Annotated in this window: 108 protein-coding genes and 3 pseudogenes (2 of these 111 running past the window's edge); 59 read left to right on the top strand and 52 right to left on the bottom strand. The window is 73.7% G+C overall.

What is annotated here, in order from left to right; all coding sequences use genetic code 11:
* Positions 1-699, top strand: the 3' portion of a protein-coding gene (locus AC1WTP_RS02720; protein WP_481647647.1) for a bifunctional methylenetetrahydrofolate dehydrogenase/methenyltetrahydrofolate cyclohydrolase. 162 nt of this gene lie to the left of the window's left edge; 699 of the gene's 861 nt are visible here — the last part of the coding sequence; the start codon falls outside the window, past its left edge; its stop codon occupies positions 697-699.
* Between the two features lie 132 nt (positions 700-831).
* Positions 832-1,782, top strand: coding sequence for a malate dehydrogenase (gene mdh / locus AC1WTP_RS02715; RefSeq protein ID WP_481647646.1), 951 nt, complete (start codon positions 832-834; stop codon positions 1,780-1,782).
* A gap of 162 nt (positions 1,783-1,944) precedes the next feature.
* On the opposite strand, the gene AC1WTP_RS02710 is transcribed toward mdh, so the two are convergent.
* Positions 1,945-2,781, bottom strand: coding sequence for an MBL fold metallo-hydrolase (locus tag AC1WTP_RS02710; RefSeq protein WP_481647645.1), 837 nt, complete (start codon positions 2,779-2,781; stop codon positions 1,945-1,947).
* Between the two features lie 162 nt (positions 2,782-2,943).
* On the opposite strand from AC1WTP_RS02710, the gene AC1WTP_RS02705 reads away from it, so the two are divergent.
* Positions 2,944-4,161 carry an NADP-dependent isocitrate dehydrogenase gene (locus tag AC1WTP_RS02705; protein WP_447134446.1) on the top strand — a complete coding sequence of 406 codons (1,218 nt, stop codon included), beginning with the start codon at positions 2,944-2,946 and terminating at the stop codon, positions 4,159-4,161.
* A 375-nt stretch (positions 4,162-4,536) separates the two neighbouring features.
* Here AC1WTP_RS02705 and galT read toward each other — a convergent pair whose 3' ends face one another.
* The 5 genes from galT to AC1WTP_RS02680 all read right to left on the bottom strand — a co-directional run bounded on the left by galT (position 4,537) and on the right by AC1WTP_RS02680 (position 10,445).
* Positions 4,537-5,613, bottom strand: coding sequence for a galactose-1-phosphate uridylyltransferase (gene galT, locus AC1WTP_RS02700; RefSeq protein ID WP_481647644.1), 1,077 nt, complete (start codon positions 5,611-5,613; stop codon positions 4,537-4,539).
* Positions 5,610-6,431: a DeoR/GlpR family DNA-binding transcription regulator gene (locus tag AC1WTP_RS02695; RefSeq protein ID WP_481647643.1), complete on the bottom strand. Its 822-nt coding sequence runs from the start codon at positions 6,429-6,431 to the stop codon at positions 5,610-5,612. Before AC1WTP_RS02695 ends, galT begins: the two co-directional genes overlap by 4 nt.
* Positions 6,432-6,548: 117 nt before the next feature.
* Positions 6,549-8,078, bottom strand: coding sequence for an adenylyl-sulfate kinase (gene cysC, locus AC1WTP_RS02690; RefSeq protein ID WP_481647642.1), 1,530 nt, complete (start codon positions 8,076-8,078; stop codon positions 6,549-6,551).
* Positions 8,079-8,221: 143 nt separating this feature from the next.
* The gene (locus AC1WTP_RS02685; protein WP_481647641.1) at positions 8,222-8,788 is read right to left on the bottom strand and encodes a DM13 domain-containing protein; all 567 of its coding nucleotides are present in this window, start codon (positions 8,786-8,788) and stop codon (positions 8,222-8,224) included.
* A 136-nt stretch (positions 8,789-8,924) separates the two neighbouring features.
* Complete coding sequence (locus AC1WTP_RS02680; protein ID WP_481647640.1) at positions 8,925-10,445, bottom strand: glycosyltransferase family 2 protein; 1,521 nt, start codon at positions 10,443-10,445, stop codon at positions 8,925-8,927.
* 233 nt (positions 10,446-10,678) lie between these two features.
* On the opposite strand from AC1WTP_RS02680, the gene AC1WTP_RS02675 reads away from it, so the two are divergent.
* From AC1WTP_RS02675 to AC1WTP_RS02655, 5 genes are all read left to right on the top strand, one after another.
* The gene (locus AC1WTP_RS02675) at positions 10,679-11,593 is read left to right on the top strand and encodes an ABC transporter ATP-binding protein (RefSeq protein WP_481647639.1); all 915 of its coding nucleotides are present in this window, start codon (positions 10,679-10,681) and stop codon (positions 11,591-11,593) included.
* Positions 11,586-12,470, top strand: a complete 885-nt coding sequence (locus AC1WTP_RS02670; RefSeq protein ID WP_481647638.1) for an ABC transporter permease — start codon at positions 11,586-11,588, stop codon at positions 12,468-12,470. The genes AC1WTP_RS02675 and AC1WTP_RS02670 overlap by 8 nt, the downstream gene beginning before the upstream one ends.
* On the top strand, positions 12,467-13,423 hold the full coding sequence (locus AC1WTP_RS02665) for an ABC transporter ATP-binding protein (RefSeq protein ID WP_481647637.1): 957 nt from the start codon (positions 12,467-12,469) through the stop codon (positions 13,421-13,423). Before AC1WTP_RS02670 ends, AC1WTP_RS02665 begins: the two co-directional genes overlap by 4 nt.
* 4 nt (positions 13,424-13,427) lie before the next feature.
* Entirely contained in the window at positions 13,428-14,138 is a 711-nt protein-coding gene (locus AC1WTP_RS02660) for an ABC transporter permease (RefSeq protein WP_481647636.1), read from the top strand.
* A gap of 149 nt (positions 14,139-14,287) precedes the next feature.
* Positions 14,288-14,929 carry a hypothetical protein gene (locus tag AC1WTP_RS02655; RefSeq protein ID WP_481647635.1) on the top strand — a complete coding sequence of 214 codons (642 nt, stop codon included), beginning with the start codon at positions 14,288-14,290 and terminating at the stop codon, positions 14,927-14,929.
* A 10-nt stretch (positions 14,930-14,939) separates the two neighbouring features.
* On the opposite strand, the gene valS is transcribed toward AC1WTP_RS02655, so the two are convergent.
* Positions 14,940-17,504, bottom strand: a complete 2,565-nt coding sequence (gene valS / locus AC1WTP_RS02650; RefSeq protein ID WP_481647634.1) for a valine--tRNA ligase — start codon at positions 17,502-17,504, stop codon at positions 14,940-14,942.
* Positions 17,505-17,639: 135 nt separating this feature from the next.
* Here valS and AC1WTP_RS02645 point away from each other — a divergent pair, with 135 nt between their 5' ends.
* Complete coding sequence (locus tag AC1WTP_RS02645; RefSeq protein ID WP_481647633.1) at positions 17,640-19,031, top strand: hypothetical protein; 1,392 nt, start codon at positions 17,640-17,642, stop codon at positions 19,029-19,031.
* Here the strand turns inward: AC1WTP_RS02645 and AC1WTP_RS02640 are convergent.
* From AC1WTP_RS02640 to AC1WTP_RS02615, 6 genes are all read right to left on the bottom strand, one after another.
* Positions 19,020-20,849: an ABC transporter ATP-binding protein gene (locus tag AC1WTP_RS02640; protein ID WP_481647671.1), complete on the bottom strand. Its 1,830-nt coding sequence runs from the start codon at positions 20,847-20,849 to the stop codon at positions 19,020-19,022. The two genes, AC1WTP_RS02645 and AC1WTP_RS02640, sit on opposite strands and share 12 nt — an antisense overlap.
* A gap of 53 nt (positions 20,850-20,902) precedes the next feature.
* Entirely contained in the window at positions 20,903-22,735 is a 1,833-nt protein-coding gene (locus AC1WTP_RS02635) for an ABC transporter ATP-binding protein (RefSeq protein WP_481647632.1), read from the bottom strand.
* Between the two features lie 37 nt (positions 22,736-22,772).
* Entirely contained in the window at positions 22,773-23,288 is a 516-nt protein-coding gene (locus AC1WTP_RS02630; RefSeq protein WP_481647631.1) for a methylated-DNA--[protein]-cysteine S-methyltransferase, read from the bottom strand.
* Positions 23,285-24,778: a DNA-3-methyladenine glycosylase 2 family protein gene (locus tag AC1WTP_RS02625; RefSeq protein ID WP_481647630.1), complete on the bottom strand. Its 1,494-nt coding sequence runs from the start codon at positions 24,776-24,778 to the stop codon at positions 23,285-23,287. Before AC1WTP_RS02625 ends, AC1WTP_RS02630 begins: the two co-directional genes overlap by 4 nt.
* A gap of 94 nt (positions 24,779-24,872) precedes the next feature.
* Positions 24,873-26,213 carry an FAD-binding oxidoreductase gene (locus AC1WTP_RS02620; RefSeq protein WP_481647629.1) on the bottom strand — a complete coding sequence of 447 codons (1,341 nt, stop codon included), beginning with the start codon at positions 26,211-26,213 and terminating at the stop codon, positions 24,873-24,875.
* The gene (locus tag AC1WTP_RS02615) at positions 26,210-27,109 is read right to left on the bottom strand and encodes an LLM class flavin-dependent oxidoreductase (protein ID WP_481647628.1); all 900 of its coding nucleotides are present in this window, start codon (positions 27,107-27,109) and stop codon (positions 26,210-26,212) included. Before AC1WTP_RS02615 ends, AC1WTP_RS02620 begins: the two co-directional genes overlap by 4 nt.
* A 65-nt stretch (positions 27,110-27,174) precedes the next feature.
* Between AC1WTP_RS02615 and AC1WTP_RS02610 the strand changes: the two genes are divergently transcribed.
* Positions 27,175-27,579 (top strand): winged helix-turn-helix transcriptional regulator, encoded by a 405-nt coding sequence (locus tag AC1WTP_RS02610; protein WP_481647627.1) that lies wholly within the window; start codon positions 27,175-27,177, stop codon positions 27,577-27,579.
* 88 nt (positions 27,580-27,667) lie between these two features.
* Positions 27,668-28,099: pseudogene (locus tag AC1WTP_RS02605) on the top strand (hypothetical protein); the annotation flags it as partial.
* 194 nt (positions 28,100-28,293) lie between these two features.
* On the opposite strand, the pseudogene AC1WTP_RS02600 reads toward AC1WTP_RS02605, so the two are convergent.
* Positions 28,294-29,112 (bottom strand): annotated as a pseudogene (locus AC1WTP_RS02600) (EamA family transporter); the annotation flags it as partial.
* A 97-nt stretch (positions 29,113-29,209) separates the two neighbouring features.
* Here AC1WTP_RS02600 and AC1WTP_RS02595 point away from each other — a divergent pair.
* The 3 genes from AC1WTP_RS02595 to ychF all read left to right on the top strand — a co-directional run bounded on the left by AC1WTP_RS02595 (position 29,210) and on the right by ychF (position 31,742).
* Positions 29,210-29,713, top strand: a complete 504-nt coding sequence (locus AC1WTP_RS02595) for a MarR family winged helix-turn-helix transcriptional regulator (RefSeq protein ID WP_481647626.1) — start codon at positions 29,210-29,212, stop codon at positions 29,711-29,713.
* Between the two features lie 79 nt (positions 29,714-29,792).
* Positions 29,793-30,527, top strand: coding sequence for a Type 1 glutamine amidotransferase-like domain-containing protein (locus AC1WTP_RS02590; protein WP_481647625.1), 735 nt, complete (start codon positions 29,793-29,795; stop codon positions 30,525-30,527).
* Between the two features lie 129 nt (positions 30,528-30,656).
* Positions 30,657-31,742 (top strand): redox-regulated ATPase YchF, encoded by a 1,086-nt coding sequence (ychF, locus tag AC1WTP_RS02585; protein ID WP_481647624.1) that lies wholly within the window; start codon positions 30,657-30,659, stop codon positions 31,740-31,742.
* A 32-nt stretch (positions 31,743-31,774) separates the two neighbouring features.
* Here the strand turns inward: ychF and AC1WTP_RS02580 are convergent, their stop codons facing one another.
* Both AC1WTP_RS02580 and AC1WTP_RS02575 read right to left on the bottom strand, forming a co-directional pair.
* A complete protein-coding gene (locus AC1WTP_RS02580) occupies positions 31,775-32,908 on the bottom strand; it encodes a tyrosine-type recombinase/integrase (protein ID WP_481647623.1) in 1,134 nt (377 codons plus the stop codon).
* Positions 32,901-33,356, bottom strand: a complete 456-nt coding sequence (locus AC1WTP_RS02575) for a helix-turn-helix domain-containing protein (RefSeq protein WP_481647622.1) — start codon at positions 33,354-33,356, stop codon at positions 32,901-32,903. Before AC1WTP_RS02575 ends, AC1WTP_RS02580 begins: the two co-directional genes overlap by 8 nt.
* A 107-nt stretch (positions 33,357-33,463) precedes the next feature.
* Between AC1WTP_RS02575 and AC1WTP_RS02570 the strand changes: the two genes are divergently transcribed.
* The 6 genes from AC1WTP_RS02570 to AC1WTP_RS02545 all read left to right on the top strand — a co-directional run bounded on the left by AC1WTP_RS02570 (position 33,464) and on the right by AC1WTP_RS02545 (position 37,405).
* Positions 33,464-33,652 carry a helix-turn-helix transcriptional regulator gene (locus AC1WTP_RS02570; RefSeq protein ID WP_481647621.1) on the top strand — a complete coding sequence of 63 codons (189 nt, stop codon included), beginning with the start codon at positions 33,464-33,466 and terminating at the stop codon, positions 33,650-33,652.
* Position 33,653: 1 nt separating this feature from the next.
* A complete protein-coding gene (locus AC1WTP_RS02565; RefSeq protein ID WP_481647620.1) occupies positions 33,654-33,941 on the top strand; it encodes a hypothetical protein in 288 nt (95 codons plus the stop codon).
* Positions 33,938-35,752 carry a YfjI family protein gene (locus AC1WTP_RS02560; RefSeq protein ID WP_481647619.1) on the top strand — a complete coding sequence of 605 codons (1,815 nt, stop codon included), beginning with the start codon at positions 33,938-33,940 and terminating at the stop codon, positions 35,750-35,752. Before AC1WTP_RS02565 ends, AC1WTP_RS02560 begins: the two co-directional genes overlap by 4 nt.
* A gap of 2 nt (positions 35,753-35,754) precedes the next feature.
* Positions 35,755-36,054: a hypothetical protein gene (locus tag AC1WTP_RS02555; protein WP_481647618.1), complete on the top strand. Its 300-nt coding sequence runs from the start codon at positions 35,755-35,757 to the stop codon at positions 36,052-36,054.
* Positions 36,055-36,404: 350 nt separating this feature from the next.
* Complete coding sequence (locus AC1WTP_RS02550; RefSeq protein WP_481647617.1) at positions 36,405-36,608, top strand: hypothetical protein; 204 nt, start codon at positions 36,405-36,407, stop codon at positions 36,606-36,608.
* 20 nt (positions 36,609-36,628) lie between these two features.
* Entirely contained in the window at positions 36,629-37,405 is a 777-nt protein-coding gene (locus AC1WTP_RS02545) for a hypothetical protein (protein ID WP_481647616.1), read from the top strand.
* A gap of 157 nt (positions 37,406-37,562) precedes the next feature.
* Here AC1WTP_RS02545 and AC1WTP_RS02540 read toward each other — a convergent pair whose 3' ends face one another.
* The 7 genes from AC1WTP_RS02540 to AC1WTP_RS02510 all read right to left on the bottom strand — a co-directional run bounded on the left by AC1WTP_RS02540 (position 37,563) and on the right by AC1WTP_RS02510 (position 41,828).
* The gene (locus AC1WTP_RS02540; RefSeq protein WP_481647615.1) at positions 37,563-37,802 is read right to left on the bottom strand and encodes a hypothetical protein; all 240 of its coding nucleotides are present in this window, start codon (positions 37,800-37,802) and stop codon (positions 37,563-37,565) included.
* Positions 37,803-37,945: 143 nt separating this feature from the next.
* Positions 37,946-39,961, bottom strand: a complete 2,016-nt coding sequence (locus AC1WTP_RS02535; RefSeq protein ID WP_481647614.1) for an FtsK/SpoIIIE domain-containing protein — start codon at positions 39,959-39,961, stop codon at positions 37,946-37,948.
* Between the two features lie 2 nt (positions 39,962-39,963).
* Complete coding sequence (locus AC1WTP_RS02530) at positions 39,964-40,155, bottom strand: hypothetical protein (RefSeq protein ID WP_481647613.1); 192 nt, start codon at positions 40,153-40,155, stop codon at positions 39,964-39,966.
* Complete coding sequence (locus tag AC1WTP_RS02525; protein WP_481647612.1) at positions 40,152-40,808, bottom strand: DUF2637 domain-containing protein; 657 nt, start codon at positions 40,806-40,808, stop codon at positions 40,152-40,154. The genes AC1WTP_RS02530 and AC1WTP_RS02525 overlap by 4 nt, the downstream gene beginning before the upstream one ends.
* On the bottom strand, positions 40,805-40,972 hold the full coding sequence (locus AC1WTP_RS02520) for a hypothetical protein (protein WP_481647611.1): 168 nt from the start codon (positions 40,970-40,972) through the stop codon (positions 40,805-40,807). The genes AC1WTP_RS02525 and AC1WTP_RS02520 overlap by 4 nt, the downstream gene beginning before the upstream one ends.
* Positions 40,969-41,250: a hypothetical protein gene (locus AC1WTP_RS02515; RefSeq protein WP_481647610.1), complete on the bottom strand. Its 282-nt coding sequence runs from the start codon at positions 41,248-41,250 to the stop codon at positions 40,969-40,971. The genes AC1WTP_RS02520 and AC1WTP_RS02515 overlap by 4 nt, the downstream gene beginning before the upstream one ends.
* Positions 41,247-41,828 carry a hypothetical protein gene (locus tag AC1WTP_RS02510; RefSeq protein ID WP_481647609.1) on the bottom strand — a complete coding sequence of 194 codons (582 nt, stop codon included), beginning with the start codon at positions 41,826-41,828 and terminating at the stop codon, positions 41,247-41,249. The genes AC1WTP_RS02515 and AC1WTP_RS02510 overlap by 4 nt, the downstream gene beginning before the upstream one ends.
* 437 nt (positions 41,829-42,265) lie before the next feature.
* Between AC1WTP_RS02510 and AC1WTP_RS02505 the strand changes: the two genes are divergently transcribed.
* The 3 genes from AC1WTP_RS02505 (at position 42,266) to AC1WTP_RS02495 (ending at position 44,441) form a co-directional block, all read left to right on the top strand.
* The gene (locus AC1WTP_RS02505) at positions 42,266-42,466 is read left to right on the top strand and encodes a hypothetical protein (protein WP_481647608.1); all 201 of its coding nucleotides are present in this window, start codon (positions 42,266-42,268) and stop codon (positions 42,464-42,466) included.
* 61 nt (positions 42,467-42,527) lie between these two features.
* Complete coding sequence (locus AC1WTP_RS02500; RefSeq protein ID WP_481647607.1) at positions 42,528-42,923, top strand: hypothetical protein; 396 nt, start codon at positions 42,528-42,530, stop codon at positions 42,921-42,923.
* A gap of 294 nt (positions 42,924-43,217) precedes the next feature.
* Complete coding sequence (locus AC1WTP_RS02495; RefSeq protein WP_481647606.1) at positions 43,218-44,441, top strand: erythromycin esterase family protein; 1,224 nt, start codon at positions 43,218-43,220, stop codon at positions 44,439-44,441.
* 40 nt (positions 44,442-44,481) lie between these two features.
* Here AC1WTP_RS02495 and AC1WTP_RS02490 read toward each other — a convergent pair whose 3' ends face one another.
* The 4 genes from AC1WTP_RS02490 to AC1WTP_RS02475 all read right to left on the bottom strand — a co-directional run bounded on the left by AC1WTP_RS02490 (position 44,482) and on the right by AC1WTP_RS02475 (position 46,884).
* Entirely contained in the window at positions 44,482-45,207 is a 726-nt protein-coding gene (locus tag AC1WTP_RS02490; protein ID WP_481647605.1) for an alpha/beta hydrolase, read from the bottom strand.
* Positions 45,208-45,403: 196 nt separating this feature from the next.
* Positions 45,404-46,153 carry a VOC family protein gene (locus AC1WTP_RS02485; protein ID WP_481647604.1) on the bottom strand — a complete coding sequence of 250 codons (750 nt, stop codon included), beginning with the start codon at positions 46,151-46,153 and terminating at the stop codon, positions 45,404-45,406.
* On the bottom strand, positions 46,150-46,410 hold the full coding sequence (locus tag AC1WTP_RS02480; protein WP_481647603.1) for a hypothetical protein: 261 nt from the start codon (positions 46,408-46,410) through the stop codon (positions 46,150-46,152). The genes AC1WTP_RS02485 and AC1WTP_RS02480 overlap by 4 nt, the downstream gene beginning before the upstream one ends.
* 93 nt (positions 46,411-46,503) lie before the next feature.
* Complete coding sequence (locus AC1WTP_RS02475; protein ID WP_481647602.1) at positions 46,504-46,884, bottom strand: carboxymuconolactone decarboxylase family protein; 381 nt, start codon at positions 46,882-46,884, stop codon at positions 46,504-46,506.
* A gap of 139 nt (positions 46,885-47,023) precedes the next feature.
* Here AC1WTP_RS02475 and AC1WTP_RS02470 point away from each other — a divergent pair, with 139 nt between their 5' ends.
* Positions 47,024-47,365: a suppressor of fused domain protein gene (locus AC1WTP_RS02470; RefSeq protein ID WP_481647601.1), complete on the top strand. Its 342-nt coding sequence runs from the start codon at positions 47,024-47,026 to the stop codon at positions 47,363-47,365.
* 68 nt (positions 47,366-47,433) lie between these two features.
* Here AC1WTP_RS02470 and AC1WTP_RS02465 read toward each other — a convergent pair whose 3' ends face one another.
* The 3 genes from AC1WTP_RS02465 to AC1WTP_RS02455 all read right to left on the bottom strand — a co-directional run bounded on the left by AC1WTP_RS02465 (position 47,434) and on the right by AC1WTP_RS02455 (position 49,525).
* Positions 47,434-47,796, bottom strand: a complete 363-nt coding sequence (locus AC1WTP_RS02465; protein WP_167179686.1) for a PH domain-containing protein — start codon at positions 47,794-47,796, stop codon at positions 47,434-47,436.
* Between the two features lie 4 nt (positions 47,797-47,800).
* On the bottom strand, positions 47,801-48,571 hold the full coding sequence (locus tag AC1WTP_RS02460) for a class I SAM-dependent methyltransferase (RefSeq protein ID WP_481647600.1): 771 nt from the start codon (positions 48,569-48,571) through the stop codon (positions 47,801-47,803).
* Between the two features lie 69 nt (positions 48,572-48,640).
* Entirely contained in the window at positions 48,641-49,525 is an 885-nt protein-coding gene (locus AC1WTP_RS02455) for a LysR family transcriptional regulator (RefSeq protein WP_481647670.1), read from the bottom strand.
* 86 nt (positions 49,526-49,611) lie between these two features.
* Here AC1WTP_RS02455 and AC1WTP_RS02450 point away from each other — a divergent pair, with 86 nt between their 5' ends.
* Both AC1WTP_RS02450 and AC1WTP_RS02445 read left to right on the top strand, forming a co-directional pair.
* Positions 49,612-49,974, top strand: coding sequence for a DUF1801 domain-containing protein (locus tag AC1WTP_RS02450; RefSeq protein ID WP_481647599.1), 363 nt, complete (start codon positions 49,612-49,614; stop codon positions 49,972-49,974).
* 5 nt (positions 49,975-49,979) lie between these two features.
* On the top strand, positions 49,980-50,366 hold the full coding sequence (locus AC1WTP_RS02445; protein WP_481647598.1) for a VOC family protein: 387 nt from the start codon (positions 49,980-49,982) through the stop codon (positions 50,364-50,366).
* A gap of 190 nt (positions 50,367-50,556) precedes the next feature.
* Here AC1WTP_RS02445 and AC1WTP_RS02440 read toward each other — a convergent pair whose 3' ends face one another.
* Positions 50,557-51,225 (bottom strand): hypothetical protein, encoded by a 669-nt coding sequence (locus AC1WTP_RS02440; protein WP_481647597.1) that lies wholly within the window; start codon positions 51,223-51,225, stop codon positions 50,557-50,559.
* 171 nt (positions 51,226-51,396) lie between these two features.
* Complete coding sequence (locus AC1WTP_RS02435; protein WP_481647596.1) at positions 51,397-51,702, bottom strand: 4a-hydroxytetrahydrobiopterin dehydratase; 306 nt, start codon at positions 51,700-51,702, stop codon at positions 51,397-51,399.
* A gap of 183 nt (positions 51,703-51,885) precedes the next feature.
* On the opposite strand from AC1WTP_RS02435, the gene AC1WTP_RS02430 reads away from it, so the two are divergent.
* A complete protein-coding gene (locus AC1WTP_RS02430) occupies positions 51,886-52,326 on the top strand; it encodes a (deoxy)nucleoside triphosphate pyrophosphohydrolase (protein WP_481647595.1) in 441 nt (146 codons plus the stop codon).
* Positions 52,327-52,408: 82 nt separating this feature from the next.
* On the opposite strand, the gene AC1WTP_RS02425 is transcribed toward AC1WTP_RS02430, so the two are convergent.
* From AC1WTP_RS02425 to AC1WTP_RS02400, 6 genes are all read right to left on the bottom strand, one after another.
* On the bottom strand, positions 52,409-53,503 hold the full coding sequence (locus AC1WTP_RS02425; RefSeq protein ID WP_481647594.1) for a succinate dehydrogenase/fumarate reductase iron-sulfur subunit: 1,095 nt from the start codon (positions 53,501-53,503) through the stop codon (positions 52,409-52,411).
* Positions 53,503-55,434 carry a fumarate reductase/succinate dehydrogenase flavoprotein subunit gene (locus AC1WTP_RS02420; protein ID WP_481647593.1) on the bottom strand — a complete coding sequence of 644 codons (1,932 nt, stop codon included), beginning with the start codon at positions 55,432-55,434 and terminating at the stop codon, positions 53,503-53,505. Before AC1WTP_RS02420 ends, AC1WTP_RS02425 begins: the two co-directional genes overlap by 1 nt.
* Positions 55,435-55,447: 13 nt before the next feature.
* Entirely contained in the window at positions 55,448-56,254 is an 807-nt protein-coding gene (locus AC1WTP_RS02415) for a hypothetical protein (protein WP_481647592.1), read from the bottom strand.
* A gap of 279 nt (positions 56,255-56,533) precedes the next feature.
* Positions 56,534-57,931, bottom strand: coding sequence for a TldD/PmbA family protein (locus tag AC1WTP_RS02410; RefSeq protein WP_481647591.1), 1,398 nt, complete (start codon positions 57,929-57,931; stop codon positions 56,534-56,536).
* Complete coding sequence (locus AC1WTP_RS02405; RefSeq protein ID WP_481647590.1) at positions 57,928-59,364, bottom strand: TldD/PmbA family protein; 1,437 nt, start codon at positions 59,362-59,364, stop codon at positions 57,928-57,930. Before AC1WTP_RS02405 ends, AC1WTP_RS02410 begins: the two co-directional genes overlap by 4 nt.
* Before the next feature lie 33 nt (positions 59,365-59,397).
* Positions 59,398-59,946 carry a Uma2 family endonuclease gene (locus AC1WTP_RS02400; protein ID WP_481647589.1) on the bottom strand — a complete coding sequence of 183 codons (549 nt, stop codon included), beginning with the start codon at positions 59,944-59,946 and terminating at the stop codon, positions 59,398-59,400.
* Between the two features lie 236 nt (positions 59,947-60,182).
* Between AC1WTP_RS02400 and AC1WTP_RS02395 the strand changes: the two genes are divergently transcribed.
* The 5 genes from AC1WTP_RS02395 (at position 60,183) to AC1WTP_RS02375 (ending at position 66,307) form a co-directional block, all read left to right on the top strand.
* Entirely contained in the window at positions 60,183-61,289 is a 1,107-nt protein-coding gene (locus AC1WTP_RS02395) for an ABC transporter ATP-binding protein (RefSeq protein ID WP_481647588.1), read from the top strand.
* Entirely contained in the window at positions 61,286-62,407 is a 1,122-nt protein-coding gene (locus AC1WTP_RS02390; protein ID WP_481647587.1) for an ABC transporter ATP-binding protein, read from the top strand. Before AC1WTP_RS02395 ends, AC1WTP_RS02390 begins: the two co-directional genes overlap by 4 nt.
* Entirely contained in the window at positions 62,404-63,411 is a 1,008-nt protein-coding gene (locus AC1WTP_RS02385) for an ABC transporter permease (protein WP_481647586.1), read from the top strand. Before AC1WTP_RS02390 ends, AC1WTP_RS02385 begins: the two co-directional genes overlap by 4 nt.
* Before the next feature lie 10 nt (positions 63,412-63,421).
* The gene (locus AC1WTP_RS02380) at positions 63,422-64,408 is read left to right on the top strand and encodes an ABC transporter permease (RefSeq protein WP_481647585.1); all 987 of its coding nucleotides are present in this window, start codon (positions 63,422-63,424) and stop codon (positions 64,406-64,408) included.
* 156 nt (positions 64,409-64,564) lie between these two features.
* Entirely contained in the window at positions 64,565-66,307 is a 1,743-nt protein-coding gene (locus AC1WTP_RS02375; RefSeq protein WP_481647584.1) for an ABC transporter substrate-binding protein, read from the top strand.
* Positions 66,308-66,407: 100 nt separating this feature from the next.
* Here the strand turns inward: AC1WTP_RS02375 and AC1WTP_RS02370 are convergent, their stop codons facing one another.
* Positions 66,408-68,549: a S9 family peptidase gene (locus AC1WTP_RS02370; RefSeq protein WP_481647583.1), complete on the bottom strand. Its 2,142-nt coding sequence runs from the start codon at positions 68,547-68,549 to the stop codon at positions 66,408-66,410.
* A gap of 86 nt (positions 68,550-68,635) precedes the next feature.
* Between AC1WTP_RS02370 and mshB the strand changes: the two genes are divergently transcribed.
* From mshB to AC1WTP_RS02355, 3 genes are all read left to right on the top strand, one after another.
* Positions 68,636-69,562: an N-acetyl-1-D-myo-inositol-2-amino-2-deoxy-alpha-D-glucopyranoside deacetylase gene (gene mshB / locus AC1WTP_RS02365; protein ID WP_481647582.1), complete on the top strand. Its 927-nt coding sequence runs from the start codon at positions 68,636-68,638 to the stop codon at positions 69,560-69,562.
* Between the two features lie 17 nt (positions 69,563-69,579).
* On the top strand, positions 69,580-70,017 hold the full coding sequence (locus AC1WTP_RS02360; RefSeq protein ID WP_481647581.1) for a hypothetical protein: 438 nt from the start codon (positions 69,580-69,582) through the stop codon (positions 70,015-70,017).
* An 80-nt stretch (positions 70,018-70,097) separates the two neighbouring features.
* Positions 70,098-70,565: a hypothetical protein gene (locus tag AC1WTP_RS02355; protein ID WP_481647580.1), complete on the top strand. Its 468-nt coding sequence runs from the start codon at positions 70,098-70,100 to the stop codon at positions 70,563-70,565.
* Between the two features lie 119 nt (positions 70,566-70,684).
* Here AC1WTP_RS02355 and AC1WTP_RS02350 read toward each other — a convergent pair whose 3' ends face one another.
* Positions 70,685-71,644 carry a GNAT family N-acetyltransferase gene (locus tag AC1WTP_RS02350; protein ID WP_481647579.1) on the bottom strand — a complete coding sequence of 320 codons (960 nt, stop codon included), beginning with the start codon at positions 71,642-71,644 and terminating at the stop codon, positions 70,685-70,687.
* Between the two features lie 79 nt (positions 71,645-71,723).
* Between AC1WTP_RS02350 and fdxA the strand changes: the two genes are divergently transcribed.
* The 6 genes from fdxA to AC1WTP_RS02320 all read left to right on the top strand — a co-directional run bounded on the left by fdxA (position 71,724) and on the right by AC1WTP_RS02320 (position 75,954).
* On the top strand, positions 71,724-72,050 hold the full coding sequence (fdxA, locus tag AC1WTP_RS02345) for a ferredoxin (RefSeq protein ID WP_088992046.1): 327 nt from the start codon (positions 71,724-71,726) through the stop codon (positions 72,048-72,050).
* Entirely contained in the window at positions 72,047-73,153 is a 1,107-nt protein-coding gene (dapC, locus tag AC1WTP_RS02340) for a succinyldiaminopimelate transaminase (RefSeq protein WP_481647669.1), read from the top strand. The genes fdxA and dapC overlap by 4 nt, the downstream gene beginning before the upstream one ends.
* A gap of 41 nt (positions 73,154-73,194) precedes the next feature.
* Positions 73,195-73,491 carry a hypothetical protein gene (locus AC1WTP_RS02335; protein WP_481647578.1) on the top strand — a complete coding sequence of 99 codons (297 nt, stop codon included), beginning with the start codon at positions 73,195-73,197 and terminating at the stop codon, positions 73,489-73,491.
* Complete coding sequence (locus AC1WTP_RS02330; RefSeq protein WP_481647577.1) at positions 73,491-74,528, top strand: prephenate dehydrogenase; 1,038 nt, start codon at positions 73,491-73,493, stop codon at positions 74,526-74,528. The genes AC1WTP_RS02335 and AC1WTP_RS02330 overlap by 1 nt, the downstream gene beginning before the upstream one ends.
* A gap of 140 nt (positions 74,529-74,668) precedes the next feature.
* Positions 74,669-75,307 (top strand): SIMPL domain-containing protein, encoded by a 639-nt coding sequence (locus AC1WTP_RS02325; protein ID WP_481647576.1) that lies wholly within the window; start codon positions 74,669-74,671, stop codon positions 75,305-75,307.
* Positions 75,307-75,954 carry a nucleoside/nucleotide kinase family protein gene (locus AC1WTP_RS02320; protein WP_481647575.1) on the top strand — a complete coding sequence of 216 codons (648 nt, stop codon included), beginning with the start codon at positions 75,307-75,309 and terminating at the stop codon, positions 75,952-75,954. Before AC1WTP_RS02325 ends, AC1WTP_RS02320 begins: the two co-directional genes overlap by 1 nt.
* Here AC1WTP_RS02320 and AC1WTP_RS02315 read toward each other — a convergent pair.
* Together AC1WTP_RS02315 and AC1WTP_RS02310 are read right to left on the bottom strand one after the other, a co-directional pair.
* Complete coding sequence (locus AC1WTP_RS02315) at positions 75,931-78,579, bottom strand: hypothetical protein (RefSeq protein ID WP_481647574.1); 2,649 nt, start codon at positions 78,577-78,579, stop codon at positions 75,931-75,933. The two genes, AC1WTP_RS02320 and AC1WTP_RS02315, sit on opposite strands and share 24 nt — an antisense overlap.
* A gap of 101 nt (positions 78,580-78,680) precedes the next feature.
* Positions 78,681-79,238: a sugar O-acetyltransferase gene (locus AC1WTP_RS02310; protein WP_481647573.1), complete on the bottom strand. Its 558-nt coding sequence runs from the start codon at positions 79,236-79,238 to the stop codon at positions 78,681-78,683.
* Between the two features lie 230 nt (positions 79,239-79,468).
* Here AC1WTP_RS02310 and AC1WTP_RS02305 point away from each other — a divergent pair, with 230 nt between their 5' ends.
* The gene (locus tag AC1WTP_RS02305; RefSeq protein ID WP_481647668.1) at positions 79,469-82,753 is read left to right on the top strand and encodes a S8 family serine peptidase; all 3,285 of its coding nucleotides are present in this window, start codon (positions 79,469-79,471) and stop codon (positions 82,751-82,753) included.
* Positions 82,754-82,804: 51 nt separating this feature from the next.
* Here AC1WTP_RS02305 and dapD read toward each other — a convergent pair whose 3' ends face one another.
* Positions 82,805-83,764 (bottom strand): 2,3,4,5-tetrahydropyridine-2,6-dicarboxylate N-succinyltransferase, encoded by a 960-nt coding sequence (gene dapD, locus AC1WTP_RS02300; protein ID WP_481647572.1) that lies wholly within the window; start codon positions 83,762-83,764, stop codon positions 82,805-82,807.
* Between the two features lie 24 nt (positions 83,765-83,788).
* Here dapD and dapE point away from each other — a divergent pair, with 24 nt between their 5' ends.
* Positions 83,789-84,862 (top strand): succinyl-diaminopimelate desuccinylase, encoded by a 1,074-nt coding sequence (gene dapE, locus AC1WTP_RS02295; RefSeq protein WP_481647571.1) that lies wholly within the window; start codon positions 83,789-83,791, stop codon positions 84,860-84,862.
* Between the two features lie 116 nt (positions 84,863-84,978).
* Here the strand turns inward: dapE and AC1WTP_RS02290 are convergent, their stop codons facing one another.
* Complete coding sequence (locus AC1WTP_RS02290) at positions 84,979-85,146, bottom strand: hypothetical protein (RefSeq protein ID WP_481647570.1); 168 nt, start codon at positions 85,144-85,146, stop codon at positions 84,979-84,981.
* A 155-nt stretch (positions 85,147-85,301) separates the two neighbouring features.
* On the opposite strand from AC1WTP_RS02290, the pseudogene AC1WTP_RS02285 reads away from it, so the two are divergent.
* From AC1WTP_RS02285 to nudC, 10 genes and pseudogenes are all read left to right on the top strand, one after another.
* A pseudogene (locus tag AC1WTP_RS02285) lies at positions 85,302-86,150 on the top strand (LOG family protein); the annotation flags it as partial.
* A 141-nt stretch (positions 86,151-86,291) separates the two neighbouring features.
* Positions 86,292-86,837: an LOG family protein gene (locus AC1WTP_RS02280; RefSeq protein ID WP_481647569.1), complete on the top strand. Its 546-nt coding sequence runs from the start codon at positions 86,292-86,294 to the stop codon at positions 86,835-86,837.
* 410 nt (positions 86,838-87,247) lie between these two features.
* Positions 87,248-90,628, top strand: coding sequence for an ATP-dependent helicase (locus tag AC1WTP_RS02275; protein WP_481647568.1), 3,381 nt, complete (start codon positions 87,248-87,250; stop codon positions 90,626-90,628).
* Complete coding sequence (locus tag AC1WTP_RS02270) at positions 90,625-94,032, top strand: ATP-dependent helicase (protein ID WP_481647567.1); 3,408 nt, start codon at positions 90,625-90,627, stop codon at positions 94,030-94,032. The genes AC1WTP_RS02275 and AC1WTP_RS02270 overlap by 4 nt, the downstream gene beginning before the upstream one ends.
* A gap of 204 nt (positions 94,033-94,236) precedes the next feature.
* A complete protein-coding gene (locus AC1WTP_RS02265; protein WP_007072850.1) occupies positions 94,237-94,440 on the top strand; it encodes a cold-shock protein in 204 nt (67 codons plus the stop codon).
* Between the two features lie 198 nt (positions 94,441-94,638).
* Positions 94,639-95,958, top strand: coding sequence for a DEAD/DEAH box helicase (locus tag AC1WTP_RS02260; RefSeq protein WP_481647566.1), 1,320 nt, complete (start codon positions 94,639-94,641; stop codon positions 95,956-95,958).
* Between the two features lie 348 nt (positions 95,959-96,306).
* Complete coding sequence (locus tag AC1WTP_RS02255) at positions 96,307-96,522, top strand: hypothetical protein (protein ID WP_481647565.1); 216 nt, start codon at positions 96,307-96,309, stop codon at positions 96,520-96,522.
* Between the two features lie 193 nt (positions 96,523-96,715).
* Positions 96,716-98,026, top strand: a complete 1,311-nt coding sequence (locus AC1WTP_RS02250) for a M16 family metallopeptidase (RefSeq protein WP_481647564.1) — start codon at positions 96,716-96,718, stop codon at positions 98,024-98,026.
* A 56-nt stretch (positions 98,027-98,082) separates the two neighbouring features.
* Positions 98,083-99,426: a M16 family metallopeptidase gene (locus AC1WTP_RS02245; RefSeq protein ID WP_481647563.1), complete on the top strand. Its 1,344-nt coding sequence runs from the start codon at positions 98,083-98,085 to the stop codon at positions 99,424-99,426.
* 76 nt (positions 99,427-99,502) lie between these two features.
* On the top strand, positions 99,503-100,459 hold the full coding sequence (nudC, locus tag AC1WTP_RS02240; protein WP_481647562.1) for an NAD(+) diphosphatase: 957 nt from the start codon (positions 99,503-99,505) through the stop codon (positions 100,457-100,459).
* A gap of 134 nt (positions 100,460-100,593) precedes the next feature.
* Here nudC and AC1WTP_RS02235 read toward each other — a convergent pair whose 3' ends face one another.
* The 3 genes from AC1WTP_RS02235 to AC1WTP_RS02225 all read right to left on the bottom strand — a co-directional run bounded on the left by AC1WTP_RS02235 (position 100,594) and on the right by AC1WTP_RS02225 (position 102,366).
* Positions 100,594-100,863, bottom strand: coding sequence for a hypothetical protein (locus AC1WTP_RS02235; RefSeq protein WP_481647561.1), 270 nt, complete (start codon positions 100,861-100,863; stop codon positions 100,594-100,596).
* A 215-nt stretch (positions 100,864-101,078) separates the two neighbouring features.
* Positions 101,079-101,315 carry a DUF397 domain-containing protein gene (locus AC1WTP_RS02230; protein ID WP_481647560.1) on the bottom strand — a complete coding sequence of 79 codons (237 nt, stop codon included), beginning with the start codon at positions 101,313-101,315 and terminating at the stop codon, positions 101,079-101,081.
* A gap of 73 nt (positions 101,316-101,388) precedes the next feature.
* A complete protein-coding gene (locus AC1WTP_RS02225; RefSeq protein ID WP_481647559.1) occupies positions 101,389-102,366 on the bottom strand; it encodes a helix-turn-helix domain-containing protein in 978 nt (325 codons plus the stop codon).
* A 228-nt stretch (positions 102,367-102,594) separates the two neighbouring features.
* On the opposite strand from AC1WTP_RS02225, the gene AC1WTP_RS02220 reads away from it, so the two are divergent.
* A complete protein-coding gene (locus AC1WTP_RS02220) occupies positions 102,595-103,893 on the top strand; it encodes an MFS transporter (RefSeq protein ID WP_481647558.1) in 1,299 nt (432 codons plus the stop codon).
* Between the two features lie 97 nt (positions 103,894-103,990).
* Here the strand turns inward: AC1WTP_RS02220 and AC1WTP_RS02215 are convergent, their stop codons facing one another.
* Entirely contained in the window at positions 103,991-104,233 is a 243-nt protein-coding gene (locus tag AC1WTP_RS02215) for a mycoredoxin (RefSeq protein ID WP_481647557.1), read from the bottom strand.
* A 90-nt stretch (positions 104,234-104,323) separates the two neighbouring features.
* Here AC1WTP_RS02215 and AC1WTP_RS02210 point away from each other — a divergent pair, with 90 nt between their 5' ends.
* The 3 genes from AC1WTP_RS02210 to AC1WTP_RS02200 all read left to right on the top strand — a co-directional run bounded on the left by AC1WTP_RS02210 (position 104,324) and on the right by AC1WTP_RS02200 (position 107,361).
* Positions 104,324-106,477, top strand: coding sequence for an ATP-dependent DNA helicase UvrD2 (locus tag AC1WTP_RS02210; protein ID WP_481647556.1), 2,154 nt, complete (start codon positions 104,324-104,326; stop codon positions 106,475-106,477).
* Positions 106,478-106,606: 129 nt separating this feature from the next.
* Positions 106,607-106,864: a hypothetical protein gene (locus AC1WTP_RS02205; protein ID WP_481647555.1), complete on the top strand. Its 258-nt coding sequence runs from the start codon at positions 106,607-106,609 to the stop codon at positions 106,862-106,864.
* Positions 106,865-106,995: 131 nt separating this feature from the next.
* The gene (locus tag AC1WTP_RS02200; RefSeq protein ID WP_167179640.1) at positions 106,996-107,361 is read left to right on the top strand and encodes a WhiB family transcriptional regulator; all 366 of its coding nucleotides are present in this window, start codon (positions 106,996-106,998) and stop codon (positions 107,359-107,361) included.
* Positions 107,362-107,666: 305 nt separating this feature from the next.
* Here AC1WTP_RS02200 and AC1WTP_RS02195 read toward each other — a convergent pair whose 3' ends face one another.
* The 3 genes from AC1WTP_RS02195 to AC1WTP_RS02185 all read right to left on the bottom strand — a co-directional run bounded on the left by AC1WTP_RS02195 (position 107,667) and on the right by AC1WTP_RS02185 (position 110,483).
* The gene (locus AC1WTP_RS02195; protein ID WP_481647554.1) at positions 107,667-109,013 is read right to left on the bottom strand and encodes an ABC1 kinase family protein; all 1,347 of its coding nucleotides are present in this window, start codon (positions 109,011-109,013) and stop codon (positions 107,667-107,669) included.
* A gap of 56 nt (positions 109,014-109,069) precedes the next feature.
* Complete coding sequence (locus AC1WTP_RS02190) at positions 109,070-110,119, bottom strand: hypothetical protein (RefSeq protein WP_481647553.1); 1,050 nt, start codon at positions 110,117-110,119, stop codon at positions 109,070-109,072.
* 196 nt (positions 110,120-110,315) lie between these two features.
* Positions 110,316-110,483 carry a DUF5679 domain-containing protein gene (locus AC1WTP_RS02185; RefSeq protein ID WP_165945332.1) on the bottom strand — a complete coding sequence of 56 codons (168 nt, stop codon included), beginning with the start codon at positions 110,481-110,483 and terminating at the stop codon, positions 110,316-110,318.
* Positions 110,484-110,994: 511 nt separating this feature from the next.
* Here AC1WTP_RS02185 and AC1WTP_RS02180 point away from each other — a divergent pair.
* Both AC1WTP_RS02180 and AC1WTP_RS02175 read left to right on the top strand, forming a co-directional pair.
* On the top strand, positions 110,995-111,525 hold the full coding sequence (locus tag AC1WTP_RS02180; RefSeq protein WP_481647552.1) for a M48 metallopeptidase family protein: 531 nt from the start codon (positions 110,995-110,997) through the stop codon (positions 111,523-111,525).
* Positions 111,526-111,585: 60 nt separating this feature from the next.
* Complete coding sequence (locus tag AC1WTP_RS02175; RefSeq protein ID WP_481647551.1) at positions 111,586-112,191, top strand: hypothetical protein; 606 nt, start codon at positions 111,586-111,588, stop codon at positions 112,189-112,191.
* 58 nt (positions 112,192-112,249) lie between these two features.
* Here AC1WTP_RS02175 and AC1WTP_RS02170 read toward each other — a convergent pair whose 3' ends face one another.
* Positions 112,250-112,341, bottom strand: the 3' end of a protein-coding gene (locus tag AC1WTP_RS02170; RefSeq protein WP_481647667.1) for a zinc-dependent metalloprotease. The gene runs 1,135 nt beyond the window's last position; the window shows 92 of its 1,227 coding nt (coding positions 1,136-1,227); its start codon lies off the right edge, out of view; it ends in the stop codon at positions 112,250-112,252.

Below are 112,341 nucleotides of genomic sequence, written 5' to 3'. Positions count from 1 at the left end.
CGCGACTGCGCCGAGGTGGGTATCGCCTCCATCCGCCGGGAGTTGCCCGCCGACGCGACCCAGCAGCAGGTCGACGAGGTGCTCGCCGAGCTGAACGCCGACCCGGCCTGCCACGGCTACCTGGTCCAGCTCCCGCTGCCGGCCCAGCTGGACACCCAGCGGGTGCTGGAACTCGTCGACCCGGACAAGGACGCCGACGGCCTGCACCCGGTGAACCTGGGCCGGTTGGTGCTCGGCTACGACGCCCCGCTGCCGTGCACCCCGCGCGGCATCGTCGAGCTGCTCCGCCGGCACGACGTGGCACTGCGCGGCGCGAAGGTCGCCGTGGTCGGCCGGGGCAACACCGTCGGCCGTCCGCTCGGCCTGCTGCTCACCCGGCGCAGCGAGAACGCCACGGTGACCCTGTGCCACACCGGCACCCTCGACCTGGCCGCGCACACCCGGGCCGCCGACGTCGTCATCGTGGCGGCCGGAGTGCCCGGGCTGCTCACCGCGGACATGGTCACGCCGGGCGCGGTGGTGGTCGACGTCGGCATCACCCGGGTGATCGGCCCGGACGGCAGGGGCCGCTACACCGGTGACGTGGCCCCGGAGGTCGCCGAGGTGGCGGGGGCGTTGGTGCCGATGCCGGGCGGTGTCGGCCCGATGACCCGGGCCATGCTGCTCACCAACGTCGTGGAGCGCGCCGAACGGGGCTGACCGGCTGCGGCTTCCCGCACCGCGAAACGCCTTCCGACCGGCGACGTCATAACCGTCCGCCCCTGGCCGGATCGGTGCCAGGATGACTGATACGGTCCGGAAAACCGACTGGTATCAGGGAGTGGGACGACCATGGGTAAGAAGGTCACTGTCGTCGGCGCCGGTTTCTACGGCTCGACCACCGCACAGCGCCTGGCCGAGTACGACGTCTTCGACACCGTCGTGATCACCGACATCGTGGAGGGCAAGCCCGCGGGCCTCGCCCTGGACCTCAACCAGTCGCGGGCCATCGAGGGCTTCGAGACCAAGGTGGTCGGCGTGACCACCGGCCCGAACGGCGAGGGCTACGAGGCGATCGAGGGCTCGGATGTCGTGGTCATCACCGCCGGCCTGCCGCGCAAGCCGGGCATGAGCCGGATGGACCTGCTGGAGACGAACGCCAAGATCGTCCGCCAGGTCTCCGAGAACGTCGCCAAGTACGCCCCGAACGCCGTGGTCATCGTGGTCTCCAACCCGCTCGACGAGATGACCGCGCTGGCCCAGCTCGCCACCCAGTTTCCGAAGAACCGGGTGCTCGGCCAGGCCGGCATGCTGGACACCGCCCGGTTCAGCAACTTCGTGGCCGAGGCGCTGAACGTACCGGTGAAGTCGGTGAAGACGCTGACCCTCGGCTCGCACGGCGACACCATGGTGCCGGTGCCGTCGAAGAGCACCGTCAACGGCAAACCGCTGCGCGAGGCGATGCCGGCCGAGCAGATCGAGGAGCTGGTGGTCAAGACCCGCAACGGTGGCGCCGAGGTGGTCGCCCTGCTCAAGACCGGTTCGGCATACTACGCGCCGTCGGCCGCCGCCGCCCGGATGGCCAAGGCGGTCGCCGAGGACTCCGGCGAGGTCATGCCGGTCTGCGCCTGGGTCGACGGCCAGTACGGCATCTCCGGCGTCTACCTCGGCGTCGAGGCCGCGATCGGCGCCGAGGGCGTCAAGCGGGTCGTCGAGACCGACCTGGACGCCGACGAGCTGGCCAGCCTCAAGGAGGCCGCCGAGGCCGTCCGCGCCAAGCAGGCCGACGTCGCCAACATGTGACCTCACCGTTCCACGCGAAGGGCACGCCGCTCCCCGGCGTGCCCTTCGCCGTCTCCCGCTCCTCTCCCTCCCCCCGACCCGACCCCGCCCACCCCGGACCGCGTTGATCATGGAGTTTGGGTCATCCCCGAGCCGGCGGCGGTTTCTGACGCAAACCCATGATCAGCGCGAGGGGGAGGTGGGCGTTGGGAGGGGGAGGGGGAGGAAGGGGGTGCCGAGGTGGGGGGTGGCGAGGGTGGCGGGGGTGCCGGTGGTGAGGGTGTCGAGCAGGGTGGTGCGGGAGGTGCGGGCCGTTGCCGGGTCCAGCTCGTGGGCGTACGCCAGGGTGGGGTCGACCAGCTGCACGGCGTGCACCAGCAGGTCGCCGGTGAGCAGCACGCGCTCGGTCCCGTCGTCCAGCAGCACGCACTGGTGTCCGGGGGTGTGCCCGGGGGTGCTCAGCACGCGTACCGCCGGGGTGAGGGTGGTGTCGCCGTCGACCACCCGCAGCCGGCCGGCGGCGCGTAACGGCGCGACCAGCCCGGCCGGCAGTCCCGGGTTGATCGACGCCATCGCGTCCAGCTCGGCCCGCTGCACCAGGTAGTCGGCGTTCGGGAAGTAGGGCGTGCCCGGTGAGCCGGTGACCGCCCAGCCGATGTGGTCGCTGTGCAGGTGGGTGAGCACCACGGTGCGGACGTCGGCCGGGTCGATGCCGGCGGCGGCCAGCTCGGCGGGGAGCCGGCCCGGCACCGGCGCCCAGCTCGCCGCGGCGGAGTCGGCCGGGCCGATGCCGGCGTCCACCAGGGTGACCGGCCCGTCCCCAACCCGGACGGCGAAGCTGCGGAAGCGGAGCCACCAGCGCCCGTCGGCGGTGACCGCGGCCGGGTCCCGCCGGTCGGCCGCGCGCCAGTGCTCCGCCGTGGCGTCCGGGAACGCCTCCTCGCGGGGCTGGAAGAACGGCCCCTCGCCGTCGGTGAGCGCGGTGACCGTGATAGACCCGAGGGTGCGGTTCGGCGGCATCCGGCGATGGTGCCACCAGCCGCCGTGGCGGGCATCCCCGTTTCTTCCGGCGCCCGCCTCCGGGCTGGTCAGCGCCCCGACCGAGGCCGGATGGGGAACGCCAGCCGGTTCCAGTACGCTCGTACTGCTTGAGCACGTGTCCCCCGAGAGGAGCGCCGGCCGATGGCGAAGATCAAGGTAAACAACCCGGTCGTGGAGCTCGACGGCGACGAGATGACCCGGATTATCTGGAAGCAGATCCGGGAGCAGCTGATCCTGCCCTACCTCGACGTCGACCTGCACTACTACGACCTGTCGATCCAGCACCGCGACGAGACCGACGACCAGGTCACCGTCGACGCCGCCAACGCCATCAAGCAGCACGGCGTGGGCGTGAAGTGCGCGACCATCACCCCGGACGAGGCCCGGGTGGAGGAGTTCGGCCTCAAGAAGATGTGGCGGTCGCCGAACGGCACCATCCGCAACATCCTCGGCGGCGTCGTGTTCCGCGAGCCGATCATCATGTCCAACGTGCCGCGGCTGGTCCCCGGCTGGACCAAGCCGATCATCATCGGCCGGCACGCCCACGGCGACCAGTACAAGGCCACCGACTTCGTCGTCCCCGGCCCGGGCACGGTGACCATCACCTACACCCCGGCCGACGGCTCGGCGCCGATGGAGATGGAGGTCGCCAACTTCCCCGGCGGCGGCGTCGCCATGGGCATGTACAACTTCGACGAGTCGATCCGGGACTTCGCCCGCGCCTCCATGCGCTACGGCCTGGACCGCGGCTACCCGGTCTACCTGTCCACCAAGAACACCATCCTCAAGGCGTACGACGGCCGGTTCAAGGACATCTTCGCCGAGGTGTTCGAGAACGAGTTCAAGGCCGAGTTCGAGGCCGCCGGGATCAGCTACGAGCACCGGCTGATCGACGACATGGTGGCCGCCGCGCTCAAGTGGGAGGGCGGCTTCGTCTGGGCCTGCAAGAACTACGACGGTGACGTGCAGTCCGACACCGTCGCGCAGGGCTTCGGCTCGCTGGGCCTGATGACCTCGGTGCTGATGACCCCGGACGGCCGGACGGTCGAGGCCGAGGCCGCGCACGGCACGGTCACCCGGCACTACCGGCAGTGGCAGAAGGGCGAGAAGACCTCGACCAACCCGATCGCCTCGATCTACGCCTGGACCCGCGGCCTCGCCCACCGGGGCAAGCTGGACAACACCCCGGCGGTCACCGAGTTCGCCAACACCCTGGAGCAGGTCATCATCGACACCGTCGAGGGCGGCCAGATGACCAAGGACCTCGCGCTGCTCATCTCGCGCGACGCCCCGTGGCTGACCACCGACGAGTTCATGGGCGCGCTGGACGAGAACCTGGCGCGCCGGCTCGCCGCCTGATCGCCGACCCGCACCGCACGGAAGCCCGCCGGCACCCGCCGGCGGGCTTCCGTCGTCCCGGGCTGCGCCACCCGGGCCGGTTCGCTGAACGCGCCGGGTGCGGCCCGCGCACCACCCGCACGTAGCGTCACCATCCCCGGCGCGCCTCGTTGACCTGGGTGGACGAGATGCCAGTCGCGTCCAGGAAGGTTGACCGCGGTCGCCTCGCGGCAGAGTGCCGATCAGCCAGCCTTCCCGGCTGTCGTGCACAGCCAGCCGTCCCTTCCCTGCGGGGGGCCCTGTCCCGGGCCCCCCGCGCCCTGTCCGTGGCCCTTCCGGCGACGTTGGCCGGTGGCGCCGGGCGGGCCGCGGACCGGCCGACCCGGGGGGCTTGGCTCAGGCCGCGCGGAGCAGTTCGGCGGCCCGCTCGGGGGCGATGTCGTTGATGAACACGCCCATCCCCGACTCCGAGCCGGCCAGGTACTTCAGCTTGTCCTTCGCCCGCCGGATGCTGAACAGCTGCAGGTGCAGGTGCCCCAGCTCGCGGTCGATCCGGACCGGGGCCTGGTGCCAGGCGGCGATGTAGGGCATCGGCAGGTCGAACAGCGCGTCGAAGCGGCGCAGCAGGTCCAGGTAGAGCGGGCCGAACGCGTCCCGCTCCGCGTCGTCCAGCGCCGGGAGGTCGGGCACCGGCCGGTGCGGGGCGACGTGCACCTCGAACGGCCAGCGGGCGGCCGCCGGGACGTACGCCGTCCAGTGCTCGTTGGCCGCGACCACCCGGTCGCCGGCGGCCCGCTCGGCGGCGAGCACGTCGGCGTAGAGGTTGCCGCCGCCGGTGCGTTCGGCGTGCCGGCGGGCGGCGGCCAGCAGCGACCGGGTGCGCGGCGTCACGAAGGGGTACGCGTAGATCTGGCCGTGCGGGTGGTGCAGGGTGACGCCGATCTCCACGCCCCGGTTCTCGAAGCAGAACACCTGCTCCACCCCGGGCAGTTCGCCGAGTGCGAGGGTGCGGTCGGCCAGCGCGTCCAGCACGGTGCGCACCCGGCTCGGCGGCAGGCTGGCGAAGGAGGCGTCGTGGTCGGCGGTGAAGCAGACCACCTCGCACCGCCCCAGGCCCGGCCGGACCGGGGTGAACGGGGTGATCTCCCCGGGCTCGTCGGCCACCCGGCCGCTCAGCGACGGGAACCGGTTCTCGAAGACCACCACGTCGTAGTCCGGCGCCGGGATCTCGGTGAGCCGGTCGCCGACGGACGGGTCCAGCGGGCACTCGTTCGCCGGCGGCAGGAAGGTGCGGGTCTGCCGGTGCACGGCCACCGCCACCCACTCGTCGGTGAGCGGGTCGTGACGCAGCTGCGACGCGGCCGGGAGCGGCGGCAGCTCCCGGCGGTCCGGCTGGTCGCGGACCGCGTCGTCCCGCTCGTCGAAGTAGATCAGCTCGCGGCCGTCGGCCAGCCGGATCGCCGTGCGCTTCACTTGGCCACCTCTCCACTCGTCGGCGTGGTGGTCCGTCCCCCGCCCGTTCCGGTCACGATCACCAGCTCACCCACCTGCTCCTCGAGTACCCGACCGGCCGCGGCCGGCAACCGGTCGTCGGTGACCAGCACGTGGGCGGCGGAGAGCTCGACGATGGAGGAGATGCCGACCGTGCCCCACTTGGTGTGGTCGGCCAGCACCACCAGCCGGTCCGCCGCCGCCACCAGGGCCCGGTCGGTCTCGGCCTCCATCAGGTTCGGCGTGGTGAAGCCGGTCCGCTCGCTGATCCCGTGCACGCCGAGGAAGAGCAGGTCCAGGTGCAGCGACCGGATCGCGCCCACGGCCAGCGGCCCGACCAGCGCGTCCGACGGCGTACGTACCCCGCCGGTGAGCACCACCGTCTGGTCGGGCCGGCCGCCGGCGTGCAGGATCTCGGCCACCGGCAGCGAGTTGGTCACCACGGTCAGGCCGGGCACGTCGACCAGCCGGCGGGCCAGCTCGGCGGTGGTGGTGCCGGCGGACAGCGCGATCGCCGCGCCGGGCCGGACCAGTTCGGCCGCCCGGTTCGCGATGGCCGCCTTCTCCGGCAGCTGCCGTACCGACTTGGCCCGGAAGCCGGGCTCGTCGGTGGAGCCGGGGCCGGCCATGGTCGCTCCGCCGTGCACCTTGGCCAGCAGGCCGCGCTCGTGCAGCGCCTCCAGGTCGCGCCGGATGGTCATGTCCGAGACGCCGAACTCGGCGGCCAGCTCGGTGACCCGGACCCCGCCGGTGCTGCGCACCCGGTCGAGGATGGCCGCCTGCCGCTGCTGCGCGAGCACTCCGCCGCACCTCCCGCGCCAGCCGCGCACTCTCACGCGGTCGAACGTGTTCCAACAAGAATGAACACTAGCGCGTACGGCTCGACCACCGGAAGGAACCCCGGGCGGTGCGGTGGATCAGGTGGACTGGAGCCGGGGCTCGACCCAGCCCGTCTCGGTCAGGTGGTGCAGCACGCTCTGCACCGCCTCCTCGACGGTCAGCTCCGTGGTGTCGACGACCAGGTCGGCGTCGGTCGGCTCCTCGTACGGGTCGTCGATGCCGGTCATCCCGGTGAGCAGGCCGGCCCGGGCGCGGGCGTACAGGCCCTTGCGGTCGCGCTGCTCGCAGACCTCCAGCGGGGTGGCCACGTGCACCAGCAGGAAACCGGCCCCGGCCGCGAGCGCCATCTCCCGGGCGGTCGCCCGCGCCTGCGCGTACGGGGCGATCGGGCAGCAGATGCCCACCCCGCGGTGCCGGGCGATCTCGGCGGCCACCCAGCCGATCCGGCGGACGTTGAGGTCCCGATCGGTCTTGCTGAAGCCCAGGCCGGCCGAGAGTTCCCGGCGCACCACGTCGCCGTCGAGCAGGCTCACCGTCCGGTCGCCCTGCTCGCGCAGCGCGTCGGCCAGACCGCGGGCGATGGTCGACTTGCCGGAACCGGAGAGGCCGGTCAGGAAGACCACCAGGCCCCGGTGCCGCCGGGGCGGCCGGGCCCGGGCCAGCTCCTTGGCGACCGCCGGCGGGGTGTGCCACTCCGGCAGCGGGAAGCCCCGGTCCAGCAGGTCGTCGATCTCGGCCTGGGTGAGCGCGAGCCGCCGGTTGCGCGGCGGGATGTCCTCCCGCCAGCGCCACTGCCCGTCCCGGTTGTCGTAGGCCAGCTCGCGCGGCACCAGCACCCGCAGGCCGGCGCCGGAGAGCATCTCGCCGGTGGAGAGCAGGTGGGTCACCCCGTACGCGGCGGAGACCCGGGCCCGCAGCAGCGCGTCGCTGATCTCGTCGCGGCGGCGGGACAGCGGCACCGCCACCAGGGTGGCCGGCGGCATCCGGTCGCGCGCCGCGAAGATGCTGCGTACCAGCGCCTCGGGTGGCAGCCCGCCGGTGCCGTCCTCGCCCACCGGGATCATCACCAGCAGGTGCGCGGCGAGCGTGCGGGCGGCGTGCGCGATCTGGGCCAGCTGCGGCCGGTGCAGCGGCCGGTCGGCCACCACCCCGAGCACCCGGCCGGGGGGCAGCAGCGCGCGGACCTCCTCGGGGGTGCGGCGCAGCCGCAGGAACGGACCGCGGCCGCCGTCGCCGAGCCGGCGCACCGTGCCGCCGACGCCGGCCACCCCCTCGCGGACCTGCCACGTGTCGGCCACGTCCAGCGCGGCCACCGGTGCGCCCTCGCCGTCGGTGAGCACCAGCACCCGGCGCGCCGGGTCACGCGGATCGAGCCCCTGGGCCAACGCCGCGGGCACCTGGAGGGTCACCGCGACCTGCCACGGGGTGCCGTCGGCGAGCCGGCCACGACGGCTGACCGAGACCAGGTCGGCGCGGGTCATGAAGCCGCCGAGCGGGGCGTACGCCCCGATCAGCAGCAGTTCGAGATCGGCCAGCTCGCCGGGGCGCGGCGTGTACGCCGGCGCGTCCCGCAGCACCTCGTCGGACAGCACCCATCCGTTGCTCATCAGACCCCCAACCCCGCTGACCGGCACACAGTTTCTCAGTCGACCGTGGATCGGTCGAGAGCGCCACTCCACTCCCGTCGCGTCCATGGCGCGGCGGGTCGGTGAGCTGCGGTTGCCCGGAGCCCGGTGGGGTACTTGGAGGATCAGGCGGCGGGGTGCAGCGGCGCCGCCCCGAACGACACGGCGAACCGCTTGCACCAGATGGAGACGCTGGTCAGCCCGGTGAGGTCCACTCCGGCCGGGATCGGGTAGCCCTGGTCGCCCCGGTTGCCCTTGAGCCGGCCCAGCTCGACCCAGCGGCCGTCGTCGAAGACCCGCCAGCCCGCGGTGCCGCCGCGCACCGGTTGGTCGGTCAGCCAGACCCGCAGGTCCGGCCCGTTCGACGTGTCCAGCCCGACGAGTTCCAGCCGGTGCCGGCCGTCCGCGTCGCGGACGATCCGGGCGGTGCCGGAGGTGTCGTGCTCGTGGGTGACGAACTCGCCGCTGCGGACCACCGTCGGCCCGGCCGGCGCGGGCGCCGGGGTGGTCGAGGGGCTGCCGGTCGCCGGCGCGCTCGGCGGGACGGTGGAAACCACCGACAGCTCCTCGTCGACCTCGGCGTCGGTGACCAGCTTCCACGGTTGGAACCACCAGAGGCCGAGGGCGGCTCCGGCGCCGAGCGCGACGACGGCGACCCAGGCCAACGGCGTACGGAACAGGCGGGTGAGCATGGCACCCAGTCTCGCGGCCGGGCGGCGGGCGGTCACCGTGGCGGCCGGTTACGGAAGGCTTACCGATTCCGCCGCTCGCCGCCGCCCGGCGTCCACAGCGGATCCACCGGTCGTCACAGGGCGGGCGGCAGCGGCGTCAGCCGTGGCGGCGGCGCGTGACGGCCCAGCGGACCCGGCTCCACAACCCGACCCTGGTGCGCACCACCGGCCGGGCCCCGTCGGCGGAGAAGTGCAGGACGAGCGCCAGGTGGGTGTCCGCGGTCCAACCGGCGCTGGTGATCCGGGCCTTCAGGAACCAGGTGCCCTTCGTCCGGCCGGCGTTGAGCCGGTCCAGGTCGATCGTGGCGGTGGCGTGGTGGACGAGGTGCCGCGTGCCGTCGCCGGCGGCGCCGGCCACCTTCTCGGTGCGGGAGGTGGCCGGCAGGAAGACCTCCTCGTTGGTCTCCCGGCGCCGGGCGATCAGGTCCAGCCGGCTCTTGCCGAGCGTCCCGGTCGCGTCACGCAGCCCCGGGTCGACGCCCGGCACCGGCAGCACCAGCACCTCCCGGCCGCCGTCGGCGGTGAAGGCCAGCGGCCGGCCGCCGGACTCCAGGTGGGCGGAGACGGCGACGGTCAGGGTCGAGCCGCGCAGCTCACGGCGGTCCACGCCACCGGCGGCCGAGATGCCCGTCTCCCACTCGGCCAGCCGGCGCAGGTCGTCGACCCGTCCCTGCTCGGCGAGGTGGGCCGCCACCCGGTAGAGGGGCGGCAGCCCGGCGGCGACGCCGGGCGCGAAGCGCTCCCGGATGATCTGCCGCACCTCCCGGACGACCTGGTCGATCCACTCCGGCGGGGCGTCGAGGAGCCGCCGCCGGCGCAGCCGGTTGAGCATCTCGTTGCGCAGCCACCGTCGGTGCAGGCGGTCCCGCAGTTCGCCGGGTGGGATGTGCGCGTCGACGATGTCGAGCGCCTCACGCAGACCCGTGTAGTAGCTGGCCGGGTCGAAGAACCGGTTGGCCGTCACGTTTCCGGCGTCCTGGCGTCGCCGGTGGTGGTAGCAGGTGTAGTCCGCCAGGACGCAGGTCCGCCGGGAGAGCAGGTAGGCCCGGATCACCATCCGGTGATCCTCCAGCCGCAGGTGCGGTCCCTCCGGGAAGCGGATCCCGTGCTCGTCGAGGAAGGACCGCCGGAACAGCTTGTGGCAGGTCAGGCTGTCGATCAGCGGGGAGTTCGCGAGCGTGGCGTCGAAGCGGTTCCGGCGGAACAACTCGCGCGGCACGCGGCGGCCGTGTCCCGCCATCTTTCCGACCACCAGGTCGGCGTCGTGCGTCGTCGCGCAGTCGTGGAGACGTTCGAGGGCCTCGTCGCCGAACCAGTCGTCGTCGTCGGCGAAGAAGACGTACTCGCCGCGGGCCCGCTCGATGCCCAGGTTGCGCGGTCGCGACGGCCAACCCGAGTTCGGGATGTGCAGCACGTGCACGTGCGGGTGCGCCGCGGCCAGGTCGTCCAGCCGGGCCGACGTGCCGTCGGTGGAGCCGTCGTCGACGAAGATCACCTCGAACTGGTCAGCCGGCAGCGACTGGCGCAGCAGCGAACCGACCAGCTTCTCGAGGTGCGGCCCGCTGTTGTACGCCGGAACCACCACGCTGATCCGGGGAGTCCTGGTGTCGAGGGCCATGCTTCCTCCCCTGGGTTCCGCGACCCGCCGAGGATCGGCCGTCGATGAACCGCACCATTCTGACCGCATCACCGCCGGCTGTGGGGGCGGCACGTCGGGAGCCCTCGACGCCCCGGCTGCCGGCCCGGACGGACCGGCGGGGCGGACCCTAGGGGGCGCCGGCGGCAGAATCAGGGGAGCGCCAGGGGGCCCATCTGACCCGCGGCGGGCGCGGACTGCCTACGCTGGGCGGCGTGACACTGATCGCGACCGAGTCGCTGACCAAGACGTACGGGGGTGGGGTCACCGCGCTGGCCGATCTGACCGTCGCGGTCGAACCCGGGATCATCGGCCTGGTCGGCGCGAACGGCGCCGGCAAGTCGACCCTGATCAAGATCCTGCTCGGCCTGCTCCCGCCGACCAGCGGGCAGGTCCGGGTGCTCGGCCTGGACCCGACCACCCAACCCGACCAGGTGCGGGCCCGGGTCGGCTACATGCCCGAGCACGACGCCCTGCCACCCGACCTCACCGCCGCCGAGCTGGTCACCCACCTCGGCCGGATGAGCGGCCTGCCGAAGACGGTGGCCCGCGAACGGGCCAGCGAGGCACTGCGGCACGTCGGGCTCTACGAGGAGCGCTACCGCCCGGTCGGCGGTTACTCCACCGGCATGAAGCAGCGGGTGAAGCTGGCCCAGGCGCTGGTGCACGACCCCGATCTGCTGCTGCTCGACGAGCCGACCAACGGCCTCGACCCGGCCGGGCGGGACGCCATGCTGGCCCTGGTGCACCGGATCGGCACCGAGTTCGGCATCTCCGTACTCGTCTGCTCGCACCTGCTCGGCGAGGTGGAGCGGATCTGCGACACGCTGGTCGCCATCGACGGCGGCCGGCTGCTGCGCGCCGACAACATCTCCGCGATGACCACCGCCACCGACGTTCTCGCGGTCGAGGTCAGCGAGGGTACGGAGGAGCTGGCCGCCCGGCTGGCCGCGCTGCGCCTGCCGGTGACCCGCGAGGGGCGGCTGCTGCTCGTCGAACTCGCCGACGACGCCACCTACGACCTGATCCTCGGCGCGGTCGCCGAGCTGGACCTGCCGCTGCACCGGCTGGACCAGCGTCGGCACCGGGTGGCCGAGCTGTTCGCCACGAGGGAGCCCAGCCATGTCTGAGCCGGCCGGTGTCATCCACGACATCGGATACCAGCGCTACACCGGTCCCCGGCTGGGCCGGGGCGCCGTCTTCGGGGCCCTGTACCTGCACGGGTTGCGGACCGTCTTCGGCTTCGGCCGCAGCGCCAAGGCGAAGATCTTCCCCTGGCTGGTGGTGGGCATCGTGACCCTGGTGGCCGCCGGGGTCACCGCGGTGCGCAGCCAGATCGGCGAGGTCGTGCTGACGTACGCGCAGTTCGCCGACAACATGAGCTGGCTGGTCATCTTCTTCGTCGCGGTGGCCGCCCCCGAGCTCGTCAGCCGCGATCTGCGCAGCGGCGTGCTGCCGCTGTACTTCTCCCGGCCGCTGCCCCGGTCGGACTACCCGCTGGCCAAGCTGCTCGCCCTGGTCACCGCGCTGTGGCTGCTGCTCGGCGGGCCACAGCTGGTGATGTTCCTGGGCGCCGCGTTCACCACCAAGGACGGGATGCGGGGGGTCTGGAACGAGCTGCTCGACCTGCTCCCGGGCCTGCTCTACGCCGGTCTCTGGGCGGTGGTGTTCGCCTCGATCGGCCTGCTGATCGCCGCGCTCACCGGCAAGCGGGCGTTCGCCGCCGGCGGGATCGTGGCGGTGTTCCTGATGACCACGCCGATCGTCGGCATCCTCTCCATCCTGCCCTCGCGGGCGGTCAACGAGCTGGCCTTCCTCGCCTCGCCGTCGACCCTGGTGGGTGGCGTGGGCACCTGGGCACTGGGCGACCTGCTGGTGCCGGCGGGCCAGGGCGGCGGCATCCCGATCGGTGACTTCGGCCCGGTCTACGCCCTCGCCGCCGTGCTGCTCGTCGCCGCCTGCCTCACCCTGCTGCTGGCCCGGTACCGGAAGGTGGCCACCCGATGAGCGCGATCAGTGCCGAGCCGACCACGGCACCCACCCGCACGACGAGCACGCTGGAGCTGGCGGGCGTCTCCCGCTGGTACGGCAACGTGGTGGCCGTCAACGACGTCAGCATGCGCCTCGGGCCCGGCGTCACCGGTCTGCTCGGGCCCAACGGCGCCGGCAAGACGACCCTGCTGCACATGATGGCCGGCTTCCTGGCCCCGTCGCGCGGCACGGTCACCCTCGACGGCGCGCCGACCTGGCGCAACCCGGAGGTCTACCGGCGGCTGGGCCTGGTCAGCGAGCGGGAGGCGGTGCACGCCTTCCTCAGCGCGTACGAGTTCGTGCTGGCCAGCGCGAAGCTGCACCGGCTGCCGGACCCGGTCGGGGCGACCCGCCGCGCGATCGCCCTGGTCGAGCTGGAGGCCGCGCAGACCCGGCGGATCGGCACCTACTCCAAGGGCATGCGGCAGCGCGCCCGGGTGGCGGCGGCGCTGGTGCACGACCCGCAGGTGCTGCTGCTCGACGAGCCGTTCAACGGGATGGACCCGCGCCAGCGGCTGCACATGATGGAGCTGCTGCACCGCCTCGGCGACGCGGGCCGCACCATCCTGTTCAGCTCGCACATCCTGGAGGAGGTCGAGCAGGTCTCCGGCACCGTGCAGGTGATGGTCGCCGGCCGGCTCGCCGCCTCCGGCGACTTCCGCACGATCCGCCGCCTGATGACCAACCGGCCGCACGTCTTCGCCGTGCGGTCCACCGACGACCGGGCGCTCGCCGTGGCGCTGATGGCCGAGCCGTCGGTCACCGGGGTGGAGCTGGACCGCACCGGGCTGACCGTACGGGCCGGCGACTACGGCGCCTTCACCCGGGCGCTGCCGAAGATCGCCCTGTCCCACGGCATCCGGGTCCGGCAGCTGGTACCGGAGGACGAGTCCCTGGAGAGCGTCTTCTCCTACCTGGTGGAGGCCTGAGCACATGTCGACCGTTTCCTGGATCACCGCGCGCGGGCTGTTCGGGCGGCGCCGCTTCCTGCTGCTGTTCCCGCTGCCGGTGCTGCTGGTGCTGCTCGCCGTGCTGTCCCGCGCCCTGCGGGTGGACCCGGGCGAGTGGGGCCCGCCGGTGCTGGTCGGCCTCGGCCTGGCCGTGGTGCTGCCGGTGATCGCCCTGATCGTCGGCACCGGGGTGCTCGGCGCCGAGATCGACGACGGCACCGTGGTGCACATCCTCACCAAGCCGCTGCCGCGCTGGCAGATCGTGCTGCCGAAGCTCGCGGTGGCCGCCGGCGTCACCGCGGTCACCGTCGCCGTCCCGCTCTACGTGGCGGGGGTGCTCGCCCACTCGGTCCGCCTCGGGCTGGCGCTCGCCGCCGCCGGGTCGATCGGGGCGCTGGCGTACTGCGCGCTGTTCCTCGCGCTCAGCCTGGTCACCCGCCGGCCGGTGCTGCTCGGGCTGGTCTACGTGCTGATCTGGGAGGGGCTGCTGGGCAACTTCGTCAGCGGGACCAAGGTGCTCTCCATCCAGCAGTACGTGATCTCGCTCGCCGACCGGTTCGCCCCGACCGAGCTGCTCGCCACGGACGTGTCCGTGCCGGTCGCGACCGTGATGACGGCGCTCATCGCGGTCGGATTCACCGTGCTGGCCATCGACCGCCTCCGCTCGTTCAGCGTGGCCGGCGAAACCAGCTGACCCGGCGCTGCCCGCGCCCGCCCACGGCGCGGTCCGTGCCGGACCGCGAGGCCGGCCACCACCGGGACGGCGTCGGTCGGGGGAGCCGGCCGGGGGATGGTAGGGCTGGCCGGATGGACCGGGGTGGGCCGACCGGGAAGGCTGTCGGCGTGAGTGTGGAGGCGGGAATGGTCATGCCGCGCGAGTCGTCCGCCGGCCGGCACTGGCTGATCAGCCTGGCCGTCGCCGGGGCGGCTGCCGCGGCGACCACCACGGCGGCCCAGGGCAGCGGCCACTTCCACTGGTGGGCCGGGTTCGTGCTGATCCCCGGCGCGCTGATCGCGGCCACCGGCGGGCCGCTGCTCGCGCGCGGTGGCGGGCGGGCGTTCGCCGGCTACGTGGTCGCCTGCGTCGGGGCGCTGGTGTTCGCGGTCGGGGCGCTGCTGATGTTCGGCGTGATGGGCCGGGGCTGGCCCCTCATGATCATCCTGCCCTGCCTGGCGGTCGCCGGGACCTACCTCTGGCGACCGGCCCATCCGCTGGCCCGCGGGCTGCACCGGGCCGCCGCCCTGCTGGCGCTGGCCGGCGCGCTGCTCGGCGCCGCCTACCAGCTGGCCCGGGTCGGCCTGGTCGAGGTCGGCGCGGCCCGGCTCTGGGGCGCCTGCCTGATGCTGGCCGGCGTGATAGTGCTGGGCAACGCGGTCGAGCTGACCCGGCACCGGATGCCGTACCGGCTCCAGGCGATCACCCTGCTGGTCGGCCCGGCGGTGGTCGCCTTCCTGCTCGGCCTCCGCCTCCTCCGCGGCTGGTGACCGCAGAGGGTCAGAAGGCGCAGGCGATGACGAGTTCCGGGGCGCGGTCGGGGAGCAGGTCGAGTTTGCCGATCCGGCCGGCCGCCCGCAGGTCGTCGGCGACCAGGGTGAGCTGGTCCAGCAGCGCGGCCGGGCCGAGCGCCTCGGCCAGCGGCACCTCCGCCTTCATCGACAGCTTCCGCTCCGACTTGGCCCGCCGCACCTGGCTGAGCGCGTCCCCGGCCAGCCGCAGCAGGGTCGGGTCGCCCGCACCCTGGATCGCCCGGCCCACCTCGTGGGTGGTCGGCCACGGCGCCCGGTGCACCGAGCCGTACCGCCACCAGGACCAGACCTCCTCGGTCACGAACGGCAGCACCGGGGCGAAGAGCCGCAACTGCACCGACAGCGCGTTGGCCAACCCCGCCCGCGCCGAGTCGGCCCCCGGCCCGGCGCCGTAGGCGCGCTCCTTCACCAGTTCGATGTAGTCGTCGCAGAACCGCCAGAAGAACGCCTCGGTGGCCTGCAACGCCGCGGTGTGGTCGTACGCCTCGAGCGCGGACGTCGCGGTGGCGACCAGGCCGGAGAGTTCGGCGAGCATGGCGCGGTCCAGCGGCTCGGTGGCCGGGGCGCGCAACGCGTCGGCGGCGCCCAGCCCGAGGGCGAACTTCGACGCGTTGAGCAGCTTGGTGGCCAGCCGCCGGCCCACCTTGATCTGCGCCGGGTCGAAGGCGAGGTCCATGCCGGGCTTGCCGTTCGCCGCCCAGTACCGGACCGCGTCGGAGCCGTGCTGCTCGAGCAGCGCCATCGGGGTGACCACGTTCCCCTTGGACTTCGACATCTTCTTCCGGTCCGGGTCGAGGATCCAGCCGGAGAGCACCGCGTCCCGCCAGGGCAGCACGCCGTGCTCCAGGTGGGCGCGGACCACCGTGGAGAAGAGCCAGGTCCGGATGATCTCCTGCCCCTGCGGGCGCAGGTCCATCGGGAAGACCTGGGCGAACAAATCCGGGTCGGTCTCCCAACCGCCGACGATCTGCGGGGTGAGCGACGAGGTGGCCCAGGTGTCCAGCACGTCCGGGTCGCCGACGAAGCCGCCCGGCCGCCCGCGCTGCGACTCCTCGTATCCGCTCGGGGCGTCGCTGGACGGGTCGACCGGCAACGCGGACTCCTCCGGCGTGAGAGGCTGGGACCAGTCCGGCTCGCCAGCGTCGTCGAGCCGGTACCACACCGGCACGGGCACGCCGAAGAAGCGCTGCCGGCTGACCAGCCAGTCGCCGGTCAACCCGCTGACCCAGTGGTCGTAGCGGTGTCGCATGTGCTCCGGCACCCAGTGCAGATCCCCGCCCCGAGCCAGCAGCGCGTCGCGCAGCGCGGCGTCCCGGCCGCCGTTGCGCAGGTACCACTGCCGGGTCGAGACGATCTCCAGCGGCCGGTCGCCCCGCTCGTAGAACTTCACCGGGTGGGTGATCGACCGCGGCTCGCCGACCAGGTCACCCGCGTCGGCCAGCAGCTCGACGATGGTCCGCCGGGCGCCGTTGACGGTCTGCCCGGCCAGCGCCGCGTACGGCTGGGCCGGCACGCCGGCCGGCGGCTCGGACAGCAGCCGGCCGTCCCGGCCGATCACCACGCGGGTCTCCAGGTGGAGCTCGCGCCACCAGGTCACGTCGGTCAGGTCGCCGAAGGTGCAGACCATCGCGATGCCGGTGCCCTTGGCCGGGTCGGCCAGCGGATGCGCGCGCACCGGCACCTCGACCCCGAAGAGCGGGCTGCGCGCGGTGCCGCCGACCAGGTCGGCGTAGCGCTCGTCGTCGGGGTGGCAGACCAGCGCCACGCAGGCCGGCAGCAGCTCCGGCCGGGTGGTGTCGATCAGCACCTCGCGCCCGCCCGGCCCGGTGAACCGCAGCCGGTGGTACGCCCCGGGGCGTTCCCGGTCCTCCAGCTCCGCCTGGGCGACCGCGGTGGCGAACCCGACGTCCCAGAGCGTCGGCGCCTCCGCCTGGTACGCCTCGCCCCGGGCCAGGTTGCGCAGGAAGGCCCGCTGCGACGTGGCCCGGGCCACCCGGCCGATCGTGGTGTACGTCAGCGACCAGTCCACCGACAGCCCCAGCCGGCGCCAGAGCGCCTCGAAGACCTGCTCGTCGGCGACCGTCAGCCGCTCGCACAGCTCGATGAAGTTCTGCCGGGAGATCGGCGCCGGGTCCTTGCGGGCGGCCTCGCTGACCGGCGTGGCCGGCGGCCGCCAGCCCGGGTCGTACGGCAGGGCGGGATCGCAGCGCACCCCGTAGACGTTCTGCACCCGGCGCTCGGTGGGCAGGCCGTTGTCGTCCCAGCCCATCGGGTAGAAGACCGCCCGGCCGCGCATCCGCTGGAACCGGGCCACCAGGTCGGTGTGCGTGTACGAGAAGACGTGCCCCATGTGCAGCTCGCCCGATACGGTCGGCGGCGGGGTGTCGATCGCGTACACGTCGGACCGCTGCTTCGAGCGGTCGAACGCGTACGTGCCCTCCTCCTGCCAGCGGCGCGCCCAGGTCTCCTCGATGCCGTCCAGGGTGGGACGCTCGGGGACACCGGCGCGGGCCGTCCTCGCCGTGTCGGTCATCCGTCGATCGTAGGCAGCGGCCGGAGCCCGGACCACGGCTTATCCCGCGCGCCGCGGCGGAATTCGTCCCGGTGGGACGGCGGCGGTTGACCGGTTGTGCCACCATCGGCCTCCGTCGTGCTCCGGAGGCTGCCCATGGCTGTGGTTCCGCAGGCCCGCCCGATCCCCGGCGGGACGGTGGCCGGAGCGCTGGCGGCGGTCGCCGTGGGCGCGCACTTCGCCACCGAGCCGGTACGGGTGGCCGTCCACGCCGGTCTGGAGGACCTGATCAGCCCCGAGTGGACCGTACGCGGGCTGCTCGTCGCCCCCGTCCTGCTCCTCGCCCTGGTGTCGCCCCTGCTGGTGGCCCGGGTGGGCGGCTGGTGGCTGGCGGCCGTCGGCCTCACCGTCCTGGCCGTCGTCGACCTGCTGCCGGCGCTCACCGGCGGGTCCGACGGGTTCCCCCGGTCCACCGCGGTGGTCCTGGTCGCCGTGGCCGGCGGCGGCCTGACGGTGGGCGGGACGCTGCTCGCCCTCGCCCAGCTCGCCCGGCCGGCGCGACAGGTGGTCGCCGCCGCCTTCGTGGCCGGTGTGGTGCTCCAGCCGGCCACCCCGCTCGCCGGCGCCGACCGCTTCGCCGTCACCGCCGGCGACGTGCTCATCTGGGTGGCCCTGGTGCTGGTGGCGGGCGCGGCGCTGCTGACCCACGGCGGCGCCTTCACGGTGCCCGGCGCGCCGGTGCGGCGGGGCGTGGTGCCGGTGGTCGTCGCTCTGGCGGTGGCCGCCGCGGCGACCAGGTGGTGGCTGGTGCAGCGGTCCTCGCCGCGGTCGGTGGACGAACGGGACGTGCTGGCGGGCTACCCGCCGGACCGGCCGTACCAGATCGGGTTGGCCGTGCTCACCGCGATGGTGCTGGTGGGCTACGCCTGGCACGCGTGGCGCGCGACCGGTGCCCGTTGGGTGCTGTCGGCGTTCGTGCTGGGGCCGGCCGCGCTCTACGTCTTCGGTGGGGTCTGGGAACGGATGTCGGCGCTGCTGCTGCCGCTGGCCCTGGCGACCGTCGCCGTCGCCGTGCTGGTCACCCGGTACGCCGACCGGGTTCTGCCGTGGGACGCGGTGGCGCTGCTGCTGCTCGCCGCGGCGTACCCGCTGTCGACGGAAGTGCTCCTCGGGCGTGGCGCCCTGACGGCCGTCGCGCTGTCGCTCGTCCTCGCCTTCGGCCTGGTCTGGGCCGTCGGGTTCCTCCGGGCGACCGGCCGGCCGGACCCCGCGCCGGCCGCACCCGCCGGGCTGCCGGCCCTGGGCGTCGCCGCGCTGCTGCTCGGCTGCCAGCTGCTGCTGCCGGTGCTGCTCGGCGTCGGTGAGGACCAACCCGCGGTGCGCACCTGGGCGGTACCGGCGCTGGCCGCCGGAGCCGCCCTGGTGGCGGTGCTGCTCTTCGCCGTCGACCTGTCGACCGGCCGACGGGCTCCACCCGCGGCCGAGCCGGCTTCCGGCACCGGCGAGGCGGTGGACCCGGTGGCGGGCCGGCTCCGGTCAGAGCAGTGACTCCCGCCATTGCCGGTGCAGGGCGGCGTACCGGCCACCGGCGCCGGCGAGCCGCGCCGGCGGGCCGTCCTCGACGATCCGGCCGCCGTCGAGGACCAGCACCCGGTCGGCGATCTCCACGGTGGAGAGCCGGTGCGCGATGACCAGGGCCGTCCGGTCCCGCAGGATGGTGCCGAGCGCGTGCTGCACCAGCCGCTCGGTCGGCACGTCCAGCGACGAGGTCGCCTCGTCCAGGATCAGCACCGTCGGGTCGGCCAGGAAGGCCCGGGCGAACGCGACCAGTTGCCGCTGCCCGGCGGAGAGCCGGCCGCCGCGGCGGTGCACCTGGGTGGCGTATCCGTCGGGGAGGGCCGCGATGAAGTCGTGCGCGCCGATCGCCCGGGCGGCGGCCTCGACGGCGGCGTCGTCGGCGCCCGGCCGGCCGAAGCGGATGTTTTCCGCGACCGTGCCGCCGAACAGGTGGGTCTCCTGGGTCACCAGCACCACCGCGCGGCGCAGCTCCGCGTCGGCGACCTCCCGCAGGTCGACCCCGTCGAGGCGGACCGAGCCGGTGAGCGGGTCGTGGAACCGGGCGAGCAGCTTCGCGACCGTCGACTTGCCCGCCCCGGTCGGGCCGATCAGCGCGACGGTCTGCCCGGCCGGGACGGTGAGGTCCAGCTCGGTGAGGATCGGTGTCTCCGGCCGGTAGCCGAAGGTGACCGACCGGAACGCCACCGCCCCGCGCTCCGGGCCGGCGGGCAGCGGCACGGGCCGGACCGGCTCGGCCACCGCCGGTCGCTCGTCGAGCACCCCGGCCAGCTTCTCCAGCGCGGCCGTGGCCGACTGCAGCGAGTTGTAGAACTGGCTCAGCTCCTGCATCGGTTCGAAGAACCGCCGCAGGTAGAGCAGGAACGCGGCGAGCACGCCGATCCCGGCCTCGCCGCCCAGCACCCGCCAGCCGCCGTAGCAGAGCACCACCGCCACGGTGACGTTGCCGATCACCTTGATCCCCGGTGAGTACGTCGCGATCAGCCGGAACGCGTCCCGGCTGGCCCGCCGGTAGTCGTCGTTCACGGCCGCGAAGATGCGTTGGTTGCGCGGCTCCCGGCGGAACGCCTGCACCGCGCGGATGCCCCGGGTCGACTCGACGAAGTGGACGATGACCAGCGCCATCGCCTCACGCGTGCGCCGGTACGCGCCGGCCGAGGCACGGGCGAACCAGCGGGAGAGCCAGAACAGGAACGGGAAGGCCAGCAGCGTCACGGCGGCCAGCGGGAGGTCCAGCCAGAGCAGGATGGCGGCCACCGACACGATCGACAGCACGGCGAGGACCAGGCTGTCGATGCCGCCGTCGACGAGTTCGGCGATCGAGTCGAGGTCGCTGGTGAGCCGGGAGACCATCCGCCCGGAGGTGTACCGCTCGTGGAATGCCACCGGCAGGCGCAGGAAGTGCCCGTACACCCGCTGGCGGAGGTCGAGCAGGACGGCCTGGCCGATCTGGGCGGAGCGGATGAGGAAGCCGCGCCGGGCCAGGTACTCGACGGCGGTGGCGACGCCGAACGCGCCGGCGACCGCGACCAGGGGGCCGGTGTCGCCGGCGCGCAGCGGCGGGATCGCCCGGTCGATACCGACCATCACCAGGTACGGCCCGGCCATCGCGGCCGCGTTCTGGCTCAGCAGCAGCGCGACCGCCGCGCCCAGCCGGCGCCGGTGCGGGCGGAGCAGGTCCCGCAGCAGCAGCCGGCTGCGGGCCCGCAGCCGGGCCACCGCCTCGGGCGTGGCCTCTTCGGCCTGGCTGCGGTCGGCGTCCGGCTCGGTGGCGATCCCGCGCCACCGGATGAGCGCCGACCCGTCGTCCCCGACCGCGTCGGCGTCCCGCTCCGCTTCGGCGGTCACGACCGCACCAGGCCCCGGCCGCCGGGCGCCGGCTCGGCGGTCGGGCCGGGCGGAGGATCTGCGGAGAGCACCGCGCGGTACGCGGGCACCGTGGCGAGCAGTTCGGAGTGCCGACCGACCGCGGCGATCCGGCCGTCGTCGAGCAGCGCCACCCGGTCGGCGAGGGCGATGGTCGACGGCCGGTGCACCACCAGCAGCGCGGTGGTGTCCCGCAGCACCCGCTTCAGCGCCGCCTCCACCAGCGCCTCGGTCTGCACGTCGAGGGCGGAGAGCGGGTCGTCGAGGACGAGCAGCGCCGGCCGGCCGAGCACCGCCCGGGCCAGCGCGAGCCGCTGCCGCTGCCCGCCGGAGAGCGACAGCCCCTGCTCGCCGACCCGGGTGGCCAGCCCCCACGGCAGGTCGTACGCGAAGTCGGCCTGGGCCAGCGCGAGGGCGGCCCGCACCTCGTCCTCGCCGGCGTCCGGCCGGCCCAGGGTGAGGTTCTCCCAGACCGACATGGAGAACAGGGTCGGCTCCTCGAACGCCACCCCGACCAGCCGGCGCAGCGAGGCCAGCCGGAGCTGCCGCAGATCGTGCCCGTCGAGGGTGATCCGCCCGCCGGTCACCTCGTGCAGCCGGGGCACCAGGGAGAGCAGCGTGCTCTTGCCGCAGCCGGTCGCGCCGACCAGCGCCAGCGTCTCGCCCGGCTCGACGGTCAGCTCGATCTCCCGTAGCACCGGCACGGTGGTCCCGGGATAGCGGAAGGAGACCCGCTCGAAGCGGAGCCGGCCGCGGACCGCGGCGCGGGGCAGGGCCACCGCGCCGGGCGCGTCCACGATGGCCGGTGGGGTGTCGAGCACCTCCTGGACCCGGTCGGCCGCGGTCGCCGCCTCCTGCCCGTTGGCGATGATCCAGCCCAGCGACTGCACCGGCCAGATCAGCATCAGCTGGAGGCTGACGAAGGCGACCAGCTCGCCGATGGTGAGCACCCCGGCGGCGGCCGCCGCGGCCCCGGCCACCAGCACGGTGCCCAGGGTCAGGTTCGGCACCAGGTCGAGCTTGGCGGAGGTGCGGGCCAGCAGCCGCCCCTTGCCGACGCCGGTGTCGTGCAGGGCCCGCGCGCCGGTGGCGAACCGGGCCGCCAGCTCCGGCCCCCGGCCGTACGCCTTCATGGTGCGCAGGCCCTGCGCGGTCTCCTCGACCAGCGTGGCGACGTCGCCCTGCTGGTCCTGCATGCGGCGGGACGCGGTGTGGTAGGCGCGGGCGAAGCGGCGGGTGATCAGCAGCAGCGGGACCGCGCTGGCCGCCACCAGCAGCCCCAGCGTGGGGTGCAGCCGGATCAGCAGCACCACCACGACCAGGTAGGTGACCAGGTTGAGCACCAGGAAGAACAGGCCGAAGGAGAGGAACCGGCGGATCACCGACAGGTCGCTGGTGATCCGGGAGAGCAGCTGGCCGGACTGCCAGCGGTCGTGGAAGCTGGCCGGCAGCCGCTGCAGGTGGGCGTAGACGTCCGCCCGGATGGCCGCCTCCATGGCCACCGAGGAGGACGACTGCACCCACCGCCGTACGAAGATCAGCAGCGCCTCGGCCAGGCCGAGCAGCAGGGCCAGCCCGGCCAGCCGGAACAGGCCGGCCGGGTCCTGCCGGGCGACCGGCCCGTCGACCACCCGCTGCGCCACCAGCGGTACCGCGATGCTGGCCCCGGTGGCGGCCAGCGCGGCGGCCAGCAGCCAACCGAACTCGACCGCGTACGGGCGCAGGTAGTGGCGCAGCCGCCAGAGGCTGTGCAGCGGATGGCGGCCGGCCGCGACCCCCGGGGCCGGGTTGCCGTCGCTCTCCGCAGGCACTACCCGACGGTAGCGGCAAATATGAGGCCGGCCGGTGTCAGCTTGCCGTCAACCGCCGCTCATGACCGAGAAGCCACTTCTTCACGTCCAGCCCCCACCGGTAACCGCCGAGCGTCCCGTCGGTGCGCAGCACCCGGTGGCAGGGGACGAAGAGCGCGGCCGCGTTGCGGGCGCAGGCCGCCGCGGCGGCGCGTACCGCCGGCGGCCGGCCGGCCAACGCGGCGAACCCGGTGTAGGTCAACGGCTCGCCCGGCTTCACCTCGCGCAGCACCTGCCAGGCGTGCGTCATGAAGGCCCCGCCGGTGTGCTGCCGCACCGGCACCCCGTCGATCGCGGTCAGGTCACCGTCGAGATAGGACGCGACGGCGGTGCTGACCGGGCCGAGCTCGGCCCGGTGTCGCAGCGGCGCGCGCAGGCTCGGGTGCATCACCGGCAGCAGGTGCTGCGGGTCGGCGGTGAAGCCGGCCGCCCGGACCGCGCCGTCGGAGTCGACGAGGATGCTCAGCGGTCCGGCCGGGGTGGTGACGACGGTGCTGTCGATGGTCGTGGTCATGCTGCTCTCCAGAGTCGGATCACCGCGTACGAGCGCCAGGGGCGCCAGCGCTCGGCGTACGCGTCGAGGGTCTTCGGGTCGGTGGGCAGGCCGAGGGCGGCGGCGCCGCGCCGGACGGCCAGGTCGGTGGGGAGCAGGACGTCCGGGTCGCCGAGCGCGCGCATCGCCACGTAGCCGGCGGTCCACGGTCCGATCCCGGGCAGCGCCAGCAGTCCCCGCGCGGCGGCCGCCCGGTCCCCGCCCGGTTCCAGGTCGATCTCCCCGGCGGCGACGGCGCGGGCCAGTGCCCGGATGGTCTCCCGCCGCCCGGCGGGCATCCCGAACGCCTCGTCCGGCAGCGCGAGCACCTCCTCCGCCCCCGGAAACCCCCGCAGCCCCCCGCTCTGATCGCGTTGATCATGAGGTTGGCGGTGGTTTCGGAGATCCAGTTCGCCGTCAACCTCATGGTCAACGGCGCCGATTGGGGTGTGGGTGAGGAGGCGGGTGAGGGTGGTGCGGGCGGAGGTGACCGAGACCTGCTGGCCGATGACGGCGCGGACGGCCATCTCGAAGCCGTCGACCGAGCGGGGGAGGCGGATCCCCGGCTCGGCGGCGACCACCGGGGCCAGCGCCGGGTCGGCGGCGAGGGTCTGGTCGACCGCGGCGGGATCGGCGTCGAGGTCGAGCAGGCGGCGGCACCGGGCCACCACCGGAGCGAGGTCGCGCATGTCGGTCAGCCGCAGCGTCGCGGACACGTGCCCGTCCGCCGGGGTCAGCGCCACCTCGCCGGTGCCGTGCGGCAGCCGTACGCCGCGCCGGTAGGTGCCGTCGCGCACCTCCTCCACCCCGGGCAGCGCGCGCAGCGCGAGGAAGTCCAGCAGCGCGCGGGCGTGCAGCGGCGGGCGGTACGCCAGTCGCAGCGTGATCGTGCCCGCCCCGCCCGGCGCCGGCCGCCGGGCGGCCCGCAACTCGGACGGGGGGACCCCGTACACCTCGCGGACCGTGTCGTTGAACTGCCGGACGCTGCCGAACCCGGCCGCGAACGCGATCTCGGCCAGGCCCAGGCCGGTGGTCTCGATCAGGGTGCGGGCGGTCTGCGCGCGTTGCGCCCGGGCCAGCGCGAGCGGCCCGGCGCCCATCTCCGTGCGCAGCATCCGGTGCAGGTGCCGTTCGGTGTAGCCGAGCCGGGCGGCCAGCCCCGGGACGCCCTCCCGGTCCACCACCCCGTCGGCGATCAGCCGCATCGCCCGGCCGACCACGTCGGCGCGGACGTCCCACTGCGGCGAGCCGGGGGCAGCGTCCGGCCGGCACCGGCGGCAGGCGCGCAACCCGGCGCCCTGCGCCGCCGCCGCGGACGGGAAGAACCGGACGTTCTGCCGCTTCGGGGTGGTCGCCGGGCAGGACGGCCGGCAGTAGATTCCGGTCGAGGTCACACCGGTGTAGAACCAGCCGTCGAACCGCTGGTCGCGGCTGTCGACGGCCCGGTAGCACCGTTCGAAGTCCAACTCCACGACACCGATGATGCTCCTGCTCGCGGCCCCTGGCTCGCGGGAATCGGACGTGGCCGTGCGGGCGGAGCGAGCCGCCCGCCGCCGGCGCGGCCGGTCAGCGCCGCTCGCCGCGCCGACCGGGCCGCTCGGCGAGCAGCGCCGGCCGGAACACCCCGTCCGGGTCGTACCGACGCCACGCCCGGGCCACCCGGGTGCCGGTCTCGCCCGGGTAGATCCGGTCGAACGCCGCGCGGTCCGGCCGCGCCTCGAAGTTGACGTACGCCCCGTCGGTGTGCCGGGCGACGCCCCGGAAGGCCGCGTCCAGCGCCGCCCCGTCCTGCGGCGGGAAGACCGAGGCGACGACGAGCGTGTGCTGGTGCCGGTGCGGATACGCGGTCGCCTCCGGCGCCACGTCGTTGACCGCGCCACCCACCGATCGCAGCTGCATCAGTGCGCGCTGCGGTCCGGTGACCGCCCGCATGACGGCCCGGGCACTCGCCTCGTCCATCTCGGGCAGCAGGCCGTTGGTGGTGAGCGAGGGCTGCTGCCCCACGTTCGGGTGCAGGTGTGCCGGCGGCACCAGGGCGGAGTACGGCACCAGGTCGGTCCGGTGCTCCAGCAGCTTCCCGATCTCGAGCAGCGGCTGCACGGTGGGCCGGACGCGGCCCATGCTCTCCGCGGCGACCACGGCCGTGATCTGCATGACGGCCGACGACCCGTACGGGAACAGCACCGCCGCCGTGGCGAGCTCGCGCGGCGCCCGGGCCAGGTATGCCCCCCACTCCCGCAGGGTGCCGCCGTCCGGGCGGGCCTCGACGGCGAGCTGGGCGACGCCGACCCTGCGGATCTCGGCCGCCTCGATCTCGAACGCCACCACGATGCCGAGGCCCGCGCCGGCGCCCCGGGCCGCCCAGAACAGCTCCGGCTCGTGCTCCGCGTCCGCCCGCAGCACCGTCCCGTCGGCCAGCACCACCTCGACCGCCCGGACGTGGTCGATGGTCAGCCCGTACGAGCGGACCAGCCAGCCGACCCCGCCGCCGGTGGCCAGGCCGCCGACGCCGACGTTGCCGTGGTCGCCGGAACTGATCGCCAGGCCGTGCGGGGCCAGCGCCCGGGCGACCATCGCCCAGCGTGCCCCGGCCTCGACCCGGACCAGCCGGCTCCGCCGGTCGAGCACCTCCACCCGGTCCAGCGCGGACAGGTCGATCACCACCCCGCCGTCGCTGGCGGAGGAACCCGACAGGCCGTGGCCGCCGCTGCGGACGGCCACCGGCAGCGCCTGCTCCCGGGCGTAGCGGACCGCGGCCACCACCTCCGCGGTGCTGGCCGGCAGCAGCACCGCGGCCGGGTTGGCCCGGGTGGTGTACGTCGATCGGAGCATCGCGTACCGCCGGTCGCCGGGCGTGACGAGTTTGCCGGTCAGCTGCTCCGGCAGAGTGGATCGCAGGTCGTTCATCGCTGCCCCCTGATCTGACGTACCTGCTCGCGAACGGTCGGCACCACCTGTGCGGCGAAGACCTCCAGCTGGGCCCGGTGTGCCGTGATCGGCCAGAAGACAAAGGTGTCGAAGCCCAGGTCGGTCGCCCATCCGGTGAGCGTGTCGACCCACTGGCGCACGTCGCCGACGAGGCCGGTGGCGCCGCGGTACGGGCCGATGGCGCCGATCACGTTGTAGATCCGCCGGATCGCCGTCGGATCCCGGCCCGCCGCGCGGGCCGCGTCGTCGATGATCTGCTGGCGGGACGGCACCTCGGCCGGCGGCACGTAGATGTTCAGCGGCGAGATCCACCCGTCGGCGTGCCGGCCGGCGACGGTGAGCATGCGCGGTCGCTGGCCGCCCAGCCACAGCGGCACCGGGGCCGGCGGCACCGGCCCGGCCTGGTAGCCCTCGACGTTGTGCTGGTCGCCGCGGAAGCGCACCGCGTCACCGGCCAACGCCCGCCGCATGATCTGCAGCGCCTCGGCGGTGTACGCCACGGTCGCCGGGCCGCTGCGCCGGGGGCCGCCCATGGCGGCGATGGCGTCCGGGCTCGGGCCGCCACCGACGCCGAGGACCACCCGGCCGCCGGTCAGCACGCTCAGCGACGCGGCCGACTTGGCGAGCATGGTCGGCGGGCGCAGTTGCAGGTCGGCGACGTCGGTCAGGAACGAGATCCGCTCCGTCTCGGCGGCCAGGTGGCTGATCAGCGTCCAGGTGTCGAAGTAGCTCGGCTGGTAGGCGTGGTCCTGGACGGCGAGGTAGTCCAGTCCGCCCCGGATGGCGGCCTGAGCCAGTTGTCGGGTTTCCCGGATTTTGTCGACTGAAGGATCGAGGCTGACCCCGAAGGTCAACGGCTGGTGGTAATCGGTCATGGGCACAAGGCTGCGGGCGCCGGGCCGGCTTGCCAAACCCGAGGTTAGCTGCTAACACTTTGTAAGTGACTAACCGAAAGCCCATCGGTCTGACCTACCAGGAGATCGACGACGCGGGCTGCCGGGTCTTCCAGGACGCGCTGGAGCTGGTCGGCCGCCGGTGGACCGGGGCCATCCTGCTGGCCGCCGCGCGCGGCGCCCGCCGCTTCGGCGAGTACCGGGCGGCGGTGGGCGGGATCTCCGACCGGCTGCTCGCCCAGCGGCTCAAGGAGCTGGAGGCCGACGGGTTGATCGAGCGGACGGTGATCCCGACGTCCCCGGTGCAGATCCGCTACGCCCCGACCAGCGACGGGGTGGAGCTGATGACGATGCTCCAGCCCCTGATCGACTGGGGGCACCGGCGTCGGGGGAGGTCGCTCCGCGGGCCGGGCGCCGGCCCGGCCGGCGGTGCCGACGACGCCGGGCGCTGACGGGCTGCGGTGACGACGCCCGCCGCCGTCGAAAGTGTCGGTTGTGGCCGGTACCGTCCCGGCACCAACTCAAGAAGGGGTGCGAGCGATGGCGAGCGTGGCGGGTCGGGAAGCGGCGTCGACACGGGACGGGCACCCCCCGCTGGACCGGGCGGTGGTGCAGCGTTTCTACGACCGGATGCGCGCGGTCGCCCCGGCCGCGGTCGGCGCCATCGAACGGGACCGGGCCGGTGACCCGGGCCGGGCCTTCGGCGACACCGCCTGCGGCCGGCTCGTCCGTTCGCTCGACGATCCGGGGCGCCGCGCGCTCGGCATGTGGGTGCACCACTGGTGCATGCGGTTCTACGACGACGACACCCGGGTGGGCCTGCGCCTGGTCCGGGAGATCGCCGGCCGCTCGGGGCTGGGCTGGACGGCCGACGAGGTGCGCTGGATGCTCCGCGAGTCGTACGCGGCCGGCCCGGCCGCCGGCGCCCGCTTCACGCTGCCCCTGGCCGCCGCCGCCGAGCTGGCCCCGGGAGAGCTGACCGCGGAGGAGCTGCCGGCCGGCCCACCGGCGACCGGGTCGGCACCCGGGATCGAGCCGCTGCCCGCCGCGCCCGACGCGGGGCGGCTGGCCGCCGTGATCCCCCGCCAGCCCCGGCCCGCCCACCGCGACTGACCGGTGCGCCGGTCCACCGGTCGGGGTGGCACCTGCCCGACCACGGCGGCGCCGACCGCCACCGCGAAGCCGGCCAGCTGCCAGCCGGTCATCGCCTGGCCGAGCGCGACCCAGCCCAGCACGGCGGCGGTCAGCGGGCTGAGCGCCCCGAGCAGCGAAACCTGGGTGACCGGCAGCCGGGCGGCGCCGCGGAACCACAGCGCGTACGCCAGCGCCGTGCCGACCAGCGTCAACCAGGCGTACCCGGCGAGGGCCGGCAGGTCGGGCGCCACAGGCCGCCCCTCGACCGCCAGCGCCAGCGGCACCACCATCAGCCCGCCGGCGGTGAGCTGCCAACCGGTTGCGGTGAGCGTGCCGACCCCGGGCGGGCGCCCCCAGCGGCGGGTCAGCACCAGGCCGGTGCCCATCCCGGCGGTGGCGGTCAGCCCCGCCACCACGCCGGCCGGGTCGAGCCCGGCGGTCGGGCGCAGCACGACCAGGGTCACCCCGATCAGCGCCGCCGCCGCGGCGACCAGCGCCCGGGGCCGGGGCGGTTCGCCGAGCAGCAGCACGGTCAGCCCGGCGACCAGCAGCGGCTGGATGGCGCCGAGCACCGCGGCGGTGCCGCCCGGCAACCGGTAGGCGGCGAAGAAGAGCAACGGGAAGAACGCCCCGATGTTCAGCGCGCCGAGCACGGCAGAACGCCACCACCACGCGCCGTGCGGGCGGTGCCGGGTGAGCGCCAGCAGCAGCAGGCCGGCCGGGAGAGCCCGGAGCACGCCGGACCAGAGCGGTCGGCCCGGCGGCAGCAGCTCGCTGGTGACCAGGTACGTCGTGCCCCAGGTGACGGGGGTGACGGCGGTGAGCAGGGTGTCGGCCCAGCGGCGGTCCATCGCGGTTCCTCCAAGCTAGCTTTCCGCTAAGTAGCTTAGCGCTAAGCTACTTAAGGACAAGCGAAAGGGGAAGTGCGGGGTGCGGCACAATCCGGAGGTGGCCCAGTGGGATGACGTGGACGACATCGTCGAGCAGTGGCGGCGCGAGCGGCCCGACCTGCGGCCCGAGCCGATGGCGGTGTTCGGCCGGATCTACCGGCTCGCCCGGCTCGTCGGCGACGAGCAGGAACGCGTCTACGCCCGCTGGTCGATCAGCCGTGGAGAGTTCGACGTGCTGGCCACGCTGCGGCGCGCGGGCGAGCCGTACACCCTGGCGCCGAAGGCGCTCGCCGCCTCGATGATGCTCACCTCGGGCGGGATGACCGGCCGGCTGGACCGGCTGGAACGCGCCGGGCTGGTCCGCCGCTCGCCCGACCCGGCGGACCGGCGCGGGCTCCAGGTCACGCTGACCCCGGCCGGGCGGCAACTGATCGAGGAGGCCGCCGAGGCGGGGCTGGCCGTGCAGCGCCAGGTGCTCGACGCGCTGCGCCCCGAGGACCAGGACCGCCTCGCCGACCTGCTGCGTACGCTGCTGGGCGCGGTCACCGACCGGGAGCGGTGACCGGCGCGCGGACCGGGCGGCCACCGGCGCCGCCGGCTCGGGCAGGATGGTCAGCGCCAGCCCCGACGGAAGGACGACCGTGCCCGCCAGCGAACCGACCATCCTCGCCACCAGCATGGGCATCTATGCGCCGCGCCGCGACCGCGAGCCGCGCCGGATCAACCCGGTCTTCGACCTGGCCGCCGAGCTGGCCGGTGCCGGGTCGCAGCCCAGGATCTGCTTCCTCAACCAGGCCGAGGGCGACCAGCCGAGCACGCTGACCCGGGTCTACGAGGCGTTCGCCGGCAGCCGGTTCCGGATGTCGCACCTGGCGCTGTTCCCGATGCCGAACGTGGACGACGTCCGCGCCCACCTGCTGGCCCAGGACGTCGTCTGGGTCGGCGGTGGCAGCGTCGCCAACCTCTGCGCGGTCTGGCGGGTGCACGGCCTGGGCGAGATCCTGCGCGAGTGCTGGGCGGCCGGGGTGGTGCTGGGCGGCGTTTCCGCCGGGTCGATCTGCTGGCACGTCGGCGGCGCCACCGACAGCTTCGGCACCACACTGCGCGGCTTCACCGACGGGCTGGGCTGGCTGCCCTACGGCAACGGCGTGCACTACGACAGCGAGGAGCAGCGCCGGCCGCTGATGCACCGGCTGGTCGGCGACGGCACGCTGCCGACCGCGCACTGCACCGACGACGGCACCGGGCTGCTCTACCGGGGCAGCCGGCTGGTGGAGGCGGTCGCGGACCGCGAGGGGGTCTCGGCGTACGAGGTCAGCCGCGCCGACGACGGCACGATCCGGGAGACCCCGATCCCGCCTCGGCTGCTCGGCTGATCCAACTTGTAGATCCTGGTGGGAAAAGGACCCCTCCAGGTGTCGTTTCCCACCAGGATCTGATTCGCCCGGCGTGCGACGCCGCACCGGCCGCCAGGGCCGGCGGTCAGCGGCGTAAGCTGGCTCGTCGTGAGTCTCACCATCGGCATCGTCGGCCTGCCCAACGTCGGCAAGAGCACCCTGTTCAACGCGCTGACCAAGAACGACGTGCTCGCGGCGAACTACCCGTTCGCCACCATCGAGCCCAACGTCGGCGTCGTCGGGCTGCCGGACGAGCGGCTGCACAAGCTCGCCGAGATCTTCAGCTCGCAGAAGGTGCTGCCCGCGCCGGTGTCGTTCGTCGACATCGCCGGCCTGGTGCGCGGCGCCTCCAAGGGGCAGGGCCGGGGCAACGCGTTCCTGGCCAACATCCGCGACGCCTCGGCGATCTGCCAGGTGGTCCGGGCCTTCTCCGACCCGAACGTGGTGCACGTCGACGGCAAGGTCTCCCCGGCCGACGACATCGAGACGATCAACACCGAGCTGATCCTGGCCGACATCCAGACGCTGGAGAAGGCGGTGCCGCGGCTGGAGAAGGAGGCCAAGCTCCGCAAGGACCGGGCCGCCGCGCTGACCGCCGCCAAGCAGGCCGTCGAGCTGCTCGACACCGGCGTCACCCTGTACGCGGGCGCCAAGGACGCCGGCATCGAGCTGGAGCACCTGCGCGAGCTGCACCTGCTCACCACCAAGCCGTTCCTGTACGTCTTCAACGTCGACGAGGCGGAGCTGGGCAACGCCGAGTTCCTCGACGAGCTGCGCGCGCTGGTCGCCCCCGCCGAGGCGATCTTCATGGACGCCAAGATCGAGTCCGAGCTGGTGGACCTGCCCGAGGAGGAGGCCCGCGAGCTGCTGGAGTCGATCGGGCAGAACGAGCCCGGCCTCGACCAACTGGTCCGGGTGGGCTTCCGCACGCTCGGCCTCCAGACTTACCTCACCGCCGGGCCCAAGGAGGCCCGGGCTTGGACCGTCCCGATCGGCGCGACCGCGCCGGAGGCCGCCGGGGTCATCCACTCCGACTTCCAGCGCGGCTTCATCAAGGCCGAGGTGGTCTCCTACGACGACCTGGTCGCGGCCGGTTCGATGGCCGCCGCCAAGGCGGCCGGCAAGGTCCGGATCGAGGGCAAGGAGTACGTCATGCAGGACGGCGACGTCGTGGAGTTCCGCTTCAACGTGTAGGCGGGGCGCGTCCGCGCAGGTCACCGGGCATGTCACCCCTCGCTAGTCCGCAGGGAGTCCGCAGGACGGCTCAGCGTCTCCGTCATCAGCGCCGCCGCAGCCTTCCGGGTCCGGTCCTCAGCGGTCGGCCAGAGGTGCGAGTAGACCTTGAGGGTCACCGCCGCGCTGGCGTGCCCGAGGGCCCGTTGCACCGTCACCACGTCGCAGCCCTGGGCGATCAGCCCGCTCGCGTAGTAGTGCCGTAGGTCGTGCAGCGTGACCCCCGCGACGCCGCCGTCACGGCACGCCTTGCGCCACCAGTAGCCAACCGTGTTCTGGTGCGGCGGGTCGCCCGGCTCACCCTCGAACAGCCAGCGCCGCGCGTCCGTACCGGGCCGATGGTCGGCGACGTGCCGCGACAGGATCTCGACCAGATCGGGCGCCAGGAAGACGGTCCGCTCACTGCCGTACTTCGGTGGCGTCACCAGCACCGTGCCACCCGGCCCGCGCTGCACCTGCCGCCGCACCTGGAGACTGCGGCCGAGGAAGTTGACGTCGCCGACCTGCGTGCCGGCCGCCTCGCCGAGACGCAGCCCGGCGAACGCGGCCAGGGCGACGAACGCCACGAACCGCGGGCCGGCGGCGTCCAGCAGTGCCCGCACCTGCTCCGGGGTCGGTAGCTCCATCGCCGCCTCGGCGCGACGGGTCCGGGGCAGGCTCACGCCCTTGCTCGGGTCGGACGGGATCAGCCGATCGCGGACCGCTGCCCGCAGCACCGAGCGGACGTTGTTGTACCGGGTCCGGATCGTGCCCGGCGCCAGGCCTCGGGGTCGGCCCTCGCCCCGGTCGGCGGTCTGCATGGCCTTGACCCACTGCTCGATGTGGGACCGGCGCAGCGCCCGCAACTCCACCTTGCCGAAGGTCACCGAGCCTGCGGCGAGTTGCATCGCCTTGTCGGTGCCGGACGCCCACACCTGCCGGGATGACCAGTCGGCGAAGAACGCCGCGAAGGTGACCTTGCCGGCCTTCGGGTCGACGTACTGGCCGGTGACGATCGCGGCCGTCTTCTCGTCGAGCCACTGCTGAGCGTCGACCTTCCGCACGAAGTGCTTCGCGTGCTCCTTGCCGGCCTCGTCCCGGTAGCGGGCTCGGTACTTGCCGTCAGGGCGTTTGGCGATGCTAGCCACGCTGGCGTTCCTCGTACTCCCGAATCATCGCTTCCATCGTCCGGCGCTGCCCGGCCACGTTCCGGCGTGCGTCGATGAACTCTGCGAGAACCGCGTCCTGCTCTTTCACCACCCGCTCGAACTCGGCGGTGGCGCGCTGTTCTTCGGCCCGTAGTTGCTCCAGCTTCTTCTGCGCCCACTCGTACTCGTCATCCGTGAGGGTGGGCAGCGTGGCGGAGTAGTCCTGGAGGTCGAGCCCGAGCAGCTTGGCCAGCGCGGTTACCTCGTTGAACCGGATCGCTCGCTCACCGCGTTCCAGCCGGGCGACGGCAGTTTGGTGCAGCTCAATTCCTGATGACTCCCGAAGGTGTCGCGCTAGGGCCTCTTGGCTCCATCCCCGTATCTCGCGTGCCTCGCGGACCTGTGCGCCGAAGCGCTGCTCTGCCGATGAAGAGTCGGTATGCGTCACGCGCATGAGCCTAGATGCGGTGGCAGCTTGACGGCAAGCGTTGGTCATGCTTGAGTTCATGAGCAGATCGCATCACGACGCGATGCGGCAGACGCATTGGAGCCGTCATGGACAAGTACCTGACCACCGAAGAGGTGGCCACCATCGCGCGCACCTCGCCGAGCACCGTCCGGTACTGGCGCCACATCGGCAAGGGTCCCCGCGGGATCAAGCGTGGCCGGCGGGTGCTCTACCCGGAGAGCGCCGTAGCGCAGTGGCTGGCCGCCGAGGACGAAGAGGCGAAGGTGGCCGCCTGAGATGACCACCGAAGCAAACGCCCGCCCCGCGGCGAACGGGACGGGCGTCGAGCAGGTCGGCGAGACCAGTAGCCATCCTACGGGTCTCCTGCGTGCCTGGCACGAACAGACCGAGTGGGAAGGCCGGCACCAGTACGCCGAGGGCTACGCGGACGGCTACGCCGCCGCTGAGCGCGCCATCGCCAACGAGATCACCGAGGCCCTCGGCGTCCGGCCGATGGACTCCCGCACCGTCATCCGCTGGCTTGTCGCTGGCGTTGGCGTCGCCCGGAAGGACGCGCCGGCATGACCGACCCCACCGAGCGCGCCGCCATCGAGGCGGCCATCGCCCGCATTGCCGAGGACCAGGCCGCCGACGGGTGGGACGACCCGCTGCCCCTCGGGTGGCACGCCGACCTGCCGCCGTTCCCGGTCGATGCCCTGCCGCCCGTGCTGGCCCGGTTCGTTCGCGGCCTGGCGCTGGAGGTGCAGACCCCGGCCGACCTGCCCGGCACGGTGGTGCTCGGCATCCTCGCCGCCTGCGTCGGCGGCAGGGTGGTCGTGGTGGTCCGTCGCGGGTGGCGGGAGCCGACGAACCTGTTCGTCGTGCCGGTGATGCCGCCCGGCTCCCGCAAGAGCGCCGTCATCACCATCTGCCGGTCCCCGCTGACCGAGGCAGAGGTGGCCCTGGCCGAGCAGGTCGAGCAGCTCATCATCGACCGGCGCACCGAGCGGGAGATCCGCGAACAGCTCGCCGACAGCGCGAAGCGGGCCGCCGCCAAGGACGGCGACCCCGTGAAGATCATGGAAGCGCAAGAGGCGGTACGCACGGCCGAGCAAGTCGTGGTACCGGCGTGGCCGCGCTTGACCGCCAGCGACGCCACCCCGGAAGCCCTCATCACCCTGCTCGCCAACCAGGGTGGACGCATCGCCGCCATCTCCGCTGAGGCGGGCATCTTCACCGCGCTGACCGGCCGCTACAGCCGCACGCCCAACCTAGATCCGATCCTGATGGCGCACGCGGGCGACGCGATCCTCGTTGACCGACGCGGCCGGGAGCCGGAGCGGGTCGACGCCCCGGCGCTCACGCTGGTCGCCTCGATCCAGCCGTTCGCGCTGCGCGAGCTGGTCGACCGGCCCGACTTCGGCGGCCGTGGTCTGCTCGCTCGGATCCTGTGGGCACTGCCCGTCGACAACACCGGCCACCGCGACGTGGAGCCGCCGGAGATGCCCGAGCGGGACCGGGAAGCGTACCGCCACCTGGTCTACGACCTGGCGCTCTCGATGGCCGAGCGGGACACCCCGGCCCTGCTCACGCTTTCCGAGGCGGCCCGGAAGGTTCACCTGGAGTACCACCGCACCGTTGAGGCCCGGCTGCGCCGCGGGGGCGAGCTGGGCGCCGACCTCGTGCGGGAATGGGGATCCAAGCTGGCCGGCGCGGTCGCCCGGATCGCCGGCTGCCTCCACGCCGCCAGCGCGCCGCTAGGCGACCCGATCAGCGAGGCCACCATGCGGGCCGCCGTCGAGTTGGGCGACTACTACCAGGCCCACGCCGTCGCTGCTCTGGCGCCCGGCGGGGACGACAAGGAAACCGCCAACGCCCGGCTGCTGCTCGGCTGGCTGGTCGACAAGGGACTCGCCCGGTTCAAGCTGCGCGACCTCCAGCGCACCGGACCGAAGACGCTGCGCAAGGCAGCCGACGCCCGGCCGGTGCTCGACGACCTCGCCGACAAGGGATGGATCCGCGAGCACCAGAACGGCGGGTGGGAGGTCCACCCGCGTGCCGCTCAACTGCTGAAGGCGGGCGACACGGGCGACACGGGCGACAACCCGAGCGTTTCCGCAGGTCACGACCTGTCACACCCTGTCGCCCCAACTGTCGCCCCGGCGGGCGACACGGGCGACACCAGCGAGCCGCACCCCTGGAATGTCGCACCTGTCGCCCCGGCGGGCGACAACACGGGCGACACCATGTCGCACCCGCTGACCAGCACAAACACCGAACCTGTCGCCCCTGTCGCCCCTGTCGCCCCGCTCGGCTGGTCCGACGGCGACACCTGCCCCGCCTGCGGCTGGGGCATGACCGACGCCCCCCACATCGAGAACTGCGAAGGAGCCTGACTATGAGCGAGTTCGTCCCGCAGTCCTACCCGCTCTACCTCGCCCAGGCGGAACCCGATGACGGTCAACGTCGCGTCATCGTCCGCCGCGTTGTCGCTTGGCACGCTCTCGGCGACTACCTGACACCCGTCTGCACACCGAACCTGACCCGGCAGATCGGCGTTGCCCCGGTGGAGTTCAGCCGCGAGCGGCTGTACCTGTACGCGGACACCGAGGCCGAAGCAGCCCACCGGATGGAGCGGATCCTCGCCGAGCGCGACCGCCAGGCGATCGAGCGCCTAACCCGCGAGGCGACAGCGTGACCAGCAACGGCCCGCTGAGAGCCACGCAGAGCCAAGATCCGACCCTTCCGAGGGGTACGGGCACAACCCGCCGACGCACCAAGCCCCGCACACGCCGCGGCACCGGTCGCGGCCGGGGACGACACGAACAGGAGAGCCGTGAAGCCGCTCCGCTACGACTTCCCCGACCGGATGCGCGGCCTGTCCAGCGCCGCGCGGGAACTGAACCGCCTCCAACGGTCCATGTCCGTCGCCTACCACCGCCGCGACAAGTTCGCCCTCGACTACCTCACCCGCCGCCACAGGCGCGCTGAGAGGGCCCTCGCAGTCCTACGCACCCAACAACCCACCACAACGGAAGGAACCCCGGCATGAGCAACGCAGACCACGAGATGCGCGAGTACACCCGCAAGCTGTTCAGCACCGACCCGCACGAGGTCGAGCCGGAGCCGGAGCGCACCCGCAGCAACCACGTCCCCCACGAAGGCCACAACCCGGAACGCACGCCGGACGGAGACGAAGCGATGCGCGACTACACCCGCGAACTGTTCGACCGCGCCTACTTCACCAACTGACCACCGAAGGAGCACACACCATGAACGCCTTCACCACCCGAACCGCGCTCACCATGATCCGGCAGCACTTCCGCAACCTCGGACTCACGCTGCCCGACAAGATGACCGCCGACCTGCAAGCCCTCGACACCGCCGCCGGCAACCTCACCACCCTGCGCCCCAACCCCCGCGGCCTCGGCGGCGCCATCCTCGACGCCCTGACCGCCGGCAACGACCCGGCCACCGACGCCGCCGTCCTCACCGAGCTGGCCCGCCAGCAACTGGCAACGAACGCCGACCGCCTCGTCGGCGACATGGTCGAAGAACGCCGCGACGCCATCCTCAACAGGCACGCGCCCGCCCTGCTCGACGCGCTCACGCCGGTCACCGCCGCCGCCGACAAGGCACTGGTCGACGCCCGCGAGCAGATCGGCGACCAGCTCGACCTGACCGACAAGGCCGTCACCGGACTCCGGCCCGGCCAGATGGCCGCGTGGGGCGCCGCCCGCGAGCACGCCGCCCGCGTCGAGCTGGTCGCGCAGTGCTGGTCAATCGTCGCCCAGTACGCCGGACTGGCCAGCATCCCCCACGACAAGCGCCCCCTGGTCCTCGCCGACCTGACCGCCGAGCAGCTCGGCGAGATGGGCCACCGGCCCAGGACTGACGCGGTGATCGCCGCCGGCCACCGGCTCAGCCTCGCCACACCCGAGGAGTTCACCGCCCGATGCCAGCGCGTCGACGAGCAGCGCCAGCAGGCCGCCGCGAAGTTCGAGGCCGCTCGCAACGCCGCGCTCGCCGGCCGGCGAGCAGCCGCCTGACGCCCCAGGGGGAGGGCCCCGCCCCGGGCCCTCCTCCGCACTTCCCCGGCTTAGGCGAATCTCTCTCTGGGCTTTTTTCCACCGGGGGTCCGTACGGCCGCAGACACGCGAAAAGGCCCGCCAGGGGCGATCCTGGCGGGCCTTTCGCTGTGTCTGGTCAGGCTGCCTGGCGTGCTGTGCGCCGGGCTCGGTTCCACAGTCGCCGGCCGATCCGTAGCCGCTTGCCCGTCGACGAGCACCAGCGGCACGGGCGGGACAGCTTCCGCTTCCGCTTGCTGCGGTGGTGGCCCTTGCCGTCGCACAGCCAACAGTCGCGGAACGGCCGCACGATGCACGAGGCGGCGTAGCCGAGCAGGACCACGAGGATGATGCCGGTCGCGGTGAGTGTGCCTCTCATCAGGTGCCTCCTGGGGTGGTTTCCGGGGCCGCGGCGGGGGTGCCGCGACCAGGGGGCGATTCGCTGTTTCCGCTGGTGGCTGGCCGCGACCACCCTGGTCGCACTTCCGCGACCGTGGGGCGTGTCGCGACCAGCCCCGCGACCTACTCGGCGGTGATCTCGCGCTGCTGCTGGGCGGCGTCGAGCGCCGTCCGCCGGGCGCCCTTGACGTTCTTGCGCCCGACCTTCACGTCCTGCGACTCGACCCCGTAGCGGGCGAGCGACTCGCGGACCATCTCGGCGGTCACGCCGGCGTACATCTCCGGCCACTGCGCGGCTAGCCGCTCGGCGAGCACCGCCCACGGCAGGCCGGCGTCGCCGGGCCGGAGCACCGCCCGCGCGTCGGCGAGCATGTCCCGCGCCTCGACCCGCTCGACGTCCTCGCCGATGACCTGGCCGCGCAGCTGGGCAGCGCGGGCGAGGATCGCCGCGGTGGCCTTGTGGTCGGGGAAGAACGACCGGACGCTGCCCGGCTTCTCCAACCCGGTCAGCACGCCCCAGCCGGCGTCGACCCGGGGCCGGTACACCGTGGCGGTCAAGCCCCGCTTGTACGCCCCCGTCCCGAGGATCATGTCGTTCTCGACCTGGCCGCCCACCGACAGGCACCAGCGGATCGTGACGCACCGGGTGATGTTCGGCGGCACGCTGTCCCGGTCGGCGATCTGCGTGGCCAGCACCAGGATGATGCCCAGGGCGCGGCCGCGCTTGGCGACCCGCTCGGCGGCGTCGGCGGCGTCCGGGTAGGCCAGGAACAGCTCGTGCACCTCGTCGAGCAGGATGAACACCGGGTGCAGCCCGCTACCGCGCTTGGCGGCCAGCTCGGGCGTGACCTTGCCGAGCGGGGCGTCTCCGCGCTCCCTGGCCCGCTTGATCCGGTCACCGCGGCGCTCACACTCGGCCAGCGCCCACGCGAGGACGTCCCGCCCGGTCGACAGCGCCTCATCGTCGACACCGCACGCGTACGTGCTGCACAGGTCGGCCATGTCGAGGAAGTCACCGGTCCCCTTGAACTCGGCAATCTTGAGCTCGCACGTGGGGTCGAGCGCGGCGATCGTGGCCAGCGTCCGGGCGGCGTACGACTTGCCGGAGCCCGGCTGGCCGCCGATCAGCGCGTTCGACTCGAACAGCGTGATGGACACCGGCCGCTGCCGGGCGTCGGTGCCGAACGGCTGCGCCTCGAAAATGCTGGTCCGCGCCGTCGGCGCAGCGAGCGACCAGCGCGGCTGCCCCATCTTGGACGACGGCTGGTAGCCCACCCACAGGTCGACCTGCCCCGGGTGGTCGGGGCCGACCTCCGGCCACACCTGATCGACGGGCAACCGCAACGCTGCCGCGAGGTTGTCGCGCTTCTCGAGGACGGCCGTTGCCACGATGGCGCCGGGCAGGTTGAACCGGGCCAGCCAGCCCGGCCCCTCCTTGTGGATACCCGGCGGCGGGAACGTGATCTGCCCCGGCTCCTTGACGCCGATGCCCAGCGCCACGACGGCGGCGCGGACCATCTCGCCGGTGAGCTTGGTGAACGCCTGCCGGGTCACCACCCGGTCGAGGATGGGCCGATCAGCCGGGCGGCCGTGGCGGGCGGCGATCAGCACCAGGGCGACGGCCACGCAGTACCAGCCGACCGGCGGCAGGTCGGCGACCACGCCGGCGACGACCGCCAGCAGCACCAGCAGCGCGGCGGCGCCGACCACCCACCAGCGGGCGGCGGACGACTTCGCGCGGGTCCGGTCGAGGGACTGCCACGTGTGGGGATCGTTCTTGCTCGCGGCCTCTTGGCGTAGGTGCCAGTTCTCCCGGCCGCCGACCGCCCACCACAGCACCGACGCGGCGGCCCGCCACGCGCCGCGCGGGGCGTAGACGGCCACCTTCGCGGCGTACTTCGGCGACCTGGTGACGTGGTACGCGGCTGTGTGGAGGCCGTAGGCGGCCGACCAGCGGGCCAGCGCCCGGCGGCCGTCCGGCGAGCGCAGCACCGCGGGGACGATCGGGCGCCGCTGGTCGGTGCGCGACACGACGTCGGCGAAGGTGGCGCGACGGTCCGCCGGGTCGACGGGGCCGCCCACCTTGTCGGCTTCGATGACGTGCTGCTCTTCGTCGTACTCGAACGGGATGACGGTCATGGTCAGTACCTCCCCTGTGCCTGCTCGGCGAGGTTGGTCACACGCACGGCGGCCACGTCGAGCAGCTCGCGGCGGGACATGGTCTGTTCTTCGGTCAGTTCGCGGTCGATGAACGCGGCGAGGGCGCGCAGCCCGCCGGCAACACCGGCGAGCCGCGCCTCCAACGTCGGGCAGTAGGTGCAGTCGCTGCTCACGCCGGCACCTCGACCGGTGTGCCGTTGACGTGCGTTTCCGCAGCGTCCGGCGTGGTTGGTGACGGCAGATAGCGGCGGGCGGTGGACTCGCTGACGCCGGCTTTCGCCGCCACCTGGGCGACGGTTCCGGCGGGCAACTTGGCGGCAGCACGGGCCACCTTCTCGGCGCTGGTGAGCGACCGCGGGCGGGGCCGGCTGGTGGCCGGCTTGGCGTCAGGTACGGCCGGCGGTGGCGTCACCGGGGCCGGCTGGTCGACGACCACGGGCGGCGGCACCTCGGCGGGCAGCGGCTTGCCCGACCGGGCCAGCACCTCCACCGCCAGGAGGAACGACACCGCAGGGACGGCGGCCACCATGCGGGCGGTGGCGCTCGCCTCGGCGGACGCCACGTTCGCCGCCAGGGTGGCGACGACACCGAACACCAGCGCGACGCGGGCCGACAGTCGCGGCCGGCGCCGGTTCCGCTTGTCGTCGAGCATCGCCAGGGTGGCCACCAGGATCAGGCCGTCGATGGCCAGCGGCAGCACCGCCGCCACGCTGACGTGCTCACCAGCGGACGTGGCCACGTCGTAGATGTGCCGGTAGGACGCGAAGCCGGCCACCGCCGCCACGAGGGCGGCAGCGGCACGGCTGGTAGCGGTGGACAGGTTCACCGGGTCAGCTCCTTCGGGCGCTGGGCGAGCTGGGCGCGGGCGTGGTCGCGGCGGATCGCCGCGGCGGTGGAGTCGGCGTGCCGCTCGACCAGGTGGCGGGCGACCAGGAACACGGCCAGCGGCGTGCCGGTGCCGCCGGCGAGGATCAGCAGGACATACCTCATCGGGCACCCCCGGCGAGGTCGAGCAGCTTGCGGAGCTGGTGCGTCAACACCCGCGCCTGACGGGTCGGCATCAGCACCTGCTCGACGTCCATGCCGGTCGTGACGGTCATGCTCAGGTGCGGCTCGGAGCCCGGCCGCCACGTCTGCATGAGCGCGACGTCGAGCACCGTGTCCTCCGGGCGACCGGTGTCCACCGGCAGCGGCTCGGAGACGTGAACGCGCAGCCGCTCACACTTCGCTCGGACGCACCAGCGCGGGTGCTCGGTCGGGGCGTTCACCGGTCACCGCCGTCGAGCAGGTCGGCGGCGGCCAGCAGCGCGGCGGCCAGGGTGCGCGCCTGCTCGGGCGAGCCGGACCAGCCGGCGACCTGCTCACCGTCCGGGTAGCGGCCCTCGGTGCCGGGGGCGACGGACAGCGTGATCCGGGCGGGCTGGGTGACCTCGCCGCGCTCGGTGACCGACTCCACCAGCACCGTGGCGGTGCTCTGCTGGTCGATGTAGCAGGTGTGCGCGGCGGTCAGCTCGGTCAGGATCCGCTCGTGGCCGAGGCCGATCGAGAACCCGTCGACCTCGGTGACCTGGCCGCGGTGGTCCTCCGAGCACCACACGGGGCAGCCGGAGCGGATCGCGCGGGCGAGCTGGTACACGCCGGCCGGGTTGACGCTGGCGGCCCGCGCGAGCAGGTCGGCGTCCTCGTCGGACAGCGCGGGCTCGACGACGGCGCGACCGGTGTACGGCTGGTTCGCCGGCCAGCGGCCGACGTTGGCGCCCGTCCGGCGGATCGCGGCCAGGTCCACGGTGTCGGCGTCGATGAGGCGGTTGGCGGCGGGGACGGGTGCGTGTGCTGAAATGGTCATGGGTCGGGGCTCCATCCCGATCAAGGGCCCGGACCACAGGTGCGCTAACACCTGCCGGGCCCGTCTTCGTTGAATGTGTTTGAGCGTATGCGACAGACGCATAATTGGCAATGCTTACGGCGCATCGGTCCGCAGTGAGTCCGCAGGATGTCCGCAACCAGCCAACGCAAACCAACGCGACTAGCGTCTATAAACGCAGGTCAGAGGGCATGTTGATCTCAACATGCAGGTCACAGGGGTGCGGTCAGGAGTTCCGCTTCAACGTCTGAATCCGGCCGTGTCCGATCCATGCCCGATGAAACGGTCAACACCGGTTCGAATGGGTGCTCGGGTGGCCGCGATCTGCACGCCCAGTGCCGATTGAGTTGCCGGCCTGGTTGCCGAGCGTGTAGATCAATCCGATTCCCAAGCTGACAGTCGTCCTGCAAGGTGGCCGTGTGAACGCTTGGCAGTCGATCGACGATCTGATCGTGCAACGGCGCATCATCACGGCAGTGCAGGCGATCCGTGAGGCGGAGGGGTGCAGCCTCCAGCGAGCGATTGACGTCTTCTGTGAGCGGTACGAGCTTCTGCGGCGGACCAGGCCCGATGACTTCAAGGTCTCCCGCGATGAGTACTGGCACGGCGTCTACACCTAAGTGGGTACCGAGCAGCGACCGTTCCTTCGGGACGAAGAACCGGTGCCGCTATCCTCCGGCCGTGCAGGGAGAGTTTCGCCTTCGGCAAATGGTTGGCCGGGTTGGGCATGCGGCGGATGTCGCTGTCGCGGTTGAGGCGGCAGACCGTGACGAGGTGGACGTCTCCCCGGATGCCCTTGCCTGGTTGCGGGATGCCTACGGGCCGCGAGCTGTGATCGATCGGCCGGTCAATGGTCGGTTGGTGGCTGAGGCGGTTGAGGGCGTGCGGTATGCGCTTGCCCGCTTGGAGGGATCTGGTGGCTACAAGGTCACGGTGACGAAGATTGTAGATATGCCGGTGGACACTGCTGACGGTGACGTGAAGGTCGCGGCTGCCCATGCGGTGTGCGTCGCGCTGGGTATGAGGCTGGAACCACCGCCGCGTGTTACGACGGACGGCGCGGTCTTTCCCGCATAGCTCGACTCTGCGCGGCGTGCCCGATGCGTGCCGTCGGCCGGGTGACCAACCGGGTGACGATCGGGACGGACTCCGGCGGACGAGCAGGGACATTGATGGACGGTTCCAGCAGGCCAACACCTATGGAATGGCAGGTCAGCGCCCCGTGTTTCCTGGTCGCCTGCGTGGACAGACCGTGCCGGCGCCTCCGGGCCAACCGGCCTCAGTCGTCGGCCGTTTTGAAGGTTTAGCCGGGTTACCCTGCCGATATCGCGGATAAGTTTCAACCGTTGGTTCAACGATACCGTTGAGGGAATGACTGCTGCTATCAAAGCCGCCGCCCATGTCGTCGACGCCGCTACCGTCATGAGCCTGCTCCCGGCCCGGCCGCGGCTGCTCGCCCTGGGTGAGCCCACCCACGGCGAGGACGTACTGCTCGAACTGCGAAACGACCTCTTCCGGCAACTCGTCGAGCAGGAGGGCTACCGGACGATCGCGATCGAGAGCGACTGCATGATGAGCCCGGTCGTGGACGACTACGTCACCTCGGGCACCGGCACCCTCGACGAGGTCATGGAGCGCGGCTTCAGCCACGGGTTCGGCGCGTCCGCGGCCAACCGCGAGCTGGTGCGCTGGATGCGCGCGTACAACGACGGCCGGCCCGGGTCGGAGCGGCTACGCTTCGCCGGTTTCGACGGCTCGCTGGAGATCACCGGCGCGGCGAGCCCCCGGCAGGCCCTCACCGCACTCCACGCCTACCTCACCGCCCGGGTTGACGCCGACCTGCTTCCCTGCACCGCGGAAACGCTCGACCACCTGCTCGGCGCCGACGACCGGTGGACCGATCCCGCCGCCATGATGGACCCGTCCCGGTCCGTGGGGCAGACGCCCGAGGCCAACCAGCTGCGGCTGCTCGCCGACGACCTGGTGGCCCTGCTCGACACGCAGACGCCACACCTGGTCGCGGCGTCCTCGCGGGACGATTGGGACCGGGCGCGCCGGTACGGTCGTACCGCCGTCGGGCTGCTGCGATACCACTTCTGGATGGCCGACACGTCACCGGGCCGGATGGCACGGCTGCTGGGCCTGCGGGCTTCGATGATGGCCGCCAACCTGCTCGCCATCGCCGAGCGGGGCCCGGCGCTGGTGCACGCCCACAACGGACATCTCCAGCGGGCCAGGAGCACGATGCGGATGGGCGACCTGCCGCTCGAATGGTGGAGCGCCGGGGCGATCGTCAGCGCCCAGCTGGGCGAGGGGTACGCCTTCCTGGCCACGGCCCTCGGCACGATCCGCCACCACGGTGTGCAGACTCCTCCCCCCGACACCATCGAAGGGCTCCTGTACGCGCTCCCCGAGGACCGATACGTCGTCGACGCCCGCCGACTGACCGCTCTCCTCGGCGACGTGACGCCCGCTCCCCGCGTCTCCCCCTGGTTCGGCTACTCCCCGCTGGACCCGGCCCACCTGGCGAGCATTGACGCCATCGTGTTCGTCAAGGACGCCCCCGCGGGGCGGACGTGGTGGCCGGTGGCGTGATCATCGACAGGCGACGCCGGGAAGCGCTGGGGCGACCAGGTCAGCGGGCCGCCCCGGCCAGCGCCTGCGTGATCACGTCGGTGACCAGCTGCGGTTGGCTGATCATGATGACGTGGGACCCTTCGGCCTCGGTGATGGTGGCCTTCGCCCGCTGAGCCATCGAGCGGAGGACGTCGGTGCCGGCCGCCTTGTCGCCGGTCGGGACGACGGACCAGGCGGGCAGGTTCTTCCAGGCGGGCGGCCCGGACTTCTCCGAGAACCCCAGAATGGAGATCGCGCGCTGGGTGGCGGCCATGACGGCCGCGTCCTTCTCCGGGACGTCCCTGGCGAACGCGTCGTGGAACTTGGCGGGGTCGATGCGGAGCTCGACCTGCGTGCCGTCGGCCGTCGGGTACTGCACCTCCTGTAGCGCGGTGACCAGGACGCTGTCCTTGGAGCCCTGCTCGATGTCCATCAGGCTCTCACCCTCGTCCGGGGCGAACGCGGCCACGTAGACCAGGCCGACGACGTTGTCGACCTGGGAGACGGCGTTGGTGACGACCGCCCCGCCGTAGGAGTGACCGACCGCGAGGACCCGGCCGGGGATCTGCCTGATCGCGCTGGCGGCGTAGGCGGCGTCCGCGGAGAGGCTACGCAGCGGATTGGAGATCGCGATGGCGGGCACGCCGGCGGCCAGCAGGCGCTCGATGACACCGTTCCAGCTGGAGCTGTCGGCAAAAGCACCGTGCACCAGGGCCACGGTGACGTCGGCTGGCATGTCGCTCATGGAAACCTCCGTTGTATCGGGCCGCCCCCGGCCCACGGTTCACCCCGCCGGGCAGGGGCCAGGGGCGACCGCCGCGAGAGCCGAGCAAGCCGAGGCGACCATCCATCTGGTGGCGCCGGCGGGTCGAAGGAGGCCGGGTGCGAACGGCGGGCGGAGTCGATAGTCGTCACCAGGCTAATCGAGCTCCGGCGGCTGGTCAGGCGATCGGCGAGCCGTCCGCCGGGGGTGGCGTCCCGGCCGCCACCCCTGGCTCGGCCGCAGGCCCCGGGTAGCCGAGGCCATCGGTGCCGATCCAGGTGGCGAGGCATACCTCGTTTCCCTCGGGATCGGCCAGCACCCACCAGGACGGGGCCATCGCGTCGCTGACGACCCGGCCACCGGCGGCGACCGCGGCGGCGACCCGTGCCTCGGCCTCGTCGTGCGGCAGCCAGACGTCGAGATGGATCCGGTTGCGCTGCGGGCGGGGCGCATCCATCTGTTGGAAGCAGACGACGGGCTTGCGGCGGTGTCTGTCGTTCAGCTCCTCGACCGGACCACCGTCGCCCCGGTCGGCACAGCGGAGCACGGCACGCCAGAAGGGAACCACCCGCGAGATGTCGAGCGCGTCGATGACGATCACGACGTTCTGCACCTCGGCCGGTTCGGCCACCAGTCCGAGCTGCTCCGCCGCGGCGGAGATGAGCCGGGCCCGCTCGACGTCACGGCTGCTCAGCCCGTCCGGACCGGGGGCGGTGGTGAAGAGACGCACGAAGACGCCGTCCGCTCGCAGGTCGACGTCGGGGGCGTGCTCGTCCAAGCCGGGAAGCTCGGCGACGGCCTGCACGAAGCGGGCTCCGGTGGGGAACGAACCGGTGCGGAAGTAGGCACAGGCCCCGCCGTCCGCGACCCGCCAGTCCGCGACCCCGATTGAGTGGTGGAACTGCCGTGCGGTGACCTGTTCCGTCATGCGTTGGCCCCTGGCGTGGCACCTGTTGTGGATTCGGCACGGGACAGTTTCCGGATCATCCAGCGCACGCCCTGATGGACCAGGACGCCGACCGCGGTGTTGGCCACGGCGAGCCCGGACGCGCCGAGCAGCCCCGGCCCCACCGGCAGCACGTCGGTGGCGACCAGCAATCCGGGCCAGGCCAGCGCGGCAGCGGTCAGCGACGAGCGCCACCAGCGCCCGGCCACCAGGCCGAAAAGGATCAGGGTCGGGATCATCGCGGGCACCCCCTCGCTGCTGTCCAACGTACGCCCCTCGGCAGGCGGGCGAACCAGCAGCGAGCCGGGCTTCTCGTGGCGCGCGGCCGAGGCTCAGGGCGTCTCGCCGAAGACCGCGACCGCGATCTGGTAGCCGTCGAAGGCCCGTGCCGCGCCGGCGTACGCCGCGAGGTGGATGAAGAGTTCCACGATCTCCTCCTTGCTGACGCCGGACGCCAGCGCGATCCGGAGCTGCCCCCGGAGCGGCTCGTGGGTGCCCAGGGTGGCGGCGACGGCGACCGAGACGAGGGCCCGGCTGCGGGTGTCCAGCCCCGGTCGTGGCCAGGAGTCGCCGAACGTGTGCAGGGTGGCGAGCCGCCGGAAGTCCTCCCCGACCGCTGGCTCGCCCTGACCGAGCGGCAGGACGAGGGGAGCGCCGAGCAGCTGTTCCGCGGTGTCGAGCGCCTGCCGGTAGCGGTCCGGCTGGTCGGTCATGTCGTGCTCCCCTCGCAGGGTGGCGGTCCCGTCCGGGCCTGTGCCAGTGCGCCGGCGCCGCCCGACAGCGGGGCAGAGGCTTCCCCGCCGAGCCGGCCGGTATTCCTGCCGGACGACTCCCACGGCTAGGGTCCGAGGCATGTTCACCAGTCCACAGGTCAACGTCTATTCGCAGGACGTCGCCCGGGCGGTCGGGTTCTACCGTGCGCTGGGGTTCGCCGAGACGTTCCGGACGCCGCGCGAGGGGACGCCGATCCACGTCGAACTGGTGCTCGACGGGCTCCTGGCCACCGTGGTCACGCCGATGGTCCGCACCGTCACGACCGACGGGGGACGGCAGATCTCCCTGCCCGCCCTCGTGCCGCTGTCCCCCGCCGAGATCGGCCTGAAGCTGACCCTCGGCACCGACGCACTGCTCCAGGCGCTCGACCGGGCGGCGGTGAACGAAGTCCTCGACCCGGGCCGGCCGAGCACCGTCTGATCCCGGGCGGGTCTGTCCGCCGGGCGCGCCGCCGCAGCCCGGGCCGGCCGGGCCGGCGCACGCCCTCGTCAGCTGATGTAGTGCAGGATCACGTTGTGTACGTGGTGGCTCTTCTGGGCACCGCGGAACTCCACCTCATAGGTGTGCGTGCCGACGTGGATGGCGATGGCGCCGGTGGAGAAGAACGACCCGCCCCACGACTTGTTGCTCACCACGCTCACGCTGGTGATCTTCGAGTACGGGATGCTGGTGATGGCGTACCGCTTGCCGATGAAGGAGCGGTCCTGGATGATCACGCGCCGGTCGGTCAGCCCGATGAAGCCGGTGCCGGTGCCGACCGCGTCGTAGACGGCGATGATCTGTTCTCCGTCGAGCAGGCCGCTCTGGATCTGCTGGAACTGCTCCTTGCGGTCATAGGTCGCGTTCGCCATGCCCTCACGGTAGGCCCGGCGCGCCACCGGCAAGATCGTCGTCGGCGCGGGCGGAAACGACGAACTCGCCGTCACCCTGCCCCACCGGCTCCCCGCGCCAGCCGCCGTGGATCCGCTCGACGGTGAACCCGGCCGAGCGCAGCGAGCCGCGCAGTTCCGCCTCCGTGCGGAACCGCAGCGTGGCCGAGCTGAGCAGCTCGGCACCGTCGGGGAAGAGGTAGTGGTGGACGAAGCTCACCGCGCCGCCCGCCACCGCGGTGACCTCGGTCCAGGCGCGCACCACGCTGCCGTCCGCCAGCGTGATCCGCCGCCGGGAGTCGACCGGGTTCCACCGCTCCCACCGCCGGTCGGCCGGGTCGCGCGCGTCGAAGACCAGCCGGCCGCCGGGCACCAGCGCCCGGCGCAGGTCGGCGAGGGTGTCCGCCCAGCCGGCGTCGTCCACGAAGAACTGCGCCACGTGGCTGGTCATCACCGCCACGTCGAACGCCCGCCGCGGCAGCACCGCAGAGGTGCCCTCGATCCAGGTCACCCGTTCGGCGCCCGGCTTGGCGCGGGCGGCGGCCAGCGACGGGCCCGCCGGGTCGACCCCGGTGACCGGGTGCCCGGCGGCGGCCAGGGCGAGGGCGAGCCGGCCGGTCCCGCAGCCGAGGTCGAGGACCCGGGCGGCGGGCGTCTCCTCGACCACGGCGAGGAAGTAGTCGTCGTCGCGCGACCAGGGGCACTCCGCGTCGTAGACGGTCACCAGCCGGGGGTGGCGGAACTCGCCGTGTCTCATCAGAGCGGATCATGCCACCCGGTGGCGGGTCAGCACGACCCCGGCGCGGCACCGGCTCGGCCGCCGCGGTCAGCCGGCGTTCGCGTCGGTCGCCGCCCGGACGAACTCGCGGACCCGGGCCGTGGTGTTGGCCTCCCGCCAGACCAGGCCGCGCCGGATCGGCGGTGCGTCGTGGATCGGCACGTAGGCGAGGTCCGGGCGGGGGTAGTAGTGCCGGGTGTGCTCGCCGACCGGCAGCACGCCCCGGCCCATCGCCACCAGGGTCAGCATCTCCGAGAACGTGCTGCCGGTGGGGCCCTTCGGCACCGGCCGGCCGGACGGGGTCTGCTCCGGGGTGCGGTCGCGCTTGAACTCCGCCGAGGTCACCGCCGGGTACTGCACCACCGGGTGGTCGGCGAGTACCTCCAGGGAGATCGACGCCGCGCGGGTCAGCGGGTGCCCGGCCGGCACCGCGAGCACCCGGTTCTCGGTCAGCAGCGGCGGGCCGCAGGCCATGCCGTCGAACGGGTACGCCGCGATGAGCAGGTCGACCGAGCCGTCCACCAGGCTCGCCCGCGAGCTGTGCAGCTGCGCCTCGTGCACCTCGACCTGGCACTCCGGGTGCCGCTCGGCGAACAGGGCGACCGCCTTGAGCAGCACCGGCGCGGTCCACTCGCCGAGGAAGGCCACCCGCAGCCGCCCGGTGACGCCGCGCCCGGCGTCGACGGCCCGGCGTACCGCCTCGTCCATGCCGGCGACCAGCGGGGCGAGGTCGTCGGCGAGTTGCCGGCCGATCGGGGTGAGCTGGACGACCCGGCTGGTCCGCGCGAAGAGCGGGGCCCCGATCCGGCGTTCCAGCTTCTTGACCACGTGACTGACCCGCCCGGTGGTCACCCCGAGCCGCTCCGCCGTGCGGCCGAAGTGCAGGTGGTCGGCGAGGGTCAGGAAGGTCTCCAGCTCGTACCGTTCGAGCACGTCACGTCCCATCGTTGAGCCAGGATCAACGATCATAGCCCGATCATGGCTTGGTCGCCGTCGCGCCACGGCGGATCGTGAAGGGCATGACGACGACGACAGTCACCGACTACCTGGCCGGCCTGGACGGCCCGCTGCGGGAGATCGGCGAGAAGCTCCGCCCGGTCATCGAGTCGGCCCTGCCGGGCGCGACCGGCGCGATGTGGCACGGCCACCCGGTCTGGGGCCTGGGGGAGAAGCCGGGCCAACGCGCGATCTGCCTGGTCAAGGCGTACGGCGGGTACGTCACCTTCGGCCTGTGGCGGGGGCAGGAGGTCGACGACCCGTCCGGGCGGCTGGCCCCGGGCGCCCGGCAGATGGCCTCGGTGAAGCTGCGTGCCCTCGCCGACGTCGACCCGGGTCTGTTCACCGACTGGCTGGGCCAGGCGTACGGGCTGGAGGCGAGGTGAGCGCGGTGCGGGTGACGGGCTTCGACCACCTGGTGCTCAACGTGACCGACGTCGAGCGCTCTCTTGACTTCTACTGCGGAGTGCTCGGGCTGGCTCCGGTCCGGGTGGACGAGTGGCGGGCCGGCACGGTGCCGTTCCCCTCGGTACGGGTCAGCCCCGAGACCATCGTCGACCTGGTGCACCGGCCGCGCGGCGAGTCGAACGTCGACCACTTCTGCCTGGTGGTCGCGCCGCTCGACTGGGCGGAAGTGATCGAGTCCGGTGCCTTCACGGTGCTGGAGGGCCCGGTCGGCCGGTTCGGGGCGCGGGGAAGCGCGACCTCGATCTACGTGCGGGACCCGGACGGCAACTCCGTCGAGCTGCGCTGGTACCCGCAGGACGCAGACGGCTGAACCAGGGGGTGCACGGGAAACCGAACTCGCGGCCCGGGCCGGCCCGGCCGACCACCCGGAACCGCCGCTGTCGCTCGTGTTCCGGTGGGGCATGGAGGTGCCCCACCGGAACCACGGCGCGGGGGAGCCGGCCCGGCTCGCCGGAACGGTCCGGTGCGTTGTCACGGCGTGGCGCGGACCGTTCGGCGGCTCAGCGCGACGGCTGGCGGGTCCGGTCCGGTGACGGCCCGGGCCGCTGCCCGGCGTCGCCGGACAGCAGGCCGGCCCAGTCCGAACGACCGGCCCAGTCCGGGCCGCCGGTGCGGACCGGCTCCGGCGTCTCGCGTGGGCTGCCCAGGCCGAGACCTTCCGCGCCCAGCGGGCGGTCCTGGCGTGTCGGCGGCGGGAGCACCTCGTCCGGCACCAGTGCCGCGGGTGCCTCGGCGGCGGCCGGCTCCGGCCAGCGCTGCCAGCGGCGGATGCTCACCACCCCGACGAGCAGCAGCGAGCCCACCAGCAGTGTCGTCCCGGTGCGCACGGGGGCGGCCAGGTCGACCTGGTGGCCGATCAGGATCGGCTGGTGGTCGAACAGGTTCAGCACCGCGGTGGGGCTGATCAGCAGACCCAGGTAACTGGCCGAGTAGACCAGCCCGGTCAGCGCCGCGCCCAGCGGGGAGAACCGGAGCGTGGCGATGAGCCCGAGCAGGACCCCGGCACCGGCCAGCACCAGGGTCGGTCGAACGAAGTCGCCGCTGTCCAGTGAGCCGCCGTCCGCTGCGTTCGCGAACGCCTGCGCCGACCCGGTTTGGCCGAGGGCGAAGAGGAGCCAGGCCAGCGGACCGACGACGGCTGCGGCGATCACGGTTCCGATGTGTCGCATCCGGGCAAGGTACCGATCTTGCGGATCGATCAGCAGACCCATAAGCAAAACTTAAAGTCGCTCTCCCGCCGCACTGGGCGCCGCGACCGCCGGCCACGCCCGGAAGTCGTACCGCTCCTGCTCGCGCTCCCGGCCGCCGACGAAGGTGGCCGCCCGGGGCGTCGGCGTGCGTCAGGCCTCGGTGACCGCGCGGTAGGCGTCCTCGATGCGGGCGGCCAGCAGGACCTCGCCTTCGGTCAGCGGCGCGTTGCCGTGCCCGACCCGGATCTGGGTCTGGTCGGCCCGGCGGCTGATCTCCGGGCGCAGGTGCAGCGCGTCGGCGACCACCTTGACCCGCTCGGTCAGGGCCGCGTGCTGGGTGTCGTCGATGACGAGAGTGCGTCGGATCTGCTCGCCCTCGCGGATCCATCCGCTCAGCAGGGCGAGGGCGTCGCTGAGGTAGTCGCGCTTCGCTCGACCGCTGAACAGCGCGCGCATCACCGCACCTCCCAGGCGCCGTTGCCGGCTTGTGGCCAAATCGTCGCCGTCCCGTGTCTTGTCGGTGCCCTCTAGTCTGTCGTCGCACGGTGGGTGTGTCCACGCCCACACTTCCGTGTTCTCCTGGCCTGACGGTCGACCAAGGTACCCAAACCGCCGATTGATCTGGCACGCTGGACGGCCGTGCGGACCGAACGGGCTAACGACGGCGGGCAGTTCGAGCGACGGGACCTGAAGGTCATCGTCGGGGCGGCCATCATCGAGGACGGGCGGGTGCTGGCCTGCGCCCGCGCCGCCCCGCCCGAGGTCGCGGGCATGTTCGAGTTCCCCGGCGGCAAGGTCGAACCGGGCGAGAGCGAGACCGCCGCGCTGGCCCGTGAGTGCGCCGAGGAACTCGCCGTACGGGTGGAGATCGGCGAGCGGGTCGGCCGCAACGTCCGGATGGCCCACGGCCGCTCGGTGCTCAAGGTGTACGCGGCCCGTCTGCTGCACGGCGACCGCCCCCAGGCCCTGGAGCACTCGGCGCTGCGCTGGCTCTCCGCCGCCGAGCTGGACGACGTCACCTGGCTGCCCGCGGACGCCCCGATCGTCGCCGCGCTGCGCCCGATGCTCGTCCGGCGCTGACCGCCCGCCGAACCGGACGGGCGGGCGGAAACGGGACGGGGGCCGCCGGCAGTCGCCGCGGCCCCCGTCATCGCTGTGGTCCTCAGTGCTTGTCCTGCTCCGGGTGGGCGAAGTTCAGGTGCTCCGGGGGCAGCGGGAAGGTCACGTCGTCGCCGAACGGCGAGGGTGCCGCCGCGCGGTCGAAGGTGAGCTCGGTCAGCGGCAGCTTGCCGCGGTCGTCGACCGCCGGGGCGGTCGGCCTCGGCACCTCACGGTGCCAGTTCACCCCGCGCTGCGCCTGCGCCTCGGCACCCGGGTCGTGCGAGCCGCCCGCGTGCGAGTGCACCCCGGCGGGGCTGCCGGCGGGCGCCGCCGAGCCCGGACGGGGGGTGGTCACGCTGGTCTGGGGCGTCTCACCCCGACGGAAGATCTTGCTACCAAGCCACACAAGGGGATCGTACCTGCGGTCCACGACCCGCTCTTTCATGGGGATGATCCCGTTGTCCGTGATCTTGATGTGCTCCGGGCAGACCTCGGTGCAGCACTTGGTGATGTTGCAGTAGCCGAGCCCCTGCTCCTGCTGTGCGTACTCCTTGCGGTCGCTCTTCGTGTCGAGCGGGTGCATGTCCAGCTCGGCGGCCCGGATGAAGAACCGCGGCCCGGAGAAGGCCGGCTTGTTCTCCTCGTGGTCCCGGATCACGTGGCAGACGTTCTGGCACAGGAAGCACTCGATGCACTTGCGGAACTCCTGCGAGCGCTCCACGTCGACCTGCTGCATCCGGTAGTCGCCGGGCGCCAGGTCGGCCGGCGGCGCGAAGGCCGGCGTCTCGAGGGCCTTCTCGTAGTTGAAAGAGACGTCGGTGACCAGGTCCCGGATGACCGGGAAGGTGCGCAGCGGGGTGACCGTGACCGTCTCGTCCGCCTCGAAGGTCGACATCCGGGTCATGCAGCTCAGCCGCGGCTTGCCGTTGATCTCCATCGAGCAGGAGCCGCACTTGCCGGCCTTGCAGTTCCACCGGCAGGCCAGGTCCGGGGCGTCGGTGGCCTGGAGCCGGTGGATCACGTCGAGGACCACCTCGCCCTCGTTCACCTCGACCATGTAGTCCTGCAGGTCGCCGCCGCTCTCGTCGCCGCGCCAGATGCGGAACTGGCGCTTGGTGCCGGCCTCGCCGGCCCCCGGGGACTTCTGCTCCGCCATTACTTGCCCGCCTCCTCGGCCTCGGCGTCGACGACGAGGGCGTCGAACTCGGCGAGCTCCTCGTCGGTGAGGTACTTGGCCAGCTCCGCCCGGTCGAAGAGGCGGATCAGCTCGGCGCGGATCTTCGGCAGCGGCTTGCGCTCCAGCCGTACGGTGTCGCCGTCGAGCGAGCAGACCAGGTTGACCCGGCGCCACGCCGGGTCCATCGCCGGGAAGTCCTCCCGGGTGTGGCCGCCGCGCGACTCCCGCCGCTCCAGCGCCGCCTTCGCGGTGCACTCCGACACCAGCAGCATGTTGCGCAGGTCCAGCGCCAGGTGCCAGCCCGGGTTGTAGCGGCGGCCGCCGGCCGCGCTGACCTTGGCCACCCGCTCGCGCAGCTCGGCCAGCCTGCTCAACGCGTCCTCCAGCTCGCCCTCGCGGCGGATGATCCCGACCAGATCCCCCATCACCGCCTGGAGGTCCTGCTGGAGGGTGTACGGGCTCTCGCCGGTGTCCCGCTGCAGCGGCGCCAGCGCCGTCTCCACCGCGGCCTCCACCGCGGCGACGGCCACCTTCGGCCGGGCGGCCAGCCCGTCGGCGTACGAGGCGGCGTGCCCGCCCGCGCGCTTGCCGAAGACCAGCAGGTCGGACAGGGAGTTGCCGCCGAGCCGGTTGGAGCCGTGCATGCCACCGGAGACCTCACCGGCGGCGAAGAGCCCTCGCACGGTGCCGAACGCCGCCCCGGAGTCCGGCTCGACCTCGACCCCGCCCATCACGTAGTGGCAGGTCGGGCCGACCTCCATCGGCTCCCTGGTGATGTCGACGTCGGCCAGCTCCTTGAACTGGTGGTACATCGACGGCAGCCGGCGGCGGATCTCCTCGGCCGGCAGCCGGCTGGCGATGTCCAGGTAGACGCCGCCCGCGGGGGTGCCCCGGCCGGCCTTGACCTCGCTGTTGATCGCCCTGGCCACCTCGTCGCGGGGCAGCAGCTCCGGCGGACGCCGGTTGTTGTCCGGGTCCTTGTACCAACGGTCCGCCTCGGCCTCGTTGTCCGCGTACTGCTTGCGGAAGACGTCGGGGACGTAGTCGAACATGAACCGCTTGCCGTCGGAGTTCTTCAGCACGCCACCGTCGCCGCGCACCGACTCGGTGACCAGGATGCCCTTCACCGAGGGCGGCCAGACCATGCCGGTCGGGTGGAACTGGAGGAACTCCATGTTGATCAGCGTGCCGCCGGCGCGCAGCGCCAGTGCGTGCCCGTCCCCGGTGTACTCCCAGGAGTTCGAGGTGACCTTGTAGGAGCGGCCGACGCCGCCGGTGGCCAGCACGACGGCCGGCGCCTCGAAGAGGATGAACTCGCCGGACTCCCGGTAGTAGCCGAACGCGCCGGCGACCCGGTCGCCGTCGAGCAGCAGCTCGGTGATGGTGGTCTCGGAGAAGACCTTGATCCGGGCGTCGTACGAGCCGTGGTCGCGCTTGTCCTCCTGCTGGAGGGAGACGATCTTCTGCTGGAGGGTGCGGATCAGCTCCAGGCCGGTCCGGTCGCCGACGTGCGCCAGCCGTGGGTACTCGTGGCCGCCGAAGTTGCGCTGGGAGATCTTCCCGTCCTTGGTGCGGTCGAAGAGCGCACCGTACGTCTCCAGCTCCCAGATCCGCTGCGGCGACTCCTTCGCGTGCAGCTCGGCCATCCGGAAGTTGTTCAGGAACTTGCCGCCGCGCATGGTGTCGCGGAAGTGCACCTGCCAGTTGTCCCGGCTGTTCACGTTCCCCATCGCGGCGGCGGCGCCGCCCTCGGCCATCACCGTGTGCGCCTTGCCGAACAGCGACTTGGAGATGATCGCCGTCTTCTTGCCGGCGAGCCGGGCCTCGATCGCCGCGCGCAGGCCGGCGCCGCCGGCCCCGATCACGACGACGTCGTAGTGGTGTCGTTCGATTCGAGTGGTCGTAGTCATGTCCAGGGGCCCTTTAGTTGATGAACCGCAGGTCGTTGAACCAGCCGGCCGCGACCGCCATGACGTAGAAGTCGGCCAGCGCCAGGGTGCCGAGCGTGATCCAGGCGAGCTGCATGTGCCGGACGTTGAGCCAGGACACGCCGGTCCAGGCGCGGTAGCGCAGCGGAGCCTTCGAGAAGTGCTTGAGCCGCCCGCCGATGATGTGCCGGCAGGAGTGGCAGGAGATGGTGTACGCCCAGAGCATGACCACGTTGCCGAGCAGGATGAGGTTGCCCAGCCCGAACCCGAAGCCCTTCGGGGAGTGGAAGGCGTAGATCGCGTCGTAGGTGTTGATGATCGAGATGATCGCGGCGGCGTAGAAGAAGTAGCGGTGCAGGTTCTGCCCGAGCAGCGGGAACCGGGTCTCCCCGCCGTACGCCTTGTGCCCGTCCGGCACCGCGCAGGCCGGCGGCGAGAGCCAGAACGACCGGTAGTACGCCTTGCGGTAGTAGTAGCAGGTGAGCCGGAACAGCAGCAGGAACGGCAGGGTGAACGCGGCGTCCGGGATGACCCACCAGCCGGGCAGGTACTGCCCGAAGTGCGACGCGGCCGGCAGGCACCGGTCGGTCACACAGGGGGAGTAGAACGGGGTGAGGTAGTGGAAGTCCTCGACCCAGTACCACTTGTGCATGAAGACCCGGACCGTCGCGTACGCGACCCAGGCGCTGAGCCCGACGACGGTGATCAGTGGGGCGAACCACCAGCGGTCGGTGCGCAACGTCTTCGCCGCGATGGCGGCGCGGCCCCGCGCTCCCCGCGGCTTCGTTGCCGTTGATGTCATTCGAGTCGTCTCCCTGACGGGGCCCGCACGCGCGGGCGGATCTGTTCCGGTCGGCACGCGGACCGGCGAACCCGCACCCGCCTGCCACGTCATGCGCACACCAACGACCACGCCGGGCGAACCGGCGCAGCTAAGTGACACACGTTACGCCGATCTCCGCGGGCCGTCCGCGCAAGGCAGTGTCCCGTGTGTCCTGGCTGGTGGAAAGCCCCCGAACGCTGATCGATGTCGCGATGTTAAGAACTTCACTGCCCCGCCCGGCGCCCGCACCGCGACGGCTCACCCGGACGCGCCGCCGGTGAAGTTCCAGGACGCCAGCCGCAGCGGCGGAGCCTCCCACCAGATGCCGTCGACCCGGTCCGGCAGGCGGACCGCCCGGCGACCCACGCCGAGCACCGCCCCCGGGCCGAGCGCGCGCGGGTAGGACTCGGTGAAGCGCAGGTCGCGTACCGCCCGGGTGACCGCGCCGTCCTCGACCAGCCAGACCCCGTTGCGGGTCAACCCGGTGACGACCAGGCTCTTCGGGTCGAGCACCCGGGTGTACCAGAGGTCGCTGACCAACAGCCCGCGGCGCACCCCGGCGACCAGCGCCGCCGTGTCGGCGTCCGCCACCGCGCCGGTGTCCCCGGTGGACGCGCCGCGGCCCGGCGCGGCGTCACCGCCGCCGGTGCCCGCGGCGAGGCGCAGGTTGCGGGCCATCGGGCCCCAGGTCGCCCCACCGGCGATCGCGTGCCCGGTCGAGGCGGCCCCGACCTCGGCCGCGCTGCGCCGGTCGTGCGCCAGGGCCGCGGTGGTGCCGGCGTCGACCAGGGTCACCGGGTGCCGGGGCGTGCCCTCGACGTCGAACGGCAGCCCGGAACCGGCCGGCGGGTCGTCGACCAGGGTGACGGCCGGGTCGAACTGGGCCGCGCCCGGCTCGGCGAAGGACTGCCGCTCGGCGTACCGCTTGCCGTTGAACCCGTACCAGGAGAAGTTCGCCAGCAGGTCGGCGACGGCGGCCGGTTCGAGCACCACCTCGTAACGCCCGGGTGCCAGCTCCACCGGGTCGGCCGCCGCCCGGGCCTTGGCGGCGGCGCGCGCGCCCAGCGCGGCGCCGTCGACGTCGGCCAGCCGGTCGGCGCAGGCCCGCGCCACCCCGTCCGCGCCGCCGGCGCGGGCGATCCCGTCCATCGCCGCCTCGGCGGTGCGGCCCTGGGCGGTGTGCCCGGCCGAGTTGGCGAACGCCGACGCGCGGTGCGCCGTGCGGCAGTAGCCGGCGGCGGTCAGCCCGCCGACGGCGTCGACGAACGCGCGCACCCGGGCGGCCCGCTCGTCCGGCTCGGCGTACGCGGTGGACTCGTCCCAGCCGGCGGTGGCCGGCATCGGCGTGGGCGGGGTGAGCCCCGGCCAGGCCGGGTCGGGCGGGCAGAGCCGGGCGGCGGCGAGGGTGCGCTCGACCAGCGCGCGCAGCCCGTCGGCGCCGACCAGGCTGCCGCTGCCGGCCGCGGTCCGCCCGTCCACGTGCAGCCGCAGCCGGACGTCGACGGTGGACTCGGCGACGTTCTGGTGGATGAACGAGTTGGCGAACCGGGTCAGCGCCAGGTCGGCCCGGGTCACCACCACCTCGGCCTGCGCGTCCGACCCGGCGAGCCGGCGGACCAGCTCGACCACCTGCCCGGCGAGGTCCAGCTCGGTCATGCCCGCACCCCCACCCGGACGTTGCGGAACCGGGCCGGCGCGGCGGGGTGGCCGGTGTGCCCGATCTGGCCGGGCTGGCCCTTGCCGCAGTTCGGCGTGCCCCACGCGACGATCTCCGAGGAGAGCATGTCCATCGAGCGCCAGAACTGCGGGCCGATGCCGGTGTAGGTGGGGTTGCGCAGCATCCGCCCGCGCCGGCCCTTCCTGATCTCCCAGCCGATCTCGCAGCCGAACTGGAAGTTGAGCCGCTTGTCGTCGATGGACCAGGAGCGGTTGAGGTCCATCAGCACCCCGTCGTCGGTGGCGGCGATGATCTCCTCCAGGGTGTGCGGGCCGGGTTCCAGGCCCACGTTGGTCATCCGCACCATCGGCAGCCGGGCCCAGCCGTCGGCCCGTACGCTGCCGCCGTGGTCGAGACCCGCGACGGCCGCCGAGTCGCGGCCGGCGAGCACGCCCACCCAGCGCCCCTCGCGGACCGCGTCCCGCTTCACCGCCGGGGAGCCCTCGTCGTCGTAGCCGAAGCTGCCCAGCGCACCGGGGATGGTCGGGTCGATGGTGACGGTCATCAGCTCGGAGCCGTAGCGCAGCGAGCCGAGCTGGGCCAGGTCCAACCAGGAGGTGCCGGCGAAGGCGGCCTCCCAGCCGAGGATCCGGTCCAGCTCGATGGCGTGCCCGACCGACTCGTGGATCTGCAGGGCGAGCTGCTCGCCGCCGAGGATCAGGTCGGTCTCGCCGGCCGGGCAGAGCGGTGCGGTGAGCAGCGCCCGGGACTCCTCGGCGATCCGCGCCGCGTGCCCGGCCAGGTCGAGCGAGTCGACCAGCTCCCAGCCGCTGGTGCCGTACTGGCCGCGGTAGCTGGGATAGGAGCGGCGCTGGGTCTCGCCGTCGCCGACCGAGGTGGCCGAGATGCCGCCGCCGCACTCCCGGATCCGCTGGTCGATCCGGTGCCCCTCGCTGGAGACGAACCACTTGGTGGTGTCCCAGACCTGGTAGAGCCCCTCGGCCACGTCGGCGCCGTGCTCGGCCATCGCGCGGGTCGCGCCGACCAGCAGGTCGCCCTTGGTGGACAGCGGGACGCCGAGCGGGTCCACCATGCACCCCGAGGCCCAGCTCGCGGTGGCCGCCTCGGTCGGCACCAGGTCGACCGCAGGGCCGGGCACCCGGGCGCTCGCGGCGGCCGTGCGGGCCGCGCGCCGGCCGGCGTCGCGCGCGGCGGCATCGGAGAGGTCGGGTACGGCGTGGAAGCCCCAGCTGGACCCGACCAGGGCGCGTACGCCCAGCCCGATGCTCTCGTCCTGGGTCAGCTCCTCGATCTCGCCGTTGCGGGCCGACATCGACTCGTAGCGGCGGTGCATCACCCGGGCGTCGGCGTACCGGGCTCCGGCGTCCAGCGCGGCCTGCACCGCGGCGGTCGCCGCGTCGAACTCGGTCATGCGACCGACCCTAGGCGAGCGCACCGACGCTCGTCAGGCGAGCAGATCCTCCGGCCGGATCGTGGCCCGCACGGGCTCGGTCAGTTGCAACACCTCGCCTGCCTTGGTGACCGATCGCTCGACGTAGTGACCGCCCTGCCGTTGGTAGACGTGCACAGTCAGGGTTTCCTGCTCGACCAGTAGGTACCACTCGATCCCGGCTGCCGCGTAGTAATGCATTTTCAGCACCTTGTCGGTCGCGGCGTTGCTCGGCGAGATGATCTCGCACACCAGACGGACGTCGGCGGCATCGATGACCAGTGCGCGACGGTCGACGTCGTTCGTGATGACAAGGTCGGGTGTCGGAATGCGGCCAGGTCGGAGCCGGACGTTGACCGCTTCCAGCACTCGAAGGCCAGCTTGCCGGACCGGTGTCCGGAGAGCGGCACGAAGCTCACCGGAAATGTTCTGGTGAAGAGGGGTGGGTTCTGGGGCCACGTGGAGGCCCCCGTCGAAGAGTTCGACGCGCTGGGACGTTTCGCCGAGGGCGAGGTACTCCTCTTCGGTCCACGGGCCGTCGTGGCCGAACACCGCCGCGGCCATGGTCACCTCCACCTCGTGCCGGCGGGAATCCTCCCGTGACTGCCGCAACCATGGTCGCACCCGGAGTGCGGGTGGACGTGGGCTCACCGAGTTGTGGCCGTGGATGGGCTGGTGAGGGCTGTTCACGCCGTTGCCGACTCGTTACGCTGACGGCCGCTGACAGCTTCCGGCTTTGTAGCTTATTTTCGCCCTCAGGACTTTGCTGTAGGTTCTCTTCACTACTGAGGGAGGCGGTCGTGGCCAGGTCGGAGTCGGCGCTGTCCGGGCAACCGGACGACCGCCCCAGCGTGCCGGAGCAGCGCGGCACCGACGCGCCCTACCTGCGGGTGGACGACCTGCGGGTGCGGTTCGACACCGAGGACGGCGTGGTGCGCGCGGTCGACGGGGTGTCGTTCGTGGTGGAGCGCGGCCGGACGCTCGGCATCGTCGGCGAGTCCGGCTCGGGCAAGAGCGTCACCTCGCTGGCCATCCTCGGGCTGCACAACCCGAAGCGCACCACCGTCAGCGGCGAGATCTTCGTCGGCGGCCGGCAACTGGTCGGCCTGCCCGAGGAGGAGGTACGCCGGCTGCGCGGCCGGGACATGGCGATGATCTTCCAGGACCCGCTCTCCGCGCTGCACCCCTACTACACCGTGGGGAAGCAGATCGTCGAGGCGTACCGGGTGCACCACCCGCGTGCCGGCAAGCGCGAGGCCCGGCAGCGGGCCGTGGACATGCTCGGCCGGGTCGGCATCCCGCAGCCGGCGCGCCGGTTCGACCAGTACCCGCACGAGTTCTCCGGCGGCATGCGCCAGCGCGCGATGATCGCGATGGCGCTGGTCAACGACCCGGATCTGCTGATCGCCGACGAGCCGACCACCGCGCTGGACGTCACCGTGCAGGCGCAGATCCTGGACCTGCTGGCCGACCTCCAGGCCGAGTTTCACTCCGCGATCATCATGATCACGCACGACCTCGGCGTGGTCAGCCAGGTGGCCGACGACGTGCTGGTGATGTACGGCGGCCGGGCGGTCGAGCACGGCAGCGTCGAGCAGGTGCTGCGCCGGCCGCAGCACCCGTACACCTGGGGCCTGCTCTCCAGCGTGCCGTCGCTGCACGGCGACGCGGACGCGGACCTGGTGCCGATCCGGGGCAACCCGCCCAGCCTGATCAACCTGCCGTCCGGATGCGCCTTCCACCCGCGCTGCCGGTACGCCGATCGCAACGCAGACCGGTCCCGCACCGAGGTGCCGCAGCTGGTGCCAACCGGCGAGGACGGCCACCGGGTGGCCTGTCACCTCTCCGCCGACGATCGGACCCGGCTCTACCAGGAGGACATCGCACACGTGGGGGTGGCCCGGTGAGTGCTCAGGCCGAGACGGCGCCGGTCGAGCCGGCGGCCGCCGAGGAGCCGCTGCTGCGGGTGCGCGGGCTGACCAAGCACTTCCCGGTGCGCAGCGGCTTCCGCAACCGGAGCGTGGTGCGGGCGGTGGACGGCCTCGACTTCGACGTGCGGCCCGGCGAGACGCTCGGCCTGGTCGGTGAGTCGGGCTGCGGCAAGACCACCAGCGGCCGGATGCTGGTGCGCCTGCTGGAGCCGACCTCGGGCACGATCGAGTTCGAGGGCCGAGACATCACCCACGCCGGCCGGCGCGAGCTGCGCCCGCTGCGGCAGGACCTGCAGATCATCTTCCAGGACCCGTACGCGTCGTTGAACCCCCGGCACACCGTCGGCCGGATCGTGGCGATGCCGTTGCAGGTCAACCGGATCAACCCGCCGGGCGGGGTGCGCAAGCGGGTGCAGGAGCTGCTGGAGCTGGTCGGGCTGAACCCGGAGCACTACAACCGGTACCCGCACGAGTTCTCCGGTGGCCAGCGGCAGCGCATCGGCATCGCGCGAGCCCTGGCGCTGCGGCCGAAGCTGATCGTCGCCGACGAGCCGGTCTCCGCCCTGGACGTGTCGATCCAGGCGCAGGTGGTCAACCTGCTCCGCGACCTGCAACGCGAACTGGACCTGGCGTTCGTCTTCATCGCCCACGACCTGGCCGTGGTCCGGCACTTCTGCCAGCGGGTGGCGGTCATGTACCTCGGCAAGATCGTGGAGATCGGCGACCGGGACGACATCTACGAGCGCCCGCAGCACCCGTACACCCGGGCGCTGCTCTCGGCGATCCCGGACGTCACCAAGCTCGGCCCGGCCGGCCGGATCCGGCTGGCCGGCGACGTGCCCACCCCGCTCGACCCGCCGTCGGGCTGCCGGTTCCGCACCCGCTGCTGGAAGGCGCGGGACATCTGCGCCGCCGAGGAGCCGGCGCTGGTGCCCCGCGACGGCGGCAGCCAGGCCGCCGCCTGCCACTTCCCGGAGCGGGGACCTGTCGAGGCCGCCCCGGGCGCGCAACCGGCCGCCTCGGGCGCCGGGCCGGCGGGCGCGGACGTCGAGGCGGCGGACACGGGTGCGGGCGTCGAGGAGGTGTCGAGATGAGCATGTCCCCGGTGGAGGGCGTGGCGCTGGCCGAGATCGACTCGGGCGGCGGCGCCGACGCGCCGAAGGACAAGGGCTTCGTCGGTCGCTCGCCCGGCCAACTCGCGATGCTCCGGCTGCGCCGCGACCGGACGGCGATGGTCAGCGGGGCGATGCTGGTCTTCTTCGTCCTGGTGGCGCTGGCCGCGCCGCTGATCGAGATGCTCTACGGGATCAGCCCGCGCGACCAGTTCCAGAACAAGCTGGACGGCTTCGGCATGCCGCTCGGGTACGCCGGTGGGGTGTCCGGTGACCACTTCTTCGGGCTGGAGCCCAACCTCGGCCGGGACATCTTCATCCGGCTGGTCTACGGCCTGCGTACCTCACTGCTGATCGCCTTCGCGGCGGCCGTGATCACGGCGGTCATCGGCATCGCGCTCGGCGCGCTCGCCGGCTACCTCGGCGGCTGGCTCGACGCGGTGATCAACTGGACCACCGACCTGACCCTGGCCATGCCGTTCCTGATCATCGCGCTGGCCCTGACCCCGACCCTGACCCTGCGCTTCTACGGCGAGCGCGACGCGGTCTCCCCGGCCTTCGGAGTCGGGGTTCTGATCGCGGTCTTCGCGATCTTCGGCTGGACCGGCACCGCCCGGCTGGTCCGCGGCCAGGTGATCGCCCTGCGCGAGCGGGAGTTCGTGGAGGCCGCCAAGGCCAGCGGCGCCGGGCTGGCGCACATGCTCTTCCGGCAACTGCTGCCGAACATCTGGGCGCCGATCCTGGTGTCGTTCTCACTGGCCGTGCCGCAGTTCATCACCAGCGAGGCCGCGCTGTCGTTCATCGGCGTCGGGCTGACCGAGGAGACGCCGAGTTTCGGCCGGATGATCTACCAGAGCCTGGACTACCTCCAGACCGACCCGGCCTTCGTCTTCTTCCCCGGCATCACGATCTTCGCGCTCGTGTTCGCGTTCAACCTCTTCGGCGACGCGCTGCGCGACGCGCTCGACCCGAAGTCGTCCCGGTAGGGGTTATCCGATGGCGCGCTTCCTGATCAAGCGGCTCTTCTCCGCGATGCTCACCCTGTTCGCGGTGAGCGTGCTGACCTTCCTGATGTTCTTCGCGCTGCCCCGCGACCCGGTCAGCGGCATGTGTCCGAAGAACTGCAACCCCGAGCGGCTGGAGCGGGTTCGCCAGGAGCTGGGCCTGCGCGACCCGTTGATCACGCAGTACGCCGGCTACATGAAGGGCATCTTCACCGGGCGGGACCTGGGCAGCGCGCAGGGCGGCCGGTGCGACGCGCCCTGCTTGGGCTGGTCGTACGTCAACAACGAGGCGGTGCTGGACACCATCACCCGGGTGCTGCCGGTGACCCTGAGCATCGTGATCCCGGCGGCGATCCTCTGGCTGCTGCTCGGGGTCGGCCTCGGCATGGTCTCGGCGCTGCGCCGCGGCACCTGGCTGGACCGGGCCGCGATCGGCTTCTCGCTGACCGGCGCCTCGCTGCAGCTCTACTTCGTCGGCGCGGTGCTACTGCTGGTCTTCGTCTACAACCTGCGCCTGCTGCCCGTGCCGAGCTACACGTCGATCTTCGACAATCCGCTGAAGTGGGCCAGCGGCCTGGTGCTCTCCTGGGTCGCGCTGGCCTTCCTCTTCTCCGCGATCTACGCCCGGCTGTCGAGAGCGCAGATGCTGGAGACGCTCTCCGAGGACTTCGTCCGCACCGCGCGGGCGAAGGGCCTGGCGAAACCGAAGGTGTACGGGCGACACGCCCTGCGCGCCGCGATCACCCCGGTGGTCACCATCGCCGGCCTGGACGTCGGGGCGGCGCTGGGCGGCACGGTGATCACCGAGACCACCTTCGGCATCCAGGGCCTGGGGCGGACCGCGGTCGAGGCGGTGCGGGCCGGCGACCTGCCCACCATCATGGCCACCGTGCTCATCTCGGCGGTCTTCGTGGTGGTCGCCAACGTGCTGGTCGACCTGCTCTACGCGGCCATCGACCCCCGCGTGCGGCTGGGGTGACCCGCCCGTCCGACCGGCGCGCCCTCCCGAGTGCGCGCCGGTCGGTCGGCGGTGAAATTTATCGACAACTGTTACACAACTCGTAGGTTTTCTTCTTTACGATCCTCGGGACGTCGGCGTTCACGCCCGGCGGCACCTGGGTGGAGGAGGTAGGAGATGCGACCACGCGTGGCGGCCGCCGCAGGCGGCGCGATCGCTCTGGTTGTGGCATTGGGTGCGTGCTCGGAGAACACGGGCGAGGGCACCACCGTGGACACGAACCGGCAGCAGACCGGGGTCATCGCGACGGACCCGAAGGACTCCAAGGGTCCGGCGGCCGAGGTGCCGGGCGCCCAGAAGGGCGGCACCTTCACGATCATCCGGGAGACCCCCATCTCCCACCTGGACCCGCAGCGGACGTACTCGTTCGCCGGCCTGATGGCGTCGCCGCTGTTCTCCCGGTACCTGACCACGTGGAAGGACGACGGCAAGGGCGGCCTGGTCCTCGTCGGCGACCTGGCCGAGACGCCGGGCACCAACGTCAACAACGACTGCAAGGTCTGGGAATTCAAGATCAAGGACGGGGTCAAGTTCGAGGACGGCCGGCCGATCACCTCCAAGGAGATCGCGTACGGCATCGCCCGCTCCTTCGACCCGGACCTGTCGGGCGGCCCGACCTACATCCAGGAGTGGCTGGCCGACAGCCCGCAGTTCGACACCAAGTGGGACTTCAAGGCCAACAAGACCTCGCTGCCCCCGGGGCTGACCACGCCGGATCCGAAGACCCTGCGCTTCGAGTTCGCCAAGCCCCGCTGTGACCTGCCGTTCGCGGTCTCGCTGCCGACCACCGCGCCGCTGCCCGCGGACAAGGACACCGGCGTCAACCTCGACAACGCGCCGTTCTCGTCCGGGCCCTACAAGGTCGCCAAGAACCAGGTCGGCGTGCAGCTCACCCTGGACCGCAACCCGCACTGGGACCCGAACACCGACCCGGTGCGGCACCAGTACCCGGACCAGTTCGTCTGGAGCTTCGGCCCGACCGCCGACGCCGCGAACAACCGGGTGATCGCGGACAACGGCGCCGACCAGAGCGCCATCGCCTGGAACTTCGTGCCCGCCTCGCTGGTCGCCAAGGTCGCCAACGACCCGGCGCTCAAGCAGCGGACCATCCTCTCCCCGACGCCGAGCGCCAACCAGCTCGTCATCAACAACCAGCGGGTCAAGGACCTGAAGATCCGCCAGGCGCTGAACTACGCCATCGACCGGGAGGGCCTGATCAAGTCGGTCGGCGGGCAGACCGTCGCGTCGCCGCTGACCACGCTGATGCCGCCGTCGACGATCGGCTTCAAGGCGTACGACGCCTACCCGGCCGGTGCCAACGGCAACGTCGACAAGGCCAAGGAGCTGCTCGGCGGCCAGACCCCGGAGCTGGTCCTCGGCGTCGCCGACAACACGACCGAGCAGCAGATCGCCACCCAGCTCAAGGGCAACCTGGAGCGGGCCGGCTTCAAGATCACGGTGCGGAACATCCCGGACGACTCGAAGCTCGACGAGGTCAAGAAGAAGGACAACCCCTGGGACCTGTACATCGGTAACTGGGCGGCGGACTGGCCGAGCGGCGCGTCGATCCTGCCGGTGCTCTACGACGGCCGCACCATCAAGCCCGAGGGCAACAGCAACAGCGCGTTCTTCAACGACCCGGCGATCAACGCCGAGTTCGACCGGATCCTGGCCCTAGCGCCGGCCGAGCAGGGCCCGGAGTGGGCCAAGCTCGACGAGCGGATCATGAAGGAGCACGCCCCGGTCGTGCCGCTCTACGTCGACGTGGCCTACCTCGTGCACGGCTCCAAGGCCGGTGGGGTCTTCGTCTCCAGCGTCTTCGGCTACCCGTCCTTCGTGAACGCGCACGTCAAGCAGTAACCCTCAGGCATCAACCGCACGGACGGGCCCCGGTCGACAGCGTCGTCGACCGGGGCCTCCGTACCTCCGCCCGCGTGGTCCCGCCCTGCCGCTCGGCGCGTCACAGGTGGGTGCGGAGGAAGTCCAGCTCCAGCTTGAGCAGCCGCTCGGCGGTGCCGCCGGCGGCCATGTGGGTGGCCCCGGTCAGCGGCAGCACGGCGTGCGGCCGCCCGGTGGCCAGCAGCGCCGCCGACATCCGCAGCGTGTGCGCGGCCACCACGTTGTCGTCGGCCAGGCCGTGCACCAGCAGCAGCGGCCGGGCCTGCTCCGGGTCGGTCACCGGCTCGGCGGCCAGCTCCACCAGCGAGTGGTGCGCGTAGACGTCCATCCCGTCGTCGGGCAGGCCGAGGTAGCGCTCGGTGTACGCGGTGTCGTAGAGGGCCCAGTCGGTCACCGGCGCGCCGACGATGCCGCACCGGAACAGCTCCGGGTGCCGCAGCACCGCCAGCCCGGCCAGCCAGCCGCCGAACGACCAGCCCCGCACGGCCACCCGGCCCAGGTCGAGGTCGGGATGCTTCTCCGCCAGCGCGGTGAGCGCGTCCACCTGGTCGAGCAGGATCACGTCGGCGACCCGCCGGTGGATCGCCTTCTCGAACGACGGGGCCACCCCGGGGGTGCCCCGGTTGTCCACCACGACCACCGCGAAGCCCGCGTCGGCCCACCACTGCCGTTCCAGCCAGGCCGCCCTCGCGGCCACCACCTCCTGGTGCCCCGGGCCGCCGTAGATGTCCAGCAGCACCGGCAGCCGGCGGCCGGTGACGTGGTTGTCGGGGTAGAGCACCGCCGTCGGCAGCCGCCGGTCGGTCACCCGCTCCAGCAGCGGCAGCGGGGCGTACGGCGGGTTGGCGGCCAGCGACCGCAGCTCGCCCACCTCCCGGTCGCCCTGCCACACCGTCCACCGGACGCCCGGATGGTCCAGCGACGCGCTCCCCACCACCAGCACGTCCCCGCCGACCGCGCCGGTGTGCCAGCCCGGGTCGGTGGTGAGCCGGCGGGCGTCCACGCCGCCGCCGATGGTGGTCCGCACCCGGAACAGGTGCCGCTCGCTCGGCTCGCCGTCGCTCGCCTCGACCAGCAGGTCGGCCGGGCCGGGGCCGCCCGGCAGCCGGCCGACCACCCGGCGCACGTAGAGCGAGGGCGGGGTGAGCAGGGTGCCGTCGGCGAAGAGGCAGCGCGCGTCGTACCCGTCGTGGGCCAGTTCGCCGCCGACCAGCACCCGGCCGTCCGGCAGGTGCGCCGGGGTGCCGGCGATCGGCTCCACCCAGCGCGGGTCGGCCAGCTCCGCGTGCACCTGGGTCTCGCCGGTCCGCGGGTCGACCGCGAGCACCAGCCCGTGCTGCTGCGAGCGGCGCAGCACGGTGATCAACGGGCCGCCGTCGGCCCACTGCACCGAGGTCAGGTACGGGTAGGTCTCGCGGTCCCAGTGCACGTCGACCCAGCCGCCGTCCAGGTCGAGCAGGTGCAGGCTGACCTCGGCGTTCGGCCCGCCGGCCCGGGGGTACGCGACGGTGGTCGGCGGGCTCGCCGGGTCGGCCGGATCGTGCAGGTGCCACTGCGGCAGCCGGGACTCGTCCACCCGGGCGGCCAGCACCGAGCGGCCGTCCGGCGCCCACCAGTAGCCGCGGAACCGGTCGAACTCCTCGGCCGCGATGTGCTCGGCCAGCCCCCAGGTGACGCCGGAGTCCTCGCCGGCCAGCAGATTGTCCGCGCCGTCCGGCTCGACCACCCGCAACTGCCCCCGGCGGACCCCCTCGGCGGCGTCGGTGACGTACGCCAGGCGCTGCCCGGTCGGGTCGGGCCGCGGGTCGAGCACCGGACCGACCGCGCTCACCTCGACCACGTCGCCGTGCACCAGGTCGGCCCGGAACAGCCGGCCGGCCAGCGCGAACACGGCCACCCGGCCGGCCCCGTCGAGGGCGTACGAGCCGATGCCGGCGGCGCTCAGCCGCAGCCGCTCGCGCAGCGCCCGCTCGCCCGGGCCGAGCGCGCCGCCGTCGGCGTCGGCGCCGAGCAGCGCGGCCGGGTCGGCGACCAGCCGTTCCTCGCCGCTGGCGACGTCCAGCAGCCAGAGCGCGTCGGCGGGATCCTCCGGGCCGGCGGAGCGGAGGAAGACCACCCGGGAGCCGTCGTCGGCCACGGAGACGGCACGCGGCGCACCGTGGCTGAACCGGCGGGTACGGGCGGCCAGCTCCGGAAAGTCCACAGGCCAGATCGTAGAGCGGCGCCGGAGGTGATGTGGCCGACCTGCGTGGACGCGTCGGGGCCGGCGGGGGAGAACCGCCGGTTAGAGTGACCGACGTGACGACGCTGCCCGACCGCCGCCTGCTGCTGGTCCACGCGCACCCCGACGACGAGTCCATCGGCACCGGCTCGACCATGGCCCACTACGCCGCCACCGGCGCCCACGTCACCCTGGTGACCTGCACCCTCGGCGAGGAGGGCGAGATCCACGTGCCGGCGCTGGCCCAGCTCGCCGCCGCCGAGGCGGACCAGCTCGGCGGCTGGCGGATCGCCGAGCTGAACGCGGCGTGTGCCGCGCTCGGCGTCACCGACCACCGCTTCCTCGGTGGCGCGGGCCGCTACCGCGACTCGGGGATGATGGGGCTGCCGACCAACGAGCACCCCCGCGCCTTCTGGCAGGCCGATCTCGACGAGGCCGCCGGGCACCTGGTGGAGGTCATGCGCGAGGTGCGCCCGCAGGTCATGATCACGTACGACGGCAACGGCTTCTACGGCCACCCGGACCACATCCAGGCGCACCGGGTGGCGATGCGCGCGCACCAGCTGGCCGCCGCGGAGGGCTTCGCCCCGGCGAAGGTCTACTGGACTGCCATGCCGCTGAGTGTGCTGGAGGCCGGGATGAACCACTTCGTCGAGTCGTCGGACAATCCCTTCGCCGGCATCGAGGACCTCTCCGAGCTGCCCTTCGGCACCCCGGACGAGCAGATCGCGGCCCGGATCGACGCCACCGAGCAGCACGCCGCCAAGGAGGCGGCGATGCGCGCGCACGCCACCCAGATCCCCGCCACCTCCTGGCTCTACTCGATCGCCGGCAACTTCGGCAGCGAGTTCATGGGCGTGGAGTACTACACCCTCGCGGTGGGCGAGAAGGGGCCGGGCTCCGGGCCGTACGGCTGGGAGGACGACCTGTTCGCCGGGCTGGACGTGGCCGACGGGCCGGACCGGTCCCCGGTCGCGGCGGCCGGCCTCCGGTGACCCTGCCCGCCGCGCCGATGTCGGTCGTCCCGGACGAGACCACCCCACCGCCGCCCGGGCGGTCGCACCGGCTGCTCGACCTGGCGCTGCGGCTGGCCGGCGGCCTGGTGGCCGTGCTCGGCGCGGTGGCGACCGCGGTGCTGGAGCTGCTGTTCGCCACGGCCCGGGTCGGCGGGCAGCTGATCGGCGTCTCGGTGCTCGTCGCGATCGGCGCGAACATCGCGCTGAGCTGGTTCGTTCACGCGGCGGTCGGCCGCCGGTGGGCGGTGGCGCTGCCCGCGGTGCCCTGGTTCGTGCTGATGGCGGTCGCCGCGGTGCGCACGGCGGAGGGCGATCTGCTGCTCGCCGGGGACAACTGGGTCGGGCTGGCGATGATCGTGGCCGGCGCGATGACCTTCGCGGTGATGGGTTTCCGGCAGATCCTGGCGCCGCCGTCGGGGCGCGGAGGGGACTGACGGCACACAGCTTCCGGTGGTAAGTATTCCTGCCAGGAAGCCCGCCGCGCGGCGGGCCCGATTACGGCGGGAGGCGTGTGATGAGGGAGCGGTGGCGCGCGATCGGGTTGCTCGCGGTCGCGCTGTTCGCGGTCAACGTGGTCGCCCGGCTGATCATCCGGTTCGGGTTCGACGGCGACGACACCACCGCCGCCGACCGGGTGTCGCTCGGGATGTTCGTGGTGATCGGCCTGGTCCTGGCCGGGCTCGCGTTCGTCTGGGGGCGGCGTCGGCCGGTGGCGCGCTGGGGCGCGGACATGGCCGCCGGGGTCGGCCTCGCGCTGCTGCTGACCGTGCTGGTCGGGCCGCTGCTGGTGGGGGAGAACCCGTTCGGCGGGGGCGCCGGCACGTTCTTCGCCCAGATCTGGCTCTACCTCGCCGCCACGGCGGCCGGGGTGCTGCTCGGCTACCTGGTCCTCACTGCGCTCGGCCTCGATCACCGCTCGCAGACCTTGAAGCGGTACGCCGAGATCAAGACCGCCAAGCCCCGCCGCCCGGTCCGGCGCTGACCCGGCCCGCCGCGGTCCGACCGGGTCGCCCGCGCCGCGGGCTTGATCCACTCGGGTTCTCGGACGTCGGGGTGTCCCGGGGACCCGGGACACCCGACGCCCGGGCGACGCCGGGCCGGTCAGTCCGGGGCGACCCGGGTGAGGTAGGTGTGGTGGGTGGTGAAGCCGAGCCCGCGGTAGAGCGCCACCGCCCCGGTGTTGCGCTGCTCGACCTGGAGGAAGGCGTGGCTCGCCCCGGTCGCCGCGCCCCAGCCCGCGAGCGCCCGGATGACCCGGCCGGCCAGGCCCTGCCGCCGCGCCTCGGGCAGCACCTCGATCAGGCTCAGCCCGAGCCAGCGTCCCCCGCCGGTGACCGTGCCCCGGCCGACCGCGACCAGCGCGCCGTCGGCGTACACCCCGGCGAAGCGGACCTGGTCCACGGCGGTGAGCACGTGCCGGGCGGCGTCCGGCAGGCCGCCCTTGCGGCCGGCGGCGATCGCCAGCCAGTCGGCGGACGGCGCGGTGGCCAGCTCGACCGGCGGCGACCCGGGGCGCTCCGGCGGGGCGGGCGGCAGCGCGGCCAGCGGCACGGTCTGCACCAGCACCGGCGGGCGGCTGCGCCAACCCCGCTCGTCCAGCTCCGCGCCGACCGGCGCGGCGAGCGGCAGCGGGGTGTTCACCATGGCGGGCTGTCCCCGGTCGGCGTACCAGCGCAGGACCGCGTCCACCGCCGCCGGCAGCGGCCGGTCCGGGTCGCCCACCGGCAGCGCGCTGTTGGCCCGGCCGGTCCAGCCGTCGGCGCTGCGCAGCAGCCAGCCGCCGAGCCGTCCCCGGGTGGGCGCGGGCCACGCCTCGTCGGCGGCCAGTTCGAGGGCGGTCACCGCGGCGGCGGTCGGCCGGCGTGACGGCGGCACCCGTTTGGCCCGGTGCACCTCGGCCCGGGGCACCCGCAGCCGGCCCTGGTCGGTGGTGAGCGTGAGATGGGTCTCGCTCAGCTCGACCAGCTCGCCGAGGGCGTCCGAGAAGAGGGGCCGGCCTTCGCGAATCCCCACAATCCGGCGGACCACGATCCGGTGTCCCACATCCTGCTGACCGAGCACGATCGACCCCCTCCCCGGCGAGATACTAGGCTCTTACCGTCGCGGGTGATCGCGGCGTGTCTTGCGGAGGAGAAGACCGGTGACCTACATCATCGCCGAGCCGTGCGTGGATGTGCTCGACAAGGCATGCATCGAGGAGTGCCCGGTCGACTGCATTTACGAGGGCAACCGGATGCTCTACATCCACCCCGACGAGTGCGTCGACTGTGGTGCCTGTGAGCCCGTGTGCCCGGTCGAGGCGATCTTCTACGAGGACGACGTCCCGGAGCAGTGGAAGGACTACACCGCGGCCAACTACGAGTTCTTCGAGGACCTGGGCTCGCCCGGCGGCGCCTCGAAGATCGGCAAGGTGGAGAAGGACGCGACCTTCGTCGCCGCCCAGCCGCCGCGCGGAGAGGGCCACTGAACCGCCCCGCGCCGGTCTCGGCCCGGCTGCCCGAGTTCACCTGGGACACCCTGGACGCCGCGGCCGCGCTGGCCGCGGCGCATCCCGAAGGCATGATCAACCTCTCCATGGGTACGCCGGTCGACCCGGTCCCCGAGGTGATCCGCCGGGCGCTGGCCGACGCGTCGGACACGCCCGGTTACCCGCTGACCGCCGGCACCCCGGCGCTCCGGGACGCGCTCGCGGCCTGGGTCGCCCGGGCCTGCGGAGCCGGCGTGGACGGGTTGGGCGTGCTGCCGACGATCGGCTCCAAGGAGCTGGTGGCCTGGCTGCCCACCCTGCTCGGGGTGGGCCCCGGCGACGTGGTGGTGGTGCCGTCCATCTGCTACCCGACCTACGAGGACGGGGCCCGGCTCGCCGGCGCCACCACGGTGCGGACCGACTCGCTGACCGCGGTCGGTCCGACCCCCCGGGTGCGGCTGGTCTGGGTCAACTCGCCCGGCAACCCGACCGGGCGCGTGCTGCCCGCGGCTCACCTGCGCAAGGTCGTCGACTGGGCGCGGGAGCGCGGCGCGGTGGTCGCCAGTGACGAGTGCTACCTGCCGTTGGGCTGGTCCGCCGAGCCGGTCTCGGTGCTCTCGCCCGAGGTCTGCGGCGGCTCCTACGACGGCGTGCTGGCGCTGCACTCGCTCTCCAAGCGGTCCAACCTCGCCGGCTACCGGGCCGGGCTGGTCGCCGGTGACCCGGCGCTGGTGGCGGAGCTGCTCAAGGTCCGCAAGCACGCCGGGATGATCGTGCCCGCGCCGGTGCAGGCCGCCATGGTGGCCGCGCTGCGGGACGAGCGGCACGCCGACGAGCAGCGGGAGCGCTACCGGGCCCGGCGCGAGCGGCTGCACGCCGCGTTCACCGCCGCCGGTTTCACCATCGAGCACTCCGAGGCCGGGCTCTACCTGTGGATGACCCGGGGTGAGGACTGCTGGCAGACCGTCGACTGGCTGGCCCGCCGGGGCATCCTGGTCGCCGCCGGCGCGCTCTACGGACCGGGCGGCGGGCGGCACGTCCGGGTGGCGCTGACCGAGTCGGACGAGCACGTCGCGGCGGTCGCCGGACGGCTCCGCGACTGACGCCGACGGCCCTTCGGGCGGGTGCCGGCGGCTGGACACCGGTGCAGCTCCACCGGACCGGGGCGGACACGCTGGCGGCGGTGCGGGGCGAGCCCGGCTTCGTCGCCCGCTGCTTCGCCACGGTCTCCTCCGTCGGCGTGACCTACGACAAGGGTCAGGTCGAGCTGATCTACACGGTCAGCGGCTCGCACGAGGACTACCAGCCGCGCAGCGGCATGCTGACGCTCACGCCGTTGAGCGGGTGGGCCATGAAGGGCTACTGGAAAAGCGATATCCTCGGTGCCGAACCGAGTCGGGGTGTCCTCGACTTGTACCGACCGAAACGCCGAGGTGCGTGATGGTGGACAGGCCCGTCGAGCAGTTGCGGGCCGCCGTGGTGGGCACCGGCCTGATCGGCGGGTCGATCCTGCTCCGGCTGCAGGAGTCGGGCGTGGCGGTCACCGGCTGGGATCCGGACGCGGCGACCCGGGTGGAGGGGCGCCGGCAGGGCCTGACCTTCCCCGACGACCTCGGCGAGGCGGTCCGGGACCGCGACGTGGTCTTCCTCTGCGGGCCGCTGCCGACCCTGCCGGAGACCCTGCTCACCGTCGCCAAGTACGCCGCCGACGGCTGCGTCGTCACCGACGTCGGGAGCACCAAGGGCTCGGTCTCGGCGTTCGCCGTCGAGCACGGGCTGACCGACCGGTTCGTGCCCGGGCACCCGATGGCGGGCACCGAGCGGTCCGGGCTCACCGCCGCCGTCCCGGCGCTGTTCGAGGGGGCGGCCTGGGTGCTCTGCCCGGCCGCCGAGGGGCTGGCCGCGTTCCGGCTGCTGGTCGGTCTGGTGCTGGACGTCTTCGCCGCCCGGGTGGTGCCGATGTCCCCGGCGGTGCACGACTCGGTGGTCGCCCTCTCCTCGCACGTCCCGCACCTGTTGGCCGGCAGTCTGGCCGGCGCGGTCGCCGGCTCGGAGGTGCGCGACGCGGTGCTCGGGCTCGCCGCGGGCAGCTTCCGGGACGGCACCCGGGTGGCCGGCACGCCGGCGAAGCGTACGGCGGACATGCTGTTCAACAACCGCGAGCAGGTGGTGCGGCAGCTCGACCAGGTGAGCGCCCTCCTCGGCGAGCTGGCCGCCGCGTTGCGCGCGGACGACCTGGACGCGCTCGTCGCGCACTACCGGCGGGCCCGGGCGGTGCGCACCGCCCTGCTCGACCGTGACCTGCACCCGCACCGCCGGGACTTCCCGGTCGACGGCGACCACGCCGCCGAGCTGGCCTACCTGCTGGAGCTGGGCTCGGCCGGCGGCTACCTGACCGGGTGCCGGATCGACGGCGGAGTCGTCTCGTACACCGGCCACCGCCCCGACGACGAGCCGACCGCCCCCGGGCAGTCCTGACCCGCCGGTCCCCGGCGCGGACCGGGCCGGTCCGGCGCCGCGTCCGGGTGCCGGCGGGCCGGCCGACGCCGACGGTCGCGCACCGGGCCGGCAGTCACGCATCGGAGGCACGGCGGTCGGGCCGCCGTTAGGGTGAGAGCATGGTGGACGGGCCGGTGGTGGCGGTACGTGGTGAGGCGTACCGGGAGGTGCCGCCGGAGGTCGCCCGGTTCACGGTGACCGCGACGGCCCGCGACCGCGACCGCGAGACCACCCTGACCCGGCTGGCCGAGCGGGCCGCCGCGGTGCGGGTGCTGCTCGACGGGTACGGCCCGACGATCGAGCGCCGGGAGACCGGCGATCTGCGGGTCCGGCCGGAGACCCGGCGCGCCACCGAGCGGGTGGTTGCCTGGCACGGCAGCGTCGCCACCACCGTGACGCTCACCGACTTCACCGCGCTCGGCGAGCTGATGCTCCGCCTGGCCGACCAGGACCAGGTCGAGGTGGCCGGGCCCTGGTGGTCGCTGCGCCCGGACAGCCCGGTGCATAGGGAGGCGCGGCACGCCGCGATCGCCGACGCGCTGCTGCGCGCCCGCGAGTACGCCGAGGCGCTCGGCGCCCGGGTGACCGCCCTGATCGAGCTGGCCGACGCCGGGGTGACCGAGCGGCCGATGTTCGCCCGCGCGGCGTACGCGGAAGCCGCCGGCGGGCCGCCGGAGCTGGAGCTCGACCCGCAGCCGCAGCCCGTCCAGGCGACCGTGCAGGCACGGTTCGCGATCAGCGAGCCGGTCCTGGACTGATGCCGGCGGCCCGGGTCCTCCCCGTCGACGAACTGGTGGCGCGGGCGCGCGCCCTCGCCGAGGCCGGTCCACGGCAGCTGCTCGGCATCGCCGGCGCGCCCGGCGCCGGCAAGTCGACGCTGGCCGAGCGGATCGTCGCGGCGGTCGGCCCGGTCGCCCGGCTGGTGCCGATGGACGGCTTCCACCTCGCCCAGTCCGAGCTGCGCCGGCTGGGCCGGGCCGACCGCAAGGGCGCGGTGGACACCTTCGACGCGAACGGCTACGTCTCGCTGCTGCGCCGGCTGCACCGGTTGGAGCCGACCTCGGTGTGGGCACCGGCGTTCCGCCGGGACCTGGAGGAGCCGATCGCCGGCGCCATCGAGGTGCCGCCCGAGGTCCGGCTGGTGGTGACCGAGGGAAACTACCTGCTGCTGCCCGACTTCCCGTGGGAGGAGGTGCGGGCGCTGCTGCACGAGGCGTGGTTCCTCGACCTCGACGTCGAGCTGCGGCTGCGCCGGCTGACCGCCCGGCACGTGGCGTACGGGCGGTCGCCGGAGCAGGCCCGGGCCTGGGCGATGGGCAGCGACGAGGCCAACGCCGCCCTGGTGGCGGCCACCGCCGACCGGGCCGACCTGGTGGTCCGGCTAGCCGAACCCCCGCCGGGGTGACGGCACCGCGCGCCGCAGCAACCAGGCCACCCGGGACCGTTCCCGGTGGAACTCGGGCGCGTCGGGGTAGCCGCTGTGGTTGCGGATCGGCGGGTCGGCCACCTCGCCGGCGCTCGGGTGCAGCGCCGTCGGGTCGCGGACGGCCACGTCCCGTTCCCCGGCGGTGACCGGCCAGCCGAGCGGGTCGGTGTTCCGCCAGAAGTTCGTCCAGCCGGTGCCGCCGCCCGGCCGGTGCAGCGCCTCGGCCAGCACCGGCAACCGGTCCGGCCCGAAGTACGCCGGGAAGACCCGCCCGTAGAGCCGGGTGAGCTGGCAGCCGTAGGAGAAGAACCAGATCCGCCGCCGCCAGCGGGCCGACAGTTGGAGGATCACCGCCGCGCAGATCACCGTGCCCTGGCTGTGTCCGGAGAGGATGATCCCGTCCATCCGGCGGGGATCCTGCGGGGTGAGCGCCAGCAGCCCGGCGGTGCGGGTCTGCAGTTCCGGCACGGCCCGCTCGGCGTAGCTCGGCGGGGCCAGCGGGTGCGCCGCCCGGGGCCAGAAGGTGCCCACGTCCCAGATGACGCCCACCGAGCGGCGGACCGTCTCGTTGCGGTAGACCAGCAGGCCGACGGCCGCGACCAGCGCCGGTAGCCAGCCGAGCAGCGCGTCGCCCGCGCCGGCGACCGCCCGCACCACGGCCGCGCCGCCGGTGGCCGTCTCCGGGTGCGGCCGGGACTGGGTGAGCACCGCGGCGCAGCCGAGCGTGACGAGCCCGGCCGCCCCGGCGGCGTATCCGCCGACCAGCCGCAGGCCGTGCTCGCCGACGAGCCGGTGCAGCGCCCGGAAGGTGCTGACGTCCCGGCTGCGCCGCAGGTCGTGACCGGAGAGCGAGTGCCCGGACGGCACCAGTCCGGCGTACTCCTGGCGGCGCAGCCGGTGGAAGAGCACGCCGGCCCGGGCGATGGTGACGGCGAGGGCCAGCAGCGCGACGGCGAAGGCGAGCCCGGCCCACATCACCGGCACCGGCGGCACCACGGTCGCCCGGCCGTGCGGGGTCACCCCGTTGTTGAGCCGGTCGGTGACCCAGTAGAGCAACCCGGCGCTGTAGGAGATGCAGAGCACCCAGCCGAACCCGGCGATCACGGCCGGCCCCCGACCGCCCCAGGCCAGGTCGGTGTGCGGTTCCAGCGGCTGCGTCTCGACCGTGGACCGGGTCCGGGGCAGCAGCAGCCCGGTGCCGGCCGTCGCGACCGCACCGACCACGACCACCCAGATCTCCAGCCGACCCGGCGCCGCCGGGACCCCGGGCAGCCAGCCGGAGATCCAACCGACCCCGAGGACGAGCAGCAGGCCGGCCGCGAGCGGCGCGGCCAGCGCCCGCCGGCCGGAGCGGGACACCGCACCGATGGCGATGAGCAGCAGCAGTTGGCCGGTGCCGAGCCAGGCGATGATCCAGTCGAAGCCGGGCAGCGACCGGTCGACCGCGCAGCCGGGAGCGGTGGGGAGCTGGGCGCAGCCGACCGGTGGGCGCCGCGCGGCCAGGGGCGTGCCGGCCGGGCCGTCGGGCAGCAGCAGGAACAGGACGGTCCCGGCCAACCCGAGCCCGGTGAGCGCGAGCAGGCCCCCGCTCAACCGGCCCAACGGGGTGTGCCCGGCGCGCCGGGTCAGCCACGGCCGGCCCAGCACCACCACGGTGGAGAGCACCACCGCGGCCAGGCACGCGACCGCCGGCCAGGCGACGGCGGCCCGTAGCCCGCGTGGTGGGTCCATGGCGAGCACCGCGCCGAGCGGCACGGCGGCCGCGACGGCGGCACCGGTGCACAGATGCAGCAGGCCGGCCCGGCGCAGCTGCCCCTCCCCGGACCAGAAGGTGGGGTCCTGCAACGGATTCGCCGGGCGGGCCGGGGGCGGCTCCGGCGGGAGCGGCTCCGTCGCCGGCTGCGGCACGGCGGGCGGGGCTCCGACGGGTGCGTCCGCCGGGGCCTCGGCCGGTGCCCGGCCGGTCACCGGGGCGGCCGGGGCGGCGGGCATCTCCGCCTCGTACTGGTAGGTCCGCCAGGCGACCAGGCCGAGCACCGTGAGCAGGCCGAGCGGTACGAGCAGGCCGACGGCGAGCGACCGGCCGCCCTCGCGCCACCAGTCGTGCCCGAGGAACTCCCACGGGCCGGGGACCCGGGCCAGGCAGTCCCGGTCGACGCACTGCCAGCCGATCAGGTCGACGCCCACGCCGGACAGGGTGAGCATCAGGGTGCCGGTCATGCTCAGGCAGAACAGCCGGATCAGCCAGGCGGTGAGGCCGGCACGGCTGCGCCACCGCTCCGTGTCCGGGTCGGGCGGGATCTCCGGCCGGGCGTGCAGCGCGACGTTGGCCAGCGTGAACGGGAGCAGCAGCGTCCACAGGGACCGCTCGACGTCGCGCGCGGTCCGCGCGCCGGAGGTCAACTGCCCCCAGCTGTACGCCTCGACGACGACCGGGTCGTCCGGGCCGCTGGTCGGCGAGCGGTAGAAGCCGGTGACCGGGCCACCGGCGACCAGCCACGGCCGGGGTGGCTCGGCGCCCGGCTCGCCGCGCAGGCCCAGGGTCTGGTGCGGCGGGGTGTTGGACACCCCGTGCACGCGCAGTTCGAGGACGCGACCGACCATCCCCGCCTCCCGGTGACGACGTCACCACCCACAGTGCCGGGTCCCGGGGCGATCCGCCATCCACCGAGGAGCTGTTTATGCAGGTCGGGCCCTTGATCGAGTCAGTCGAGCTGGCGTACCGGACGGGCCGGATTACCCACCGCGACGACGTTCGGCGGGAGGTCGCGGGTCACCACGGCGCCGGCGCCGACCACCGTGTTCTCCCCGACGCTGACCCCGGCGAGCACGATCGCACCGCCACCGAGCCAGACGTTGTCGCCGATGGTGATCGGCCTGGCCGCCTCCCACTTCGCCCGGCGGGGCTCCGGTTCCACCGGGTGGGTGGGGGTGAGCAGTTGCACGTTCGGTCCGACCTGGACGTCGGCGCCGACGGTGATCGGTGCGACGTCGAGGAAGACCGCGTTGTAGTTGACGAACGTGCGCGGGCCGAGCCGGATCTGCCGGCCGTAGTCGCAGTGGAACGGGGGCCGGACCCAGGCGCCCTCGCCCACCTCGCCGAGCAGTTCGCGCAGGGCGGCGAGCCGGCGCTCCGGATCCGCCGCGGGGCTGGTGTTGAAGCGTTCCATCAGCCGGGCCGCCCGGTCGAGATCGGCGGCGATGGCCGGGTCGTCGGCGATGTACGGCTCGCCGGCGAGCATGCGTTCCCTCATGGACGTCACCCCGCCGATGATGCCCGTCCGGCCGGGCGATGTGTTGGCGAGCCGGTCATCTTTCCGACTTCCTTATGCATACCCGGTATGCAATTCTGACGGTTGTCAATGTGTCTCTCAGTGGATGAACGCTTCACGAGGAGGATCCGTTGCACCGAACCCGAAAACTGGCCGCCCTCGGCCTCGCCCTCGGCCTCGCCCTCGGCCTCGCCCTCGGCCTCGTGCTGGGCACCCCGGGAATGGCCGTGGCCCAGGCACCCTCGACCCCGACCGCTGAAGGGTCGCGCACCGCCACCCCGACGGGCACGCCGACCGCCGGCCGCTCCGCCACCGTCACCCTGCTCACCGGCGACCGGGTCACCGTCACCGCGGCCGGCACCGCCGGCGTACGGCCGGGTCCGGGGCGGGAGGACGTCCGTTTCCTGACCCGCCGGGAGCGCGGTCACCTCTCCGTCGTGCCGCACGACGCCCTCCCGCTGATCCGGGCCGGCCGGGTCGACCGGCGGCTCTTCGACGTCACCGAACTGATCGCGGCCGGCTACGACGACGCCCGGCGTACCGACCTGCCGGTGCTGATCGCCGGCGGCGCCGGGACCGCCCGGCGGACCGCCCCGCCCGCGGGCGTGACGGTCACCCGCGACCTGCCCGCCATCGGCGGGGTGGCCGCCCGGGCGGCCAAGCAGCGCACCGGCGAACTCTGGACGGCGCTGACCGCCGGCGGCGCCGGCGCCCGGGTCGACACGGCGGGGGGTGTCGACCGGATCTGGCTCGACGGGCGGCGCCGGATCACGCTGGAGCACAGCGTCCCGCAGATCGGCGCCCCGGCCGCGCACCAGGCCGGGCTCACCGGCCGGGGCGTACGGGTCGCCGTGCTGGACACCGGCGTCGACGCCGGGCACCCGGACCTGGCCGGCCGGGTGGCCGAGGCGCGCAACTTCACCGAGGACGCGGAGCCGGACGACGTGGTCGGGCACGGCACCCACGTCGCCTCGATCATCGCCGGCGGCGGCACCGCCTCCGGCGGTCGGTACCGGGGCGTGGCGCCCGACGCGACGCTGCTCTCCGGCAAGGTCTGCGAGACCGAGTTCTGCACCGACTCGGCGATCCTGGCCGGCATGCAGTGGGCCGCCGTTCAGGCGCGGGCGGACGTGGTCAACATGAGCCTCACCGGTGGGGACACCCCGGAGGTCGACCCGCTGGAGGCGGCGGTGCAGTCGCTCACCGCGCAGACCGGCACGCTCTTCGTCGTCTCCGCCGGCAACGACAGTGAGTTCGCGCCGGTCGGCTCGCCGGGCACCGCCGACGCCGCGCTCGCCGTCGGCGCGGTCGACCGGGACGACGACCTCGCCTTCTTCTCCAGCCGAGGGCCGCGGGTCGGCGACGACGCGCTCAAGCCGGACCTCACCGCGCCGGGCGTGGAGATCGTCGCCGCCCGCGCGGCCCGGGGCGTGATCGGTGACCCGGCGGGGGAGGGGTACGTCTCGCTCTCCGGCACCTCGATGGCCGCTCCGCACGTCGCCGGCGCGGCGGCGCTGCTCGCCCAGCGGCACGGCGACTGGGCCGCCGGCCAGCTCAAGGCGACCCTGATGGCCGCGGCGAAGCCGCACCCGGAGCAGACCGCCTACCAGCAGGGCGCCGGGCGGGTCGACGTGGCGCGGGCGATCGACCAGGTGGTGAGCAGCGAGCCGGCGAGCGTGTCGTTCGGCCGGGCGCTCTGGCCGCACGCCGACGACACCCCCATCACCCGCGAGGTGACCTGGCGGAACACCGGCCCGACCGAACTCGCCCTCGACCTCACCGTCGAGGCGACCGGCCCGGACGGCGCGTCGGCCCCGGCCGGGATGTTCACCCTGAGCGCGGCCCGGGTCACCGTGCCGGCCGGCGGTACGGCCACCGCCACGGTCACCGCCGACACCCGGCTCGGTGGACCCGACGGCCACTACACCGGCCGGATCGTCGCCCGCTCCGGCGACACCGTCGCGATCACCCCGCTGGCCGTGAACCGGGAGGTGGAGAGCTACACGCTCACCGTCCGGCACCTGGGCCGGGACGGCGCCGCCACCGGTGCGCACAGCACCACCCTGGCCGGGCTGGACGCCTTCGTCACCTACGACCTGTACGACCCGGACGGCACCGCCGAGCTGCGGGTGCCCAAGGGGCGCTACGGCCTGTCCAGCTACCTGTTCGAGCTGGACGGCGACGAGGTGACCGAGACGGCGCTCCTGGCCCGGCCCGAACTGGTGCTCGACCGGGACACCGCGATCACCGTCGACCTGCGGCGGGCGAAGCCGGTCCGCACCACCGTGCCGCAGCGGGACGCCACCCCGGTGCTGGTCGACGTCGGGGCGAACTGGACCGCCACCGACGGCAGTTCCTACAGCTTCGGCCTGCTGGGCTTCGACTTCACCGGACTGGGCAGCGGGCAGGTCGGCCCGGCCGGCTCGGCCGAGCGCTTCGCCGGCACGGTGAACAGCCAGTGGGCCGACCGCGAGGCGGCCAGCAGCCCGTACCTCTACGCGCTCGGCGAGGGGTTCCCCGGCCGGATGCCGACCGGGTTCGACCGGCACTACCGGGCCCGCGACCTGGCCACCGTCACCCAGCGGTTCCGCGGCGGCTATCCCGGGCTCTCCGCCGAACGGATGGTCTTCGGGCACCTGGAGCCAGACGTCGGCGGCTGGGCGGCGGTGCTGCCGACGGCGGTGCCGGGGCAGCGGGTCGAGCACTACAACACCCGGGGTGTGCGCTGGTCGTCGGAGCTGGTGTTCGGAGTGCGGGGCGAGGACGGCTGGCTCGAACCCCGGGCCGCGCTGGCCGCCGAGCCGCGGGCCTACCGGGCCGGCCGGCACCAGCGGGAGAGCTGGAACAGCGCGCCGTACGGCCCGTCCTTCCCGGCGCCGCGCTGGCCGGGGCACGGCGTGACCCGGCAGGGTGACGTGATCGTGCTGGACGTGCCGCTGCACAGCGACGCCGAGGGGCACGCCGGCGGCTCGGTCGCCGACACCGCCCGCACCGCGCTCTACCGGAACGGTTCCCTGGTCGGGGAGAACACCGATCCGGGCTTCGGTCAGTTCGAGGTGCCGCCGGGCGCGGCCGACTACCGGCTGGAGACGGTGTCCCGGCGCGGCTTCACCGACCTCAGCACCGAGGTGGCCACCGCCTGGACGTTCCGGTCCCGGCACGTGGCCGGCGAGGACTTCGCCCGGCTGCCGGCGATGGCGATCCGGTTCGCGCCGCGGCTGGACGCCGGCAACGCCGCCCCGGCCGGCCGGGAGTTCGTGATCCCGGTGCAGGTGCGGCGCCAGCCCGGCGCACCGTCCGGCCGGGTCGCCGCGCTGACCGTCGAGGTCTCCTACGACGGCGGGGCGACCTGGCAGCGGGCCCGGGTCCGGCCCGGTGACCACGGCTGGACGGCCGGCGTGCGGCACCCGACCGGCGCCGGGCACGTGTCCCTGCGGGCGACCGCCCGGGACACCGCCGGCAACACGGTGACCACCCGGATCATCCAGGCGTACCGGCTGCGCTGAGGCGTACCTCCTCCGGGTCCGCGGCGCACCGCGGACCCGGAGGGGCGGCCGTCAGTCGTTGGCGTGCAGCGCCGCGTTCAGCTCGATGCCCCGACCGGTACGCGGCCGGGCCTCCAGCGCGCCGGTGACCGAGTTGCGCCAGAACAGCAGGCCGTTCACGCCGGAGAGTTCGCGGGCCTTGACCACCCGGCCGTCCGGCAGGGTGATCTTCGAGGCGGCGGTGATGTAGCAGCCCGCCTCCACCACGCAGTCGTCGCCGAGCGAGATGCCCACGCCGGCGTTCGCGCCGACCAGGCTGCGCTCGCCGATGCGGACCTTCTCGGTGCCGCCGCCGGAGAGGGTGCCCATGATGGAGGCGCCGCCGCCGATGTCCGAGCCGTCACCGACCAGCACGCCCTGCACGATCCGGCCCTCGACCATGGAGGTGCCGAGCGTGCCGGCGTTGAAGTTGACGAAGCCCTCGTGCATCACGGTGGTGCCCGCGGCCAGGTGGGCGCCGAGCCGGACCCGGTCGGCGTCGGCGATCCGGACGCCGGAGGGGACCACGTAGTCGATCATCCGGGGGAACTTGTCCACCCCGTAGACGGCCAGGTGGCGGCCGGCCGCCCGCTCGATCACCCGTAGCTCGTCGATCCGCTCCGGCGGGCACGGCCCGGCCGAGGTCCAGGCCACGTTGGCCAGCTTGCCGAAGATGCCGTCCAGGTTGAGCTCGTTGGGCCGCACCAGGCGGTGGGAGAGCAGGTGCAGCCGGAGGTACGCGTCGGCGGCGTCCTTGATCGGGTCGTCCAGCGAGCCGATCACGGTGGTCACCTCGACCGTACGCAGACCGGGCAGCGCCCGCTCGCCGACCGCGCCGGGCGGCAGGTCGAGCACGTCGGCCTCGTCCTCGCCCGGCACCAGCGGCAGCTCGCCGAGCCCGAGCTTGCCGGTCGGGTACCAGGTGTCGAGCACCTGATCGTCAGCGGTAACGGTGGCCAGGCCGATGCCCCAGGCAGCTTGTGCGGTCGTCACGATTGTGACGGTACCGTGCGAACCATGGAGAACCCGCTGACCCCCGAGGTCCTCGCCGATCCGGTGGCGCTCACCCGCGCCCTCGTCGACATAGAGTCCGTCTCCCTGGACGAGAAGGCGATCGCCGACTGCGTCGAGGAGGTGCTGCGGGGCGTTCCGCACCTGACCACCTTCCGGCACGGCAACACGGTGATGGCGCGGACCGACCTCGGGCGGAGCCAGCGGGTGGTGCTCGCCGGGCACCTGGACACGGTGCCGCTGAACAACAACTTCCCGTCCACCATGCGCGGTGACCTGATGTACGGCTGCGGCACCTCGGACATGAAGTCCGGCGTCGCGTTCGCGCTGCACCTGGCGGTGACCCTGCCCGACCCGCGCTACGACGTGACGTACTTCTTCTACGAGGCCGAGGAGATCGAGTCGAGGTACAACGGGCTGGAACTGGTCGGCGCGGCGCACCCGGAATGGCTGCGGGCGGACTTCGCGGTGCTGCTCGAACCGACGTACGGCATCGTCGAGGCCGGCTGCCAGGGCACCATGCGGGCGATCGTCACCACGCACGGCGAGCGGGCCCACGCGGCCCGGTCCTGGCACGGGGTGAACGCCATCCACGGCGCCGGTGAGGTGCTGAGCCGCCTGACCGGGTACCGGGCACGCCGGGTGACCATCGACGGCTGCGACTACCGCGAAGGGCTGAACGCGGTCCGGATCAACGGCGGGGTGGCCGGCAACGTCATCCCCGACCGCTGCGAGATCGAGATCAACTACCGGTACGCCCCGGACCGCGACCCGGCGACGGCCGAGGCGCACCTGCGGGAGGTCTTCGCCGGTTTCGACCTGGTGGTGACGGACGCGGCGGCCGGCGCGTCGCCCGGCCTGGACGCGCCCGTGGCGCAGGAGTTCCTGGCCGCCGTCGGCGCCGCGCCGATCGGCAAGCTGGGCTGGACGGACGTGGCCCGGTTCGCGGCGATGGGCATCCCGGCGCTGAACTTCGGCCCCGGCGACCCCAACCTGGCGCACCACAAGGACGAGCACGTCGAGATCGGCAAGATCCGCGACGGCGCCGCCACCCTGCATCGCTGGCTGGCCCCCGCCTGACCGGGGTCTGCCGAGTTCCCCCGGGTGAGCAGGGGGTTCGCGTCGGCCGAGCGCTGCCCGGTGACGCGAACCCCCTGGTCGACGATCGACCGGCGAGCGGGCGCCGGTGCGCCCGGTCAGACGGGCAGGGACGCGTCCGGGGCGGTGCGGACGTCCGTGGGGTCGCCGGCCGGGTCGGTGGCGACGCGTTCCATCTGCCGGGCGCGGCGGCGCTCGGCCACCACGTCGCGGATCCGCCGCTGCATCTGCCGGCGGATCCGGATCATCTCGCTGTTGCTGATCACGCTGACTCCTCCCCCGAAGGCGCGCGCCCGGGCATACCCGGTATGTGAATAGTAAGACGTACGAGCGACCGAATTAGTTGCCCAAGATCGCGAACAATTTCCCGGCGTTGTCGCCCCGCACACCCGGCCGGTACGACTCCACTACGGTTGCTCCCATGAGTCAGAGCAACGGGCGGGAGGCCGGACGGGCACCGGGGCGGGAGCGGCACCGGGGCGCGGTCACGCTGCGCCGGCAGGCCATCCCCAGCAGCACCGCCGACCAGCGGCTGCTCGACTCCCGGGCGCGCAGCGACTGGAAGACCAAGGACGCCTGGCGGGCGCTGCGGATCCTCTCCGAGTTCGTCGAGGGGTTCGACACCCTGGCCGACCTGCCCCCGGCGGTCAGCGTCTTCGGCTCCGCCCGGAGCCGGCCGGAGAGCCCGGAGTGCCAGCTGGCCGAGGCGCTGGGCGGCGCCCTGGCGCGGGCCGGCTACGCGGTGATCACCGGTGGCGGGCCGGGTGTGATGGAGGCGGCCAACCGGGGCGTCAGCGAGGCCGGCGGCCTCTCCGTCGGGCTCGGCATCGAGCTCCCGTTCGAGCAGGGCCTCAACGACTGGGTCGACCTCGCCATCGACTTCCGCTACTTCTTCGCCCGCAAGACCATGTTCGTCAAGTACGCGCAGGCGTTCGTCGTGCTGCCCGGCGGCTTCGGCACCATGGACGAGCTGTTCGAGGCGCTCACCCTGGTGCAGACGGGCAAGGTCACCCGGTTCCCGGTGGTGCTGATGGGCGCGGACTACTGGCGCGGCCTGCTGGACTGGCTGCGCGACACGATGGCGGAGGGCGGCAAGATCGGGCCGACCGACCTGGACCTGATCTGCGTCACCGACGACGTCGACGCGGCGGTCCGGCACATCGTGGAGGCCGAGGCCCACCTCTCCGCCGAGCAGGAGGCGGTACGCGAGGAGGCCGTCGCCCGGGTCGCGGCCGACCAGCAGGCGGCGGGGGAGGCGACCGGCGGTGGACGGAACGCCGGTGGAGCGGCCGCCGCCGACCGGTCCGCGGGCCGCCGGACGACCGGCGCCGGACCCGGCGGCGACCGGTCCGGGGAGCGGCCCGCCGGCCCGGCCCGCTCGACGGGCGCCGGGGAAGGGGCGGGCTGAGCCGTGGCGGCGATCTGCGTGTTCTGCGCCTCCTCCCGTACCCTCGACCAGCGCTGGCTGGACCTCGCGACCGAGACCGGCGCGGAGATCGCCCGGCGCGGGCACACCCTGGTCAGCGGCGGCGGCTGCGTCGGCATGATGGGTGCGGTGGCCGACGGCGCGCGGGCGGCCGGCGGGCCGACGGTCGGGGTCATCCCGCAGTCGCTGGTCGACCTGGAGGTCGCCGACCTGGCCTCGGACGAGCTGCTGATCACCGACTCGATGGCCAGCCGGAAGACCCTCATGATCGACAAGTCGGACGCGTTCCTCACCCTGCCGGGCGGCCTCGGCACGCTCGACGAACTCTTCGAGGTCTGGACCACCGCCACCCTGGCGCTGCACGCCAAGCCGATGGTGCTGGTCGACACCGACGGCTTCTACCGGCCGCTGGTCGACTGGCTGGCCACCCTCGCCGACCGCACCTTCGTCAAACCCGCCGGCCTCGATCTGCTCACCGTCGTGGACACCGTCCCCGCCGCCCTCGACGCGCTCGAAGCCCGGCTGATCTGACCCACCACACCTGCCGTCCCCAGCGGGCCGGACCGGGCACGCACCGTCACCACGCACTCCCGCCCCGGACACACCCCCAACCCCCTTTGCTCTGCGCACATATACGCAGCACTCACCCTGCGTTACGTTCTTCCGCCAACATCTCTCCGGTCCGACGCTGGTAATCCCTGCTCAGCAACCTGTGCGTATAGGTGTGCAGAGCAAAGGGCGAGCGGGAGTCGGTGTTGCCCTCCGGCGGGCGGTCACCTTCCGTGAGCTGCCGTCCCGAGCCCGTCGGCCACGGTGAGTGTTCGGGCCGCGCGGCCCGAAGCCGCCCGCCGCGCGTCGACAGCTCACCAGATCGCCGGGTGCCGCCGGGACGGGTGGGGTGTCGGGGTGGAGGTGTCGTACGGGCGTGGTGGGATGGGCGGATGCAGGCGTACCGGTTGGTGCGTCGGCCTGACCGGCCGGCCGACGAGCTCGGGTCGACCGAGCGGCCGACCGAGGAGCTCGTGCCGCGGCGGGGCGATCCGGTGCAGGCGGAGGTGGTCGGGCACACCGACGGGCCGATGCTGGTGCTCGGCGGTCCGGGCACCGGCAAGACCAGCACCCTGGTCGAGGCGGTCGCCGCCCGGGTGGCCGAGGGGGTCGACCCGGAACGCGTCCTCGTGCTCACCTTCGGCCGGCGGGGCGCCACCGAGCTGCGCCACCGGATCGAGGCCCGGGTCGCCCGCGGCGGGCCGCGGGTGCTCCGCGAGCCGCTGGTGCGCACCTTCCCGGCGTACGCCTTCGGCCTGCTCCGCCGGGCCGCGGCCGAGCGGGGCGAGCCGTCGCCCCGGCTGCTCACCGGTCCGGAGCAGGATCTGATCATCCGCGAGCTGCTGGACGTGGTCGGCGAGGAGCCGGGCGACGACCCGGTCGGCTGGCCGGAGGACCTGCGCCCCGCGTTGCGCACCCGGGCCTTCGCCGCCCAGTTGCGTGACCTGCTGATGCGGGCCGCCGAGCGCGGGGTCGGCCCGGTCGAGCTGGCCCGGCTCGGCGAGAAGCTCGGCCGGGCCGACTGGCCCGCCGCCGCCCGCTTCCTGCGGGAGTACGTCGCGGTGCTCGCCCTGCGCGACGTCAGCAACCGCGGCTCCATCGCCTACGACCCGGCCGAGCTGGTCCGGGCCGCCACCGGCATGCTGCTCGACGACGAGGAGCTGCTCGCGGCCGAGCGGCGCCGGCTGGCGTACGTCTACGTCGACGAGCTGGCCGACACCGACCCGGCCCAGCTCGACCTGCTCGCCGTGGTGGCCGGCGGCGGCAAGCCGCTGGTCGCCTTCGCCGACCCGGATTCCTCCACCTACGCGTTCCGGGGCGCCGATCCCGCCGGGGTGACCACCTTCCCGCACCGGTTCCGCACCGCCTCCGGTGCGCCCGCCGCACAGGTGGTGCTGACCACCTCCTTCCGGGCCGGGGCGCGGCTGCTGGCCGCGTCCGCCCGGCTGGCCCGGCGGCTGCGCGGCCCGGCGGCGCACCGCCGGCTGCGCCCGCTGCCCGACGCGGCGCCGGGGTCGGTCGAGGTGCACACCTTCCGCTCCGCGACCAGCGAGGCGGCCTGGCTGGCCCACGCGCTGCGCGCGGCGCACCTGCTCGACGGCGTGCCCTGGTCGAGGATGGCGGTGCTGGTGCGCTCCACCGCGCGGCAGCTGCCCTCGCTGCAACGGGCGCTGCACGCCGCCGGGGTGCCGACCGTGGTGCACGGCGAGGACCTGCCGCTGCACCTGCAACCGGCGGTGGCGCCGCTGCTGCTCCTGCTGCGCTGCGCGCTGGAGCCCGAGCGGCTCGACGAGGAGGCCGCGGTCGCGCTGCTGCACTCGCCGCTCGGCGGCGCCGACCCGCTGGCCGAGCGGCGGCTGCGGCAGGGGCTGCGCGCCCTCGCGCTGGCCGCCGGCGACCGCCGTCCCTCGGGTGAGCTGATCGTCGAGGCGTTGCGGGATCCGGCCGAGCTGGCCGGGATCGAGCGCCGCTGGGCGGAACCGGCGCAGACCGTGGCCGGGCTGCTCGCCGTCGCCCGGGAGACGGCCGCCCGACCGGGGGCCACCGCCGAGGAGGTGCTCTGGGCAGTCTGGCGGGCCAGCGGCCTGGCCGAGCTCTGGTCCTCGGCGATCGCCCGGGGCGCGGCGGTGCCCGGCGAGGGGGACGTGGCGCGCCGGCGCCGGGCCGAAGCGGCCGACCGCGACCTGGACGCGGTGATGGTGCTCTTCGACGCCGCGGCGCGGTTCACCGACCGGCTGCCCGGTGCGCGGACCGAGGTCTTCCTCGACCACGTGCTCGGTCAGGACCTGCCCGCCGACACCCTGGCGCCGACCGCCGACCGGGGCGAGGCCGTTCGGCTGCTCACCGCGCACGCGGCGAAGGGGCTGGAGTGGGACCTGGTCGCGGTCGCCGGGGTGCAGGAGGGGGTCTGGCCCGACCTGCGACTGCGCGGCAGCCTGCTCGGCTCCGAGCGGCTGGTCGACGTGCTCGCCGGCCGGGCGGCGGGCGCCGGCACGCTGGCCACCCTGGTCGGGCAGACCTCGGCGCTGCTGGACGAGGAACGCCGGCTGTTCCACGTCGCGGTGACCCGGGCCCGGCGCCGGCTGCTGGTCAGCGCGGTGGCCTCGGCCGCGGTCGGCGGCGACGACCACGAGGAGCAGCCGAGCCGTTTCCTCTACGAACTGGGCCCCACCGACCCGCCCGACGCCGCCCCGCCCACCGATGGCCAGCCGCCCGACGGCCCGCCGCCCGCTCCCGACGACGACCGGCCGAGGAGCCTGCCGGTGAGCCGGCCACCCCGGGCGCTGACCCTGCCGGCGCTGGTGGCGGAGCTGCGGACCGCGGTCAGCGACCCGGATCTGCCGTACGCCCGGCGGCGGGCCGCCGCGGCCGAGCTGGCCCGGCTGGCGGCCGCCGGGGTCGCCGGCGCGCACCCGGACGACTGGTGGGGGCTGCGCCCGCTCTCCGACGACCGCCCGCTGGTCGCCGACGGGGAGCCGGTCCGGGTCACCCCGTCGGCGATGGAGAGCGTGCTGCGGTGCAGCCTGCGCTGGTTGCTGGAACGGCACGGCGGCAGCGCCCCGGCCAGCGCCGCGCAGGGCGTCGGCAACCTGGTGCACGCCGCCGCGATGCTGGCCGAGGACGCCAGCGTCGACCGGGGTGCCCTGCTCGACTACGTGGCCGCCCGGTTCGACGCGATCGAGCTGGCCGCCCGCTGGATGGCCGGTCCGGAGCGGGCCCGGGCCGAGGCGATGGTCGACAAGCTGCTGCGCTGGCTGGCCGCCAACCCGCGCCGGCTGCTCGCCATCGAGCACGAGTTCGCGGTCCGCCTCGACGACCCGAACCGTCCGGTCGAGCTGACCGGCCGGGTGGACCGGCTGGAGGTGGACGCGGACGGCCGGCTGGTGGTGGTCGACCTGAAGACCGGCAAGTCCACCGCGGTCACCGCGAACGACCTGGCCGAGCACCCGCAGCTGGGCGCCTACCAGGCGGCGGTGGAGGCGGGCGGGTTCGCCGAGTTCGGCGACGAGTCCGGCGGGGCGGCGCTGGTGCAGCTCGGCACCGGCGCGAAGGACGCCCGGGAGCAGAGCCAGCCGCCGGCCGGGGAGGGCCCGGAGGCGGGCTGGGCGACCGCGCTGGTCCGGCGCACCGCCGATACGATGGCCGCCGCCACCTTCGCCGCGGTCGCCAACTCCAAGTGCCGGGTCTGCCCGGTGCGGACGAGCTGCCCGGTCTCCGGGCAGGGGCGGCAGGTGGTCGAACCACCGACCGTCCGTCGTCCGGAGCACCCGTGACCCAGCCCGCCCTGTTCAGCGCCGCGACCCCGGCACCCCGGGTGGCCGACGCCGGCCCCCGGTACACGCCGGTGGAGCTGGCCAAGCTGCTGCGGCTGCCCGCCCCCACCCGGGAGCAGGCGGCGATCATCGCCGCCCCGGTGGAGCCGCTGCTGGTGGTCGCGGGCGCCGGTTCGGGCAAGACCGAGACGATGGCGGCCCGGGTGGTCTGGCTGGTGGCCAACGCGTACGTGCGGCCGGAGCAGGTCCTCGGGCTCACCTTCACCCGCAAGGCGGCCGGCGAGCTGGCCCACCGGGTGCGTACCCGGCTGGACCAGCTGGTGCGCCGGCTCGGCCGGCAGGGGCGCGACCCGCTCGACGACTCGCTGGCCGGGGAGCCGACCGTCTCCACCTACCACTCGTACGCCGGGCGGATCGTCACCGAGCACGGCCTGCGGGCCGGCTACGAGCCGTCCACCCGGCTGCTCACCGAGGCGTCCCGCTGGCAGCTGGTCGACCTGCTGGTGCGCAACTACGACGGCGACATGTCCGAGGTGGACCGGATGCCGAGCACCGTCACCGACGCGGTGCTGGCGCTCGCCGGCGAGCTGGACGAGCACCTCGTCGACCCGGACGACCTGGCCGCCTGGACCGGCCGCTTCTTCGCCGAGGTGCAGGCCCGCCCCGGCCGGGTCTACGCCGACGTGCGCAAGGCGCTCGCCCTCCAGCAGACCCGGCTGAAGCTGCTCCCGCTGGTGCGCGCGTACGCCCGGCGCAAGGAGGACTTCGAGGCGATGGACTTCGCCGACCAGCTGGCCCGGGCGGCCCGGGTGGCGCGCGCCCACCCCGGCGTCGGTGAGATCGAGCGGGACCGCTTCCGGGTGGTGCTGCTCGACGAGTACCAGGACACCAGCCACGCCCAGGTGGTGCTGCTCAACGCGCTTTTCGGCGGCGGGCACCCGGTCACCGCGGTGGGCGACCCGTGCCAGTCGATCTACGGCTGGCGCGGCGCGTCCGCCGGCACGCTGGACCGCTTCCCGACCGAGTTCGCCCGCGCCGACGGCACGCCGGCCGAGGTGCTCGGCCTCACCACCAGCTGGCGCAACCGCCCGGAGATCCTCGGCGTCGCCAACGCCCTGGCCACCCCGCTGCGGGCCGCCGGCGCCCGGGTGCCGGAACTGCACGCGGCGATGAGCGTCAAGGACCCGGTGCCGCACCGCAGCGCCCGCGGCGCCGCCGGCGGCACCGTGCACTGCGCGCTGCTGCCGACATACGCCGACGAGGCGGACTGGATCGCCGACAGCGTGCTCAACGCGTGGCGCGGCGTGGCCGGCCTGCCCGGCGCGCTGCCCGAGCACATCCCGGTGTCGCAGCGGCCGACGACGGCGGTGCTGGTCCGGCTGCGCAGCCAGATCCCGGCGATCGAGTCGGCGTTGCGTGCGCGCGGCCTGCCGGTCGAGGTGGTCGGGTTGGGCGGCCTGCTGGACACCCCAGAGGTGCGGGACGTGGTCTGCACCCTGCGGGTGCTCGCCGACCCGACCGACGGGGCCGCCCTGCTGCGGCTGCTCACCGGGGCGCGCTGGCGGATCGGGCCGCGCGACCTGGTGGCGCTGCACCGCCGGGCCCGGGCGATCGCCGCCAGCCGCCGGCAACTGGCCGACGACGGCACGCCGGAGATCACTCCCGACGTGCTCGACGAGGCGACCCTGGTGGAGGCGCTGGCCGACCTCGGCCCGGCGCAGGCGTACTCGGCCGAGGGCTACGCGCGGCTGCGCGCGTACGCCCGGGAGCTGGGCCTGCTCCGCTACCGGCTGGACCAGTCCCTGCCGGACCTGATCGCGGACATCGAGCGGACCATCGGCCTGGATGTCGAGGTCGCGGTCCGGGCCGGCCGGGACGGCGCCGGCGACGCCGGCCTCGCCCGCGGGCACCTGGACGCGCTCGGCGACGTCGCCGCGCGGTTCAGCGGGGAGACCCCGGGAGCCACCCTGTCGGCGTTTCTCGCCTACCTCGCCGCCGCCGAGGACGAGGAGCGCGGCCTCACCCCGGGCGAGGTGGAGGTGGTCGAGGGGGCGGTGCAGATCCTCACCGCGCACGCCGCCAAGGGCCTGGAGTGGGACGTGGTGGCGGTGGCCGGGTTGTGCCGCGGGGCGTGGCCGGGGCCGGTGCGCAACTCCGACCACTGGCTCGGCGGGCTCGGCGTGCTCCCCTTCCCGCTGCGCGGCGACGCCGACGGGCTGCCCGAGCTGGGTCTGGCCGGGGCCGAGGACCAGCGGGGCGTGGCCCGGGCGCTGGAGGACTTCACCGATGCCTGGCGGGCGCACGACGAGCGGGAGGAGCGGCGGCTGGCGTACGTGGCGGTGACCCGGCCGCGCCGGCTGCTGCTCTGCTCCGGCTACTGGTGGGGGGAGGGCACCAAGCGGCCCCGCGGCCCGTCGGTGCTGCTCCGCGAGGTGCACGACGCCTGCCTGGACGGCGGCGCCGGGCACCTGGTCGACGACTGGGCGCCGGAGCCGCCGCCGGACGCGACCAACCCGACCGCCGAGGTGGTGCTCCGGGCCGAGTGGCCGGCCGACCCGCTGGGCGCCCGCCGGCCGGCGCTGGCCGAGGCGGCGGCGCTGGTCCGCCGGTTCCTCGCCGACGGCGACCCGGCCGAACCGGACCGGACCGACGGCGAGGACGCGGCCGGCGACCCGGTGGCCGACGACCCGGCGGTGGCACGCTGGCGGCGGGAGGCCGACCTGCTGCTCGCCGAGCGGGCCGAGCTGACCCGGCAGGCCGGTGCGATCGAGGTGGCGCTGCCCGGGCACCTGTCGGTGACCCAGCTGGTGGCGCTGCGCCGGGACCCGGCCGCGTTGGCCCGGACGCTGCGCCGCCCGCTGCCGAGCGAGCCCAACCCGTACGCCCGCCGGGGCACCGCCTTCCACGTCTGGCTGGAGCAGCGGTTCGGGGCCGACCGGCTGCTCGACGTGGACGAGCTGCCCGGCGCGGCGGACGCGGACGCGGCGCCCGACGAGGCGCTCGCCGAGCTGCAGGAGCGCTTCCTGGCCAGCGAGTGGGCCGACCGGGTGCCGGTCGAGGTGGAGGTGCCGTTCGCCACGGTGATCGCCGGGGTGGTGGTCCGGGGCCGGATGGACGCCGTGTTCGCCCGCCCCGGCGGGCGGTTCGACGTGGTCGACTGGAAGACCGGTGGCCAGCCCACCGGCGCGGCGGCCGAGGTGGCCGCGGTGCAGCTGGCGGTCTACCGGCTGGCCTGGGCGGAGCTGGCGGGCGTACCGGTGGAGCGGGTCGGTGCGGCGTTCCACTACGTCCGCGACGGGGTGACCGTGCGTCCGGCGGACCTGCTCGACGTGGCCGGGCTGACCGCTCTGATCAGCAAAATCCCTGAGATTCCGGCAGACGCTGGCACTCAGCGAAATCCGTGATAGATTAGCCGAGTTGCAGTTTTGGTTACCAGAGACTCTGTGTGCGCCTGGCGGATTGTGGCCCCAGGCGCTCTTTGTTGTGTCCGGAGTTCTCCGGGCGGGGCGACCAGCAGCGACAGGCGAGCCACGCACTCCGCGTGGATCGCTCCTTTCGAGCCCGCAACAGGTGCGGGTTCGACGTTCCGTCAAGGAGACGAGACAAGCATGGCTATTGGCACCGTCAAGTGGTTCAACGCTGACAAGGGTTTCGGTTTCATCACCCCGGACGGCGGCGGAGCCGACGTCTTCGCCCACTTCTCGGCGATCCAGTCCTCCGGCTACCGGAGCCTGGACGAGAACCAGCGGGTCGAGTTCGAGATCACCCAGGGCCAGAAGGGCCCGCAGGCGGAGAACATCCGCCCGCTCTGATCTGCGGCGACACCCGTAGTTCGTGACATCCACCGCGCCCTCCGGGCGCGGTGACGGTGGCCGGCCCGCCCATCACGCGGCGGGCCGGCCCCGTACCCCTTCGGTTCGTGCTTGTGACCACCGCGGCTTTCTTCCGCCGGTGACAGCGCCGCCTCCGGCGCCTTCCTCGACACGTGCCGCCTCGAGGAAGGCCTCCTGTTGACCACCGTCGTACCCTCCTTCGCCGGCACCGCGCTGGCGCCGAGCCTGCTCGCCGCGCTGACCGCGCAGGGCATCACCGAGCCGTTCCCGATCCAGTCGGCCACCCTGCCCGACTCGCTCGCCGGCCGTGACGTGCTCGGGCGGGGCCGCACCGGCTCCGGCAAGACCCTCGCCTTCGGGCTTCCGCTGCTCTCCCGCACCGCCGGCCGCCGGGCCCGGCCGGGTCGGCCGCTGGCGCTGGTGCTGGTGCCGACCCGTGAGCTGGCCCAGCAGGTCACCACCGCACTCGCCCCGTACGCCCGCGCCGTCGGGCTGCGCTGTGCCACCGTGGTCGGCGGCCTGTCGTTGCAGCGCCAGGCGGACGCGCTCCGCGCCGGCGCCGAGGTGGTCGTGGCCACCCCCGGCCGGTTGCACGACCTGATCAACCGCGGTGACGCCCGGCTCGACCAGGTCGCGATCACCGTGCTGGACGAGGCCGACCAGATGGCCGACATGGGCTTCCTGCCGCAGGTCACCAAGCTGCTGGAGCAGGTCGCCCCGGACGGGCAGCGGATGCTCTTCTCCGCCACTCTGGACGGCGGCGTGGACCGGCTGGTCCGCCGGTTCCTGACCGACCCGGTCTCCCACTCGGTCGACCCCGGCACCGCCACGGTGACCGCGATGACCCACCACGTGCTGCACGTCGACGCGGTGGACAAGCCCGCCACGCTGACCCAGATCGCCGCCCGCGAGGGCCGCACCATCCTCTTCATGGGCACCAAGCACCGCGCCGACCGGCTGGCCCGGCAGTTGCTCGCCAAGGGGGTCCGCGCCGCGGCGCTGCACGGCGGCAAGTCCCAGCCGCAGCGCACCCGGATCCTGGAGCAGTTCCGCACCGGGCAGGTCACCGCGCTGGTCGCCACCGACGTCGCGGCCCGGGGCATCCACGTCGACGGGCTGGACATGGTGGTCAACGTGGACCCGCCGGCCGAGGCGAAGGACTACCTGCACCGGGGTGGGCGTACCGCCCGGGCCGGTGAGTCCGGCACGGTGGTCACGCTGGTCCTGCCCGAGCAGCGCCGCGACGTGTCGCGCCTGATGGCGACCGCCGGCATCAGGCCGCAGTCGGCCCAGGTCCGCCCCGGCGACGCGGCGCTGGTGCGGGCGACCGGCGCCCGGGAGCCGTCCGGCGTGCCGGTGACCGTCGCCGCCCCGGCGGCTCCGGCCGCCCGTGTCACCGGCGCCCGCGCCGGCGACGGCCCGGGTGGGGCCGGCTCCCGTACCCCGCACCGCGCCTCCGGCCGGCCCCGCCGGCCGCGCCGCCCCCGCGCCTCCTGACGCCGGCCGCGCCGCCCCCGCGCCTCCTGACGCCGGCGGCGCCGCCCCCGCGCCTTTTGACGCCGGCCGCACCGCCCGCGCTTCCGGACGCCCGCCCGGCCGCATCGGTCGCCCGCGCCACGAGTGGCGGGCGCGACCGACCGGCCCTGTACGCCGCTGAGGAATGTCGCCGCCGCCTCGTATGGTCCGCCCGCACCGCGAACCCGCCCGGCCCGTGACGCGGGTGACCAGCGGCTGAGTCGGCAATCAGCGCCGGTTGGGTCGGGTGGCCGACTGCGCCGGCTCCGCCCGTCGCCGAGGCTGGCGACGGGGGGAACGGCCGGGCGGATCGGCGGGGGAGGGATGACCATGGCGGGCGACACCGGCTCGACGGCACTGCGCGAGCTGCTGTTCGTGGTCGCGGTCGCGGCCGCCGGGCTGCTGCTCGCCACGGTCGCGGTCTTCACGCCCTGGCACGCCACGCCCGGCGGGGCCGCCCCGGTGGAGCTGCACAGCCCCGCCGGTGCGGTGGACGTGTCGGACCCGGCCGCCGGGGCCGGGCAGGTTGACCCGACCGCCGGCTGAGCCGCGGTCGTCGTACCCCGGCCGGACCGGCGCCCGCGGAGGGGCGGGCCCGGTCGGCGCGGCACGGGGTGCGAGGCGTGGTCGGGTCGGCGGGGCACCGGCCCGGCCACGCCGACCGACGCCGCGAGCCGCTCCGGCCCGGCTCGACGAAGGTCGCCGGTAACCGGGGTGCCGACGCGCTAGTGTCGATCACGTGCCGACGCGGAGAGCGAAAATTCCAGCGACGAAGTACCCGGTCGAGCGGTTCAGCCTCGACAACGGCCTACGGGTGGTGCTCACCCCGGACCGCAGCGCACCGGTGATCGGGGTCGCGGTCGTCTACGACGTCGGCATCCGCTCCGAACCGGAGGGACGCACCGGCTTCGCCCACCTCTTCGAGCACCTGATGTTCCAGGGCTCGGAGAACCTGGAGAAGCTGGCCCACTTCCGGCACGTGCAGGGTGCGGGGGGCACCTTCAACGGCTCCACCCACCTGGACTACACCGACTACTTCGAGACGTTGCCGAGCAACGCGCTGGAGCGCGCGCTCTTCCTCGAGGCCGACCGGATGCGCGGCCCCCGGCTGACCGAGGAGAACCTGCGCAACCAGGTCGACGTGGTCAAGGAGGAGATCCGGGTCAACGTGCTCAACCGCCCGTACGGCGGGTTCCCCTGGCTGACCCTGCCGCCGGTCCTGTTCGACACCTTCCCGAACGCGCACGACGGCTACGGCTCCTTCGTCGACCTGGAGTCGGCGACCGTCGCCGACGCCGCCGACTTCTTCCGCCGGTACTACGCCAGCGGCAACGCCGTGCTCGCGGTCAGCGGCGACATCGACGTCGCCGAGGCGACCGAGCTGATCGGACGGCACTTCGGCGACGTGCCGGCCCGGCCCGCACCCGAGCGGCCGGACTTCACCGAGCCGGACCTGACCGTCGAGCGGCGCACCGCGTACGCCGACAAGCTGGCCCCGCTGCCGGCGGTGGCCTCGGCCTGGCGGGTGCCCGACCCGGTCGCCGATTTCGCCGGCTACCTGCCCTACGTGGTGCTCGCCGAGGTGCTCACCGACGGCGACGCGTCCCGCCTGGTCGAGCGGCTGGTGCTGCGCGACCGGACGGTCACCAGCGTCGGCGGCTACCTGGGTTTCATGGGCGACCCGTTCGACGTGCGCGACCCGACGGCGCTGCTGCTCCAGGCGCACCTGCCACCCGGCGGCGACGTGGACAAGGTGCTGCGTACGGTCGACGAGGAGCTGGACCGGCTGGCCACCGACGGCCTGTCCGACGGCGAACTGGCCCGCACCCAGGCCAGGATGGCCACCCACCTGCTGCGGGACACCGACGCCGTGCTCACCCGGGCGCTGCGGATGGCGGTGCTCGAACAGCAGCGCGGCGAGCCGGGGCTGCTCAACGAGCTGCCCCGACTGGTCGGCGCGGTCACCGAGGAGCAGGTCCGGGCCGCCGCGGCCACCCTGCGGCCGGAGCGCCGCGCGTCCGTCGAGGTCATCGCCGGAGGTGCCCGGTGAGCGCGAGGAGTGAGCCGGGGTTGCGAGCCCCGCAGTCGCGAACGAAGGAGGGCGAGGTGACGGCGACCGTGCCGACCGCGCCGCGGGCCCTGCCGCCGCTCGGCCCCACCCGCAAGCTGAAGCTGCCGAAGCAGGCCGAGCGGACGCTCGGCAACGGCCTCACCGTGATCGCGGTACGCCGACCCGCGGTGCCTCTGGTCGAACTGCGGCTCTGGATGCCCTTCGGCCGCGCCCACCTGGCCCGCGGCGCGATGCTCGCGCAGACCCTGCTCTCCGGCACCGAGACCATGACCAGCGTGCAGCTCGCCGCCGAGCTGCAGAAGGTCGGCGGCGGGCTCTCCGCCGGCATCGACCCGGACCGGCTGATGCTCTCCGGCGTCAGCCTGGTCACCGGGCTGGACCGGATGCTGGAGCTGCTCGCCGAGGTGCTGACCGGGGCGACCTACCCGAGCGGGGAGGTCGCCACCGAGCGGGACCGGCTGGTCGACCGGATCCAGGTGGCGCAGAGCCAGCCGGCGCACCTGGCCCGCACCGCGCTGCTCAAGCGGATCTACGGCCGGCACCCGTACGCGGTGCAGACCCCCGGGCCGGAGCAGGTCCGGGGGGTCCGGCCGGGCGTGCTGCGCACCCTGCACGCCCAGCGGGTGCACCCGGCCGACGCGGTGCTGGTGCTGGTCGGCGACGTGCAGCCGGAACGGGCGCTGGACGCGGCCGAGAAGGCCCTGTCGGGGTGGAACGGCGCCGGCCACACCGCCGACCTGCCGCCCGCCCCGCCGCTGGAGCCGGGCCCGCTGCTGCTGGTCGACCGGCCCCTCTCGGTGCAGTCGTCGCTGCGGGTGGCGCTGCCGGCGGTGCCGCGCACCCACCCCGACCACGCCGCGCTGCAACTGGCCAACCTGGTCTTCGGCGGCTACTTCTCCTCCCGTTGGGTGGAGAACATCCGCGAGGACAAGGGCTACACATACGGGCCGCACTCGCTGGTCGAGCATTCGGTGGCCGGCTCGGTGCTGGTCGCGGCCGCCGAGGTGGCCACCGAGGTGACCGGGCCGGCGCTGCTGGAGACGATGTACGAGCTGGGCCGGCTGGCCTCGCTGCCGGCCAAGCCGGACGAGCTGGAGCAGGCCCGCCAGTACGCCCTCGGCACCCTCCAGCTCGGCATGGCCACCCAGACCGGGCTCGCCTCGCTGACCAGCGCGTACGCCGGCAACGGGCTGCGTCTGGACTTCCTCGCCGAGCACGCCGCCCGGCTGGCGAAGGCGACCGTCGACGACGTCGCCGCGGCGGCCGCCCGCTACCTCGCCCCGGCCCGGGCGGTCACCGTGGTGCTGGGTGACGCCGAGCGGATCGCGCCGGCGCTGGCCGCGCTGGCGCCGGTCGAGGTCGCGCCGGTGGGGGCATGAGCGAGCGCAGCGGGCGAACCATCCGGCTCAGCGCGGTGGTGCCTCATGGCGGCCGGCAGCGCAGCGGAGTGCCGGCATGAGCGGAGAGGCCGCGCCACCGCTGGCCCGCTCCACGCTGGACCGGGCCGCGCACCGGCGTACCGACCCGGCCTGGCTGGCGCAGGCGTGGACGCGGGCCCGGGTGCTGGTGCTCGACTCGGCGAACGAGGGTCGGGCGCTGGTGCGTAGCGATGTGACCCCGCCGGTGCTGGTGTTGCTCGGCCCGGCCGACGTGCCGCCGGCCGCCGGTGCCCCACCGATGTTCCTCGGCGTCGAGTCGGACGGGGTTCCGGTCTTCGCGGTCGACGCCCCGCTGCCGACGGTGCCGGGCACCCGCGCGGCGCACCTGCGGGAGGTGGGGCACCTGCTTCCTGACCGGGACGCCGGGCTCTTCACCACCGCCCTCGCGCTGGTCAACTGGCACCTGCGGCACCGCTACTCGTCGGCGACCGGCCACCCGACCGAGGTCGACGAGGCCGGCTGGTCCCGGATCGACCCGGACGGCGACCGGATCTGGCCGCGTACCGACCCGGCGATGATCGTGCTGGTGCACGACGGGCGGCCCGGCCCGGACGGGCGGTGCCTGCTCGGCAACAACGCCGCCTGGCCGGGGACGCCCGGCGAGCGGCGGTTCTCCTGCCTGGCCGGCTACGTGGAGCCGGGGGAGTCGGCCGAGGCCGCGGTGCTGCGCGAGGTCCGCGAGGAGGTCGGCGTCCCGGTCGAGGGCATCGCGTACGTGGGCAGCCAGGCGTGGCCGTTCCCCGGCTCCCTGATGCTCGGCTTCCTCGCCACCGCCGATCCGGAGCATCCGGTGCACCTCGACCCGGCGGAGATCGCGTACGCCCGGTGGTTCACCCGGCGGGAGATCGGCGCGGCGCTGGCCGGGCGGACGGTGGACGTCGGCGGTGCCCGGCTGGTCCTGCCGCCGCCGTCGTCGATCGCGCTCTTCCTGATCCACCGCTGGCTCGACGGCTGGGTGGACGGCGACCGCTGACGGGGGAGGGCTCGTGCGGTCCCGGCTCGTGACCGCCGTTGCCGCGACGGTCACGAGCCGGGAACACGGGCCGCCGTGGTCGGTGGGGCAAGGAAACGCGGCGGGGGAGCCGGTCCGACCACGACGGACGTCGGTCAGCTGCCGGGGCCGGGGAACCGGCGCCGGTGGGCCGGTTCGTCGAGCGGCAGCACCTTCACCCGTTGCCGGCCGGCGCGTACCGCGCCGACCGTCGACAGCGCCCGGGCCAGCAGCAGGGCGGCGTCCCGATCCTCGGCGTGGACGATCTGGCGGCGCGGCTCCGGAGTGGTGGTCTCGTCCCGCAGGCGGACCCCGCCGGCCCAGGCGGCGGCGATGTCCACGTCGGCGGCGGCGCGGATGTCGGTACGAACGATCAGGAACCGCATGTCGGTCTCCGGATGTACCGCGACGGATGGGAACGGGTGGAAGTTCCACGTCACTCTGGGGGTCATGTTACGCCGCGTGGTCGAGTCGGCAACCCGAACGCGATGATCGACCGCAGCATCGTCCGTTCGGCGGATGGTGGGTCGCGTGGTCGTGGACCCCGCACATGCGACGGGGCCGCCGGCATCGTGCCGACGGCCCCGCAGCGATCACCGGATCAGTCCAGATCGAACTGTCCGTTCTTCGTGCCGGCGAGGAAACCCAGCCAACCCGCGCGCTCGAAGAGCAGGACCGGGCCGCCGCGATCCTTGCTGTCCCGCAGGGCAACCGCGACCGGGCCGGTCCGGAGCGGGGCGACCTCGACGCAGTTGGAGGTCTGGCTGCGCGTGCTGGTACGCCACGGGGCGTCCGCCAGCTGCGCGAGGACGGACGGCGTGTTGCGGAATTCGTTCATCGTGCCACTCCTGAGGTGAAGCGTTGCGGTTAGCGAGTGGCGCCGCACGTCCCGACCCGAGGTCCCCCGTGGATCACCGTTCGGTCAGGCGCCCGGAATGCCGGCGGCGTTGGACGGGCGCCGTTGCCGGCCCGAACGCCACTGTGGACGGGGCCGCCGTCTCGGTCAGCCGCCCCGTCGCCTCGATCAGCCAGGAGAGGGTGTCCGATGCGGAGAGCGCCGCCGTGCGTAACCACTCAAACACTACTTTATAGCGATTTAGGGTGTTTACCTCGGTCGACATGACGTCGGTGAACCCCCCTTCGATGGCCAGGGTCTCCGGATCGAGGGGATCGGCGAACCGGTAGAGGGAGAACGCGGTCGGCGGGAGGTATCCCTCGCCGATCTGGGTGTCCCGGGGCAGCACGTGCAGCGTGACGTTCGGCAGCATGGCCAGCTCGCAGAGCTGCACCAACTGCTCGCGCAGCACCTCCGGCGGGCCGGCCCGCCTGCCCAGCGCCGCCTCCTCCAGCACGGCGGTGTAGCGGGGTGCGTCGGTGCCCCGGGTGAGCAGCTTCTGGCGGGCCAGCCGGGCCTGCACCTGGGTCTCGGTGTCCTCGGCGTCCGGGTCGCCGGCGTCCTCGCCGACCTGCCGGGCCGAGGCGATCCGCACCCGTGCGTAGCCCGGGGTCTGCAGCAGCCCCGGCACCAGGACCGGGTTGTACTCGCAGATCTCCGCGCAGCCCGCCTCCAGCTCGGCGAAGCCGCGCTGCTGCTGGGTCATCGCCGGGTAGGAGCGCAGCCAGCCGCGCATGTCGCCGGCCTCCTGGGTGATGCCCAGCAGCTCCTCCCGGAGCGCCTCGTCGGCGCCGTAGAGATCGAGCAGGTCGCGGACGTCCTGCGGGTCCGGCCGGCTGCGGCCGTTCTCCAGCCGGGACAACTTGGACGCGGAGGCCCAGCCGATCCGCTCGATGACCTGGTCCCCGGTGAGACCCGCGGTCTCGCGCAACCGGCGCAACTCGATGCCCAACCTGCGACGACGCAGGATCGGGCTCGGTGAGGCAGGAGGCACGGCGTCCTCTTTCCCGTCGACCGCCGCGGACGCGACGGTAACTGTATGAAATTCGCCCCCCACGGTCAGTATGGACGGCGCGACCGGCGTCGGTGGTTCCGGCGAGGGCGTGTCTTGCAGAAAAGAGGACCGTGGAGGGGGATGCCCGGCCGGTGGGCCGCCGTCCCGGCCCGACCCCCGCCTCCCCGACCGCGCCCCCGGGCGCGGGCCACCCCGCCGGAGGGACCCATGCGCACCGTCCTGCGCCGCCCGGACTTCCGCCTGCTCTTCGCCGGCCTGCTGGCCAGCATGGGCGCCGAGTCGATCCTGCTGCTGGCGCTCGCCGTCTGGGTGAAGGACCTGACCGGATCGGACGGCCTGGCCGGCGCCACCATCTTCGCCGTCATCGCGCCGATGACCGCGGCGCCGCTGGTCGGCTGGTTCGTCGACCGCCATCCGCGGCGGCCCTTCTTCGTGCTGGTCAACCTGGCCACCGCGGTACTGCTCACGCCGCTGTTCGCGGTCCGGGACCGGGCCGACGTGTGGATCATCTACGCGGTGGCGGCCCTGTACGGCCTGTCGTACATCACGCTGAGCGCGGCGCTCAGCGGGCTCATCCGGCACCTGGTCCCCGCCGAGCTGCTGGCCGAGGCGAACGGCGTGCTGCAGACCGTCCGGCAGGGGCTGCGGCTGATCGGGCCGCTGGCCGGCGCCGGGCTCTACGCCGCCGTCGGCGGGTGGCTGCTGGCCGCGCTGGCGATGGTCGGGTTCCTGGTCGCGGCCGTCGTCGTCGGCGCGCTGCGGGTGCCCGAGACGCCGGCGCCGGAGGTGCGGCTGCGCTGGCCCGCCGAGCTGGGCGCGGGGCTGCGGCACCTGGCCGGCGAGCCGGCGCTGCGCCGGGCGCTGTTCGGCTACGGCCTGGGCTCGCTGGTGATGGGGATCAGCGAGTCACTGATCTTCGCGTACGTCGACCGGGGGCTCGGCCGGGACGCCGCGTTCGTCGGCGTGCTGGTCACCGTGCAGGGGGTCGGGGGGTTGATCGGCGGGCTGCTCTCCGCGGGCGTGGTACGCCGGGCGGGCGAGGTCGGCACGCTCGCCGCCGGGGTCGCCTTCTTCGGGCCGGCCGCGCTGGCGCTGGCGTACCCGAGCCTGTGGCTCGGCTTCGCGGCGGTGCTGCTGGCCGGCGTCTCGCTGCCGCTGACCATGGTCGGGCTGCACACGCTCATCCAGCGGCGGACCCCCGCCGGGCTGATCGGCCGGGTCGCCGCGGCCGCGGAGGCGGTGGTCAGCGGCCCGCAGGCGCTCTCCATCGGGGTCGGCGCGCTGCTCGTGGGCGTGCTGGACTACCGGCTGCTGTTCGCCCTGATCGGCCTGGTCACCCTGCTGGCCGGCGGCTACCTCTGGCACCACCGCACCCTCACCCCGCCCCCCACCCCCGCCCCCTCTCCCCGCACCCCCGTCCCGACCCCCCGCCGTCCCGTCCCGTCCCCGCGCCACCCCGTCGATCATGAGGTTGTCGTCACGACACGCCGGCCGCGCGGGCGATAACGTCATGATCAACGGGCGGATGCGGGGCGGAAACGCGGGGCGGAAACGCGGCGGAGCGGCCGCCCGGTGGGCGACCGCTCCGGCGGGGTGCTGCGGGTCAGCCGGCGAGGCTGGCCAGGTGCTGCTTGACCTGCATGATGGAGGGGTTGGTCAGGGCGCTGCCGTCGGCGAAGCGCAGCGTCGGGACGGTCTGGTTGCCGCCGTTGACGCTCATCACGAACTCCGCGGCCTGCGGGTCCTGCTCGATGTCGACCACCTCGTACCCGATGCCCTCCCGGTCGAGCTGCGACTTCAGCCGGTGGCAGTAGCCGCACCAGGAGGTGGAATACATCGTCAACATGGTCAGATCCTCCAACGCTCGGCCACGGCTTGCCGATCAAGCCAAGGCTAACCGCTGCAACGTCCGGCCCGGCTGCGAGAATTCCGAGCTGTGGTGGTTCACTCAGCGACCGATCGGGTGCTCGCCGGGCTGGATCCGGAGCAGCGGTCGGCGGTGACCGCCCCGGCCGGCCCGGTCTGCATCCTGGCCGGCGCCGGCACCGGCAAGACGAGGGCGGTCACCTCCCGGATCGCCTACCGGGCCCTCTCCGGCGAGATCCCGGCCCGGCACGTGCTGGCGGTGACCTTCACCGCCCGGGCCGCCGCCGAGATGCGGGCCCGGCTCACCGTGCTCGGGGTGCACGGTGTCCAGGCGCGGACGTTCCACGCGGCGGCCCTGCGGCAGGTGCGCTACTTCGCGCCCCGGCTGCTGGCCGGGCGGGCCATGCCCGAGCTGCTGGACAGCAAGGTCCGGCTGGTGACCCTCGCCGCCGCGAAGGTGGGCCTGCGCACCGACCGGGCCGCCGCGCGGGACCTCGCCGGCGAGATCGAGTGGGCCAAGTCGTCGCTGGTCGAGCCCGGGGAGTACGTGGTGGCGGCGGCCAAGGCGCTGCGCGACACCCCGCACGAGCCGGCGAAGGTCGCCGACGTCTTCACCGCGTACGAGCGCCTCAAGCGGGCCAACGGGGTGATCGACTTCGAGGACATGCTGCGCGCCGCCGTCTGGGGGATCGAGGAGCATTCCGACGTCGCCGAGCAGGTCCGCGGCCAGTACCGGCACTTCGTCGTCGACGAGTACCAGGACGTCAACCCGCTGCAGCAGCGGCTGCTGGAGGCCTGGCTCGGCGGCCGCGACGACCTGACCGTGGTCGGCGACGCCAGCCAGACGATCTACTCCTTCACCGGCGCCACCTCCGCCTACCTGGTCGACTTCCCCCGCCGCTACCGGGGCGCCACCGTGGTCCGGCTGGTCCGCGACTACCGCTCCACCCCGCAGGTGGTCGGGCTGGCCAACGCGGTGATCTCCCAGGCCCGCGGGGCCGAGGCGCGGCTGCGCCTGGAACTGCTCGGCCAGCGTCCGCCCGGCCCCGAACCGGAGCTGCGGATCTTCACCGACGAGCCGGCCGAGGCCGCCGCGGTGGCCGCCCGCTGCCGGGCGCTGGTCGACGCCGGCACCCCGGCCCGCGAGATCGCCGTGCTGTTCCGCACCAACGCGCAGTCCGAGGCGTACGAGAAGGCGCTGACCGAGGTGGGCGTGCCGTACCAGGTGCAGGGGGCGGAGCGGTTCTTCGAGCGGGCCGAGGTGCGCCAGGCGATGGTGGCGCTGCGGGCCGCCACCCGCTCGATCCCGGGGGAGACCCCGCTGTCCGCCGCCGTGGTCGAGGCGCTCGCCGCGGTCGGCTGGGCGCCCGACGCCGCCCCGGCCGGCGGGGCCGCCCGTGAGGGCTGGGAGGCGCTCGCCGCGCTGGTCCAGCTCGCCGAGGAGTACGCGGCGACCCCCGAGGTGCTGCCGATCGGCCAGGCCGCCGCGGTGGAGCGCCCGGTCACCCTGGCCGACTTCAACGACGAGCTGGCCCGCCGGGCCGCCGCCCAGCACGTGCCGACCGTGGACGGGGTGACGCTGGCCTCCCTGCACTCGGCCAAGGGCCTGGAGTGGGACGCGGTCTTCCTGGTCGGGCTCTCCGAGGGCACGCTGCCCACCACGTACGCCAAGACCGCCGAGCAGGTCGAGGAGGAGCGCCGGCTGCTCTACGTCGGCATCACCCGGGCCCGCGAGTGGCTCTGGCTGTCGTACGCCTCGGCCCGCTCGCCGGGCGGGCGGGCCCGGCGGCCGACCCGGTTCCTGCCCCAGCTCGACCGTTCCGGCGGCGCCGAGCGGGCCGGCGCCGGGCCGGCCCGGCGGCCGGAGCGGCGCCGCACCCAGATCGTGTCCTGCCGGATCTGCGGCGCCACCCTGCTCGCCGGCCCGGACCGCAAGCTCGGCCGCTGCGCCACCTGTCCGTCCGACATAGACGAGGAACTGCACGAGCGGCTGTCCGAGTGGCGGTCGCGGGTGGCCGGCGCGCAGAAGGTCCCGGCCTACGTGGTGTTCACCGACGCCACCCTGACCGCGCTCGCCGAACGCCGGCCCGGCCGCCCCGAGGAACTCATCGCGATCGCCGGCATCGGACCGCGCAAGTTGGGCCTCTACGGGGAGTCGGTGCTGGCGCTGGTGGGGGGCGCGACGGTGGACGACGTCTGCCCGAAGAAAACTTTTGAAATCTAGCCGTAAATCGTTTGCCCTCGCCCCGGGGCGAGGAATAGCCTCATGACACACCTCGCGAGCGGCGCCATTCGGGCTGCTCAAGAGGCTGAGACCGAGCCGATACGAGAGAACGTCAGGGAGGTGGCACCAATGGAGATCTTCTACATCAACGAGCGTCCGGCGGCGCTGCCCGCTGCCGTCGCTCCGCTGTCGGCTGTCCGGGTTGCCGTCGCGGCCACGCGACCGTCGGCTCCGCAGGTGCACCAGGTCGAGGCTCAGGCCGAGCTGATCCTCGCCACCGTGCCGAACGGAGTCCAGGGGATCAGTGGCCTCACGGGCATGGGCATCGATGGCGCCAAGAAGCGCACGGATGTCCGCGGCGTTCCACCTCGAGGTAGACCGGTCTGACCACCAGACCACCGGCTCACCTCGAGGCCGCGGAACCCGCACACCGGGATCCGCGGCCTCAGTTTTTGTCCCGCCGAAGTACGTCGGAAATGCGATCCACGAGATCGAAGTGAGAGAGAGGTGACCGGGCGATGAGTCTGGCGTTGGCCCCGCTCGACGTGAGTGTCGAGCTGGAGGCGAACCTGCCCTGCCGGAAGTTCGACCCCGACCTGTGGTTCTCCGACTCGCCCGCCGAGCTCGAGCTGGCCAAGTCGCTCTGCGGGGACTGCCCGCTGCGCGTCGAGTGCCTCGCCGGTGCGGTGGAGCGGGCCGAGCCCTGGGGCGTCTGGGGTGGCGAGATCTTCGAGCGTGGCGCGGTCGTCCCGCGCAAGCGGCCCCGTGGCCGTCCGCGCAAGGAGGACGTCGCCCGTGACGCCGCGCTCCGGGTCGAGGCCGAGGCGCGCCTGGCGGCCAGTGGGCTGTCCGGGGCACGCAACGCGGTCCGGCTGGCGGCCTGACATGAACCCGATCCGTATCCACCCCGCCGGTGTCGCACCGGCGACGAGAGAGCTGACCACCATGCTGCACGTTCCGAACGGAGCTTTCGAGATGCAACTACTCCACGAAGCGTTGTCCCGGGCTCGAATGCGCCGGCCTCAGGCCGGTCGTATCACCACGAGCACTGAGGCAACCCGATCCGCCCGTACCGTCGCGATGAACAGCCGCCAGCAGTCGGCGCGTGACCTGGGCGTTCTCTGACACCCAACCGACGAGGGGGCGGGTGGCCGGTCCGGCCACCCGCCCCCTCGGCGTCTTCCCCGACTCAGGCGACCGGGGCGAAACCCGGCAGCCAGCGCTCCAGGATGCCCCGGTAGGGCGCCTTCGCCTCCAACTGGCAGAGCACGCCGATCGAGCCGAGCGTCACCCGGTGGATCATCAGGTATGACGGGGGCAGGTTGAGCTGCCGGCTGAGCTGGTAGGCGGGGGAGCGGGGGCTGGCGAGCCGGGCCGCCTCGGCGCGCAGCCAGGCCCGGGTGAACCGGAACTCCTCGGCGGCGATGGGCTCCAGCATCGGGCGGAGGAACTCGAGCACCGCCTGGGCGTCGATCTCCTCGGTGGAACCGATGAACCCCTCCGCCCGCAGGCCCGCCACCACCTCGTCGGCGTCGCCCCGCAGCGCCAGCGCGGCGATGCGACCGATCGGCTCGGGCGTGCCCTCCGGCATCCGCGCCACCGCGCCGAAGTCGATCACGCCGAGCCGGCTGTCGGCCAGCAGCCGGAAGTTGCCCGGGTGCGGGTCGGCGTGCAGCAGCCCGGCCCGTTGCGGCGCGGACAGGTGCAGGATGGCCATCAGCCGGCCCGCCTCGTCGCGCTGCTCCTCGGTGCCCTCCCGGATGATGTCGGCCAGCGGCGTGCCCTCGACCCACTCGGTGATCAGCACCCGGGGCGCCGCGGAGACCACGGCCGGGATGTAGATCTCCGGATCGTCCGCGTACGCGGCCGCGAAGGCGCGCTGGGACTCCGCCTCCAGCTCGTAGTCCAGTTCCTCGGTGATCCGTTCCCGGAGCTCCACCAGGAGCGGTTTGACGTCCAGCCCTGGCTGGATCGCCCGGAACATCCCGCCGAGCCGGGACAGCTGCTTGAGGTCGGCGAGCAGGGCGTCGCCGGCGCCCGGGTACTGGATCTTGACGGCGACGTCCCGGGTGTTCGGCGCGCCGGAGGGGCCGTACCCCGGCTCCCGCCACACCGCGCGGTGCACCTGGCCGATGCTGGCCGCGGCGGCGGGGGTGTCGTTGAACTCCACGAACCGGTCCCGCCAGTCCGGCCCGAGCTGCTCGGCGAGCACCTTGTGCACGCTGGCCGCCGGCAGCGGCGGCGCGGCCTCCTGGAGCTTGGTCAGCGCCTGCCGGTAGGGGGCGGCGATCTCCTCGGGCAACGCCGCCTCGAAGACCGACAGCGCCTGGCCGAACTTCATCGCGCCGCCCTTGAGCTGGCCCAACACGCTGAACAGCTGCTCGGCGGTGCGCTGCTGGATCTCCGCGGAGATCACGTCGGAGGCGAGCCCGGTGACGCGCTTACCCATGCCGAGGACGGTCCGACCGGCGAAGCCGAGCGGCAGAGCGGCGAGCTTGGCGGTCCGGGACACGGCCCGGCGCGGGATGTCGGTCACCCGGTCATTGTTACCGACGCGAGGGGCCCGCTGCTGCTCTGCGCCGGCCTCGGTGCTCACCGCCGCCCGCGGGAACACCCACAGGAGGGGTGCGGGGGCCAGACCCGGCGCCGGAACCGGCCCGGCCCGGGCACCTCCACCGCGCAGCCCAGCGTCTCCGGGGTGCCGCCGTCCAGCTGGGCCAGCGCCTCGGCGGTCGCGTACCCGCCGGCGGCCAGCAGCGTGGCGGCGGCGCACTGCTCCGGGCCGTCGGCCGCGAGCTGCGCGGCGAGCGCCGGCCAGTCCGGGTCACGGTCGGTCCGGTGCAGGTCGAGGCAGTTCAGGCAGGGCCCGACCGGGGGTCGGACGAGCGGCCCGATCACCGGTACGCCCTCCCGCAGCCCCACCAGCAGGTGCGGCTGCCGCCGCTGGGCGTACCGGGCGGCGAGCAGGGCGGCCGGCCGGTCGGCGCCGAGCCGGACCACCAGGTCGGCGCGGACCCGCCGGAGCGGACCGGTGCGGGTGCCCGGGGCGGCCCGCTCGACGGCGTCGCGGACCGCCGCGGCCAGCGGACGGCCCACCTCGGTGGCCGGGATGCCGGCGCCGACCAGGTCCGCCGGCCGGACCGTGCCGGCCAGGTCCGGGTGCACGTGCCCGACCCCCGCCTGGGCCAGCGCGACGGCCACCGCGGCGCCGAGCCGCCCGGCCCCGCTGACCACCACCCGGGCGGCCAGCCGGCGGCGCAGGACCTGGGCGGGCGTGCCGGGCAGTCGGGCGGCGGCCAGGGCGAGCGCGCCGGCCTCGGCGGCGAGCCGGGAGCGGACCGGTCCGGCCAGCTCCCGGGGCAGCAGGGCGTGCGCCGGCAGCAGCAGGCCCGCCGCCCGCAGCGCGTCGAGCAGGGTACGGGCGTCGTCGGGCGGCACGTCGGCGCCGGCCGCGTGCGCCAGGACGCGGCGTTCGCTGCGGCTGCCGTCGAGCAGGTCGAGCAGCCGGGCCGTCCGCGGGTCGGCGACCTCGAGCAGGACGGCCCGCCCGGGTTCGATCCCGAGCTGGAGGGTGTGCCGGTCGCGCCAGAGCCGGGTGAGGCCGGGCAGCAGCGTGGGCCGGGGCAGGGGAGGACGGGTCATGCGACGGATCGTGACCGTTCCCCTGCTGTCCGTCGATCGTTGTCCACAGGTGCGCGGCATCCTGTCCAGGGCTGTCCACAGGAATTGCCGCGATATCCACAACCGGCGGGTAACCCGTGTCGGTCACCCGACAGTACGGCCCGGAAACAGCGGGAGGGGTGGCCGACGGCCACCCCTCCCGCACGTCCGGGCCGGGTCAGACCTTCGCCTTGCCCAGGATGCGGTTCACTGTTGTGCCGCACACCGGACACTTGCCCTTGGCCATGTTCATCCCGGTCTTGGAGACCTCGATGCGTCCCTCGAAGTCGCGCTTCTCCTTGCACTTGACGCAGTAACCGTTGTAGGTCTGGGCCTGGTCGGCCACGGTGCCCTCCTCGTCTCGTCCGCCGGCCAATGGCTGCCGGCGGGGTTCCCGGCGGCGGGCCACGCGGGGCGCCGGCGCTGGGTCGTTCTCCGCGGCCACCCTCGTGACCGCTGGTCCGCGGACCCTACCCAGGTCTGGGCGGTTCCATGTCAGCTGTGCATCGACACTGTGAGGAAGTCGACGTCGAGAGTGTGCATGGCGAATTACGTCGGATAAGTCAGTTTGGCGGGGACACGCCGACCGAACCGTCCCGAAAGCCGTCGCCGGCCCCCCGAGCGGCGCTCGGACGGGTGATCACCTACGGTGGAGAGGGAGAGGCGTACGCGGCCCGCCGGCCGCCACGAAGGGTGACGGCGGTGCGCCGCGCGGGTCCGGCTAAGAATTTTTCGGGACTCCTGGCGACCAATCCCCATTTTCCGGGCGCGTGTCGAGGGGTTGACTCTTGCGGACCCCTGGTCACTACGCAGTAGCTTTCCTTCGTGGCAGGAATCCGAGGCTGCGCGGCCCGCTGATGGCAGGGGTGCGGAAGCCGGTCGTCGAGGTACGGCGCAGCCAGCGCCGGCGACGCACGGTGTCCGCCTACCGCGACGGCGAGCGGGTGGTCGTCCTCATTCCCGACCAGTTCTCCCGGGCCGAGGAGAGCGAGTGGGTCGACCGGATGCTCGCCCGGCTCGCCGCCCGGGAGGGGCGGCTGGCCCGCTCCGACGACGAGCTGCTCGTCCGGGCCACCCGGCTGATCAAGCTCTACCTGGCCGAGCACGGCGCGCAGGCCGTCCCGGCGAGCGTCCGCTGGGTCACCAACCAGAACGGCCGGTGGGGCTCCTGCACCCCGGCCGACGGCACCATCCGGCTCTCGCACCGGGTCCAGGACATGCCCGACTGGGTCATCGACTACGTGCTCCTGCACGAGCTGGCCCACCTCATCGTGCCGAGCCACAACGCCCGGTTCTGGGCGCTGGTCAGCCGCTACCCGAAGACCGAGCGGGCCCGGGGCTACCTGGAGGGCGTCGCCGCCGCCTCCGGCACCCCGCTGACCGACTGACCGGCCCCGGCCGCCCGCGCCACGGGCGTGGGATCCGGCGCGTCCGCGTAGGGTCGGGGCGTGGCAGGACGTGTGGTGGTGGCGTTGCTCATCCCGGTGACCTGGGCGCCTCCGGGCATCGATCCGGCGGGCTGGCGGGTCGCGCTCGCCGAGGACGTGGTCGACCTGCTCGCCACGCTCAACGAGGTGCAGACGGCGGTCGCGGTCACCCCCGCCGACCGGTGGCTCGCCGACGCGGTGGTCTGGCCGGGCACGGCCGTGTACGAGGTGCCCGAACCCACGCCGAACGCGGTGTTCGCCGCCCTCGACGGATTTGACCAGGCGGCCGTGGTGGCCGGGGACGCCCCCGACGTGCCGGGGCTGACCATCGGCAAGCTGCTCCGGCCGCTGACCAGCCGGCCGGTGGCGGTCGCGCCGGCCGAGGGCGGTCCCGGGCTGCTCGGCGTGGCCGCCCGGTTGCCCGTAGCGGAGTGGCTGCCGCCGCTGGACCTGGACCGCGCGCAACCGGCGGCCGTGCGCGCGGCGGCGCCGAGCCCCGGGGACCTGGCGGTGACCCCCGGCTGGCACCGGTTGCGCGGCGCGGCCGACCTGACCCGGCTCGACCCGGCGGTGGAGGGCTGGGAGGCCACCCGCGCGCTGCTCTCCGGCGCCGGCCGCCCCGGCTGAGCCCGCCCGTCCGCGGCCCCGGCCGGGCCGGCGGGTCCGCCGGCCCGACCAGGGGTGGTCAGCGGTTGTCGTCGCCCCCGGTGTCGTCGGTGCGCCGCTCGGGGCCGCCCGGCGCCTGCTCCTCCGGCCCGCCGGGGGCGGTGAAGTCGA

The sequence above is a fragment of the Micromonospora sp. R311 genome, assembly GCF_056780015.1.
The sequence above is the reverse complement of the archived record's forward strand: the minus strand, read 5'-3'. Positions and strand labels throughout refer to the sequence as shown.

Coding starts and splice junctions, on each gene's coding strand:
- AC1WTP_RS02485 (WP_481647604.1), bottom strand. CDS start 46,153: ATGACGGAACAGGTCACCGCACGGCAGTTCCACCACTCAATCGGGGTC.
- AC1WTP_RS02215 (WP_481647557.1), bottom strand. CDS start 104,233: ATGTTGACGATGTATTCCACCTCCTGGTGCGGCTACTGCCACCGGCTG.
- AC1WTP_RS02385 (WP_481647586.1), top strand. CDS start 62,404: ATGAGCATGTCCCCGGTGGAGGGCGTGGCGCTGGCCGAGATCGACTCG.
- cysC (WP_481647642.1), bottom strand. CDS start 8,078: ATGAGCAACGGATGGGTGCTGTCCGACGAGGTGCTGCGGGACGCGCCG.
- AC1WTP_RS02470 (WP_481647601.1), top strand. CDS start 47,024: ATGTTCACCAGTCCACAGGTCAACGTCTATTCGCAGGACGTCGCCCGG.
- AC1WTP_RS02710 (WP_481647645.1), bottom strand. CDS start 2,781: ATGCCGCCGAACCGCACCCTCGGGTCTATCACGGTCACCGCGCTCACC.
- AC1WTP_RS02475 (WP_481647602.1), bottom strand. CDS start 46,884: ATGACCGACCAGCCGGACCGCTACCGGCAGGCGCTCGACACCGCGGAA.
- AC1WTP_RS02645 (WP_481647633.1), top strand. CDS start 17,640: ATGGCTGTGGTTCCGCAGGCCCGCCCGATCCCCGGCGGGACGGTGGCC.
- AC1WTP_RS02180 (WP_481647552.1), top strand. CDS start 110,995: ATGGCAGGGGTGCGGAAGCCGGTCGTCGAGGTACGGCGCAGCCAGCGC.
- dapE (WP_481647571.1), top strand. CDS start 83,789: ATGGAGAACCCGCTGACCCCCGAGGTCCTCGCCGATCCGGTGGCGCTC.
- AC1WTP_RS02570 (WP_481647621.1), top strand. CDS start 33,464: ATGGACAAGTACCTGACCACCGAAGAGGTGGCCACCATCGCGCGCACC.
- AC1WTP_RS02545 (WP_481647616.1), top strand. CDS start 36,629: ATGAACGCCTTCACCACCCGAACCGCGCTCACCATGATCCGGCAGCAC.
- AC1WTP_RS02415 (WP_481647592.1), bottom strand. CDS start 56,254: ATGACATCAACGGCAACGAAGCCGCGGGGAGCGCGGGGCCGCGCCGCC.
- AC1WTP_RS02305 (WP_481647668.1), top strand. CDS start 79,469: ATGGCCGTGGCCCAGGCACCCTCGACCCCGACCGCTGAAGGGTCGCGC.
- AC1WTP_RS02665 (WP_481647637.1), top strand. CDS start 12,467: ATGAGCGCGATCAGTGCCGAGCCGACCACGGCACCCACCCGCACGACG.
- AC1WTP_RS02560 (WP_481647619.1), top strand. CDS start 33,938: ATGACCGACCCCACCGAGCGCGCCGCCATCGAGGCGGCCATCGCCCGC.
- AC1WTP_RS02360 (WP_481647581.1), top strand. CDS start 69,580: ATGTCGGTCGTCCCGGACGAGACCACCCCACCGCCGCCCGGGCGGTCG.
- AC1WTP_RS02200 (WP_167179640.1), top strand. CDS start 106,996: ATGAGTCTGGCGTTGGCCCCGCTCGACGTGAGTGTCGAGCTGGAGGCG.
- mdh (WP_481647646.1), top strand. CDS start 832: ATGGGTAAGAAGGTCACTGTCGTCGGCGCCGGTTTCTACGGCTCGACC.
- AC1WTP_RS02380 (WP_481647585.1), top strand. CDS start 63,422: ATGGCGCGCTTCCTGATCAAGCGGCTCTTCTCCGCGATGCTCACCCTG.
- AC1WTP_RS02450 (WP_481647599.1), top strand. CDS start 49,612: ATGACGACGACGACAGTCACCGACTACCTGGCCGGCCTGGACGGCCCG.
- AC1WTP_RS02315 (WP_481647574.1), bottom strand. CDS start 78,579: ATGGTCGGTCGCGTCCTCGAACTGCGCGTGCACGGGGTGTCCAACACC.
- nudC (WP_481647562.1), top strand. CDS start 99,503: ATGAGCGGAGAGGCCGCGCCACCGCTGGCCCGCTCCACGCTGGACCGG.
- AC1WTP_RS02435 (WP_481647596.1), bottom strand. CDS start 51,702: ATGCGCGCGCTGTTCAGCGGTCGAGCGAAGCGCGACTACCTCAGCGAC.
- AC1WTP_RS02220 (WP_481647558.1), top strand. CDS start 102,595: ATGCGCACCGTCCTGCGCCGCCCGGACTTCCGCCTGCTCTTCGCCGGC.
- AC1WTP_RS02680 (WP_481647640.1), bottom strand. CDS start 10,445: ATGGCCCTCGACACCAGGACTCCCCGGATCAGCGTGGTGGTTCCGGCG.
- AC1WTP_RS02540 (WP_481647615.1), bottom strand. CDS start 37,802: ATGAGAGGCACACTCACCGCGACCGGCATCATCCTCGTGGTCCTGCTC.
- AC1WTP_RS02490 (WP_481647605.1), bottom strand. CDS start 45,207: ATGAGCGACATGCCAGCCGACGTCACCGTGGCCCTGGTGCACGGTGCT.
- AC1WTP_RS02440 (WP_481647597.1), bottom strand. CDS start 51,225: ATGCGACACATCGGAACCGTGATCGCCGCAGCCGTCGTCGGTCCGCTG.
- AC1WTP_RS02685 (WP_481647641.1), bottom strand. CDS start 8,788: ATGCTCACCCGCCTGTTCCGTACGCCGTTGGCCTGGGTCGCCGTCGTC.
- AC1WTP_RS02480 (WP_481647603.1), bottom strand. CDS start 46,410: ATGATCCCGACCCTGATCCTTTTCGGCCTGGTGGCCGGGCGCTGGTGG.
- AC1WTP_RS02565 (WP_481647620.1), top strand. CDS start 33,654: ATGACCACCGAAGCAAACGCCCGCCCCGCGGCGAACGGGACGGGCGTC.
- AC1WTP_RS02255 (WP_481647565.1), top strand. CDS start 96,307: ATGGCGGGCGACACCGGCTCGACGGCACTGCGCGAGCTGCTGTTCGTG.
- AC1WTP_RS02375 (WP_481647584.1), top strand. CDS start 64,565: ATGCGACCACGCGTGGCGGCCGCCGCAGGCGGCGCGATCGCTCTGGTT.
- AC1WTP_RS02460 (WP_481647600.1), bottom strand. CDS start 48,571: ATGAGACACGGCGAGTTCCGCCACCCCCGGCTGGTGACCGTCTACGAC.
- AC1WTP_RS02320 (WP_481647575.1), top strand. CDS start 75,307: ATGCCGGCGGCCCGGGTCCTCCCCGTCGACGAACTGGTGGCGCGGGCG.
- AC1WTP_RS02535 (WP_481647614.1), bottom strand. CDS start 39,961: ATGACCGTCATCCCGTTCGAGTACGACGAAGAGCAGCACGTCATCGAA.
- AC1WTP_RS02425 (WP_481647594.1), bottom strand. CDS start 53,503: ATGGCGGAGCAGAAGTCCCCGGGGGCCGGCGAGGCCGGCACCAAGCGC.
- AC1WTP_RS02235 (WP_481647561.1), bottom strand. CDS start 100,863: ATGCGGTTCCTGATCGTTCGTACCGACATCCGCGCCGCCGCCGACGTG.
- AC1WTP_RS02190 (WP_481647553.1), bottom strand. CDS start 110,119: ATGACCCGTCCTCCCCTGCCCCGGCCCACGCTGCTGCCCGGCCTCACC.
- AC1WTP_RS02615 (WP_481647628.1), bottom strand. CDS start 27,109: ATGACCGATTACCACCAGCCGTTGACCTTCGGGGTCAGCCTCGATCCT.
- valS (WP_481647634.1), bottom strand. CDS start 17,504: ATGACCGACACGGCGAGGACGGCCCGCGCCGGTGTCCCCGAGCGTCCC.
- AC1WTP_RS02275 (WP_481647568.1), top strand. CDS start 87,248: ATGCAGGCGTACCGGTTGGTGCGTCGGCCTGACCGGCCGGCCGACGAG.
- AC1WTP_RS02355 (WP_481647580.1), top strand. CDS start 70,098: ATGAGGGAGCGGTGGCGCGCGATCGGGTTGCTCGCGGTCGCGCTGTTC.
- AC1WTP_RS02420 (WP_481647593.1), bottom strand. CDS start 55,434: ATGACTACGACCACTCGAATCGAACGACACCACTACGACGTCGTCGTG.
- AC1WTP_RS02230 (WP_481647560.1), bottom strand. CDS start 101,315: ATGAACGAATTCCGCAACACGCCGTCCGTCCTCGCGCAGCTGGCGGAC.
- AC1WTP_RS02405 (WP_481647590.1), bottom strand. CDS start 59,364: ATGACCGAGTTCGACGCGGCGACCGCCGCGGTGCAGGCCGCGCTGGAC.
- AC1WTP_RS02660 (WP_481647636.1), top strand. CDS start 13,428: ATGTCGACCGTTTCCTGGATCACCGCGCGCGGGCTGTTCGGGCGGCGC.
- AC1WTP_RS02630 (WP_481647631.1), bottom strand. CDS start 23,288: ATGACCACGACCATCGACAGCACCGTCGTCACCACCCCGGCCGGACCG.
- AC1WTP_RS02555 (WP_481647618.1), top strand. CDS start 35,755: ATGAGCGAGTTCGTCCCGCAGTCCTACCCGCTCTACCTCGCCCAGGCG.
- AC1WTP_RS02705 (WP_447134446.1), top strand. CDS start 2,944: ATGGCGAAGATCAAGGTAAACAACCCGGTCGTGGAGCTCGACGGCGAC.
- AC1WTP_RS02265 (WP_007072850.1), top strand. CDS start 94,237: ATGGCTATTGGCACCGTCAAGTGGTTCAACGCTGACAAGGGTTTCGGT.
- AC1WTP_RS02495 (WP_481647606.1), top strand. CDS start 43,218: ATGACTGCTGCTATCAAAGCCGCCGCCCATGTCGTCGACGCCGCTACC.
- AC1WTP_RS02330 (WP_481647577.1), top strand. CDS start 73,491: ATGGTGGACAGGCCCGTCGAGCAGTTGCGGGCCGCCGTGGTGGGCACC.
- AC1WTP_RS02620 (WP_481647629.1), bottom strand. CDS start 26,213: ATGAACGACCTGCGATCCACTCTGCCGGAGCAGCTGACCGGCAAACTC.
- AC1WTP_RS02465 (WP_167179686.1), bottom strand. CDS start 47,796: ATGGCGAACGCGACCTATGACCGCAAGGAGCAGTTCCAGCAGATCCAG.
- AC1WTP_RS02510 (WP_481647609.1), bottom strand. CDS start 41,828: ATGACCATTTCAGCACACGCACCCGTCCCCGCCGCCAACCGCCTCATC.
- AC1WTP_RS02550 (WP_481647617.1), top strand. CDS start 36,405: ATGAGCAACGCAGACCACGAGATGCGCGAGTACACCCGCAAGCTGTTC.
- AC1WTP_RS02205 (WP_481647555.1), top strand. CDS start 106,607: ATGGAGATCTTCTACATCAACGAGCGTCCGGCGGCGCTGCCCGCTGCC.
- AC1WTP_RS02410 (WP_481647591.1), bottom strand. CDS start 57,931: ATGACCGAGCTGGACCTCGCCGGGCAGGTGGTCGAGCTGGTCCGCCGG.
- AC1WTP_RS02400 (WP_481647589.1), bottom strand. CDS start 59,946: ATGGCCGCGGCGGTGTTCGGCCACGACGGCCCGTGGACCGAAGAGGAG.
- AC1WTP_RS02520 (WP_481647611.1), bottom strand. CDS start 40,972: ATGAGGTATGTCCTGCTGATCCTCGCCGGCGGCACCGGCACGCCGCTG.
- AC1WTP_RS02325 (WP_481647576.1), top strand. CDS start 74,669: ATGGTGGACGGGCCGGTGGTGGCGGTACGTGGTGAGGCGTACCGGGAG.
- AC1WTP_RS02670 (WP_481647638.1), top strand. CDS start 11,586: ATGTCTGAGCCGGCCGGTGTCATCCACGACATCGGATACCAGCGCTAC.